Genomic DNA, 112302 nt, shown 5'->3' on the forward strand with positions numbered 1-112302 from the left:
TTTTTTTTTTTTTTTTTTTTTTTTTTTTTTTTTTTTTTTTTTTTTTTTTTTTTTTCCCCCCCCCCCCCCCCCCCCCCCCCACGACCACTGACCTGCGCCGGAGATCGGAGCCGGGTGGCGCACTCCGGCACCGGCCGGTGAATCACCCGATGGTGCGCCGGGCAGTGCCGATGGCGGCGGTCTGGTCCGCCACCGCTGACCGGTCCCCAGTGCTGACTTCAGACATCCGAACTCCCCAGTTCACCCGAGCCCCGTTCCGGTGAACGGCGCTGGCGCGAGGGTAAGAGGAGCCGTCCCCGCGCGGCCAGCGTTCCCGCGGAAGTTGCGGACATCAAGCACGACGGCGCCAGATCAGGCGGGTCACCGCCGCCGCGACGGACGCCGGCGCGGGGCGGCGGGGCAGGCCGCGCGCTTCCGGCGCGGACTCCCGCGTCGCCCGGTACGCGAGGTGCGCGGTGAACCGGGCGAGCCGCGGTGTCGCGAGCGTCGCCAGCTCGGCGGCGCGGCCTTCGGGCAGCGTCAGGATCTCCGGCCGCTCTTCCAGGGCTTTGACCACGAGCGCCGCGGCGCGCTCCGGGCTGCTCGCCGGGAGGCCGCGGTAGCCGGTCGGCGCGATCATCGGCGTCCGCACCAGCGGCATCCGCACGGAGGTGAAGGTGATCCCGTCCGACAGCGTCTCGCGCCCGGCCGTCAGCCCGAACTCCTCCAGCGCCGCCTTCGAAGCCAGGTACGCCGAGAAGCGCGGGGTGTCGGTCTGCAGGCCCATGGTGGTCACGTTGACGACGTGGCCGAACCGCCGCTCCGCCATCGACGGCAGCAGCCCGAGGATCAGCCGCACCGGGCCGAAGTAGTTGATGGCCATCGTGCGCTCGTAGTCGTGGAACCGTTCCGTGGACAGCGAAACCGAGCGCCGGATCGACCGGCCGGCGTTGTTCACCAGCATGTCCACCGCGCCGTGTTCGCCGAGCACGTCCTTGACCAGCGCGTCGACGGCGTCGCCGTCGGTGAGGTCGCACGGGTGCGCCGCGGCGAGCCCGCCGGCCGCGGTGATCTCGGCGCGCACCTCTTCCAGCTCGTCGGCGCGGCGGGCCACGAGGATCACCTTCGCGCCCTTGCCGGCCACGGCGAGCGCGGACGCCCGGCCGATCCCGGACGACGCGCCGGTGACCAGCACGGTCCGCCCGGCCAGGCCGTGGGCGCGGCGGGCGCGGTCGGGGTCGAGGTGGGCCCGCCAGTACCGGTAGAGCGGCGCCGCGTAGTCGCGCAGCTCGGGCAGCTCGATCCCGCTGCCGAACAACGCCGTGGTCGTGCGCGCGGTGTCGAAGACGACGTCCAGGGTCAGGTGCGGCAGCACTTCGAGCGGGACGCCCAGCTCGTCGAGGACGGCGGCCCGCGCGGCGCGGCCGCCGGGCACCCGGTCGACCCCGGCGGCGGCCGCGTGCGCGAACCGGGCGCCCGCGCGCCGCAACACGTTCGACGGCTTCGCGGGCAGCACGGCCCGGATCACCGGCCCGCCCGCGGCGCGCGCGAAGGCGTTGTAGACGGAGTTCAGCGACTGCGGCCGCGCGGCGGCGAGGTGGTAGGTCGCCCCGGACGGCGCGTCGCGGTGCATCAGGTGCTCCATCGCCTCGACGACGTAGTCGACCGGCACCAGGTTGGTCGCGCCCAGGTCGGGCGCGGCGAGCGGGATCCGGCGGGGCAGCGCCGCCAGCCGCGAGATGGCGGGGAGGAAGTAGTACGGACCGTCGACCTTGTCCATCTCGCCGGTGCGCGAGTCGCCGACGACGGCGGACGGCCGGTAGACGCGGAAGGGCACCGTCTGCTCGCGGACGAGCTTCTCGGCCTGGAACTTCGTCGCGTGGTACGGCGAGCCGAAGTGCTGGCCGAGGTCGAAGTCGGCCTCGGTGAACCGCCCGGCGTGGTCACCCGCGACGGCGATCGAGGACACGTGGTGCACCAGGCCCGCTTCCGCGGCCAAGGCGAAAGCGAGCAGGTGCCGGGTGCCCTCGACGTTCGCGCGCCGGTTGGCCTCCTCGCCGGCGGTGAGGTCGTAGACCGCGCCGAGGTGGACGACGTGGTCGAGGTGCGGCAGCCCGGCGGGGTCGACGCCGAGCCGCGGTTCGCCGAGGTCGCCGACCACGGGGTGCAGCTTGTCCGCGCCCGCCCAGCCGTGGGCGAGCGCCTGGAGCCGTCCCCGGGAGGTCTCCCGCACCAGCGCGTACACCGCGGCCGTCTTCGGCCGCCGCAGCAGCCGGGCGACCAGGCGTTTCCCGATGAAGCCCGTCGCGCCCGTCACGAAGTAGGTCGTCATGGCCGGTCCCTTCCGTCGTGGGCCGACTCTAACCTACTGGAAAGTAGGAACGATAGTTGTCAGGTTTGGGCCGTCTCGTCCGCCGTCGCGACGATGGCGTCACGCAGGGCGGCGCGCAGCCGTCCGACGTCCAGCGGCCCGAGCACCGCCGCCTCACCCGGCGGCGCGACCAGCACCACCTTGTCGTTGCTGACGAACACCGTGACGTCCCTTCGCCTGCCGGCCAGATCCCGGCAGCCGACCGACCATTCGCCCCGACTCATGGTCGCCACCCTCCGTTTCCCTCTTGGCGGTCGTGCTCCGTGCGGGGGTGGGAGCCGGGCGCCGGAGGGTCATGACGCCGGTTCACCCGATTTGCCTACTCGCGGGTTTCCCCTTGCGGTTCGCGGACTTCCGGCGTAGGGCCCGCGCGAGGAGATGTGGCCCGGCGGGTTCGGGAGTACCGTCCGCGGCACGAACCGTCGTCACCGTGGGAGGTCAGGATGTCGGAGCCGCGCAAGATCGTCGTCGTCGGAGCGGGTCTGGGCGGGGCGTCCGCCGCGGCCGCGTTGCGCGAGCGTGGCTACACCGGCGAAGTCCTCCTGATGGGCTCGGACCCGCACCGGCCGTACGAGCTGCCACCGTTGTCGAAGGGCGTGCTGCTGGGCTCCACCGACGAGCCGGACTGGGTGCACGAGGAGAAGTTCTACGCGGACAAGGACATCCGGTTCACCCCGGGCGTCACGGCGACGCGCGTCGAGCTGGGCGCCCGCCTGGTCCTGGACGACGCGGGCGGCGAGCACCGCTACGACCGGCTGGTGCTGGCGACGGGCTCCCGGCCGCGGTCCCTGCCGGTCCCCGGCGGCGACCTCCCCGGGCTGTACACGCTGCGCAGCCTCGACGACTCGCTCAAGCTGCGTTCGGCGTTCGCCGAGGCCGAGCGCGTGGTGATCATCGGCGCCGGCTGGATCGGCTCGGAAGCCGCGGCGGCCGCCCGCACGCACAACGCGGAGGTGACGGTCGTCGACCCGGTCGCGGTGCCGCTGGCGACGGTCATCGGCGAGACGGTCGGCGGGGTGTTCCGCGACCTGCACACGGAGAAGGGTGTGCACTGGCGGCTGGGCGAGCAGGTCACGGAGATCACGGGCGGCCCCACGGGCGTCCGCGGCGTCCGCCTGAGCGGCGGCGACGAGCTGACGGCGGACGTGGTCCTGGTGGCGGTCGGCGCGGCCCCCCGGGTCGAGCTGGCCCACGCGGCGGGCCTCGAGCTGTCCGACGACGGCGGCGTGTGCGTGGACGCGGGCCTGCGCACGGCGGCCCCGGACGTCTACGCGGTGGGCGACATCGCGGCCCACTTCCACCCGCGGTACGGCCGCCGCATCCGCGTGGAGCACTGGTCGAACGCGAAGGAGCAGGGCACGCACGTGGCGCAGAACCTGCTGGGGGAGAACGAGCCGTTCCTCGCCTCGCCGTACTTCTTCACGGACCAGTACGACCTGGGGTGCGAGTACCGCGGTCTGGCGGACCCGGAGTCGGACGAGCTGGTGGTCCGAGGGGATCTGGGTTCCCGCGAGTTCACGGCGTTCTGGCTGCGCGACGGCGAAGTGGCGGCAGCGATGAACGTCAACATGTGGGACGACGGGGATGCCTTGAGCGCCTTGGTGGACGGCCGGGTGAAGGTGACGGCGGAACAGCTCAAGACGGCGGATCTGGCGTCGCTCACCTGAGCCTTTCGCGGAGCAGACCGTCGAGCCGCCGCCAAGCGGGCGACGACGCATTGACGGCCCCCTGCACCAACGCCGGAATCGCCGAACCCTGGTCGTACGCAGGCAACTCCGCGCCATACCGTTCACGAGTCGCCGCGACGAGGCGCTCAGCCAGCGCGTCCACGCGGGGATCCCGCGGATCAAGATCGTGCACACCGTCGTACTCGAGCACGATCGCGAGCAGCGCCGGATCGGCCAGCATCGACGACTGGTCCTCGAACGAGACGCGAGCCGTCGCCGGGTGGGTCGCGAACACCAGCAGCCACAGATCCTGCTGCAGCGCCACCCACCGCTCACTGAACCCCAGACCGCGCATCCGCGACAGAAACCCCACAACGTCGGCAGGCAGCGCCGACAACGAACCGTCCCCGAGCTGCCGCAGCCGCGACCGCGTCTCCCGCAGGCCGCGGATCCGCGCGGACAGGTCCTCGTCGATCTGCCGCAACGCCTCGGCGAGCCCGCCGCCGGAACGCAGCTCGCGGATCCGCGCCAACGGCACCCCCGCCTCGGCGAGCGTCCGGATCTTGATCAGCTCCACGGCGTCGGCCGCGCCGTAGCGGCGGTAGCCGGACGCGTCGCGCGAGGGCTCGGGGAGGAGCCCCTTCGCGTGGTAGACGCGGATCGTCTTGGTCGTCACCCCGACGTACCCGGCGAGCTGTCCGATGGTGAGCACCCCGCCATCGTCGCACTTGACATTGCCCCAGGGGCAAGGTTGCACGATGGGAGCATGACCGACCACGAAACCCTGCGCGCGCTCGCCGACGAGGGCAACGAGACCGCGCTCGACCGCCTGGCCGACCTCGCCGAGGCCCGCGGCGACGTCGAGGAGCTGAGCGAACTGCTCGACGAAGGCTGCGACCACGCCGGGGAACTCCTGACCCGGCGCGCGGTCGCCGAGAACGACCCCCTCGAGCTGCAGCGGATCGCCGACGCCGGGCACGAACCGGCCGGTGAAGAGCTGGAGCGGCTGCTCAGGAAGTAGCCGGACGGGTCAGCGCCAGATAAGCCACCAGCGCCAGCACCGCGAACCCCGCGATCGTCGCCGCCATCGGCACCGCGGTCCCCGGCCCGCCCAGCCCCACCAGCGGCGTCGCCACCGCGCCCACCACGAACTGCAGCACCCCGAGCAACGCCGACGCCGCCCCCGCCGACCGCGCGTGGGCCGCCAGTGCCAGCGAGCTCGCGTTCGGCATCACCAGCCCGATGCTCGACACCAGCAGGAACAACGACACCAGCAGCAAGACCAACGGCGCGTGGAAGAACGCCGAAACCAGCGTCGCGGACCCGCCGAAGACGCCCAGCAGCAGCCCCGAAAGAAGCAGCGTCCGCTCGGGCACGCGCCCCACCAGGCGGCCGTTGAGCTGTCCGGCCAGGACGATGCCGACGCCGTTGACCCCGAACACCACGCTGTACGCCTGCGGACTCAGCCCGTACACACCCTGCAGCGTGAACGACGAACCCGAGATGTAGGCGAACATCGACGCGAACAGCAGCCCGGACGCCAGCGCGTACCCCGCGAACGACCGGTCCAGCGCCAGCCGCCCGTAGGTTCGCATCACCTGGCCGAGCCGCGCCGGCGACCGCGAAGAAGACGGCTCCGGGAAGGCGAACACCACCACGGCCAGCAGCAGCGCGCCGAACGCCGTCAGGACCACGAACACCCCGCGCCACGACGTCCAGTTCAGCAGCTGCCCGCCGATCAGCGGCGCCAGGATCGGGGCCAGCCCGCTCACCAGCATCAACGTCGAGAAGAACTTCGTCATCGCGGTGCCGGAGAACAGGTCCCGCACGGTCGCCCGCGCGATCACGATGCCCGCCGCCGCGCCGAGGGACTGCACACCCCGCGCCGCGACCAGTAGCCACGCATCCGGGCTCACCGCGCACAGCACCGACCCCACGACGTACAGCACCAGCCCCACCAGCAGCGGGCGCCGGCGGCCCAGCGCGTCCGACAGCGGCCCGAGCACCAGCTGGCCGATCGCGAGCCCGGCGATGAACGCGCTGAGCGTCAGCTGGACGGTGGTGTCCGCCGCGTGGAGGTCGGCCGCCATCCGCGGCAGCGCGGGCAGGTACATGTCGATCGACAGCGGCCCGAAGGCCGAGAGGCCACCCAGCACGAGGACGAACTTCAGCTGCGTCCGCCTGCTCGTCGCGGTACTTTCCGACGTGGTGGTCATGCGCCTCCTCTGGTCCCTGCTTCCGACCAGCGACGCGGTGACCTGCGCTATTCCGGCTGTGAGCGGTGACACCCCGTGCTCAAACGAGCACTGAACCGGTACTGATCCGATCAATTTTCCGGCCGATTGGGCGGCGGCTCTGGATCGAGGGTCGAGACTGCGATATACATCGGATGTCTGGTCGAGCGGGTGAAGGGAATATCCGTGCAGCTTGTGCGCCTCGGGGAGCCGGGTAGTGAGCGTCCGTTCGTGCGGGCCGGCAACGGCACGACCTACGGCCTGAGCGGCCTGACCGCCGACATCGACGGCGGGTTCCTCGCCGCCGGCGGCGTCGCCCGCGTGGCCGCCGCGCTCGCCGCCGGGGAGCTGCCGGAAGAGAACGTCGACGGCCTCCGCGTCGGCTCGCCGATCGCCCAGCCCGGCAAGGTCGTCTGCATCGGCATGAACTACCGCCGCCACGCCGAGGAGACCGGCGCGACCCCGCCCACCGAGCCCGTCGTCTTCATGAAGGCGCCGGACGTCGTGGTCGGCCCGGCCGACGACGTCCTCATCCCGCGCGGGTCGGTCAGCACCGACTGGGAGGTCGAGCTCGGCGTCGTCATCGGCAAGACCGCGCGTTACCTCGACAACGTTGACGAAGCCCTGGGTCACGTCGCCGGTTACGTCGTCTCCAACGACGTTTCCGAGCGCGCGCTGCAGTTCCGCACCGCGCAGTGGGACAAGGGCAAGTCGTGCGAGAACTTCAACCCGCTCGGCCCGGGGCTCGTCCCGGCGAACGAGGTGCCCGACCCGCAGGACCTCGGCCTGCGCCTCTGGATCAACGGCGAGAAGAAGCAGGACTCGAGCACCAAGGACATGATCTTCTCCGTGGCCGAGATCATCCACCACCTGGGCCAGGTGATGGTGCTGCGCCCGGGCGACCTGATCAACACCGGCACCCCGGAAGGCGTCGCGCTCGGGCAGCCCGACCCGAAGCCGTACCTGCGCGACGGCGACGTGATCGAGCTGGAGATCGACGGGCTCGGCCGGCAGCGCCAGACCGCGAGGCAGGCCTGACCATGGCGAAGATCATCGGCATGGAGGTCCTCGACGTCCGGTTCCCGACGTCGAAGGAGCTCGACGGCTCCGACGCGATGAACCCCGACCCGGACTACTCGGCCGCGTACGTCGTGCTGCACACCGACGGTGGCCCGGACGGCTACGGCCTCGCGTTCACCATCGGCCGCGGCAACGACGTCCAGGCCGCCGCGATCCGCGCGCTCGCCCCGCACGTCGTCGGCCGGGAGGTGCCCGAAGACGCGGCTGCGCTCGGCGCCCTCTCGCGCACGCTCGTCGGCGACTCGCAGTTCCGCTGGCTGGGCCCGGAAAAGGGCGTCGCGCACATGGCCGTCGGGGCGGTGGTCAACGCTGCGTGGGACCTCGCCGCGCGCCGCGCGAACCTGCCGGTCTGGAAGTTCGCCGCGCGCATGACGCCCGAAGAGCTCGTCAGCCTCGTCGACTTCCGCTATCTGAGTGACGCGCTCACCGAGGCCGAGGCCCTGGAGATCCTGCGTGCCGCCGAGCCCGGGCGCGCCGAACGGACGAAACAGCTCGAAGCCGACGGCTACCGCGCCTACAGCACGTCCCCCGGCTGGCTCGGGTACGCCGACGCGAAGCTGGTGCGGCTGGCCGAACAGGCCGTCGCGGACGGCTTCGACATGATCAAGCTGAAGGTGGGCGGCAACCTCGAGGACGACGTCCGCCGCATGAAGCTGGCCCGCGAGACGGTCGGGGACGGCATCCGCATCGCCGTCGACGCCAACCAGCGCTGGGACGTCCAGGCCGCGGTCGACTGGATGACCGAGCTCGCGCCGTACGACCCGTACTGGATCGAGGAGCCGACGTCGCCCGACGACGTCCTCGGGCACGCGGCCATCGCGAAAGCGCTGGCGCCGATCAAGATCGCCACCGGTGAGCACGTCCAGAACCGCGTGGTGTTCAAGCAGCTGCTGCAGGCGAACGCGATTTCGGTGCTGCAGCTGGACGCCGCGCGGGTCGGCGGGTTCACCGAGAACCTCGCGATCCTGTTGCTGGCCGCGAAGTTCGGCGTGCCGGTGTGCCCGCACGCCGGTGGTGTCGGGCTCTGCGAGCTGGTCCGTCACCTGTCGATGTTCGACTTCGTGGCGGTGTCCGGCACCGACGCGGACCGCTCGATCGAGTGGGTCGACCACCTGCACGAGCACTTCACCGACCCGGCCGTCGTCGAACGCGGCCGGTACCTCGCCCCGACCGTCCCCGGGTTCTCCGCGCGCATGCACGACGCCACGCTGCGCCGGTTCCGCTTCCCGGACGGTCCCGAGTGGACGGAGACCGCAAGTGAGTGAATTCGAGGGCCTGGTGGCCGCCGTCACCGGAGGCGCCTCGGGCATCGGCAAGGCGGCCGCGGACCTGCTGGCCGAGTGCGGCGCGCGGGTGGCGGTCCTCGACCTTAAGCCGGGCGACGACGGCATCCGCTGCGACGTCTCCTCCGACGACGAAGTGCGCGCCGCGATCGACACCGTCGTGGAACGCTTCGGGCGTCTCGACATCCTGATCAACAACGCCGGGATCGGCGCACAGGGCGACGTCACCGCCAACAACGACGACGAGTGGCACCGCGTGTTCGACGTCAACGTCGTGGGCATGGTCCGGCTCGCCCGGGCCGCGCTGCCCCACCTCAGGAACTCGCCGTCCGCGGCGATCGTGAACACCTGCTCCATCGCGGCCTGGGCCGGCCTGCCCCACCGCGCCCTCTACTCGGCCAGCAAGGGCGCGGTGCTCTCGCTGACCCTGGCCATGGCGACCGACCACCTGCCCGACCGGATCCGCGTCAACTGCGTGTGCCCCGGAACGGCGGACACCCCCTGGGTCGGCCGCCTGCTCGACGCCGCCGAAGACCCGGCGGCCGAGCGCGCGGCCCTCGCGGCGCGCCAGCCGATGGGCCGGCTGGTCACCGCCGACGAGGTCGCGAACGCCATCGTCTACCTCGCGAGTCCCCTTTCCGCTTCGACCACCGGGACCGCGCTCGCGGTCGACGGTGGCATGTACGGCCTGCGCCCGCGCGGTCCGGTCCCACCCCGGTAAGACTTGATTTCCGCTGTCATCAAGGAGGATGCGGTGCGCACGAAGGTGATCCAGGTGGCCGCGATGGCCACCGTCTGCGGCCTGGTACTGGCCGCCTGCGGGTCCACTAAGGACAATGCGTCGGCGCCCGCGGCGGGCGGCGGCAACCCCGGCGGCAAGGTCGGCGCGACCCTGCCGCTGCTGACCTCGCCGTTCTGGCAGGCCTACAACAACTACGTGCCACAGATGGCGAAGTCCGAGGGCGTCGACGTCCTCCCGACGGTCAACGCCGACAGCGACCCGGCCAAGCTGATCACCGACATCGGCACCTTCCTCAACCAGGGGGTCAAGGGCCTGGTCGTGACGCCGCTGGACTCCGCGGCCATCGTCGCCGGGCTCAAGCAGGCCGAGAACAAGGGCGTGCCGGTCGTCGCGGTCGACGTCGCCCCCGAGAGCGGCAAGGTCGCCATGGTGGTGCGCGCCGACAACAAGGCCTACGGCACCAAGGCGTGCGACGCGATCGGCGAGAAGGTCAAGTCCGGCAAGGTCGTGCAGATCCAGGGTGACCTCGCCTCGGTCAACGGCCGTGACCGCTCGGAGGCCTTCAAGGCCTGCATGACGCAGAAGTACCCGGGCATCCAGGTGCTGGACATCCCGGCCGAGTGGAAGGCCGACAAGGCGTCCTCCGGCCTGGACAGCATGCTGACGGCGAACCCGGACATCAAGGGTGTCTACATGCAGGCCGGCGGCGTCTACCTGGCCCCGACCCAGCAGGCGCTCAAGCGCAAGAACCTCTCGTTCCCGGTCGGCGACCCGAAGCACATCGTGCTCGTGTCGAACGACGGCATCCCGCAGGAGCTGGCCGCGATCCGCGCCGGCGAGCTGGACGCCACCGTGTCCCAGCCGGCCGACGCCTACGCGAAGTACGGCCTGTACTGGCTGAAGAAGGCCATGGCGGGCGAGACGTTCAAGGCCGGGCCGACCGACCACAACAGCACCATCGTCGAGATCAGCCCCGGCATCCTCGAGGACCAGCTGCCCGCGCCCGTCATCACCAAGGACAACGTGGACGACAAGGCCCTGTGGGGGAACAACCTGTGACCGCGCTGCCCGCCGGCGAGTCCGCCGTCCCGGTGGTCAGCGCCGTAGGAGTCGGGAAGCGCTACGGCCCCACCGTGGCGCTCCACGACGTCAGTCTCACCGTGCACCCCGGCGAGTCGCACGCGCTCGTCGGGCGCAACGGGGCCGGCAAGTCGACGCTCGTCACCATCCTCACCGGCCTGTCCGCGACGGACACCGGGCACGTCGAGTTCGGCGGCGAGCCGGCCCCGCCGCTGTCCAAACAGGACGACTGGAAGGCGCGGGTCGCCTGCGTCTACCAGCACGCGATGGTCGTCCCGCAGCTCACGGTCGCCGAGAACCTGTTCCTCAACCGGCAGGCCGGCGGCGGGTTCGCCATCGGCTGGAAGTCGTTGCGCCGCAAGGCGCGCGAGCTGCTGGACTCGTGGGACGTGCACGTCGACGTCGACACGCCCGCCGGCGAGCTGTCGGTGGAGGACCGGCAGTTCGTCGAGATCGCCCGCGCGCTGTCCTACGGCGCCCGGTTCATCGTGCTCGACGAGCCGACCGCGCAGCTGGACAAGCAGGCCATCGAGCGGCTCTTCGAGCGGATGCGCCAGATGCAGGCGAACGGCGTGACGTTCCTGTTCATCTCGCACCACCTGCACGAGGTGTACGAGGTCTGCCAGGCCGTCACGGTGCTGCGCGACGCGAAACACGTCCTCACCGCGCCGGTGTCCGAGGTCGGCCGGGCCGAGCTGGTCGACGCGATGACCGGCGAACCCGGCGGCCTGTCCGTCCGCGACGCCGCTTCCCGGGAGTCCCTCGAAGCCGATGCCGCGGAGATCCTTGCGGTGGACGGGTTGTCCGGCGACGGCTTTTCGGACGTCTCTTTCCGGCTGCGCCGCGGCGAGGTCGTCGGGCTCGCGGGCAGCAACGCCAGCGGCAAGCACCAGGTCGCCGAGACGGTCTACGGCCTGCGGACACCGTCCGCGGGCACGATCCGCGTCGACGGCTCGCCGCTGCGAGCGGGCGACATCCCGGCGGCGCTGCGCGCGGGCATCGGCTGCGTGCCGCGCGACCGGCACCACGAGGGACTGGTGCTGGAGCACTCGATCGCGGACAACGCCACGCTGTCCATTTTGGACAAGCTGGGCCGCGGCGGGATCGCGTCACCCACCGCCCGGCGCGCGAAGGCGGCACAGGCCCTGCGGGACTACGACATCGTGGCCGCGAGCGCCGAGCAGCCCGTGTCGGACCTCTCCGGCGGCAACCAGCAGAAGGTCGTGCTGGCCCGGGCCCTGATCGGCGACCCGCGGGTCGTGGTGCTGATCAACCCGACCGCGGGTGTGGACGTGAAGTCGAAGGAGGCGCTGCTCGCGGTCGTGGACCGGGTGCGCGCCGAGGGCAAGGCGGTGCTGATCGTCAGCGACGAGCTGGACGACCTGCGCCTGAGCGACCGGGTCCTGGTGCTGCGCGCCGGGGCCGTGGTCGCCGAGCACCAGGCCGGGTGGTCCGACGGCGACCTCGTGGCCGACATCGAAGGAGTCGAGCTTTCGTGACCGACGTGATGACCTCTCCGCAGACGGAGCTGCCCGCACCACCCCGGCGCCGCAAAGCCGGCTGGCTGCGTGAGCTCGCGCTGCTGCCCGCCCTGGTCGTCGTCTTCGTGATCGGCGGCCTGGTCGATGACACCTTCGTCGGCTGGAGCAACATCGTCAGCATCCTGACCGCGTCGGCGGCGCTGTCGCTGGTCGTGCTCGGCGAGTCGCTGGTGCTGATCACCGGGAAGTTCGACCTGTCCCTGGAATCCACGATGGGCCTGGCGCCGGCGCTCGGCGCGATGGTCGTGATCCCGGCGGCGTCGGCCGGCTTCGGTGTCGAGCTGCCCGCCGCGATCGGCCTGCTGGTGATCCCGCTGTGCGGCGCGCTGGTCGGGTTCCTCAACGGCTTCCTGATCGTGAAGCTGAAGCTGAACGCCTTCATCGTCACCCTCGCCATGCTCACCGTGCTGCGCGGTGTCCAGGTCGGGTCGACCAAGGGCAAGACGCTGTTCAACCTGCCGGACTCGTTCACCAACCTGGCGACCACGACGTTCCTCGGGCTGCCGATGTCGGTGTGGCTGGCCGCGGCGCTGTTCGCGGTCGCCGGCTGGGTGCTGCGCTACCACCGCGTCGGCCGGGCGCTGTACGCGATCGGCGGCAACCGCGAAGCCGCGCGGGCCGCGGGTGTGCGCGTCGACCGGATCGCGTGGGCGGTGTTCGTCGTCGCCGGGATCCTCGCCGCGATCGGCGGCCTCGCGTACACGGGTTACGTCGGCGCGCTGGGCGCCAACCAGGGCTCGGGGCTGATCCTGCAGGTGTTCGCGGCGGCGGTGATCGGCGGTGTCTCGCTCGACGGCGGCAAGGGCACGCTGATCGGCGCCCTCACCGGCGTCCTGCTGCTGTCGTCGGTGTCCAGCCTGCTCAACTACGCGCACGTCACGGCGGAGTGGCAGGGGGCCATCTACGGCGCCATCATCCTGGTCGCGCTGATCATCGCCCGGTACGCGGGCGGAAAGCCCCAGACCTGACGCTCACGCCGTGATCATCCGACGTTCTCAGGAGTGCGTGTGCTACGAGGCTTCCGCGGCCGGCTCGGCGTCGGCCGTCGGGTCGTCCGCGGTGCCCAGGGCGTTGCGCAGCCACTGCTCGACCCCCGCGACGTGCACGGTCGCCCACGAGCGGGCCAGCTCCGGCTCGCGCGAGGCGATGGCCTCGTAGATCGCCGTGTGCTGCTCGCGGGTCTTCGCGACCGCGCCCTCCTGGGTGAGGCCGCGCCAGATCCGGGCGCGGGCGGTCGGCCCGGAGAGGCTGTCGAGCAGCGAGCACAGCACGGGGTTGCCGGAGCCGTCGGCGATCTTGCGGTGGAACTGCAGGTCGTTGGCGACCAGTGCCTCGACGGTCGGCGAGTCCTCCAGCTCGCCGAGCAGCGCGCCCAGCTCGGTGATGTCGTCGTCGCTCATGTGCAACGCGGCCAGCGCGGTCGCGGCGGGCTCGAGGATCCGCCGCACGGCGAGGAAGTCGAGCACGGTGTCGTCGCGGTGGAAGTCGACCACGAACGTCATCGCGTCGAGCAGCAGGTTCGGCTCGAGGCTGGTGACGTAGGTGCCGTCGCCCTGGCGGACGTCGAGCACCCTGATCAGGCACAACGCCTTGACGGCCTCCCGCAGGGAGCTGCGCGAGAGCCCGAGCCGCTGGGCCAGCTCGGCCTCCTTCGGCAGCCGGTCGCCCGGCGCCAGCTCGCCGGAGATGATCATGTCCTTGATCTTGTCGATCGCGACATCGGTGACGGGCATCTGTCCGCCCTCCCTGCAACAGACCTCGGATGTTTCGGTGTTCCTCCCCAGCGTGCCATGCCCCGGCCAAGGAGTGGTGATGACCCACCAACGCGAACCGCAAAGAGTGGCTCTCCACACTCGGCTCAAGCCCGGCAAGGAGGCCGAGTACGAGTCCGTCCACGCGGTCATCCCGCCCGAGCTGGACGTGGCCCTGCGCGAAGCCGGCGTTCGCAGCTGGCGGATCTGGCGTAACGGTCTCGACCTCTTTCACGTCGTCGAAGTCGACGACTACGCGGCGATGCGGGCGGCGTTGCGGGACCACCCCGCCAACGTCCCTTGGCAGGCCAGGATGGCCGAGCTGCTGGCCGTCGAAGACGACTACTCCGGCGACGACACCGGCATCGGGCTGGTCTGGGAACTGCCGGTGAAGGAGTGACGGCGTTGGAACTGTCCCCGCTCGGGCTCGGCTGCGCGCAGCTGGGCAACCTCTACCACGCGATCACCGACGAGACCGCGGCCGCGACCGTGCGCCGCGCGTGGGACGAGGGCATCCGGTACTTCGACACCGCGCCGCACTACGGCCTCGGCCTGTCGGAGACCCGGCTCGGCGCGGCCCTGCGGTCCTTTCCCCGCGACGAGTACGTGCTCTCGACGAAGGTCGGGCGCGTGCTCGAGCCGAACCCCGGCGGCGCCGGCGCCCAGGACGACCAGGGCTTCGCCGTCCCGGCCGCGTACAGGCGCCGGTGGGACTTCAGCCGCGACGGCGTCCTGCGCTCGATCGAGGACAGCCTGGTCCGGCTGGGGCTGGACCGCGTCGACGTCGTGTACGTCCACGACCCCGACGACCACTTCGAGGAAGCCCTGCGCGGCGCCTTCCCGGCGTTGCGCGAGCTGCGGGAGCAGGGCGTGATCGGCGGGTTCGGCGCCGGGATGAACCAGGCGCCGATGCTCACCGAGTTCGTCCGCCGGACCGAGCTCGACGTGCTGCTGGTGGCGGGCCGCTACACGCTGCTCGACCAGCCCGCGCTGGACGAGCTGCTGCCGCTCTGCCTCGAGCGTGGCGTCCGCGTCGTCATCGGCGGCGCGTTCAACGGCGGCATCCTGGCGACGGCCGAACCGGGCCGCGTCTACGACTACGCCGAGGCGCCGCCGGAGCTGGTCGAGCGGGCAGCCCGGATCGCGGCGGTGTGCGCGCGCCACGGGGTCGAGCTGCCGGAAGCCGCGCTCGCGCTGCCGATCGCGCATCCGGCGGTGGCGTCGGTGGTCGTCGGCGCGCATGATCCGGAGCAGGTGAGCGTGAACGCCCGGCGAGCGCGGGCGGTCGTGCCGCCGGAGCTGTGGACGGAGCTGGTCGACGCGGGCCTGCTGCGCGCCGACGTCGTGATCGCCGAAGGAGTCTCATGATCGACGCCCACCACCACCTCTGGGACCCGTCGCGGCGCGAGTACCCGTGGATGGCGAGGGCGGCGATGGACCCGATCCGCCGCCCGTACACCGTCGACGACCTGCGCGCGGTGACGAAGGCCGCGGGTGTCCATGCGACGGTGCTGGTCCAGACGGTGTCCTCGGCCGAAGAGACCGAGGAGTTCCTGGCGACGGCGGTGGCGGAACCCGTGGTCGCGGGGGTGGTCGGCTGGGCCGACCTCACCGCCCCGGATCTCACCGACCGCTTGGCGGTGTTGCGCGAGCGCGGACCGCTGGTCGGCCTCCGCCACCAGGTGGAGAACGAATCGGACGACGACTGGCTGCTGCGCCCGGGCGTCGTGGCCGGCCTGAACGCGCTGGCGTCGGCCGGCCTGACCTACGACCTGCTCGTGCGCACCGCCCAGCTGCCCGCGGCGGCCGAGCTGGCGCTGCGGCAGCCGGAGCTGCGGCTGGTGCTCGACCACGCGGCGAAGCCCCCGATCGCGTCGGGGGAGTGGGAGCCGTGGGCGTCCGGGGTGGCGGCGCTGGCCGCGCGCGAGAACGTCGTGTGCAAGCTGTCCGGGCTGGTCACGGCCGCGGACTGGTCGGGCTGGGAAGTGGGGCACCTGCGCCGGTACGTCGACCACGTGCTGGAGGTGTTCGGCCCGTCGCGCGTGCTGTTCGGCTCGGACTGGCCGGTCTGCGAGCTGGCGGCGTCCTACGAGCTGGTCCTGGACGCGGCGATCTCGCTGACGGGCTCGCTGTCGGACGCGGAGCGGCTGGCGGTGTTCGAGCACAACGCCCGGCGCGTCTACGCGTTGGATGCGAGCGAGGACACCTCTTCCAGGGGGTAAAAGAGGTGTCCCCGCCCGCGGCTGTGATGGCCTAGAACTCGTCGTCGCGGATCATGCCGCGCAGGCGCGTCAGCGCCCGGTGCTGCGTGACCCGCACGTTGCCCGGCGAGATCCCGAGCGCTTCGGCGGTCTCCTGCGCGGAGAAGCCGACGGCGATGCGCAGGGTCAGGATCTCCTGCTGCACCCGGGGGAGCGACGCGAGCAGCCGGCCCAGGCGCGCGCCGAGGTCGAGGCTGAGCGCGTGGGTCTCCGGCTCGTTGCCGACGAGCGGGCGCTCCGGGAGCTCGGGGACGGGCTCCGAGCGGTCCCGGGCGACGGCGCGGTAGGCATCGGCGACCTTGTTGGCCGCGATCGCGTGGACGAGGTAGAGGAAGGAGCCCCCGCGGTCCTGGTAGTCGGGGAGCGCCTTGAGGACGGCGAGGCAGACTTCCTGCGCGACGTCGTCGGCGGACAGGTACGACAGGTCGCGCCCGCCCATGCGCGCCCGGCAGTACCGGACCACCACCGGCTCGATCATCTGGAGGAGGTTGTGGATCGCGGCGGGGTTGCCCTCGCCCGCGTCTTTCACCAGAGGATCGAGGTCCTCCTTGGTGAGCCGTCCGCTGGGCCGAGGCAGTGACTCCGGAGTGCGATAATCGCGAACCTCACTGGAAGCCTGCTCGGTGGTCCTCGGCGGTGCTGTCATGAGTCGTCTCCCCGGCCGACCCTCGACCGTCGCTGCCGGGGGTTCCACTCTCCGTGACCGTTCGGTGACAGGTACTCCGGGAGACCCGGTCTTACCTGCGTTCCGTGCGACGCTGGGTAATCGTAAGCACCTGATGGCGCATCAGTCCAGATTTCAACGACCAATACCCCGTTCGCAGGAGCGACCGTGATGTTACCGCGACCCGACGCGGCACATTGCGATTAATCGGTTTCAGGATGTGCCGAGTTCACTCGTCAGTGGAGGATGACCACGGAAGTGGCAGTCACCGTGACGGCGAGCGACGCCAGGGCGGGCATGACCGGGTGAAGCGGCCTCGGTTCGGGTGCCCGCAGCGCCCGTTCGCGCTGGACACCGACGCCGGCGAGGAGCACGGATGTAGCAGCCGCGAAGAGCACAGGGACCAGAGCGAGACCCCAGTGGTGCTGCGCGGCGGCGTGGAGGAGCAGGGCGGTGCAGGCGGCCGACCCGAGGGCGGTGCGCCGCCAGGCCAGCCCGGTCCGCTCGGCCTGCGCCCCGGCGGGGGCGGTCACGGCCGGGCCCCGAAGCCGAAATAATCGCGAACGGCCCGCAGTCGGGGAGCGCGGTAGCGTCCCGGGTCGGGTCGCTCACGGTCCGTCGCCCGGGGGTTCGGGTCCGGGGTGGCCGTTGAACACTGGTCACCTGGCGTAGTTACGGAGACACCAGCAGCCCCGCAACCGCCTGACCCTCCGGCGCGAGTTCCGGTGGCGAGATCGCCGGCCGCCCGCACCGCCACGACAGCCGTCGTCCATCCAGGTGCGCCAGTTGGCCACCCAGATACCCACCCCACCCGTCCCATCGCCCGTGTCGACCCTCCAGACACGCGAGTCGACCCTTCAGTCACGCGAGTCGACTGTCCAATCACGCGAGTTGACCCTTCAAACACGCGAGTCGGCCGTCCGGGCACGCGAGTCGTCCGTCCAGGTACGCGTGTCGTCCGTTCCAGCACGCGAGTCGTCCGTCCGGATACGCGAGTCGTCCGTTCCAGCACGCGTGTTGACCCTCTAATCACGCGAGTCGACCCTTCAATCACGCGTGTCGACCCCTCAAGCACGCCTGCCGACCCTCGCGGCACGCACCCCGACCGCTCAACCGCCCTCACGACACCACCAGCAAAACCGCCGCAGCCACGATCAGGACCAGCAAACCGCCGGTCAACGCCACGATCATCCAGCTCCGAGGCAACGGCTCCCCGGCCCGCATCGCGATCTGCACCCGCCGCCACCGCGGATACGCCGTCGCCGCGAGGACCGCCGCCAGCACCACGCACAGCCCCGACAGCACCGCGCTCGCCGTCGCCGGGGCCGGGATCAGCTGGTGGACCGCCACGCCGCCGGCCACCAGGCCCAGCGCCGTCCGGAGCCAGGCCAGGAACGTGCGCTCGTTGGCCAACGTGAATCGATAATCCGGCTCGTCGCCGCCCGAATGGGGCCTGATCTCCTCTGCAGCCACGTCCGCAGACGCTAGCGGGCGGCCGGCTCCTCGGCTCGGTACGCGAACACCCACCAGCGCAGCACCGCGAACCGGACGAAGCCGCCGACCAGGCTGGACAGCAGCAGCGTGCCCGTCTCCTCCCACGACGTCGGCCGGTCGACGACCGCGTCGAGGATCGCCAGGACCGCCGAGCCGTACCCCGCGTAGAAGGCGAACGTCAGCAGGTCCTGCAGGTGCCGCTTGCCGGCGTTGCTCTGCCGTCCCGCGAAGGTGACACGGCGGTGGAACTCGGTGTTGCCGAGCGTCGTCAGCGCGATCGCGACCAGGTTCGCCACCTGGGAGCCGAGCTCGTCGCGCAGCAAAAGGAACAAGACCGCCTGGACGCCCGTTGTCACGACGCCGGCCACGACGTACCACGCCGCGTGCGTGCCGAGCTCGTGGTGCCGGTCGGGGTCGGTGGCGAGCAGCCGGTGCTCCGGTGCGCACCTGGTGGTGGCCATGATCCGAAGCTACTCCGCATTCACAAACTTGTGAATATGTTAAACCCGTTGAAGAAATGTGATCCCGGCGACACCGCCGGGGTTTCGCCCTCCGGCGCCTCGGGTAGGTCACCGGCGATGCCTACTGCCTACGCGCCGGGAGAACCCTGTGAGTGACCGTGACTCGGCCGACTCGGAAAGCCTGAGCCCCAGCGAGGCGCTGGACGAGGACGAGCTGCGCGTCGACCCGCTCGAAGAGGGCGTCGAGCCGCCCGAACACTGGAGTGCCGCCAACCGCTTCGGCACGACGCCCAGCGAAGTCCGCGAAGGCGAGCCGATGGCGCAACGCCTCGCCGAAGAGGAGCCGGACGCCGAGCCCGAGCCGGTCCCGGACCGGCCGATCGCGGCGACCCCGGCGGAGGAGCTCGACGAAACGGTCGAGGACGCTCCGCCGGACTTCGAGCAGGTGACCCCGGACGACGACGTGCCGCACCGGCACGCCGACCCCGATCCGGGGGAGCGGGCGGACTACGCCGGCGGCTCTGTGGCGGACGCCATCCGCCAGGCCCGGCAGGGCTGATCCGCTCAGACTGCGCGTCCGAACGGACGCCCCTAGCGTGGGGCACCAGTGCATCGGACCGCGACGAAGGGAAGGCCGAAGATGCTGACCGTGACCGAAGCCGCCGCCGAGGCGATCACCGCATTGACCAGCCAGAGCGAAGGGGACGCCGGGCTCCGCCTGGCGGTCCAGAACGCCGAGGGCGAAAGCGCGCAGCTGGCGCTGTCCGTCGCCCCCGAACCCACCGAGGGTGACAGCGTGCTCGGCGCCGAGGAGGGCCCGAAGGTCTTCCTCGAACCGCAGGCGGCGGCGTTGCTCGACGACAAGGTGCTCGACGTCCAAGAGGACGAAGCCGGCGGAGTCGCCTTCGCCGTCTTGCCGCAGCACACGAGCTGACCGCGGCGAACGGGCCTTTCGCGCCGCGGAAGGCCCGTTCGCCTAGCGGGGCCGCCAGGCGCTGACGAGCACCGCGGCCCGCAACCGCAGCAGTTCCGCCGCGTTGGCGCGGGCGTGGTCGAGCGACGGCGCGTGGTCGATCAACGCGCTGCTCGCGACGACGCCCAGGCTCGCCAGCCCGGCTTCGTCGAGCTGGATCCGCCCCGCCAACGCCATCAGCGGCACCCCGCGCGGCCTCGCGCGCGCCGCGATCCCGGCCGGAGCCTTGCCGTTGAGACTCTGTTCGTCGAGTGATCCCTCGCCGGTGATGACGAGGTCGGCGCCGACGAGCGCCTGGTCGACCCCGGTCAGCCCGGCGATGAGGTCGAACCCGGATTCCACGGTCGCGCCCAGCCCGGCGATCGCGCCGGCCGCGACCCCGCCGCCGGCCCCCGCGCCCGGCACCCGGCTGATGTCCGGGGCGCCACCCACCTGCAGCGCGTGCGCCCAGCGCGCGAGAGCGTCGTCGAGCAACGTCACTTCCGGCGGGCCCGCGCCCTTCTGCGGCCCGAACACCGCCGCGGCGCCGTCCGGGCCGAGCAACGGGTTCGTGACGTCGGTCGCGACCGCGACGCTCACGCCCTCCAGCCGTTCCCGCACCGGCGTCAGCTCGGTCGACGCGACCCGCGTCAACGTTCCGCCGCCGAGCCCGACCGGCGCGCCGAACGCGTCGAGCACTCCGGCGCCGAGCGCGCCCAGCATTCCGGCGCCGCCGTCGGTGCTGGCCGTGCCGCCGACCGTAAGGACGAGCCGGCGGGCGCCGTGGATCAGCGCGTCCCCGAGCAACTCGCCGACACCCCAGGTGTGCGCGGCCAGCGCGGTCGCCGGGCTCGGCTCGACGAACTCGATCCCGCACGCGCGCGCCGACTCGACGTACGCAGTGCCGTCCAGCACCGCATAAGAGGCGTTCACCGCCGCCTCGAGCGGGCCGCGGACGGTCAGCCGGACGATCCGCGCGCCCGCGGCTTCGAGCACGTCAAGCGTTCCCTCGCCGCCGTCCGCGACGGGGCACGCAACGATGTCGGCGTCCGGCAGCGCGTCCCGCACGCCCAACGCGATCGCCTCCGCGGCCTCGACCGCGGTGAGACTGCCCTTGAACTTGTCCGGCGCGATGACGACTCGGGTCACGGCTTCACCTCCGTCAGCGGGGCACGCCCGCCGAGCACTTCGACGACGTTGCGGGCGGCCAGCACGGCCATCGCGGTGCGGGTCTCGACGGTGGCCGACCCGAGGTGCGGGCTGAGCACGACGTCGTCACGGCCGAGCAGTCGCGGTTCGACGTCGGGCTCGTGTTCGAAGACGTCGAGCGCGGCACCGGCGATCTCCCCGGCTTCGAGCGCGTCCGCGAGGGCCGCTTCGTCCACGACCGGGCCACGGGTCGTGTTCACCAGGTAGGCACTGGGTTTCATCGCGCGCAACGCGGCCGCGTCGATCAGGTGCCGCGTCTCCGGCGTCAGCGGGCAGTGCAGCGAAACGACGTCGGAGCGTTCCAGGAGTTCCTGAAACGTAACGGATCCGCCACCAGACCGTCCTGAATGGACGATCGACATGCCGAACGCCTCGGCCCGCCGAGCCATCGCCCGGCCGATCTGGCCGAACCCGACGATGCCGAGTGTCTTGCCCTGCAGTCCCGAGCCCAGCAGGAAACCGAGGTGGAACGACCACGGCGTCCGCGAGCGCAGCAGCCGTTCCCCCTCGCCGAGGCGCCGCGTGACCGCGAGCAGCAGGCCGAAGGCGAGATCCGCGGTGGCCTCGGTGAGCACACCCGGGGTATTGGACACGACGACACCGCGCTCGGCCAACGCCGGGACATCGACGTTGTCATAACCGACGGCGACGTTCGCGACCACCTTGAGATCCGGCCCGGCGGCGTCGGCCAGCGCGCCGTCGAGCCGGTCGTGCAGCATGCCGACCACCGCCGCCGCGCCGGCCACGAACTCGTGCAGCTCTTCAGGGGTCAGCGGGCGGTCGGCGGGGGACACCGCCACCTCGCCCGCCTCGGCGAGCAGCTTCACCGCCTCGTCGGGAATCCATCGGGTCACCGCGATCTTGGCCACCCCGACAGCCTAGGGCACAGCACCGACAGTTCAGCCCCGCCGGACCGCCGCCAGGACGATCTCCGACTGCGCCGCCGCGCCCGCGCCGTTGGGGTGGAAGGGGAACGCGAGCAGGAGCGGGTTGCTCGCCGAGATCGGGATCAGGCCTTCGGCGAAGCGCACGGTGGGCGCCTGGCACGCGTCGTGGCCGACGGTCGGGGTGTAGGTGTCGACGAGCTCGGCGCCGTTGGCCGCGGCGACCCGCGCGAGCATGGCGTTCATCTGCAGGAACTTCGCCTGCAGGTAGGCGATGTCGCCGTCGGCGACCGGGATCACGGGCCAGCACCCCTTGCCGCTCGCGGGCAGCCCGGCGAGGTAGTTCACCAGCAGGACCCGCGCGTGCGGCGAGCGCTCGTGGATCCCCTGCAGCGCGTTCGCGACCTTGGGCTCGCTGGCCGCGACCGCGTTTTCCAGCTGGTCGACGCCGCCGGCGGTGAACTTGGCCTTGCAGGTGCTGATCGGCAGCAGGTTGAGGCACTTCGTCACGGCGGAAGCGAGCCCGATGTCGTTGCCGCCGATCCCGACGGTCACCAGGTCGGTGGTCGGCGTCAGCCGGTCGAACTGCGGCGGGTTCGTGCCGCCGAGCGGCAGCTTCTGGGGCTGCGTGAAGTCCGGCGTGGCGGCGCCGCCGCAGCTGGCGTCGCGGAAGGTTTCGACGCCGAGCGCGCCCGCGACCTCGTGCGGGTAGTCCGATGTGGACTGGGCGCAGTCGAGCGGGGTGAACTCGGTGGTGGGCGGGAAGGTGACGAAAACGTCGGCGGTCCACGAATCGCCCAGCGCCACGTACTCGTGGTAGCTGGTGCTCGCCGACGCCGGAGCGGCGAAGGCGAGCGCGGCGATGGCGGGCACGGCGAGGAGAGTGAACAGGCGCCGGCGCATGCTGCCTCCGTTGGCGAGCGGCGAAGTGAAGGACTTTCACATTCGCCGGACGCCTCGTGAAAAGTCAATGCGCCTCACCCGTCCTGGTGACGCCGGTCGGCGTGGGTATTCAGGCCCTGGTCAGCCGCACCACCGCGCTCGCGTACCCGCTGCCGGGCAGCTCGACGCCGAGCCCGTGGCTCAGCAGCACCGCGCCGTGGTGCTCGACGCCGTCCTGGTCGCGGTACCGCGCCGCAGGGTCCAGCCCGGCGAGCCGCGGCGGGGTGAACGGGCGCGCGAACTCCGTGGGCCGCCGCCAGAAGAACACGACCACGGAGTCGCCCAGCACGTACTGGACCGCGGTCAGCGCGGCGGTCGCCGGGTCGGCCAGCCGGTACTGGACGCCGTGCTGCACGACCGGCCGGATCTCCTTGTACAGCGCGACGAGCGCCGTCGCTTCGTCGAGCTCGGCCGCACTCCACCGCGGCAGGTCACCGCCGAGACCGAGCACCCCGGCCATCGCGACATGGAACCGGAAGCTCAGCGGCGCCTCCCGGCCGGTGGTCGGGTTCGGGCTGTCGGTGACCCAGGCCGACATCGTGCCCGCGGGGTAGAGCTGCCCGTACCCGTGCTGGATGCCGATCCGGTCGGCGGCGTCGGTGTTGTCGGACGCCCAGATCTCGTCGGTGCGCGCGAGGATCCCCAGGTCGGTGCGTCCGCCGCCGCCCGCGCAGCCCTGGATCCGCAGGCCGGGGTGGTCGGCTCGCAGCCGGTCGAAAATCGTGTGGACGGCGCGGACGTGGTCGACCCAGAGCCGTCCGGGATCGTCGCTCGAGGGCCAGCCCGCCTCGGTGAACGCACGGTTCATGTCCCACTTGAGGTAGTCGATGCCGTGCTCGCCGACCAGCCGGTCGAGCCACTTGTGCGCCCAGTCCGCGACGTCCGGGCGCGCGAAGTTCAGCACGAGCTGGTTGCGCAACGTCGTCCGCGAGCGGTGGGCCATGTGCAGCACCCAGTCCGGGTGCGCGCGGTAGAGGTCGCTGTCCGGGTTGACCATCTCCGGCTCGACCCACAGTCCGAACTTCATGCCGTGCGCGTGGACGGCGTCGACGAGCGGCCCGAGCCCCGCCGGGAAGCGCTGCTCGTTGGCGGTCCAGTCGCCGAGCCCGGCGGTGTCGCCGGTCCGGGCGCCGAACCAGCCGTCGTCCATGACGAACAGCTCGACACCGAGCTTCGCCGCGGCGTCGGCCAAGGACGTCTCGGTGGTTTCGTCGACGTCCCAGCCGGTCGCCTCCCACGAGTTGTAGACGATCGGCCGCAGCTCTTCGGGGTGCGGCTGGACGAACTCGCGGACGTAGGCGTGCCAGCGCCGGCTCGTGCCGCCGAAGCCGTCGGCCGCGTAGAGCCCGGCGAACACCGGCGTCTCCCAGGTTTCCCCGGGTCCCAGCCGCCAGCCGACGTTCTCGTGCCCGAACCCGCCGGTCCAGGTGACGCGCCCGGTGTGCGTCCGCTCGACGGTGATCCGCCAGCTCCCGCTCCACGCGAGCGCGCTCGACCACACCTCGCCGGACGTCTCGGTCGCGTCGCCCGCGTCGAGCATGACCCACGGGTCGACCTGGTGGCTCGACACCCCACGACGGCTGGTCAGCGTGGTCTCGCCGACCGGCAGCGGTTCGCGCAGCACGCCGTATTCGGCACTCCACGCGCCGGACGTCCGGCTCAGCCGCGCGCCGTCGCGCCGGGGGAGGGTCCACGACGCGGAATCCGTGCGCAGCAAGGAGATCGGCTCGTCCCCGGTGTTGCGCAGGGTCGTCCACCGCTCGAGGACTTCGCCGCGGACGCGGTAGTGCAGCGAAAGCTCGAGCGGGTAGTGCCGGTCCGCGAGCCGCACGACGAGTGCGCCGTCTTCGAGCGCGTAGCCGTCGTAACGCCACTCCAGCGCCGACGTCCCGTCCGCGTAGCGCACGGCCAGCGCCGCGACGCCGAAGAACGCGCCGCCCTCGGCCGGCAGCTCGAGCCGTTCGTCACCCGGCTCGTCGAAGCTGCTGTCGGCCGGGTTGCGGCGCGCGGCGACCTGCCCGGCCTGCGCCAGCGTCAGCGTCGGCCCCCAGTGCACGTGCCGCGGCCGGTCGTCGGAATCGAGCCGGAAGGCGTACGAGCTCTCGGGGGTGCGCAGCAGCCACAGCCGGTGCGCGGGGTCGTGTTCCACGAGCGACATGGACCTGAGCGTAGGGATGACCAGCCGAAAAATAAATTCTTGACGAAGTTAATTAATCCTGCCTACCCTTCCGGCCATGCCTCGCAGTGCACCGGCAAGGGCGCCGATCACCAGCCCCGCGGCAGCGACCGTCTTCACCACGGTCCTGACCGAGGGGCCGGTCTCCCGCGTCGACGTCGCCCGCCGCACCGGGCTCTCCTCGGCCGCGGTCACCAAGGCGGCCCGGCCGTTCATCGACGCCGGTTACCTCGAGGAGCTCGCCTCGGAAGGCCGGACCACCCCCGGCGCCGGCCGTCCCGCGAACCCCCTGGCCATCCGCCCGGACCGCGAGTACTTCGTCGGTGTCAAGATCACCGGCGACGACCTGATCGGCGTGGTCACCGACCTGCGCGCCGACGTCCGCGCCAGCGCCCACCACGCGCTGACCGGCCACGACGTCGACCACGTCGTCCGCGCGCTGGCCGACCTCGTCGGCGAGCTGCTGGCCGGCCCGACCCCGGACGGCACCAGCAACCTGCGGGAACGCGCCTACTGCCTCGGTGTCGCGGTGTCCGGTGACGTCGACCGCGCGTCCGGCGTCGTCCGGTACTCGCCGTTCCTCGGCTGGCGGGACGTCCCGCTGGCATCCCTGCTGGAAGACGCCACCGGGCTCACCGCGACGCTCGAAAACGACGTCAAGGCCCTCGCCGTCGCCGAGCAGTGGTTCGGCGAGGGGGTCGGCGCGTCGTCGTTCGCGCTGGTCACGGTGGGTACGGGCATCGGCAGCGCGCTCGTCGTCAACGGCGACCTGGTCCGCGGCGCGCACGGCGTCGCGGGCGAGATCGGGCACGTCCCGGTCGCCGACGACGGCCCGGCCTGCCACTGCGGCGGCCGGGGTTGTGTCGAGGCGATCGCGTCCACCGAAGCGATCCTCACGCGGGCCAGGGCGGTGTCCGGCGAACCCGCGCTGACCATGGAAGACGCGGTGCTGCGCGCCCGTGGCGGCGACGAGCCGCTGCGCGGGGTCTTCGCCGGGGCGGGGCACGCGATCGGGCTCGGCCTGGCCGCGCTGGTCAACCTGTTCGGCCCGGAGCGCGTGGTCGTCTCCGGGGAAGGCGTCGCCACCTACGACCTGTTCGAAGACCAGATCCGCCGGACCTTCGCGGTCCAGGCGTTCGGCAGCGCCGCCCGCTGCGGCCTGGTGATCCGGCCACTGCCGTTCGAGGAGTGGGCGCGGGGCGCGGCCGCCGTCGCCATCCAAAGTCTTTTTGTCGCCGAGAGCGTCTAAGGAGTCCGTTGTGAGCCCCATGAATCGCCGAAGCTTCCTGGTCGGTTCCGTCCTCTTCGCCGGTGGCGCCGCACTCGCGGGCTGCACGAGCGATCCGCTGAACAAGAACGCGGGCGCCGCTTCGGGCGCCAAGGTCACGTTGCAGCAGTGGTACCACGCGTACGGCGAATCCGGGACGCAGCAAGCGGTCCAGCGCTACGCGCAGGAGTTCACCAAGGCCAACCCGGACATCGCGATCAACGTCAGCTGGATCGCCGGCGACTACGAGACCAAGCTCAACTCGGCGATGCTCACCGCGCAGGCGCCGGACCTGTTCGAGCTGGGCGACTTCCGGTACCAGAACGTCAAGAACGGCCTGCTCGCGCCGCTCGACGACGTCATCGCGCCGGCCAAGGCCGACTTCAGCCCGGCCGCGCTGGACACCGTGACGGTGGACGACAAGATCTACGGCGTCAAGATGATCGACGACGTCATGATGCTGTACTACCGCAAGTCCGCGCTGCAGGCCGCGGGTGTGCAACCGCCGCAGACGTTCGCCGAGCTGCTCGACGCGACCCGGAAGCTGAACACCGGCAAGCAGAAGGGCCTCTACGTCGGCACCGACGGCGTCGGCGAGGCCGCGACCTTGCTGCTCTGGTCGTCCGGCGCCGACTTCTTCGACAGCAGCGGCAAGAAGGTCGCGTTCTCCTCGCCCGAAGCCGTCGCCGCGATCGCCGGGCTCAAGCAGCTGCACGACACCGGCGGCCTGCTCCAGGGCTACCCGACCGACTGGTCCGACCCCGGCGCGTTCGCCAACAACGCGACCGCGATGCAGTGGGGCGGCCTGTGGTCGCTGCCGGACATCAAGAAGGCGCTGGGTGACGACTTCGGCGTGGTCCCGTGGCCGAAGTTCGGCGACGCGGGCAAGCAGGTCGCGCGCGTCGGCGGCTGGTACCAGCTCGCGAACGCGAAGTCCGCCAACTTGGACGCCGTCAAGAAGTTCATCGACTGGCTGTGGATCAAGAACGCCGACCTGCAGAAGGACTGGTGTGTCAAGTACGGCTTCCACATCCCGGCCCGCAAGCCGGTCGCCGCGCAGACCACCGAGTTCTCCAGCGGCGCGGCGAAGGACGCCGTGACGATCTCGCAGCAGAACGGCAAGTCCTACTCGGGGCTGTGGAACAAGGCGTCGGCGACGCTGTTTCTCCAGGCCGCGACGAAGATCGCGAACGGGCAGGCCGACCCCGCCGCCGAGCTCGGCGACGCGGCGAAGAAGGCCCAGGCCGAAGTCGACAAGCAGCTGGCATGACGGCCTTGATGGAGGCGCCGGCAGTCCCCGCGTCGGCGGCGAAGAAGCGTCGCCGGCGCCGGGACTGGCGCGCGATCGGCGCGTTCGCCGTCCTGACCGGGCCGGTGGTGCTCGGGCTGGGGCTGTTCAAGTACGTCGCGATCGCGTGGAGCTTCCTGCTCAGCTTCAACGACGCGCGCGGCACGATCAGCCTCGGGAACTGGATCGGCTTCGACAACTACGCGTTCCTGCTCGGCGACGACGCCTTCCTGACGTCGCTGTCGACGATCGCGGTGTTCACCGTGTTCATCGTGCCGATCACCTTCGTGGCGTCGCTCGGCCTCGCGGTGCTGATCAACAGCATCAAGCGCGGCAAGGCGTTCTTCCGGACGGTGTTCCTCATCCCGGCCGCGGTGTCGTACGTCGTCGCGGCGCTGGTGTGGAAGATGGCGCTGTTCAACGGCCTGCCCTCCGGCGTCGCGAACGTGCTCGGCGGGCTGTTCGGCGCCGAGCCGGTGCCGTGGCTGTCGGAGACGAGCCCGCCGGTGTACTGGGTCGCGGTCGTGACGCTGCGGCTGTGGCTGCAGGTCGGGCTGTACATGATCCTGTTCCTCGCCGGGCTGAAGGCGATCTCGCCGTCGCTGTACGAGGCGGGGGAGCTGGACGGCACGACCAAGTGGCAGGCGTTCCGGTACATCACACTGCCGCAGCTGCGGAACACGTCGGTCGCGGTGCTGCTGCTCATCCTCATCGCCGCGTTCCAGGCCTTCGACGAGTTCTACAACCTGTTCGGCACCGGGCTTTCCGGCACGGCGACCGCGCCGGTGAAACCGCCGCTGGTCTACCTCTACGACTCCGCGCTCGGCGACCAGAACTACGGCGTCGGCTCGGCGGGCGCGTTCCTGCTGACCGTGATCATCGTGGTGATCACCCTGCTCCAGGGCCGGTTCGTCGGCTTCGGGAAGAAGGACTGATGGCCGTCCTCGCCGCTCCCCGCGTCAGGAAGGCGCCGAAGTACGTCCTGGCCACGGTGCTGTCGGTGATCTTCCTGCTGCCGTTCTACATCATGCTGCGCAACGCGCTCATGACACGCCAGCAGGTCAGCTCGCCGGACTGGTCGTGGCTGCCGGACCCGCTGTCGTGGGTGAACTTCGGCGAGCTGTTCGCCGACGCGTCGGTGCCGATGGCGCACTCGCTCTGGAACTCGTTCCTGGTCGCGATCGTGACCGCGCCGGTCGGCACGCTGTTCGGGTCGATGGCGGGGTACGCGTTGGCCCGGATCAACGTCCCGGGGCGGCGTGCGGTGTTCACGTACGTGCTGGTCACGCTGATGATCCCGCAGTCGGTGACGTTCGTGCCGACGTTCGTCGTCGTCGGCTCGATGGGCGGGGTCAACACTGAGTGGGGGATCATCGCGCCGAACCTGTTCAGCGCGTTCACCGTGATCCTCTTCCGCAACTTCTACCTGCGGTTCCCCGCCGAGATCGAGGAGGCCGGGCGGCTCGACGGCCTCGGCTACCTCGGCGTCTACCGGCGGCTGGTGCTGCCCAATTCGGGGAGCATGCTCGCGTCGCTCGGCGCGCTGATGTTCATCGAAAGCTGGAACGCGTTCCTCTGGCCGCTGGTGATCGGACAGGACCCGTCGTCGTGGACCGCGCAGATCGCGCTTTCGACGTTCCTGACCGCGCAGTCGGTCAACCTGCCGGCGCTGTTCGCCGGTGCTCTGGTCACCATCGCGCCGCTGGTCGCGATGTTCCTGGTCGCCCAGCGGTTCATCGTCAGCGGGATCGCCGCGAGCGGGCTCAAGGAGTAGGTCCCCCCTTCCCCACCGAGGAGTGTCCCGATGAAGCGCCTCCTTTCCGTGTTTCTCGCTGTGCTCGGTTTTCTCTCCTTCCTGGTGCCCGCCGCCGACGCGCGGACGCCGTTCGTCAAGCCGTTCATGGGCTGGAGCAGCTGGAGCCTCGAGTCGTCGACCCGCGCGGGTTACGGCACTTCGTGGCTGAACGAGTCGCACGTCCGCGACGCGGCCGGCGCGCTGGCGTCGAAGCTCAAATCCGCGGGGTACGCCTACGTCAACATCGATTCGGGCTGGAACGCGGACCTGTCGTGGGTGTTCCACACCGACGTCAACGGCATCCCGGCGCCGGACCCGGGGCGCTTCCCGTCCGGGATTCCCGCGTTGGCTTCTTACGTGCATTCGCTCGGGCTGAAGCTGGGCTTGTACTCGGTGACGGGGCTCGAGAAGGAGGTCTACGACAAGAACGCGCCCATCCTCGGGACGTCGTGCCACGCGCAGGACATCGCCTACCGGCCGCTGACACCGTCCAACATGTGGGGCGGCAACTGGAAGGTCGACTTCTCGAAGCCGTGCGCGCAGAAGTATTACGACTCGGTCGTGGCGCGGTTCGCGTCCTGGGGTGTCGACTTCATCAAGGTCGACGGCACGACCGCGGACAACGTCGCGGACATCGCCGCCTGGTCGAAGGCCATCGACCACTCGCGACGGCCGATGTGGCTGACCGCGAGCGCGTGGCCGGTGCCGCGGGCCGCCGGGCCCGCTCTCGCGCCCTACGCGAACGGCGTCCGCGTGAACACCGACGTCGAGTGTTACTGCGACACGGTGTCCACCTGGGACAGCTCGGTGAAGGCGCGGTGGGCGGACCTGCCTTCGTGGCAGGGCGTGTTCGGGCCGCAGTTCCGGCCGGACCTCGACTCGATGCCGATCAGCAACAACACCGGCAGCGGCATCCAGGACGGGATCTCCGACGTCGAGCGGCAGAGCGTGATGACGTTCTGGTCGATGGCCTCGTCGCCGCTGTACGTCGGGGGCGACATCTACTTCCTGGACGCGTCCGCGGTGTCGATCCTGACGAATCCCGAGGTCATCCGGGTCGACCGGGCCGGGTCGTACGCGAGCCAGGTGACCGGCGGGAACCTCCAGGTGTGGAAGAAGCGCGCCCCGGACGGCCGCTGGTACGCGGCGGTCTACAACCTGGGTTCGGCGCCCGCCGACATCACGGTGGACTTCTCGTCGCTGGGCGTCCGGGGCACGCAGCCGGTGCGTGACCTGGTCGCGCGGGCGGACCTCGGCCGTTCCCGCGGCTCCTGGACCGCTTCCGCCGTGCCCGCGCACGGCTCGCGGCTGGTCCGCATCGGCTGACCTTCCGGTCTCGAAGGGGACTTTCTTCGCGCGAACGGCGAAGAAAGTCCCCTTCGTCGTGCGTGCGTCATCCATTGGGCGGAAGACACCTGGTCCCCGCCCCGGCGACCGTGCTATGTTCGCTGGCAGAACGAGTGTGCGTGATGCGAACAGTGGGGAGCGTGTGATGGCGGAGCTGCTGTCGCTGGAGGAGGCCGTGGCCCGGCTGGTGCGTGACGGGGACACCGTCGCGCTCGAGGGCTTCACGCACCTCATCCCGGTCGCGGCGGGGCAGGAGATCATCCGGCAGCGGCGCCGGGATCTCACCTTGGTGCGGATGACGCCGGACATCGTGTACGACCAGCTGATCGGCGCGGGTTGTGCCCGCAAGCTGATCTTTTCGTGGGGCGGCAACCCCGGCGTCGGCTCGTTGCACCGGTTCCGCGACGCGGTCCAGCACCACTGGCCGGTGCCGCTGGAGATCGAGGAGCACAGCCACGCGGGCATGGCGAACCGCTACGTGGCGGGTGCGTCCGGCCTGCCGTTCGCGGTGCTGCGCGGCTACACGGGCACGGACCTGCCGGCCCAGACGGAGACGATCAAGCCGATTACGTGCCCCTTCACCGGAGAGCGCCTGACAGCGGTCCCGGCCCTGAACCCGGACGTCACGATCGTCCACGCCCAACGCGCCGACCGCGAGGGCAACGTCCAGATGTGGGGCATCACGGGAGTCCAGAAGGAAGCGGTCCTGGCGGCCAAGCGTTCGATCGTGACGGTCGAGGAGATCGTCGACAAGCTGGAGCCCCGCCTGGGCGCGGTGATCCTCCCGTCCTGGGTGGTATCAGCGGTGGCCGAGGTCCCGGGCGGCGCAAAGCCGTCGTACGCAGCGGGTTATTACGAGCGCGACAACGCGGCGTACCAGGCCTGGGACGAGATCGGCCGCGACCGCGAGGAGTTCACGAAGTGGCTGAGCGACCTGACGGGCGTGACGGCATGACCCAAACCAGCCAGGAACCCGGCTCCCCCCAAGGGCCGGTGGCCGCTGCCTCCTTCCCCGAGCCAGCGACCACCGGCCGGAGCACCCCCATCCCGGCCCGCCTCGTCGCGGCCTCGGACTTCTGCGTGGCCTCGGCCGGCTCCACTTCGCGTCGGGCACCCCTGGCCCCAGCCCTCGGTCCCGGCCGACCGGCCACTGCCCGCTTCCCCGGGGCGGCGCCCGCGCGCCAGACCCGCGCTGTCGCGGTCTCCGACCTTCGCGAGGTCTCGTTCGGCTCCGCCTCACGCCCGGCAGCCCTCGCCTCCGGCCGACCGGCCACTGCCCGCTTCTACGAGGCGGTGCCCACTCGCCAGACCCGCGCTGTCGCGGTCTCCGACCTTCGCGAGGTCTCGTTCGGCCCCGCCTCACGCCCGGCAGCCCTCGCCTCCGGCCGACCGGCCACTGCCCGCTTCTACGAGGCGGTGCCCACTCGCCAGACCCGCACTGTCGCGGCCTCCGACATCCGCGAGTCCTCGTCCGGCCCTGGCCTCACGCCCGGCAGCCCTCACCCCCCGGCCGACCAGCCGCCACCCCCTCGCATCACCCCAAACCCCCACAGCCCCGGCAAACCCCGCCACACCGCGGAGGCGAAGGCATGACCACCGACTACACGGCCGACGAGATGATGAGCGTCGCAGCGGCCCGCGCCCTCGGCGACGGCATGTCCTGCTTCGTCGGCATCGGCCTCCCGAGCAAGGCGGCCAACCTCGCCCGCCGCGCGCACGCCCCCAACCTCACGCTGATCTACGAATCCGGCTGCCTGGGCGCGAAGCCGTCCCGCCTCCCGCTGTCCATCGGCGACGGCGAGCTGGCCGACACCGCCGACGCCGTGGTCAGCGTCCCCGAGGTGTTCAACTACTGGCTCCAGCCCGGCCGCATCGACGTCGGCTTCCTCGGCGCCGCCCAGCTGGACAAGTTCGGCAACATCAACACCACGGTGATCGGCTCGGACTACCACGACCCGAAGGTCCGCCTCCCCGGCGCGGGCGGCGCCCCCGAGATCGCGGCCTCCTGCGGTGAGGTCTTCATCGTCCTGCGCCAGAGCCCCCGGGCCTTCGTCGAGAAGGTCGACTTCGTGACGTCCTTCGGCCACGGAACGGGCAAGGGTGACCGCGAGAAGCTCGGCCTCCCCGGCCAGGGCCCGACGCTGGTCGTCACCGACCTCGGCCTGATGCGCCCGGACCCGGAGACCGCCGAGCTGACGCTGACCGAGCTCCACCCCGGCGTGGAGCTCGACCAGGCGATCAAGGCGACGGGGTGGAAACTGAAGGTGGCGGACGACCTCAAGACCACCCCGGCCCCCACCGACCAGGAGCTGACCCTGCTCCGAGACCTGGAGAAGGCATGACCGACGTCTACGTCCTCGACGCGATCCGCACCCCCTTCGGCCGCTACGGCGGCGCCCTCGCCGGCGTCCGCCCGGACGACCTGGCCGCGGGTGTCCTCAAAGCCCTCCAGCGGCGGCACGACCTCGATCCGTCCACAGTGGACGAAGTCACCCTCGGCGACGCGAACGGCGCGGGTGAGGACAACCGCAACGTCGCCCGCATGGCCGCCCTCCTCGCCGGCTGGCCCACCAGCGTCCCGGGCAACACCGTCAACCGCCTCTGCGGCTCCGGCCTCGACGCGGTGATGCAGGCCAGCCGCGCCATCCAGGTCGGCGACGCCTCGCTCGTCGTCGCCGGCGGTGTCGAGTCGATGACCCGCTCACCGCTGGTCATGCCGAAGCCGGAGAAGGCCTTCCCGGCCGGCAACCAGACCCTGTACAACACCGCGCTCGGCTGGCGCATGGTCAACCCGGCGATGCCGTCGCAGTGGACCGTCTCCCTCGGCGAGTCCACCGAACAGCTCGCCGAGCGCTACGGCATCGACCGTGACGAGCAGGACGCCTTCGCCGCGCGCAGCCACGTCAACGCGGCCAAGGCGTGGGACGAAGGCTTCTACGACGACATGGTCGTCCCCGTCGAGGGAGTCGAGCTGGCCCGCGACGAAGGCATCCGGCCGGACTCCAGCCCCGAAAAGCTGGCCAAGCTGAAGCCCGCCTTCCGCAAGGAGAACGGCACCGTCACCGCGGGCAACGCCTCCCCGCTGAACGACGGCGCCTCGGCCCTGCTCCTCGGCGACGAGGCCACCGCCGGCCGGCTCAACGCCACCCCGCTCGCCCGGATCGCCGGACGCGGCGCGGCGGGTGTCGACCCGGACGTCTTCGGCATCGGCCCGGTGCGCGCCGCGGAGATCGCGCTGGAGCGCGCGGGCATCGGCTGGGACGACCTGGCCGCCGTCGAGCTCAACGAAGCCTTCGCCGCGCAGTCGCTGGCGTGCCTGCGCGACTGGAAGGACCTCGACCCGGAGATCGTCAACACCCACGGCGGCGCGATCGCGATCGGCCACCCGCTCGGCGCATCCGGCGGCCGGATCCTCGGCACCCTGGCGCACGACCTGCACCGCCGCGGCGGGGGCTGGGGACTCGCCGCCATCTGCATCGGCGTCGGCCAGGGCCTGGCCGTCGTCCTCGAAGGCCGCTGAGGGAGGCGCCGTGGCTACCCCGACCGAACTGAGGCTGCCCCGCTACGGGGAAGACCCCGAAGGCACCCACCCGCCCCTCGACTACAGCGGGTACCGCTCCACGGCGCTGCGGCACCCGACGCAGGAGCTGGTGCTCCTCCCGCAGATGCTCACCGAGGTCACCGGCCCGCTGCTCGGCCCCGGCCGTCTCGGCGAGCTCGACAACGACCTCACCCGGCAGCACGCGGGGGAGCCGCAGGGCCAGCGGATCATCGTCACCGGCCGGCTGCTCGACGGCGACGGCCGCCCGGTGCGCGACTCGCTCGTCGAGATCTGGCAGGCGAACGCGGGCGGCCGCTACCGGCACACCGGCGACCGCTGGCCGTCCCCGCTCGACCCGAACTTCGACGGCCTCGGGCGCACGCTGACCGACAGCGACGGCCGCTACACCTTCACCACGATCAAGCCCGGCGCGTACCCGTGGAAGAACCACGACAACGCCTGGCGCCCCGCGCACATCCACTTCTCGGTGTTCGGCTCGGCGTTCACCCAGCGGCTGGTCACCCAGATGTACTTCCCGGACGACCCGCTGTTCTCCCAGGACCCGATCTTCAACTCCATCCCGGACGAGCAGGCCCGGCAGCGGATGGTCTCGCGCTACGACCACGGGATCACGCAGTCCGAGTGGGCGCTGGGGTTCGAGTTCGACATCGTCCTGCGCGGGCGCGAGGCGTCGGTGTTCGAAGAGGAAGAGGAGGACGACGACTGATGCCCAAGCTGCTGCCCACCCCTTCGCAGACCGTCGGCCCGTACCTGTCGATCGGCCTGCCCTGGCCCGACGGCCCGTTCGTCGTGCCCGAGGGCACCCCCGGCGCGTTCTGGATCCGCGGCATCGTGCGCGACGGCAACGGCGACCCGATCCCGGACGCGATGATCGAGACCTGGCAGGCCGACCCGGACGGCGGCTTCCGCCACCCGGACGACCCGCGCGGCGAGGCGTCCGGCGAGTTCCGCGGCTTCGGCCGCTGCCCGACGACCACCGACGGCACGTACGGGATCCTCACGCTGCTGCCGGGCGCGCTGCCCGGCGGGGGCGGCACCAGGCAGGCCCGGCACATCGACGTGTCGGTGTTCGCGCGCGGCCTGCTCAACCGGGTCGTCACGCGGATCTACTTCGAAGACCAGGACAACTCGGAAGACCCGGTGCTGGCGACCGTCCCGGCAGAGCGCCGAGCCACGCTCATCGCGGCGAAGACCGACGACGGTTACCGCTTCGACGTGCGGCTCCAGGGTGACGGTGAAACCGTGTTCTTCCGGGTATGACAAGCGCGAACGGAGGCGAGGGCGTGGCTGCCGTGCAGGTGCACCGGGTTGTCGAAGGGCCCGAAGACGGGCCGGTGGTGGTCCTGGGCGGGTCGCTCGGCAGCGACGTCCGGATGTGGGAGCCGCAGGTGGTCCCGCTGCTGGAGCGCGGTTTCCGGGTGGTGCGGTACGACACCCGCGGGCACGGCGCCTCACCGGTGCCGCCGGGGCCCTACGACCTCGAAGACCTGGGCGCCGACGTCCTGGCGATGCTCGACGAGCTCGAGGTCGCGCAGGCACACCTCGTGGGCCTGTCGCTCGGCGCGATGACGGGGATGTGGCTCGGCGTCCACGCGCCGGACCGGGTCGCGAGCCTGGTGCTCTGCTGCACGTCCGCGAAGCTCGGCCCGCCGCAGATGTGGGTCGACCGAGCCCGCACGGTCCGCGAGAACGGCACCGGCGCGGTGGCCGCCGCCGGCGTCGGCCGCTGGCTGACACCGGGCTACGCCGAGCGGCACCCGGACCGCGCCGCGTACCTGCGCTCGATGATCACCGCCGTCCCGGCCGAGGGCTACGCGGCCTGCTGCGGCGCGATCGAGCGGATGGATCTGCTCGACGTGCTGCCGAAGATCACCGCACCCACCCTGGTCATCGCGGGGGCCGACGACCCGGTCACCCCACCGGAAGGCCACGCGGACCTGATCGCGGCGGGCATCCCGGGCGCGCGGCTGGAGGTCGTCCCGGACGCCGCGCACCTGGGCAACTACGAGCAGCCCGAGGAGTTCACCACGCTGATCCTCGGACATCTGGAGGCGCTGTGAGCGAAGACCGGCACGAGCAGGGCATGAAGGTCCGCCGCGAGGTGCTCGGCGACGAGCACGTCGACCGCGCGGTCGCAGGCACCACGGACTTCAGCCGCCCGTTCCAGGACTACATCACCGAAGGCGCGTGGGGTTCGGTGTGGTCCCGCGACGGCCTGGACCGGCGCACGCGCAGCTGCGTCACACTGGCGGCGCTGACCGCGCTGCAGGCGCACAACGAGCTGGCGATGCACGTCCGCGCGGCGGTCCGCAACGGCCTCACGGCGGCGGAGATCGGCGAGGTCCTCCTGCACACGGCGGTCTACGCGGGCGCGCCGGCGGCGAACGCGGCGTTCGCCATCGCGCAGCGCACCCTGGCCGAGCTCGGCGAGCCGACCGCCCTGCCGGCCGACGCCGGATAGGGTGCCGGGAATGGACACGGGGAGGCGCATCGAAGCCGAGCCGGCGCACCGAGGCGCCCACCACGTGCAGTCGCTGGAGCGCGGTCTGGCCGTGATCAAGGCGTTCCACGCGGGCGCGGCAGAGCTGACCCTGAGCGACGTAGCCCGCGCAACGGGCCTCACCCGAGCGGCGGCGCGCCGCTTCCTGCTGACGCTGGCCGACCTGGGCTACGTCCGCACGGACGGCAAGTACTTCTCGCTCACGGCGAGGGTGCTGGAGCTGGGGTACGCGTACTTGTCGAGCATGACGCTGCCCGAGGTGGCGCAGCCCCACCTGGAGCGCCTGTCCGGGGAGGTCCACGAGTCGAGCTCGGTCTCGGTCCTGGAGGGAACGGACATCGTCTACGTGGCGCGCGTGGCGGTCTCCCGAATCATGACGGTGAGCATCAACGTGGGCACCCGCTTCCCGGCGTACGCGACATCGATGGGTCACGTGCTGCTGGCCGGGCTGAGCAAGGCAGAGCTGGAGGCGTACCTAGTGGTCGCAAGGCTGGACCGCCTGACCGACCGCACGGTCACGTCCCCGGACGGCCTCCGAGCGGAACTGGCAACGGTGACCGGCCAGGGCTGGGCGATGGTCGACCAGGAGCTGGAGGAAGGCCTCCGTTCGGTGGCAGCCCCGATCCACGACCGCAAGGGCCGAGTAGTGGCGGCGGTGAACTTGTCCACGCACGCCAGCCGCACAACGGCGGACTCGGTAAGGGAGGACCTGGTCCCACCCCTGCTGGAGACGGCCCGAGCGATCGAAGCAGATCTGGCCGTAGGCGCCCCAAGCCGAGCCCATGGCTGAGCAGAGCCACGGCTACGCACCCGCTTCAGTGCGATTCCGGCAGCCAGAGCCCATGGCTGAGCAGGCGATGAGCGAAGCCCCGCACCCCGCCTCAGTGCGGTTCCGGCGAGCAGAGCCCGCACCCTTCCCAGCGGCGCAGGTGCGCCCATGACTCGGTCCACCCGTCCGGTCGCGGGTCTCCTCCTCGCCGCCGGAGCCGGCCGTCGCTTCGGTGGCCCCAAGGCGCTCGCCGAAATCGACGGTGAACCACTCGTGCTCCGAGCCCTCCGAACTCTCACCGCCGCAGGCTGCGATCCGATCAGGGTTGTCCTCGGCGCGGCCTCCAACGAAGTCCGGGCACTCCTGCCCGACCCCGCCCAAGCAGTGGAAGCCGAGGACTGGGCGAGCGGCATGGGCGCCTCCCTCAAAGCGGGCCTGGCCGCCCTCACCAAAACCAACGGCCCGGAAGCGGCCCTGGTCCACCTGGTCGACCTGCCCTGGGTCGGCCCGGAAATCTTGACCCGGGTCGCCACCGACGCGACCACCAAAACGGTCGCCCGAGCGGCCTACGAGGGCGTACCCGGCCACCCGGTGCTGCTCGGCCGCCACTGGTGGCAGGAGATCGCCGAATCCGCCCAAGGCGACCGCGGCGCCCGCGACTGGCTGGCCGCCCGCACCGACCTCACCCTCATCGAGTGCGCCGACCTCGGCAGCGGCCGCGATGTCGACCGCCGCACCGACCTCCCAGCCACAACACCACCCACCAATCCACCGACCACCTGACCATCGGCCGCCCGCCGCCGATCACCTCGGCCGCCCGCCATCACCGGCTACCTCGCCGTCGGCCACCCTCGCGTCGGGCGCTGCCGCCGACTGATCGCCAGCCAGTCCGCCACCGACCACCTGGCCGCTGGTCACCCGGGCCGCCAGTCGCCTTCCTCGCAGGGCACCCGCCGTCGGCCACCTCACCACCTCCCACCTCACCGCCCGCCCCAACTCCGTCAACCACACCCCGGCAACCGCCGCACCCTCCGCCTACGATCGACTCCGTGACCGACTCGCCTGAAGAACTCGCCGCTGCCCTCGACGCGACCGGCTATCTCGCCGATGACGGGCTTGCGACCGCCGGGTTCCTCGCTCTGCGGATGGGGCGTCCGCTCTTCTGCGAAGGCGAACCCGGCACCGGCAAGACCTCGCTCGCCCTGGCGCTCGCCACCGCTCTCGACCGGCCGCTCATCCGGCTCCAGTGCCACGAGGGCATCGACGCCGCCCAAGCGCTCTACGAATGGGACTTCCCTCGGCAGCTGCTGCACCTGCGGGCCCTCGAGGCGGCCAACGACGGCGTCGTCGACGTCGAGGCCGCCGAACGGTCGCTCTACACCGAGCGGTTCCTGCTGGCCCGGCCGCTGCTGCAGGCCCTCATCACCACACCGTGCGTGCTGCTCGTCGACGAGATCGACCGGGCCGACGACGAGTTCGAGGCCTTCCTGCTGCAGCTGCTCGACGAGCACGCCGTCACCATCCCCGAGTACGGCGAGGTCCGCGCCGAAGTGCCGCCGCTGGTGGTGCTGACCTCCAACCGGACCCGCGAGGTGCACGACGCGCTCAAGCGCCGCTGCCTCTACCACTGGCTGGAACACCCGGACCTGGTTCGGGAGGTCACGATCCTGCGCCGTAGGATCCCGCGAATAGGTGAACTCCTTGCTCGGCAGGTGGCTGAAGCGGTGCAACGGCTCCGCCAAATGGACCTGCTGAAGCCACCAGGAGTAGCGGAATCACTCGATTGGGCGAAAGCCCTGATGGCTCTACAGCGAGACGAGCTGGACGCGGCATCGGCGGCGCGGACGCTCGGCGCGGTGCTGAAGTACAGCGAAGACCTCGACCGGGTCCGGGCGAAACTCGATGCCTTGTTCGCGTGAGCGTGAGCGCGCTTGACCGGCCGGTCCGGGGAACCACCGAAGGCGGGGGAGGACCTGCGGAATGAGCGTGGCGGAAACGACCGAGGCCAGGCCACTGGCCGAGCCGGCCCCGGATGAGGGCCGACCGGCTCCGGTGGCGACCCGGCTGGGGTGGCGCGGCAAGCTCGCCGCCGTGGCCGCGGTCCTCGGGGGCACCGCGCTGATCGCCGTGCACGCCTCGCTCTACGGCAACTGGCTGATCGACGACGCGGCCATCACCTTCGCCTACTCGCGCAACGTCGCCGACGGCTTCGGCCCGGTGCTGCAGCCCGGCGCCTCGCCGGTCGAGGGGTACTCCAACCCCACCTGGATGATCCTGCTGGCGCTGGGCAAGCTGGTCGGCCTGTTCGACCACGGCACGCTGTTCGGCATCTCCGACCAGATCCTCTTCCCGAAAGCGCTTGCCCTCGCCTGCTGCGTCGGCGTGCTCGTCTTCTTCTACTTCGGCGCGAAGACGCTCAGCCGCCGCCCGGCGCTGATCACCTTCCTCGCCGGCGCCACGCTCGCCGCGATCCCGTCGTTCGTGATCTGGTGCTTCTCCGGGCTGGAGAACTCGTTCTACGCGCTGACCGTCGCCGCGCTCGCCGTCGTGACCCTGCGGGCGGTGCAGAGCGGCCGGCTGCTGAGCTACCAGGTCGCCGCCGGCACCGGCCTGATCGCCATGCTGGCCGCGCTGACCCGGCCGGACGGGATCATCTACGCCGGCGCGTACCCGATCACCGTCCTGCTGTTCCTCAAGCGGGACGTGCTCGGCCGCAGCGTCCGCGCCGTGCTCGCCTCCGTCGCCGGGTTCGCCGTGCCGTACGGCGCTTACGTGGTCTTCCGCTGGTTCGAGTTCGGCCGGCTGGTGCCCAACACCGCCGTCGCGAAGGGGCAGGAGCCGCCTACTCTCGCCGACCTCGCCGCGCCCGGCCAGATCGTCGACTACGTGGGCTGGCTGGTCGTCGCGGTCGCGGTCGCGTGCCTGGTGCTGCTGCTGGTCCGCCCGTCGGGGCTGCGCACGGGGCTGATCGCGCTGCTCGTGCCGTTCGGGCTCACCGTCGTCGCGTTCGTCGTGCTCGAGTACGACTGGATGGGCCAGTTGCGGTTCGCCACCCCGGTGTGGACGCTCGGCGCGTTCGGCGGCGCGGTGGTCGTCGTCGAGGCGCTGGCCGCGACCCGGCTCCGCGGCCGGATCGTGCTGGCCTGCCTGCTCGTGGTCGGGCTGGTCAGCTCGCTGAACGGGCTCTACCAGCAGGGCACGCAGTACCGCGCCAACGTCAAGACCGCGATGTGCATCGTCGCCGAGCGCGACGCGCGGACCATCAACGGTTTTGCCGACATCCTGAAGCTGCCCGACACCGCGCAGGTCGGGCTCATCGACCTCGGCGGGACGTCGCTGGGCAGCCGCATCCGCGTGCTCGACCTGGCCGGGCTCGGGGACAAGCCGATCGCCGACTACCTGCACGAAGCCGACATGGCCGGTCTGCGCGACTACGTGTTCACCCAGGCCAAGCCGGAGCTGATCACGTTCATCGGCTCGTGGATCACAACGCTGCAGTTCGACCAGGACCCGCGCTTCACCAGCGACTACGAGACGATCTTCGTGAACCGGCCGACCGGCGACCAGACCGTCGACTCGCGCAACTGGGTCAGTTTCCACGTCCGCCGCGACCAAGTCGACGCCGCGAAACTCGCGGAACTGCAGGCTTACGCGCAGAAGACGCTGCCGCCGGTGCTGGAGCTCAACAAGACGGCGGGCCTGCGCGGCTGCGCGCCGATCACCCCCGGCATCAAGGCTTCCTGAACCACGACCGCACGCCGCCCCGGTAGTCCACAAAGGACTGCCGGGGCGGTGTCGTTAAATGCGTTGCCGCGTCGCGACGGGTCCGGCATTCTTCTTTCACCACCGAACAGCCGGACCGAAAGGAGGAGATCGTGACCGAACGCCGGAACCGCAGTGGCACGATCTCCGGTGCCCTTCGCTGAAATTCTTTCCGAAAGCTCTTCGCGCCCACCTCTCGCTACCTCGGGTCGGTCGCGGCGAAGAGCGCGGTCTGCGCCTGCCCGGGGAGGGGTGCGCGCAGGCCGCCCCGTCTCGGTAGCTCAGCAGGACAGAGCGCGGCGCTACGAACGCCGAGGTCCGAGGTTCGACTCCTCGCCGGGACACCGACAGCGCGCCCGAAACAGGCGCACAATGGGAAGATGACCACCGCCGCCGATCCGGTCGCCGGGTACGCCGGGTTCGCCGCCGCACTGCGCGAAGCAGGTGTCGCCTGCGACGCGCACCGCGTGCAGGCGTACCTCACGGCTGTCGGCGAAATCGACGTCTCCGAGCCCACGCAGCTCTACTGGGCCGGACGGCTGACGCTGTGTTCGAGCCCCGACGACCTCCCGTGTTACGAAGAGGCGTTCAGCCGGTGGTTTTCGATCGAAACGTCCACGCCGCAGCGGGCCAAGGCCGCCGCGCCGAAGCAGGCGCGGATCGCGCCGCTCGTCGACGCCGACGGGGGCGACGCCGAGGGCGGTGAAGACCGTGACCAGCTGAAAGTCGCCGCGAGCGCCCAGGAGGTGCTGCGCCACCGCGACCTCGCCGAGCTGACCACCGCCGAACGCGAACACCTCCGCGAGCTGCTCGCGACCCTGCACCCGGCACCCCCGAAACGCCCGGCTTCGCGCAAGACCCCGTCGAGGCGCGGCCGCCTGGATCCCTCGCGGACCTTGCGCGCGATGCTCGCCAGCGGCGGCGAACCCCTGAAGCTCGCGTACGTCCGCCGGGGCCGCCGGCCGCGGCGAGTGGTGCTGCTCATCGACGTCTCCGGTTCGATGAGCCCGTACGCCGACGCCCTGCTGCGGTTCGCCCACGTCCTGACACGGTCCGCGCCCCAGTCCGTCGAGGTGTTCACGCTGGGCACGCGCCTGACGCGGGTGTCGCGCCAGCTGCGTCAGCGCGACCCCGAACACGCGATGCTCGCGGCGGGTTCGGCGGTGCCGGACTTCGCCGGCGGCACGCGGCTCGGCGAGACGCTGCAAGCCTTCCTGAACCGCTGGGGCCGGCGCGGGGTGGCCCGCGGCGCGGTCGTCACGGTGTTCTCCGACGGCTGGGAACGCGGCGACACCAGCCTGCTCGGCGAGCAGCTCGCCCACCTGCGCCGGCTCGCGCACGCCGTATTCTGGGTGAATCCGCACGCCGGGCGTGCGGGGTACGCTCCGGTCCAGTCGGGCATCGTGGCCGCACTGCCCCACATCGACCGGCTGCTGGCCGGGCACACCCTGGCCACCTTGGAACGACTGCTCCGGGAGATTTCCGATGCGTGACGTACTGGACGACGTGTTCCGCCGCTGGTCGGCGGGGGAAACCGTCGGGCTCGGCACCGTGGTCGCCACCTTCTCGTCGGCGCCGCGCGCGCCCGGCGCGGCGATGGTCGTCGCCGCCGACGGCACCGTCGCCGGCAGCGTGTCCGGTGGCTGCGTCGAGGGCGCGGTCTACGAGCTCGCGCAGGAAGTCGTCGCCGAGCGCAAGCCGGTGCTGCAGCGGTACGGCGTCACCGACGACGACGCGTTCGCGGTGGGCCTGACCTGCGGCGGGATCATCGACATCTACGTCGAGCACGTCGACAGCGAATCGATGCCGGAGCTCGGCGACGTGGTCGCGTCCGTGCGCAACGGCGAGCCGGTCGCGGTCGTCACGGTCATCGAACACGAGCACGAGGGCCTGGTCGGCGAGCACATGATCGTCTGGCCGGACCGCACCGAAGGCTCGCTGGGCTCCTCGCGGATGGACGACGCGGTGGCCGACGACGCGCGCGGCCTGCTGGCCAGCGGCCGCACCGGCACCCTGCACTACGGCCCGGACGGGCAGCGCCGCGGCGAGGGCATGGCGGTGTTCGTCAACTCCTTCGAGCCGCCGCCCCGCCTGCTCGTGTTCGGCGCGATCGACTTCGCCGCCGCGATGGCGCGCATGGGCGCCTACCTCGGTTACCAGGTCACGGTGTGCGACGCGCGGCCGGTGTTCGCCACCAGCAGCCGCTTCCCGGACGCGCACGAGGTCGTCGTCGACTGGCCGCACCGCTACCTGACCGCGGAGGCCGACGCGGGCCGGATCGACCAGCGCACGGCGATCGCGGTGCTGACCCACGACCCCAAGTTCGACGTCCCGCTGCTGGAGGTCGCGCTGCGCCTGGAGGTCGGTTACGTCGGCGCGATGGGCTCCCGCAAGACGCACGACGACCGGTTCTCCCGCCTGCGCGAGGCCGGGATCACCGAGGGGGAGCTGGAGCGGCTGTCGTCGCCGATCGGTCTTGATCTCGGCGCCCGCACCCCCGAGGAGACGGCGGTGTCGATCGCGGCCGAGATCATCGCGCTGCGATGGGGCGGCGGCGGCCAGCGGCTCGCGGAACTCACCGGGCGCATCCACGGCTGAAAAGTTCACCCGGACGGCGCTTCCGCGGATGCGGAGATTCCACTGTGGATTCACCCGCACCTGCGGAAGCGACGCCCGAACCTGTGACACCAGGACTTGTCCGCGCCAAGAACGCGTAGCACGCTCGGGTCTGTGAGCCCGATCACGGTCGGGTCTGGCCGTTCCCGAACCGGTTCTTGGAGGCCTGATGCGCATCACCGTCACTGTCGACGGGACGAAGTACACCGACGAGGTCGAGCCCCGCACCTTGCTGGTCCACCACCTGCGCGAAAAGCTCGGCAAAGTCGGCACCGTCGTGGGCTGCGACACCAGCAACTGCGGAGCCTGCACCGTCCACCTCGACGGGCACAGCGTGAAATCCTGTTCTGTTCTGGCGGTGCAGGCCGACGGCTGCGAGGTCACCACGATCGAGGGCCTCGCCCGCGACGGCAAGCTGCACCCCGTCCAGCAGGCGTTCCACGACAACCACGCGCTGCAGTGCGGGTTCTGCACCCCCGGCATGATCATGCAGTCGATCGACCTGCTGGCCGACAACCCGGATCCGGACGAACAGGCCGTCCGCGAAGGACTCGAAGGCAACCTGTGCCGCTGCACCGGTTACCAGAACATCGTCCGCGCGGTCCGCGACGCCGCGCAGCACATGAGCCCCGGCGCCGGCCCCGAAGCCGAGCGGATCACCGAGACCAAGCACGTCGGCGTGGGTGGTGACTGATGACCGCCACGATCGAACCGGAGGTCGGAAAGTCCCGGCGCCGCAAGGAAGACGAGCGGCTGATCAGCGGGCGCACCCGCTGGACCGACAACATCGCGCTGCCGGGCATGCTGCACATGGCCGTCCTGCGCAGCCCGTTCGCGCACGCCAAGATCGTCTCGATCGACACGTCGGCGGCGAAGGGCGCGTCCGGCGTCGTCGCCGTCTACACCGCGAAGGACCTCGACCCGGACGGCGCGATCGGCATGCCCTGCGCGTGGCCGATCACGCAGGACATGAAGGCGCCACGCCGGCCGGTTCTCGCGTCCGACCAGGTCAACTTCGCCGGTGAAGGCGTCGCGGTCGTCGTCGCGCGTTCGTCCGCCGAAGCGCACGACGCGCTCGAGGAGATCGACGTCGAGTACGACGAGCTCCCGGTCGTCCTCGACATGGAAGCCGCGATCGCCGACGGCGCGCCGCTGGTGCACGAGGACCAGGGCAGCAACACGAGCGCGGTCTGGAAGTTCGACTCCGGCGAGGCCGGCACCGGCGGCAACGTCGAGGACGCGATCAGCTCGTCCGAAGTCGTGCTCAAGCGCCGCTTCCGCCAGCAACGTCTCGTCCCGGCCTTCATGGAGCCGCGCGCCTGCGTGGTCGACCCGACAGCCGCTCAGCTCACGATGTGGTCGGCCACGCAGGTCCCGCACATCCTGCGTGTGATGTCGGCGCTGACGCTCGGCATCCCCGAGCACAAGCTGCGCGTGATCGCCCCCGACGTCGGCGGCGGTTTCGGCGGCAAGATCGGCGTCCTGCCCGAAGAGATGATGTCGCTGCTGGTCGCGCGGAAGCTCGGCAAACCGGTCAAGTGGAACGAGTCGCGGTCCGAGACCATGCTCGCCGCCCACCACGGCCGCGACCAGATCCAGGACATCACCGTCTCGGCCACGCGCGAAGGCCAGGTGACCGGCCTCAAGGTCGAGCTGCTCGCCAACCTCGGCGCGTACAACGGGCTCGTCGGCCCCGGCGTGCCGATCCTCGGCGCGTTCATGTTCAACGCGATCTACAAGATCCCGGCGTACCACTTCGCGTGCACCAACGTGTACACGACGACGACGCTGACCGACGCCTACCGCGGCGCCGGCCGGCCGGAGGCGACGTTCGGGATCGAACGGATCATGGACGAGCTCGCCGTCGAGCTCGGCATGGACCCCCTGGAGCTGCGCGAGAAGAACTGGATCAAGCACGAGGAGTTCCCGTTCACCACGGTGTGCGGGCTGACCTACGACTCCGGCAACTACGAGGCGGCGACGGCCAAGGCCAAGGAGCTCTTCGACTACGACGGCCTGCGCGCCGAGCAGGAGAAGCGCCGCGCGTCGGGCGACAAGGTGCAGCTCGGCATCGGCATCTCGACGTTCACCGAGATGTGCGGGCTCGCGCCGTCGCGGGTGCTCGGCTCGCTCGACTACGGCGCCGGCGGCTGGGAGTACGCGTCGATCCGGATGCTGCCCACCGGCAAGGTCGAGGTGATGACCGGCGCGTCCGCGCACGGCCAGGGGCACGAGACGGCGTGGAGCCAGATCGTCGCCGACCAGCTGGGCGTCGCGTTCGAGGACGTCGAAATCCTGCACGGCGACACGCAGTCGTCGCACAAGGGCATGGACACCTACGGCTCGCGGTCGCTGGTCGTCGGCGGGATCGCCGTCGTCAAGGCGGCGGAGAAGGTCGTCGCGAAGGCCAAGCCGATCGCGGCGCACCTGCTCGAATGCGCCGAAGACGACCTGGAGTTCGCGAACGGCAAGTTCACGGTGAAGGGCACCGACACGTCGACGTCGATGGGCGACGTCGCGCTCGCGGTGTTCGCCGCGCACAACCTGCCCGACGGGGTCGAGCCGTCCCTCGACTCGGACGCGACGTTCGACCCGGAGAACTTCTCGTTCCCGCACGGCACGCACCTGTGCGCGGCCGAAGTGGACACCGAGACGGGCCGGATCAAGCTGCGCTCGTATGTCTGCGTCGACGACGTCGGCGTCGCGGTGAACCCGCTGATCGTCGAGGGCCAGGTGCACGGCGGGCTCGCGCAGGGCATCGCGCAGGCGCTGTTCGAAGGCACCGAGCACGACGAAAGCGGCACGCTCACCACCGGCACGTTCGCCGACTACCTGCTGCCGTCGGCGGCCGACCTGCCCTCGTTCACCACCGACCGCACGGAAACGCCGTCGACGACGAACCCGCTCGGCGCCAAGGGCGTCGGGGAAGCGGGCACGATCGCGTCCACGCCGGCGGTGGTCAACGCGGTGATCGACGCGGTGCGCCACTTCGGGGTGAACGACATCGAGATGCCGTTGACGCCGATGCGGGTGTGGCACGCGATGCACCACGGCACGACCGACGCCGGCGGCCCCGGCCGCGACGAGGCCGGCGGCGGCCTCGGTTCGATCGACGCCACCGGAGGTGCGCAGTGATCCCGGCTTCCTTCGACTACGTCCGCCCGTCCACAGTGGACGAAGCGGTGCAGGCGCTGGCGTCGGCGGGCGAGGACGCCAAGGTGCTGGCCGGCGGGCAGAGCCTGCTGCCGGTGCTGCGGATGCGGCTCGCCACGCCGACGACGTTGATCGACCTCGGGCGCGTCGCGGAGCTGCGCGGCGTGCGCGAGGACGGTGACACGTTGGTGATCGGCGCGATGACGACGCACTACGACGTCCAGCGCGACTCGCTGATCGCGTCGCACGCGGCTCTGTTGAAAGAGGCGACGGACACGGTCGCCGATCCGCAGATCCGCCACCGCGGGACTTTGGGCGGCGCGATTTCGCACGCCGACCCGGCCGGGGACCTCCTCGCGCCGGTGCTGGCGCTGGACGCGTCGCTGGTCGTCGCCGGGCCATCGGGACGGCGGACGGTGCCGGCCGCGGAGTTCTTCCAGGACCTGTTCACCACGGCGCTGGCGCCGGACGAGCTGCTGGTCGAGGTCCGCGTGCCCAAGCACACCGGGTGGCGGGCGCACTACGAGAAGTTCAACCGGGTCGCCCAGGCGTGGTCGATGGTCGCGGTCGCGGTCACCGTCCGCACCGAAGCGGGTGTCATCGAGGAAGCCCGGGTCGCGCTGACGAACATGGGTTCGACTCCAGTGCGGGCGTCTGGTGTCGAAGCGGCGCTGGTCGGCGTCCAGGCCTCGGCGGATTCCATCGCCGCGGCGGCTTCCCATGCGGCGGAAGGCACGAATCCGCCGGTCGACAGCAACGCCGACGTCGAATACCGCCGTCACCTGGCCCAGGTCTTGACAGGCCGGGCCATCACGGCGGCGGCCGGAGCCTGACGCACCCCTTCACCGCCCTGGCCGCCGCCCCGGCGGCGGCTAGGGTGGGGTGGGTCCGGCTCGTCTCGAGGAAGGAGGTCGGCCCGTGCGGCTCGACCACGAATTCACCGTCCCGGCTCCGATCGGCGAGGTCTGGCAGGCGGTCGTCGACCCCGAGCGGGTGGCCCCCTGCATGCCGGGCGCCACGCTGACCAAGGTCGAAGGGGACAAGTTCAGCGGGACGGTGAAGGTCAAGCTCGGGCCGATTTCCCTGCTGTACAAGGGGAACGGCGAGTTCCTGGAGAAGGACGAGACGGAGCACAAGGTCACGATCAAGGCATCGGGCAAGGATTCACGAGGCGCAGGCACAGCGGCGGCCACGGTGACGTTGACGCTGACGGAGGCCGAGGGCGGCACGCACGGCACGGTCGCGACGGACCTGGCGATCACGGGCAAGCCGGCCCAGTTCGGGCGCGGCCTGATCAGCGAGGTCGGCGGGAAGATCCTCGACACGTTTGCGGGGTGCCTGTCGGGCAAGTTGGCTCCGGCGGAGCCGGTTGCAGCGCCGGCCCCGAAGCCGGTTGCGGCGGCGCCGGCGTCAGCCCCGGCCTCGGCTGAACCGGTGGCCAAGCCGGAACGGGCGGTGAAACCGGCCCCGACCACGGCAGAGATCAACACGGAACCTCGCGCGGCGTCGTCGGCGCCTGCTGACCGGCCGCCGCTTCGCAGCGTCCCGGCGGCCCCGGAGACGGAAGCGATCGACTTGCTCGACTACGCGGGCCAGTCGGTGCTGAAGAGGTTGGCGCCGGTGTTGCTGGGAATCGCGGCGGTGGTCGGCCTGGCGGCGATCGTCCGCGCGTTGCGCAAGTAGCCGGGAGAGTCGCATTTGCGCAGGTGCCGACAGTCGAGGCTGTCGGCCGGCTGAACCTTGCGCGGTGGCCTTGGCGCTATTGGCTGTCGGCTGATCTTCGCGCGGTGATCCTGGCTCGGTGTGTTGCCAGCCCGCTGAACTTCGGACGGTGATCGTGGCTTTGGTTGCGGTCGGCTGGCTGATCTTCGCTCGGCGACCGTGGCTTTGGTTGCGGTCGGTCGGCTGAACTTCGCGCGGTGATCCTGGCCCTGAGTGTTGCCGGCCCCGCTGGACTTCGCGCGGTGATCCTGGCCCTGAGTGTTGCCGGCCCCGCTGGACTTCGCGCGGTGATCCTGGCCCTGGGTGCTGCCGGCCCCGCTGGACTTCGCGCGGTGATCGTGGCTCTGCTTGCGGTCGGCCGGCTGAATTCCGCCTGGTGACCTGGCTCGGCGTGCTGCCGGCTGGCTGAACTCGGCCCGGTTGGTCGCGATCGGCGAGCTGGCGCGCTCGCTCGGCATCCACCTCCTCCTGGCGACCCCTGGCTCTGTCGGCTTCGGGATCGCGGCGGTGGGATTCCCACTTCCGCGTTCCCGCCCCGCCGTTCCCGCCCCGCTGTTCCCGGCGTGACACTCGCTCCGAGCGTCACCAGTGCCCCTGAGCTGGGCGGATCTACCCTGCGCGGGTCTTCGAGCAGGCGCGTTGCCCACAATTCCCCCGGACCGGCGACGCGCGTCGCCGGAACGGCTACGCTGGGCGACCTGGTCGGCCGAACTTCGCGCAAGGGGTACGTCAGATGCCGGTCCGTCACTTCGCTGGCTTCGGTTCTTGAGGGCCCAGGCCGACGTGCGCCGGGAAGCGCTTTCCGCCTGGCCGGGCTGGCCCGCGCGCTGGGAAATGTGGGCCGGGGCGAAGGTCCGTTGGATCACGTACGCGCTCTGTTGTGAGCTGGTCGCCGTCGCGGCGACCGTGGCGGCGCTGGTCACCGGGTTCGGGGGGCCGGTGCGGCCGGTCTGGTTCGCGGTGCTGGTCGCGCTCGGCGTCGCGCAGGCCGAGATGTCCCGGCGCATCGAGCGGCTGCGGCGGTGGATGAGCGGGCAGACACACATCAACGTCACGTCGGTCTGGTACCTCGCCGGTGTTGTCCTGCTCCCGCCGGCGTGGGTGGCGCTGCTGGCCCTCGTGCTCTACACGCACCTGTGGGTGCGGGTGTGGCGTCAGGTCCGGACGCGTCCCGCGCACCGCTTCGTCGCGAGCACGGCGTGGGCGATGCTCTCGTGCTTCGCGGCTTCGTCCGTTCTCGCGGTGTCCGGGCTGCACGGGACGTCGCTGCAGACGCCGCGCGGGCTGTTCGCGCTGTGCCTGGCCGCGGTGGTGTTCGAGCTGGTGAACATGGGCCTGGTCGCGGCGGGCATCTACCTCTACACGAGCCAGCGCTCGGCGGCGGACCTGATCGGCACGTGGGAGGACAACGCGTTCGAGGTGGCGACGCTCTGCCTGGGCGGCCTCGCGGCGCTAGCGTTGGTCGAGCAGCCGGTGCTGGTGGTGTTCGTCGTGGCGCCGTTGTTGTTGCTGCACAGGTACCTGCTGCTGAAACAGCAACTGCAGGTGGCCGCGGTCACGGACGAGAAGACAGGCCTGCTGAACACGGCCGGCTGGCACGATTCAGCGGTCCGCGAGCACTCACGTTCCCTGCGGCGCGGCACGATCGGTTTCGCGGTGCTGATGATCGACCTCGACCACTTCAAACGGATCAACGACACATACGGCCACCTGACCGGCGACGACGTGCTGGCCGCGGTGGCGGTGGCGATCTCCGGATCGGTCCGCCAAGGCGACACGGTCGGCCGTTTCGGCGGCGAGGAGTTCGTGGTGCTGCTGCCGGGCATCGGCCGCGCCGACGTGCTCGGCATCGCCGAGCGGGTGCGGGTGGCGGTGGGGGAGTTGAACGTGGTGATCTCCACGGGTGGCGGGACGGTCCGGGTGAGTGGTCTGTCGGTGTCGATCGGAGTGGCCCGCCACCCCGACGCGGGCCCGACGCTCGACGACGTGCTCCGCTCGGCTGATGCCGCGCTGTATCGGGCGAAGGAGGCCGGTCGCAACCAGGTCGCGGTGTGACCGCGGCACCGGTCGGCTGGTGCGGTGGGTTCTGCCGGGGATTGGGGCCGTTCGGCTGGCGCTCCGCAGTTGCCGCCGGAGTGGTTCGGTTGGTGCGGTGGGGGTGCTGCCGGGTGTGAGCTGGGGCGGTTCGGTTGGCGCCGCGGAGTTGTTGTCGGAGTGGGCTTGGTTGGTGCGGTGGAGGTGCTGCCGGGACTGAGCTGGGTCGATCCGGCTGGCGCTGCGGGGTTGCGGTGGGGCAAGCCGGGAGGTTCGGCACGTGCGGCTGCGGTGCAGCGGCCGGCGAGGTGAGCGGGACCGCGGCTCGGCAGTGGTCGGGCCTGACCCGCGTGGCGTGCGGAGACAGTGCGCCGAGGCGTGGGCAGGCGCGCGGCTACGGCCACCGGCCCTGATGTGACCTACGGCGCGAAATACCTCGACCGGGGCGTCGTTGAAAACCACATGAGCGGCGCTGATCACGAGACGGACGTGGTGGTGATCGGGGCCGGGCAGGCGGGGCTTTCCGCGGCCTATCACCTGCGCCGGGCCGGGTTTGCCAATGGCTCTGGCTTTGTTGTGCTCGACCATGGGAAGCGGGCTGGGGGTGCGTGGCAGTACCGGTGGCCGTCGCTGGTTTTGGGGAAGGTTCATGGCATCTATGACCTTCCGGGCATGGCCTTCGGGACCCCCGACGTGAGCCGTCCGGCTTCTGAGGTGGTTTCCGAGTACTTTGCGCGCTTTGAGAGCGTTTATGACCTTCCTGTCTTCAGGCCCGTCGACGTCCAGTCCGTGACGCGGGCGGGGGAGCGGCTCGTGGTGACGAGCCCGGCCGAGTCATGGGCCGCTCGGGCCGTGATCAGTGCGACCGGCACCTGGGACCGGCCCTTCTGGCCGCACTACCCCGGCCAAGAGACCTTCGCCGGCCGGCAGGTGCACACCGCCGACTACACCGGGCCGGAAGAGTTCCGTGGCCGGCGGGTCGTGGTGGTCGGGGGTGGGGCCTCGGCCGTTCAGCTGCTCATGGAGTTCGCCCCGCTGGCCCGCGCGACGGCTTGGGTGACGCGGCGTCCGCCCGTCTGGCGCGACGAACCCTTCAGCGAGGACTGGGGACGCAACGCCGTCGCGAAGGTCGACGAACGGGTGCGCGCCGGGTTGGCGCCCGAGAGCGTTGTGAGCGTCACCGATCTCGCCGTGACGCCTGAAGTGCGGGCCGCGCGTGCGGCCGGGATCCTCGAGCGGCGGCCGATGTTCGACCGGATCACGCCCGACGGTGTCGTGTGGGCGGACGGCTCTCGCTTCGACGCCGACGTCATCCTCTGGGCGACCGGCTTCCGCGCGGCGATCGACCACCTCGCGCCCTTGCGCGTGCGGGAACCTGGCGGCGGGATCCGGATGGACGGCACGCGCGTGGTGCGTGAGCCGCGGCTGCACCTGGTCGGCTACGGGCCTTCGGCGAGCACGGTCGGGGCGAACCGGGCGGGACGCGCCGCTGTCGGCGAGGTCAAGAAGCTGCTGAGTTCGGACGACTGAGGTCATGCATCCGAAGTTACCCGAACACCTGTGCGATGGTCATCGCTGGATCGGGTGAAGGTCAAGCACGCGACGCGACTAGTTTTTTGGCTTGAAATAAGGGAAACAAGCGCGACGCGATGGGCGCTGCCCCCGGTTCCCACGCTACCCGCGACCACCGACAAAATCGGCGGCGGAGCGGGAAAGGTCGGGGCTCTGCGGCACCCATCCCGCCTCACGGTGCAATGCACCGGTCATCGAGAACCGCGCTGACCAGCGGAAACCCGCCCAAACTCACCCTCTTGACCGATTCAACGACAAGACACGTCTTGTCAGCCGAAAGCGGTCATCGCTAAAGTCGCTTTAGTTAGGAAACTTTCTTAACAGTTCATCTCGAGTTCACCCGACGCCGCAGCCCACCAGCCACCGCCAGGCCCAGAAGGAGCGCGACGTGCCGTCGACCCGCCTACGCACATTCACCCGCCTCACACCCGTGGTCGCCGCGATCACGCTGCTCCCCGGAGCGATCGCCGCGGCCGGTACCCCGCAGGCCGATGTCCTGCTCTCCCAAGGAAAACCGGTCGCGACGTCCACCGTCGAGAGCTCCGCCTACGCCGGGGCGAAGGCCGTCGACGGCAGCGCCACCACCCGGTGGGCCAGCGTCGAAGGCGCCGATCCGCAGTGGCTGCGGATCGACCTCGGCCAGTCCGCCGCGATCCACCGCGTGGTCCTGAACTGGGAAGCCGCCTACGCCAAGAAGTACCGCATCGAGGTCTCCGACGACGGCACGACCTTCACCACCGCCGCCACCAACAACACCGGTGACGGCAAGACCGACGAGCTGACCCTCGCCGCCCACGGCCGTTACGTGCGCCTCGTCGGCCTCGCCCGCGCCACGAGCTACGGCTACTCCCTCTGGGAGATGCAGGTCTTCGGCTCGACGGACTCCTCCGGCGACACCCAGGCCCCGACCACCCCGGCCGGCCTCGCCGCGGGCACGACCACCGCGACCAGCACCGTCCTGACCTGGAACGCCGCCACGGACAACGTCGGTGTCGCCGGCTACGACGTCCTCCGCAACGGAACCGTCGTCGCCACCAGCACAACGCCGTCCTACACCGACACCGGCCTCACGCCCGACACCAGCTACTCCTACGCGGTCCGGGCCCGCGACGCCGCGGGGAACACCTCGCCGTCGAGCGCCCCGGTCACCGTGAAGACCCAGGCGGGCAACGGAAGCGGCTTCGTGCTCGCCGCCGCCGGCGACATCGCCGAACGCTGCACCGCGAGCAGTTCGAGCTGTGCCCACGTGAAGACGGCGAAACTCGTCGAGCAGATGAACCCGGCCGCCGTGATCACCATGGGCGACAACCAGTACGACGACGCCCACCTCTCGGACTTCAAGGCCTACTACGACAAGACCTGGGGCAAGTTCAAGAACATCACGCACCCCATCCCGGGCAACCACGAGTCCTACGACGAGCCGAAGTTCAAGGGGTACGAGGACTACTTCGGCGCCATCGCGAAGCCCCAGGGCCAGCGCTACTACAGCTGGGAAATGGGCAACTGGCACTTCATCGCCCTCGACTCCAACGACTTCGTCACCCACGACGACTTCGCCGAGCCGCCCCAGATCACCTGGCTCAAGCAGGACCTCGCCAAGAACACCAAGGGCTGCGTCGCGGCGTACTACCACCACCCGCGCTGGAGCTCCGGTGACCACGGGGACAACAAGGACAGCGTCGAGCTCTGGAACATCATGACCGCCGGCAAGGTCGACCTCGTCCTCAACGGCCACGACCACGACTACGAGCGGTTCGTGCCGCAGAACGCCGAGGGCAAGGCGGACGCGAACGGTCCCGTCGAGATCGTCGGCGGTTCGGGCGGCGCCAACCTCTACGACCTGAGCCCCGCGCACCAGACGACCGCCAAGCTGCTCAAGACCTTCGGCGTCCTCAAGCTGTCGATGACGGACACGTCGTTCCAGTCGCAGCTGATGGGGGTCGACGGCAAGGTCCTCGACAGCAGCCCGACCTACACCTGCCACTAGGGGGACCGGCATGTACATCGCGGCAAGCCGTGCTTCGGACCTGGGGGCCGACGAGAACCGGAAGCCCGTGCTCAAGAGGGTTTCCGCCAACGTGGTGGCGCTCGGCATGGTCAGCCTGGTCACCGACGTCTCGTCGGAGATGGTCACCGCCGTCCTCCCGCTCTACCTGGTGCTCGGCCTCGGCCTGAACCCGCTGCAGTTCGGGCTGCTCGACGGGCTCTACGCCGGCGCCACCGCCCTCGTGCGGGTGCTCGGCGGCCACCTCGCCGACCGGTGGCGGCGGCTCAAGGCGGTCGCCGGGTTCGGGTACGGCTTGTCCGCGGTGTGCAAGCTCGGCCTGGTCGCGGCCGGCTCCTCGGTCGCGGCGATCGGGGTGGTGCTCGCCGCCGACCGCACCGGCAAGGGGGTGCGCACCGCGCCCCGCGACGCGCTGATCTCGCTCAGCAGCGAGCCCGGTGCGCTCGGCCGGTCGTTCGGGGTGCACCGCGCCCTCGACACCGTCGGCGCGTTCCTCGGCCCGCTGGTCGCGATGGCGGTCCTCGCGCTGAGCCTCGGCAGCTACACCAGCGTGTTCTTCACCAGCTTCTGCGTCGCGGCGATCGCCGTGCTGCTCCTCGTCCTGTTCGTCAAGGACCACCCCGGCGGCGTCGACCGGGCCGCCGTGTCGCTGCGAGCGGCGGCGGGTCTGCTCAAGCGGAGCGACTTCCGGCGCGTCACGCTCTGGGTCGCGTTGCTCGGCCTGGTGACGGTCGGCGACTCCTTCGTCTACCTCGTCCTGCAGCGGAAGTGGGAGATCGCCGCGACGTTCTTCCCGCTGCTGCCGCTGGGCACCGCCGGGGTCTACCTGGTGCTCGCCGTGCCCTTGGGCAAGCTCGCCGACCGCGTCGGCCGCTGGCCGGTGTTCCTCGGCGGCCACGGCGCGCTCTGCCTGGCCCTCGTGCTGCTCTGCGGTCCGGCCTACGCGGCGCTCCCCGTCGTCGCGCTCGGTCTGCACGGGGTGTTCTACGCGGCCACCGACGGGGTGCTCATGGCCGCCGCCGGCCCGCTCGTGCCGCCCGACCTGCGGGCCACCGGCCTCGCCGTCGTGCAGACGGGACCGGCGGTGGCGCGCATGGTCTCGTCCGTCCTCTTCGGACTGGCCTGGACGCTCTGGGACCTGGGGCCGGCGGTGCTCGTCGCCGCGGGCTGCCTGGCTGCCGTCGCCCTCGCCGCCGCTCTCGTGAAACCGGTGCGCCCGTGAAGAAACTCGTCCTCGCCCTCATCGGCACGGCGCTCCTGATCGCCGCGGCCGTCGTCTACACCGTCAGCGCCCGCCACGACACGGCGGACGCCGAACCGGCCGCCCAGCTCACGCTGAGCCCCGGGCAGCTGCTGTTCCGCGACACCGCCACCGGCCGCGTCGGCACCCTCGGCCCGGAAAAACGGCAGCTCAGCGGCCTCAAGTGCGACCGGTTCGCGGTGGCGAAGCGGACCGCGGTGTGCCTCGCCGTCCAGCCCGGCACGCTCCCGGCGAAGACCGACGTCCTCGTGCTCGACGACCACCTGGCCGTCCGCCACACCGAAACCCTGCCGGGCACGCCGAGCCGCGCCCAGGTGTCCCCGGACGGCAAGCGCGTCTACTGGACGCTGTTCGTCACCGGCGACTCCTACGCCGCAACGGGTTTCTCGACCCGCGCCGGGATCTACGACGTCGACGACGGACAGCTCGTCAAGACGATCGAGGAGCTCCCGGTGTTCGTCGACGGCGAGCGCTACTTCGCCGCCGACGCCAACTACTGGGGCATCACGTTCGCCCCCGATGGCAACCGCTTCTACGCCACGCTCGGCAGCAAGGGCAAGACCTACCTCGTCGAAGGCGACTACGCCCGCTACCGCGGAAAAGCGCTGCGCGAGAACGTCGAATGCCCGTCGCTGTCCCCGGACGCCACCCGGATCGCCTTCAAGAAGAAGGTGGGTGAAGGCGTCTGGCGGCTCTCGGTCCTCGACTTGAAGACGATGAGGGAGACCGAGCTGGCGGAACAGCGCAGTGTCGACGACCAGGCACTGTGGCAAGACGACCACACCGTGCTCTACGGCCTGGACAACGTCGTCTGGGCGGTCCCGGCGGACGGTTCCGGCGCGCCGCGGAAGCTGGTCGACGGCGCCGCGTCGCCCGCCGTCACGGGGTGACGCCGACCGCCGCGAACAGCGTGCGGACGCAGAGGTCGCGCAGCTCCTCCTGGGTGACCTTCGGCTGGTCGAGCCAGTCGAGGATCATCGCCGCCACGAACGCGAGCCAGCCGCGCACGGCCAGCCGCGTCACCTCGGTGACCGGGGTCAGCAGGCTCACCGCGTCCAGGATGCGCGACGCGTTCGCGGCCATCCCGGCTTCGCGGATCTCCTGGATCTCGCGGTCGGCGCCGCTCGCGGCCCGGTGCACGACCCGGTAGCCGTCCGGGTGCGTGCGCGCGAACTCGAGGTACACGTCGAGCCCGGCCCGCAGCTGCTCGGCGACGGGCAGGGCCGGGTCGGGCTCGCTCATCGCCAGCAGCTGGTCGCGCTGCGCGCGGACGATCGAGGCGAAGAAGTCCTTCTTGGTGGGGAAGTAGTGGTACAGCAGGCCGCGGGAGACCTGCGCGATCTCGGCGACCTCTTCGATCCACACCTCGTCGTACGGCCGCTTCGCGAACAACCCGGCGCCGATCGCGAGGAGCTGCTCGCGCCGTTGCTCGGTGCTCAGCCTCGTCCGCATCCCCGAACCTTACTTGACACGGGTTCAGTAGCGGGGGATCGTGACGTTATTGGATCCGGGTTCAATAGGGGGTACGCCGTGGACACCACCGGGATTCCGCACCGGCCGGGCCGGCTGCCGGTGATCGGCGACCTGATCGGCGCGAACCCGCGCACGCCGTTGCAGGACACGCTGCGGATCGGAAGGCGCCTCGGCCCGATCTTCACGCGCAAGATCTTCGGTTTCGAGATCGTCTTCGTCGGCGGGGTCGACCTGGTCACGCAGCTGAACGACGAGACGAAGTTCGGCAAGCACGTCGGCATGGGCATCGAGAACCTGCGCGCGGTGGCGGGCGACGGGCTGTTCACGGCGCACACGCACGAGCCCAACTGGCGGCTGGCCCACGACATCCTGCAGCCGGCGTTCTCGGCCGAGGCGATGCGCCGCTACCACCCGCTCATGCTCGAGGTCGCGCACGAGCTGACCGCGGCCTGGGACGCGGCGAACGGCCCGGTCGACGTCTCCGCCGACATGACCCGGCTGACCCTGGAGACGATCGGGCGGGCCGGGTTCGGGTACCGCTTCGGCTCGTTCGAGCGCACCGAACCGCACCCGTTCGTGACGGCGATGATCCGCTCGCTGCGGTACGCGCAGCTGCAGAACGTCAAGCTGCCGTTCGTCCGGCGCGCGTTCGCCGGGACGCCCGAGCAGAACCAGGCTGATATCGCGACCATGACGAACCTCGTCGACGAGGTCATCGAGGAACGGCGGCGCAGCGGCGAAGAGAGCCGTGACCTGCTGGGCCTGATGCTCACCGAAGGCCACCCGATGACGGGGGAGCGCCTGGACCCGGTGAACATCCGCAACCAGGCGATCACGTTTGTCGTCGCCGGCCACGAGACGACGTCCGGCGCGCTCTCGTTCGCGTTGTACTACCTGACACGCCACCCCGAGCTGCTGGCGAAGGCGCGCGCGGAGGTCGACGCGGTGTGGGGTGACCGCGAGCCCGCGTTCGGCGACGTCGCGAAGCTGCGTTACGTGCGTCGTGTCCTCGACGAGGCGATGCGGCTCTGGCCGACCGCGCCCGGCTACTCGCGCGAAGCGCACGAAGACGTCGTGCTCGGCGGGAAACACCGGATGCGCAAGGGGGACTGGGTGATCGTGCCGCTCCCGCTGGTGCACCGCGACCCGGCGGCGTGGGGGCCGGACCCGGAGAAGTTCGACCCCGACCGGTTCGAGCCGGCGGTGGTGAAGAAGCGGCCGGCGCAGGCGTACAAGCCGTTCGGGACGGGCGAGCGTGCTTGTATCGGCCGTCAGTTCGCGTTGCACGAAGCCGTGCTGGCGCTGGGGATGGTGTTGCAGCGCTACGACTTCGAGGCTGATCCGGCGTATGAGCTGAAGATCGTCGAGTCGTTGACGCTCAAGCCGAGCGGGTTCACGTTGCGGCCGCGGGTCCGGGCCGCGGCCGCCGGAAATGTCGGTGCCCTCCGGTAAAGTGGAAAACGGGGGGCGCCCCCGCGGCGCCGGTCAGGACCCGAGATAACGCACCTGGTCGATCTTCCCGCGCTCGTAGTCCTCTCGCCCGGCGAGGTGCTCCGGCACCCCGACCTCCCACCAAGCCCCGGCCTCCGTCCACGCCGACGGCTGCGTCTTCACCACAACGACGGCCGGCCGCTGCTCAGCCACCGCGGCCTCGCGAGCGCGCGCGTACGCCACCCGAAGGTCCTCGACCGAACTGGCCGGGAAAACCGTGCAGCCCAACGACTCCGCGTGCCGGGCGAAGTCGACCCGCGGCGGCGAAGCGTGGGAAGTCGTGCAGTCGGCGTAAAAGTTGTTGAACGGCTTCCCGCCCTGACCCTCCTGGAGCCGCGCGATCACCGCGTAGCCGTCGTTGTCGCAGACGACCGCGACGAACGGATGTCCCGCGAAGGCGGCCGAGAACAGCTCCGAGTTCAGCATCAGGTACGAGCCGTCGCCGAGCAGGGTGGTCACCAGGCCCGGGTGGGCGATCGCCGCGCCCCAGGCGCCGGACAGTTCGTAGCCCATACAGGAAAACCCGTACTCGACGTCCATCGAGACCGAGCCGGACCCGCGCCAGCCGCCGATCAGCTCGCCCGGCATGCCGCCGGACGCTGTCATCACGTAGTCGTCCGCTTCGGAAAGGTCGTTCACCACTCCGACGACCTGCGCGTACGACGGCACTTCGAAAGCCGCGGTCCGCAGCGAGTCGACGTGCGTGTCCCACTTCGCGCGTTCCGCCGCGGCGCGGGAGGTCCACGACGGGTCGACCCGCCAGCTCTCCAGTTGCGCGCCGAGGTCCGCCAGGCCCGCGTCGGCGTCTCCGACCACCGCGAGCGCGCCGTGCTTCACCGCGTCGAAGCGGGCCGCGTTCAGCGTGAGCAGGCGGACGTCGGGGGCGAAGACCGTCCACGACGCCGTGGTGAAGTCCTGCAGCCGGGTGCCGACCGCCAGCACGACGTCGGCCGAAGCCGCCAGGACGTTCGCCGACGTCGAGCCGGTGATCCCGAGCGGCCCGGCGTTCAGCGGGTGCTCGTGCGGCACCAGCGTGCGGCCCGCGGTCGTCTCGGTGACGGGGATCCCGTGCCGCTCGGCGAAATCGAGGGCGCGCCGCCCGGCGCCGGAGTACCGGACGCCGCCGCCCAGTACCAGCAGCGGCCGCCGCGACGACCGCAGGACCCCCGCCGCCTCGGTGACCGCGCGGCGGTCCGGGCGCGGGCGCAGGAGGCGGTGGGTCACCGGAGCGAAGAGCGACTCCGGGAAGTCGTACGTCTCCGCCTGGACGTCCTGCGGCAGCGCCAGCGTCACCGGGCCGGTGTCGGCCGGGTCCGTGAGCACCCGCGCGACCTGCGGCAACGTCGAGAGCAGCTGCTCGGGCCGGGTGATCCGGTCGAAGTAGCGCGAGACCGCGCGGAAGGCGTCGTTGACCGTCGCGGTCGCGTCGCCGAAGTTCTCCACCTGCTGCAGCACCGGGTCCGGTGCGCGGCCGGCGAACGTGTCGCCCGGCAGGAGCAGCACCGGCAGCCGGTTCGCGTGCGCGACCCCGGCCGCGGTGACCATGTTGAGCGCGCCCGGCCCGATCGACGACGTCACGACGCCGACCTGCCGCCGGTGCGTCGCCTTCGCGTAGCCGACCGCCGCGAGGGCCATGCCCTGCTCGGTGTGCCCGCGCCAGACGGGGATCTCGCCGCGGTGCTCTTCCAGCGCCGTCCCGAGACCGAGCACGTTGCCGTGCCCGAAGATCGCGAAGACGCCGGGGAACAGCGGGACCTCCTGGCCGTCGAGCGTTTCCGAACGCTGCGCGAGGAGCCAGCGGACCAGCGCCTGAGCCGTGGTCAGCTTCACCGGACCCGCCCTTCGTGGCTGGTCACCGGGCACCGCGGGTCGAGGTCCTGCGCCTCCCAGGTGTCCCGGACCCAGCCGTGCGCCGGGTCGTCGCAGAACGCCATGGACCGCTCGTCGGCCGGCCCGGCCAGGACGTTCAGGTAGTACATCGGGTACCCCGGCGCCGACACACACGGCCCGTGGTAACCCCGTGGGATGAGGAAGACGTCGTGGTCGCGCACGGCAACGTCCTCGTCGAGGTCACCGTCCGCGGTGTAGGTCCGGTGCAGGCCGAAGCCTTCGCGTGACGGCGTCACGCCGTCCCGGCCCGCGATCCGGAAGTAGTAGATCTCCTCGTTGACGACCTCGCACTCGCTCGCTTCGTCGTGCTTGTGCGGCGGGTAGGACGACCAGTTGCCGCCCGGCGTGATCAGCTCGCACGCGTTGAGCTTGTCGGCGTGGTCCCACACCCCGGGCACGCCGAAGTTGGTCACCTGCCGCGTCGCCTGCCCGGCGCCGCGCACCTCCACCGGCACGTCTTCCGCCGGGCCGTACTTCGGTTCCAGCCGGCGGGTGCAGCGAGCCATCGGCAGCGCCACCTGCGCGCCCGTCTCGGAAGTCAGCTCGACCTCGGCGTCGCGGGGGACGTAGACGAAGTCCGTGACCCGGGTGAACACCGACTCACGCCCTTCCAGCTCGAACTCCTCGCCGTCGACGCGGACCGTGAGCGAGCCGGACAGCGGGAGCACGAACGCCTCGAACTCGCCCGTCACGACCGTGCGCGGTAGCCGGGTGCCGATCCGGAGCACCCGCAGCCCCGTGTACGTCCAGCCCGCCGAGTCCGGGGTCAGCCGGACCGGGTCGGCGTCGTCGGAAAGCGTCCCGAGTGGACGGTGCAGATGGCTCACTTCGCGGCCTCCAGAACCTTCGCGGCGGCGTCGACCGCCGCACCGACGTCACCGCCGGGCGGGTAGAGCAGCGTGCGGCCGACCACCAGGCCGCGCACGACGTCGTGGCGCAGCGTCCGGCCCCAGGAGGCCAGGTCGGCGGCCGGGTCGCCGGAGGGCACCCCGCCGAGCACGACCACCGGCAGGGTCGTCGCGCCGAGTACGGCGGCCGAGTCGGTCGGGGGCAGCTTCAGCCAGGTGTGCGCCGACGTCGTGCCGAGGCCGGAAGCGACCGTGACCGCCCGCGCCAGGGACACGGGATCCGTCTGCAGCACCAGCTTCCCGGCTTCGCGTGTGTACGGCAGCGGTTCCACCATCGCCACCAGCCCGTACGCGGCCAGCTCGGTGACGGCGTCGGCGCAGGCCTGCAGCGTCGGGACGGTGCCCGCGTCGGAGTCGACGAGCCGCAGCAGCATCTTGCCGCCGTCGAGCCCGCCGTCGACGAGCGTGCGCGCGTCGTAGCCGGTGAACCGGTCGTCGATCTCCCAGTCGGCGCCGGCCAGGCCGCCGCGGTTCATCGAGCCGAACACGACCTTGTCGTGCAGCGCGCCGAGCAGCAGCAGCTCTTCGACGACGTCGGGGGTGCCGAGCAGGCCGTCGACCGCCGGGTTGGCGAGCGCGACGAGCAGCCGTTCGAGCAGGGTCCGCCGGTCGGCCATGGCGAGCGGGTCCTCGCCGACACCCAGCGCCCCTCGTGCCGGGTGGTCGGCTGCGACCAGGAACAGGGTCCCGTGGTCGGACAGCAGTTTCGAACGGCGTCTGCGGGTCGCGTACGCCTGGCGGACCGCGCCGGGGTCGGTGGCCCGGGTGCGCAGGAGCTCTTTCCAGCGCTCGTCGGTGAGGATCACAGCAGCTCCTCGATCTCGGCGGCGGTCGGCATGGCGTCGGCGCAGGCGAGCCGGGACGCCACCAGCGCGCCCGCCGCGTTGGCGTACTCCGCGAGGCGGACGGGATCCCAGCCGGAGAGCAGGCCGTGGACCAGCGCCCCGCCGAAGCCGTCGCCGGCGCCGAGGCCGCAGACGACTTCGACGCGTTGTGGCGGGACCGTCCAGCGGCCGTCCGCGGTGGCCACGAGGACGCCGTCGGCGCCCTTCTTGATCACGGCCAGCCGGAGCCCGCGTTCGAGCATCCGGTCGGCCGCTGTGTCCGGGTCGGCGGTGCCGACGGCGACCTCGGCTTCGGTGCGGTTGCCGACCGCGACGGTGACGTGGTCGAGCAGCCCGCCGATCTCCTCCCGCGCTTCCCCGGCCGACGACCAGAACATCGGCCGGTAGTCGAGGTCCAGCACGGTGTGCTCGCGGCGGCCCCGGGTTTCGAGGATCTTCCGCTGGGTCGCCCGCGCCGGCTCGACGGACACCCCGGTGCCGGTGACCCACAGCAGCGGCACCGACTCGACGACGTCCCACGGCACGTCCTCGTCGGTGAGCGTGAGGTCCGGCGCGATGGGGGAGCGGTAGAACAGCAGCGGCGGGTCCGCGGGCGGGTTGAGCTCGCAGAACACCACCGGCGTCTGCAGGTCCGGCGAAGTTCCCACGTGCGCCGAAGACACGCCGAAGCCTTCGAGCGCCTGCCGGACGTAGTCGCCGAAGCCGTCCGGGCCGACCTTGGTCAGCACCGCCGTGGACCGGCCGAGCCGTGCGGCGGCGACCGCGACGTTGGTCGCGGTGCCGCCGAGCGACTTGGCGAACGTGCTGACGCCGGCCAGCGGCACGCCGCTCTGCTCCGGATAGAGGTCGACGCCCACCCGGCCGATCGTCAGCGCTTCGAGACTCACGCCTTCTCCACCTGCCGCAGTTCGTGTTCGAGGGCTTCCAGCTCCGCACCGCCCGCCATCTGCCGGGTCAGCTCGTTGATGTCGATGTCCTTCTTCTCGTACGACCCGAGCGGCGCACCCCGCTTGAGCAGCAGGAACCGGTCGGCGACCGGGAAGGCGTGGTGCGGGTTGTGCGTGATCAGCACGACGCCGAGCCCGCGGTCACGAGCCTGCGCGACGTACTTGAGCACGACGCCGGCCTGCTTGACGCCCAGGGCGGCGGTCGGTTCGTCGAGGATCAGCACCTTCGCGCCGAAGTACACCGCCCGCGCGATCGCTACGCACTGGCGCTCACCACCCGAGAGCGTCCCTACCGGCTGCTCGACGTCCCGCAGGTCGATGCCCATGTCGGACAGCGCCTGTTTGGTCGTCTCACGGCCCTTGCGCCGGTCGAGCATCTTGAACGGGCCGAACCCCGTGGTCGGCTCGGAGCCGAGGAAGAAGTTCCGCCAGACGCTCATCAGCGGCACCACGGCGAGGTCCTGGTACACCGTCGCGATGCCGTGGTCGAGCGCCTCGCGCGGCGAGGTGAGCCGCACCGGCTGCCCGTCGATGAGGAACTCGCCGCGGTCGTGCTGATGCACGCCGGCCAGGATCTTGATCAGCGTGGACTTCCCGGCGCCGTTGTCGCCGAGCACGCAGGTGACCTCGCCGGCGTTGACCACAGTGGACACATCGCGCAGCGCGATCACGCTGCCGTAGGTCTTCCCTATCTCACGGACTTCGATCAGGCTCATCGACGGACCCTTTCCGCGCGGCGCCGGAAGGCGTTGTTCACCAGGACCGCGGCCAGCAGCATGATGCCGAGGAACAACATGAACCAGTCGCTGTTCCACTGCGCGAACACGATGCCCTGGCGCGCCATGCCGAAGATCAGCGCGCCGATCGCCGCGCCCACCGCCGAGCCGAACCCGCCGGTGAGCAGGCAGCCGCCGATCACCGCCGCGATGATGTACTGGAACTCCAGCCCGATGCCCTGGTTGGCCTGGACACTGGCGAAGCGCAGGATGTTGATCGAGCCGACCAGCCACGCGCCGAGCGCGGTGCCCATGAACAGCAGGATCTTCGTGCGCACCACCGGCACGCCGACCGAGCGGGCCGACACCTGTGACCCGCCGACCGCGAAGATCCAGTTGCCGAACCGGGTCCGCACCAGCAGCCACGCGGCGATCGCCGTCACGACGATCCACCACACGATCGACGACTGGAACTCCGTGCCGCCGATGTCGAACGTCGACGCGAACAGCCCGCCGGCCGACTCGTAGCCGCTCGCCGAGCGCATCCCCGACACCTGGACGGTGTCGGTGACCAGCCGCGTCACGCCGAGGTTCAGCCCCTGCAGGGCCAGGAACGACCCCAGCGTGACGATGAAGCTGGGCAGCCCGGTCTTCATGACCAGCCAGCCGTTGAACGCGCCGACACCGAGGGCGAAGGCGAGCGAGACTCCCAGTGCGAGCCAGACGTTCCAGCCCGCCTGCGTCGCCAGGATCGCCGTGACGAGCGACGTCGACGCCGTCATCACGCCCGCGGACAGGTCGAACTCGCCGCCGACCATGAGCAGCGCGACCACCACGGCCATGATGCCCAGCGTCGAGGAGTCGTCGAGCCAGGTCGCCACGCCCAGCGGGCTGAGGAACTGGCCGGTGACGACGGAGAAGAACACGAACACGAGCACGGCGCCGAGCAGCGCGCCGATCTCGGGCCGCACGACCAGCCGGTCGGTGACGCTCTTCTTCGCGACGCGTTCGTCGGGTTCGGTCTGGATCGCCGCCGTCATCAGCGAGTGCCGCGCTGCGCGTACGGGGCCACGGTGTCGATGTTGGTCTTGTCGACGAAGCCCGGGCCGGTCTGCACCGGCTTGCCGCCGCCGATGGTGTTGCCGTTCTCCTTGTACAGCTTGAGGAACACGATCGGCAGGTACCCCTGCTCGTACTGCTGCTGGTCGACGGCGAAGAGGATCGTGTCGGCCTTGATCGCCGCGACGACGTCGGCGTTCAGGTCGAACGTCGCCACCTGCGCCTTCGAGCTCGCCTCCTTGGCCGCGTCGACCGCGCGGGCCGCGACCTGCGAGTTCAGCGCCAGCACCGCGTCGATCGACGGGTCGGACTGCAGCGCGCCGCGGATCCGGGCCTGCGCGTCGGTCGGGTTGGAGATGTCGACCTGCAGGGTCGAGACGTTGCCGAAGGTCTGCTTCGCGCCGTCACAGCGCTGGTTCTGGCCGATGTTGCCGGCCTCGTGGATGACGCACAGCAGCTTCGTCTTGCCCGCCGCCTTGAGCCGCTGGCCGGCTCCCTGGCCCGCGAGACCCTCGCTCTGCCCGACGTGCGCGATCGCGCCGAACTGCGCGCTGGAGTCCTCGCCGGAGTTGATGGTGACGACCGGGATGCCGGCCTTGACCGCGTTCTGGATCGACGTCTGCAGGGCCTGCGGGTTCGCCATCGACACGACCAGGCCGCCCACCTTCTGCGCGACGGCGTTGTCGATCAGCCGGGCCTGGGCGCCGGGGTCGCCGTCGGCGAAGTAGTCGACGCCGATGTTCAGGTCCTTGCCCGCCTGCTCGGCGCCGTTCTTCACGACGTTCCAGAAGGCGTCACCGGCGGTGCCGTGCGTGACGACGGCGACCTTGAACGGGCCGCCGGTGCTCGGTGCGGCGGCGGCCGACGAGCCGGTGCTGCCGGTCGAGTTGTCGGCGCTCGGGCCGCTGCAGGCGGACAGGACCAGCCCGGCGGCGGCGATCGCCGCCACGCCGGCCAGCTTCTTGAGAGAGAACACAGTCACTCCTTTGGGACCGATTAGAGGGAGTCGATGATCTTCGCGAGGTGGGCCAGGCTGCGCTCGGTGTCCCGCCGCGGCAGGTCGTCGGGGCTCGAGTCGCCGAGGGCGGTGTCCTGTTCGAGGACGTACCAGCCGTCGTAGCCGGCCGCCTGGACGGAGCGCACCATCGACGCCACGTCCACGTCGCCTTCGCCGAGCGGGGTGTAGATGCCCCGCCCGACCGCGTCGGTGTAGGCCAGCCGCCCGCCGCGGACCTCGGCGGCCAGGTCCTCTCGGACGTCCTTCAGATGCACGTGCCCCACCCGTTCGGGAAAGCGCTTCGCGAGCTCGACCGGATCCGTCCCGCCGATCATCAGGTGCCCGGTGTCGAGGCACAACCCGAGATCGGAGTCGGCGAGGAAGCGCTCGACCTCCGCCTGCTGCTCCACGTGCGTCCCGACGTGCGGGTGCAAGACGGTGCGCAGGCCGTGACCGGCCGCGATGTCACGGATCTTCCCGGCGGTGCCGACGAGTGCCGCCCACTCGGCGTCGGTGAGCTTCGGGCGTTCGTCGTACCCCTCGAGCCCGGTCGCGGCGGCGAGCACGAGGACGTCACCCCCGCACGCGGCGAACAGCGCCGCGGACTCCTCGGCCTCCTTCAGCGCCTCCGCCTGGTTTTCGTGCAGGACGACGGCGAGGAAGCCGCCGACGAGCGTCAGGCCGTGCTGCCCGAGCAGCTCCCGCAGCTCCGCCGGCTCGCGGGGGAGGTACCCGGGCGGGCCCAGCTCCGTCGCTCCGACGCCCAGCGCGGCCATCTCGCCGAGCACGGTCGCCGCGTCGAGCACCCGACCCCACCCGGGGACTTCGCAGACGCCCCAGGAGATCGGGGCGGCGGCGACACGGATCTTCACTGTCATAGGGACGACTCCGTTGCTCTGATCGGGTGCGTTGGAGCGCTCTATTGATTAGAGCGCTCTAATCTTGTAGCGTCCGTCACACCAAGTCAAGGACGAGTTTTCGGTGATCAGGGGAGGTGCCGCATGCGTCCGACCATGGAGGACGTCGCCGCGAAGGCGGGGGTTTCGCGCGCGCTGGTCTCCCTGGTGATGCGGAATTCACCGAAGGTCTCCGACGCCCGCCGCGCCGCCGTCCTGCGCGCGGCGGAGGAGCTCGGCTACCAGCCGCACGTGATGGCGCGGTCGCTGGCGAGCCGCACGTCCACCGTGCTCGGCGTGATGGTCAACGACCTGCGCAACGCCTTCTTCGCCGACATCGTCGAGGAGCTGGACAGCGCCGCGCAGGCCGCGGGCTTCGACCTCGTTCTCAACACCGGCGGCCGCAGTCCCACGCGCGAATGGAACGCCCTGCACAACCTGCTTTCCTTCCGCCCGGCGGGGATCATCCTGCTGTCGCCGGTCGTGCCGGCCTCGGCGATCCAGGTCGCGGCCCGGCAGTGCCCGGTCGTGCTGGTCTCGCGGACGACCCGGTCGTCCACAGTGGACACCGTGAACGACGACGGCGAGGCGGGCTCCGCGCTGGCCGTCGACCACCTGGTCGGCCTCGGCCACCGGCGCATCGCGCACCTCGACGGCGGCGGCGCGGCGGGAGCGGCGCAGCGGCGTCGCGGCTTCGAGTCGGCCATGCGGGGGCACGGGCTGGAGCCGATCGTCGTGCGCAGCGAGCACACCGACATCGGCGGTGAGAACGCCGTGCGGGAGCTGCTCGCCGCGTACTCGCGCGCCGACCTGCCGACGGGGCTGGTCTCCGGCAACGACTTCAACGCCGTGGGCGCGATCTCGGCGCTGGAGGAAGCCGGGCTGCGCGTGCCGGAGGACGTGTCGGTCGTCGGGTACGACAACACCTCGCTCGCCGCGCTGCGGCACCTTTCCCTGACCACGGTGGACCAGCCGCGCAAGGACATGGCGCGGCTGGCGTTCGCCGCGCTGATCGAACGTGTCCGCGGGGAGCGCACGGAGCCGGTCCGGCACCTGCTGCACCCGTCGCTGGTGGTCCGGGCGACCACCACCGGAGTTTCGTCCACAGGAGGGTCACGATGAGGTTGGGTTTGGCGGGCACCGGCCGGATCGGCACCGCGCACGCGGAGACGCTGAGAAGCTTCGAGGAGGTCGAGTCGGTCGTGGTGGCCGACGTCGACACCGCGCGCGCGGCTTCGGCCGCGGCGAAGCTCGGGGTCGAAGCCACCTCCCTCGACGAGCTGTTCACGTCGGGGCTCGACGGCCTGGTCGTCACGGCGGCCACCGACGCGCACCCGGGCCTGATCATCGCGGCGGTCGACGCCGGGCTGCCGGTGTTCTGCGAGAAGCCGGTCGCCGCGGACATCCCCGGCACCCTGGCGGTGATCGACCGCATCGGCGCGTCGGACGTCGGAGTCCAGATCGGCTTCCAGCGCCGCTTCGACGCGGGCTACGCGGCGGCGCGGGCGGCGGTCGCGTCCGGCGAGCTGGGCTGGCTGCACACGCTGCGCGCGACGACGCTCGACCCGGCGCCCCCGCCGGCGGAGTACGTCGCGCATTCGGGCGGGCTCTTCCGCGACTGCGGGGTCCACGACTTCGACGTCATCCGCTGGGTCAGCGGCCGCGAGGTCGAGGAGGTCTACGCGATCGGCGCCAACCGCGGCGAGGCGTTCTTCGCCGACGCGGGCGACGTCGACACGGCGGCGGCGACCCTGACCCTCGACGACGGCACCCTGGCGACGGTGTCCCTGACCAGGTACAACGGCGCCGGCTACGACGTTCGGCTGGAGGCGCTCGGGTCGCTCACGGGGGTGGTGGTCGGCCTGGACGACCGGGCGCCGCTGCGGTCGGTCGAGCCGGGGGTGCCGCCGCTGCCGGGGCCGCCGTACCCGGGGTTCATGGAACGGTTCCGCCCGGCGTACACCACGGAGCTGCGAGCGTTCCTCGACGTCGTCGCCGGTCGGGCGCCTTCGCCGTGCGTTGCCGCGGATGCGCTCGAAGCGTTCTACATCGCCGAAGCGTGTGAGGTCTCGCGTCGTGAACGGCGTCCGGTGAAGCTGGCGGAAGTCAGGCGCTGACCCGTCACGGGCCGAGGAGTTTGCGAACGCTGCGTTCGACCAGTGTGACGGCCTTCGGCGGGGGAGTGCGGCCGTCGGTCAGGTAGCGGTGGACCACCGCGCGGGGGACCTCGACCAGGGCGAGCACCACGTCCTCGTCGGTGCAGCCGGTGAGGGGCGGGAGGGTCCGGGTCGCCTGCTTGAGCGCCGCGCGCAGCTCCTCCTCGTCCTTGGCCACCGCCTTCGCGGCTTCCGGTGACCAGTCGGCGGGGCCGAAGGCCTGCTTGCCGGCGTCGCAGACGCGGGCGCCTTCGGGGTGCTTGCGGGACCAGTGGACGACGCTGGTCGCGGCCGCCACCGCGGCGTCGACCGTCGCCGCGTCGCCGAGTGCGTCGGTGAACGTGTCCTGGAAGTCGCGGACCGTGCGGCGCCAGAGTTCGGCCAGCAGCGCGGGACGGTCCGGGAAGCGGTGGTAGATCGAGCCGTTCGGCGCGCCCGCAGCCTTCGCGGTGGCGGCCATGGTGACGGCGCGGGCGCCGCCGGCGGCGAAGAGCGCGGTGGCGGCGTCGAGGAACTGCGCTGTGGTGTGCGTCGCGGGGCGGCCCATGTTGTAGAGACTATGCTCTAATAGCTTCTGGAGGAAAGTCTCCAGAATCGAGGTTCGGCCATGGTCCGCAACGTCCACACCCGGCGGTTTCCGGTCACCGAAGACCGCCTGGTTTCCCTGCTCGACACGCTCGGCACCCCGCACGACCGGCTCTGGCCGGTGTCGGACTGGCCCCCGACCCGCCTCGACGGCCCCCGCGTCCCGGGCACGACGGCGGGCCACGGCCCCGTCCGCTACGTCGTCGAAGAGACCTCGCCCACGCGGCTGCGGTGCCGGTTCACGGCTCCGCGAGGCGTAACGGGCCACCACGAGTTCACGGTCACCGGAGGCCAGCTGACGCACGTCCTCGAAGCGTCCCTCCACGGCCCGGCCCGGCTGACCTGGCCGGTGTTCTTCCGCCCGTTGCACGACGTGCTGCTGGAAGGCCTGCTGGACCGGGCGGAACAGGAGCTGACCGGGCGGGTCGACCGGCCGGTGCGGTGGTCGGCCTACGTCCGCTTCCTGCGGGCGCTGGGCAAAATCGGGTCGCGGGTCCGGCCGCCGGCGGCGAAACTCCGAGCGTGACCCTGCTGACCCCGCTCGACGAACCCGCCCTGGCGCGGCTGCTCGAAGCCGCCGTGGCCGGCGCGGATCCGCTCGAGGTGATGCCGCCGGTCGACGGCCCGCCCGGCTGGACCGACGCCCGCCGCGCGGCCTTCCTGGCGTTCCACCGCGGCCGGTCCCTGAACCCGGCCACGGCGGTGGAGCGCACGTGGGTGGTCGAGGTCGACGGCGCGGCGGCCGGCGCCGCGCGGCTGGAGCGCCACGGCGACGCGGTGGAAGCGGGCCTCTGGCTGAGCCGCGAGTGCCGGGGGCGGGGCGTCGGCCGCGAAGTGCTGACGCTGCTCCTGGCCGAAGCCCGCTCGACGGACGCGGCGAGGTTCGTCGCCTCGACCACGACGGACAACCACGGCGCCCGGGCGTTGCTGGGCGCGCTCGGCGCGAAGCTCACGACGGCCGGGGACGAGGTGGCCGCAGACCTGCGGCTGGGCTGATCCGGACTACCGCCGGGGACGAGGCCGCGATCCTGCGGCTGGCCTGACCCGGACTACGGCCGGGGACGAGGCCGCGAACCGTCGGCTGGCCTGACCCGGGCCGGCCGCAGCCGCGGCAGGATCTCGGTCCGCACGTACTCGTGCGCGTCTCGGGTCGGCAGGATGTGCGGCCCCTGCACCCACCCGACCCCGTGCCGCACCGCCGCGGCCGTCAGGCGTTCCCGCAGCGGGCCCACCACACCCGCGCCCAGCACCAGCGCGTCGACCACGCCGAGCCGGGCCAGCGCCGCTTCTTCCGAAACGACGCCGTCCGCGGCAAGACCTGCCGCGGACAGCGCCGTCGTCACCCTCGAGACCGTGGCCGGGTTGCGGCCGAACAGCAGCACCTTCATGCCGCCCAGCCTCACACCTCAAGGGCACTCGAGGTCAAGAGAGCTCGAGCGTGGGCTGGTACATCTCGATCCAGTGGTACAGGTCGAGCACCCGGTCCAGGCCGATGCGCATGGCCGGGTCCATGGTCGCCGAGTCCACTTCGGACGCGCGGTGCGCCCAGCCGCGGTCGACCAGGCCGAACACCTCGTGCTTCGGCTCGGCCAGGACCTCCTTGACCTGCTGCTGCAGCGCCGCCGCATAGCCCGGGTCCTGCGTCGACGGGTACGGGCTCTTCACCCGCTGGGCCACCGACTCCGGCAGCACGTGCTTGGTCGCGTGCCGCAGGAGGCTCTTCTCGCGCCCGTCGAACGTCTTCAGCGACCACGGCGTGTTGTAGACGTACTCCACCAGCCGGTGGTCGCAGAACGGCACGCGAACCTCCAGGCCCACCGCCATCGACGCGCGGTCCTTGCGGTCGAGCAGCATCCGCACGAACCGGGTCAGGTGCAGGTTGCAGATCGTCCGCATCCGCGCCTCGAGTGCGGACTCGCCGTCGAGGTGCTCCACCGAAGCGACCGCGGAGGCGTACTGGTCCGCGACATAGGCCTCGACGTCGAGGTTCTTCACCAGCTCCGGCGTGTACAGCGACGCCCGCTCGTTCATCATCGAGTTGCGGAACGCCAGCCACGGGAACGTGTCGGCGTTGACGGCCTTCTCGTCGTGGAACCAGCGGTAACCGCCGAACACCTCGTCGGCCGACTCGCCGGACAGGGCGACCGTCGACTGGCCGCGGATCGCCTTGAACAGCAGGTAGAGCGAGGTGTCCATGTCGCCGAGGCCGGCCGGGATGTCGCGGGCCCGCAGCACCGCGCGCCGGACCTCGGGGTCGGTCAGGTCACCCGGGTTGAGCATCACGTCTTCGTGCGCCGAGTTGACCAAAGACGCGACGTCGCGCACGAACGGCGAGTCCGCCGTGTCGCGCATCTCGTCGGGCTTGAAGTTCTCCTCCTGGCCGAAGAAGTCGACGGAGAAAGTCCGCAGCTGCTCGCCCTGTTCGGCGAGCCGCGCGGCCGCGAGCCCGGTGACGGCGCTGGAGTCGAGCCCGCCGGAAAGCAGCACGCACCGCGGGACATCGGCGACGAGCTGGCGGTTGACGATGTCGGTCATCAGCTCGCGGACGCGGCCGACCGTCGTCTCCTGGTCGTCGGTGTGCTTCTTCGCGTCCAGCTTCCAGTAGGTGCGGGTCTTGATGCCCTCGCGGGACACGGTGACGATCGTGCCCGGCTGGACCTCTTCCATGTCCTTCCACAGCGACCAGCCCGGCCGCTTGGTGAAGCCGGCCAGCTCGCGGAAGCCGTCGAGGTCGACGACCTTCTTCGCGAGCGGGTTGGCCAGGATCGCCTTCGGCTCGGAGCCGAACAGCACACCGTCGCGCGTCGGGTAGTAGTAGAACGGCTTGATGCCCATCCGGTCGCGGATCATCACGAGCCGGTCGTCGCGCTCGTCCCAGATCGCGAACGCGTACATGCCGTTGAGGTGGTCGACAACCGCGTCGCCCCACTGCAGGTAGCCGTGCAGGACGACCTCGGTGTCGCTGTCGGTCTCCCACTTGTGGCCGAGCTTGGTCAGCTCTTCCTTCAGCTCGGTGAAGTTGTAGGCCTCACCGCTGTAGACCATCGCGACGTCGCCGTTCGGCGTGTGCACGGACATCGGCTGACGGCCACCGGGCAGGTCGATGATCGCGAGCCGCCGGTGCCCCAGCGCGACGTTCCGGCGGACCCAGGTGCCCTCGTCGTCCGGGCCGCGGCAGGACATGGTCGCGGTCATCGCGTCGACCACGTCCTGGCGGCGGGTGAGGTCGGCGTCGTAGGAAACCCAGCCGGCGATACCGCACATAGGTGATCCCCTCTCCCAAATATTGCTTAGCCGATACAACTATCGGTAACACAGGTGTAACACGGGTCGAAGATCTTGTCTGCCCGAATTGCACGTTCCGCACTTGTTCGGTCACTCGGTGTGTCGTGAGTCACTGACCAACTGCATACAGTGATTAATCGGCAAACGTTTGCGTGACCGGCGCCACCGGCCATAAAGACGGCGTAAATGGGTGTCAGGAACGCATCAAGAGGCCGTCAGCCGCAGGTCGGGACGGGGTCCCGGAGCCGCACAGTGAACCGTCCGGTCACCGAACCCGGTGACCCGTCTTGAGAGGTGCCCTGTGGCCGACTTGCTCTACGCCGTCCTGCTGATCGGCGTGTTCGTGGTGCTCGCGCTGGCGCTGCGCGGGCTGGAGAAGCTGTGAGCGGCGCCGGGGCCGTGGCCAACGTCGTCGGCGGACTGCTGGCGCTCGGCCTGCTCGTGTACCTGTTCGTCGCCTTGATCAGGCCGGAGAAATTCTGATGTCCGACACGACGGCCGGGCTGATCCAGCTCGGCCTCCTCCTCGCCGCCCTCGCCGTGGTCTACAAGCCCCTCGGCGACTACCTGGCGCGCGTCTTCTCGACCGAGAAGCACCTGAAGCTCGAGAAGGGCCTGTACAAGCTCTTCCGCGTCAACCCGGACTCCGAACAGCGGTGGCCGACCTACGCCGCGGGGGTGCTCGGCTTCTCGTTCGTCTCCGTCGTCCTGCTCTACCTGCTGCAGCGCTTGCAGCCGATCCTGCCGTGGAACCTGGGCCGCGGCTCGGTGAGCCCCGCCGTCGCGTTCAACACGGCGGTTTCCTTCGTCACCAACACGAACTGGCAGTCTTACGTCCCCGAGACGACGATGGGCCACTTCGTGCAGATGGCCGGGCTGACCGTGCAGAACTTCCTGTCGGCCGGCGTCGGCCTGGCCGTGGCGATCGCGGTGACGCGCGGGTTCGTCCGCGCCAAGACCGACCGGCTGGGCAACTTCTGGGTGGACCTCACGCGCGGCACGGTCCGCGTCCTGCTGCCGATGGCCTTCGTGTTCGCGATCGTGCTGGTCGCGCTCGGCGTGGTGCAGAGCCTCAAGGCGGGCGTCGCCGTCACCAACCCCGATGGCAGCCAGAGCACCATCGCCCTCGCCCCGGCCGCGAGCCAGGAGGCGATCAAGGAGCTGGGCACCAACGGCGGCGGCATCCTCAACGCCAACTCCGCGCACCCGTTCGAGAACCCCAACGCCTGGTCGAACCTCATCGAGCTGTTCCTGATCCTGGTGATCCCGGTCAGCCTGACCCGCGCGTTCGGCAAGCTCGTCGGCAAGCCGAAGCAGGGCTACGTCCTGCTCGGCGTGATGAGCCTGCTCTGGGCCGCGTCGCTGGCGATCATCTGGTTCTCCGAAGCCAACGCGAACAACCCGGCGGCGCTGGCCGCGGGCGCGAGCATGGAAGGCAAGGAACAGCGGTTCGGCATCGGCCTGACGTCGATCTTCGCCGACACCACCACGGGCACGTCGACCGGCGCGGTCAACGGCGCGCACGACAGTCTTTCGGGGCTCGGCGGCGGGGGACCGCTGCTGAACATGCTCTACGGCGAGATCTCGCCGGGCGGTGTCGGCACCGGCCTCTACGGGATCCTCGTCATGGCCATCATCGCGATGTTCCTGGCCGGCCTGATGGTCGGGCGCACCCCGGAGTACCTGGGCAAGAAGCTCGGCAAGCGCGAGGTCACGGCCGCGGCGATCGCCATGCTCGCGATGCCGACCGTGGTGCTCCTCGGCTCGGGGATCGCGCTGCTGCTGCCGGGCACGGCGGGGGCGCTGGGCAACAGCGGCGCGCACGGCCTGTCCGAAATCCTCTACGGCTACGCGTCCACCGGCAACAACAACGGCAGCGCGTTCGGCGGCCTGACCGCGACGAGCGACTGGTTCCAGTCCTCGTTCGGCGTCGCGATGCTGATCGGCCGGTTCGTGCCGATCCTCGCCGTGCTCTGCCTGGCCGGTTCGCTGGCCGCGCAGCGCAAGGTGCCCGAAACCGCGGGCACCCTGCCCACCACGGGGCCGCTGTTCGCCACCATGCTCACCGGCACGGTGGTGCTCGTCGCGGCCCTCACCTTCATCCCGGCGCTCGCGCTCGGGCCCATCGCGGAGGCACTCGCATGACCGTCACCGAAGAACGACCTCAGGTGACTCCGGCCGAAACCACGAGCAAGGTCGGCGCGGGAGTGTTCAGCCCGCGCCAGCTCTGGACGTCGCTGCCGGACGCGTTCCGGAAGCTCAACCCGAAGCACCAGCTCGGCAACCCGGTGATGTTCGTGGTGTGGGTGGGGTCCGCGCTCACCACGGTCTTCGCGGTCACCGACCCGAGCGTGTTCACCATCCTGATCGCCGTCTGGCTCTGGTTCACGGTCCTCTTCGCGAACCTCGCCGAAGCCGTCGCCGAAGGGCGGGGCAAGGCGCAGGCGGAGTCACTGCGGAAGTCGAAGAAGGAGACTGTCGCCCGGCGGCTCACCTCGACCGGCGAGGAGCAGGTGCCCGGGGTCGAGCTGAAGATCGGTGACCTGGTCGTCGTCGAGGCGGGGCAGGTGATCCCGGGCGACGGCGACGTCGTCGAGGGCATCGCGACCGTCGACGAGTCGGCCATCACGGGCGAGTCCGCCCCGGTCATCCGCGAGTCCGGCGGCGACCGCAGCGCCGTCACCGGCGGCACGACCGTGCTGAGCGACCGGGTCGTCGTGAAGATCACGACCAAGCCGGGTGAGTCCTTTGTGGACCGTATGATCGCGTTGGTGGAAGGTGCTTCCCGGCAGAAGACGCCGAACGAGATCGCGCTGACGATCCTGCTCTCGACGTTGACGATCATCTTCCTGCTCGCTGTCGTGGCGCTGCAGCCGATGGCGCGCTACTCCGGGTCCGAGCAGTCCGTGATCGTGCTGACGGCGTTGCTCGTCTGCCTCATCCCGACGACGATCGGCGCGCTGCTGAGCGCCATCGGCATCGCCGGGATGGACCGCCTGGTGCAGCGCAACGTCCTCGCGACCAGCGGCCGCGCGGTCGAAGCCGCGGGTGACGTCTCGACGTTGCTGCTCGACAAGACCGGCACCATCACCTTCGGCAACCGCAAGGCGACCGAGCTGATCCCCGTCGGAACGTCCACGATGGACGAACTCGCGCGGGCGGCCCGGCTGGCGAGCCTCGCCGACGAAACCCCCGAGGGCCGCAGCGTCGTCGAGCTGACCGACGCCTACGCGAGCCAGGACGTGCCGGGCGAGTTCGTCCCGTTCACCGCCCAGACCCGGATGAGCGGGCTCGACGTCGGCACCCGGCGGATCCGGAAGGGCGCGGCGAGTGCCGTGCGCGCGTGGGTCCGGGACAACGGCGGGCAGTTCCCCGACGAGACCGAGCGCGTGGTCGACGAGATCAGCGCCCAGGGCGGCACGCCGCTCGTCGTGGCCGAAGACACTGTGGTGCGCGGTGTGATCCGGCTGTCCGACGTGGTCAAGCCGGGCATGAAGGAGCGCTTCAAGGAACTGCGGGCGATGGGCATCAAGACGGTGATGATCACCGGCGACAACCCGCTTACCGCCAAGGCCATCGCCGCGGACGCCGGTGTCGACGACTACCTCGCCGAGGCCAAGCCCGAAGACAAGATGGCGCTCATCAAACAGGAGCAGGAGGGCGGGCGGCTGGTCGCGATGACCGGTGACGGCACCAACGACGCGCCCGCGCTCGCGCAGTCCGACGTCGGGGTCGCGATGAACACCGGCACGTCGGCCGCGAAGGAGGCCGGCAACATGGTCGACCTCGACAGCGACCCGACGAAGCTGATCGAGATCGTCGAGATCGGCAAGCAGCTGCTGATCACGCGCGGCGCGCTGACGACGTTCAGCGTCGCCAACGACCTCGCGAAGTACTTCGCGATCCTGCCGGCGATGTTCACCGGCATCTTCGCCCAGCTCGGCGCGCTGAACATCATGCACCTGGCCACGCCGAAGTCGGCGATCCTCTCCGCGGTCATCTTCAACGCGCTGATCATCGTCGTGCTGATCCCGCTGGCCCTGCGCGGCGTGCGGTACAAGCCGTCGTCGGCCTCCGCGCTGCTGCGCCGCAACCTGCTCGTCTACGGCCTCGGCGGCATCGTCAGCCCCTTCCTCGGGATCTGGCTGATCGACCTGCTCGTGCGCCTCATCCCTGGAATCGGGTGAATGTCGTGAACACTCTGCTCAAGCAGACCTGGGCCGGGCTGCGCGTCCTCGTCGTGATGACCGTCCTGCTCGGGATCCTCTACCCGCTCGCCGTGTGGGCGGTCGCCCGGATCCCCGGCCTGGAGGGCAACGCCGAAGGCTCGGTCGTCACGCAGAACGGCCAGGCGGTGGGGTCGTCGCTGATCGGTGTCGACCCGGTGCCCGCGGACCCGGCGCGCGACCCGTGGTTCCACACCCGCCCGTCGGCGGTCACCCCGGAAATGCCGTCCGGCGCGTCCAACAAGGGCCCGTACAACGAAGACCTGGTGAAGGCGATCCAGGAGCGACGGGCGGCCATCGCCCAGCGCGAAGGCGTGTCACCCGGTCAGGTGCCGCCGGACGCGGTGACGGCCTCGGGTTCGGGCCTCGACCCGGCGATCAGCGTGGCCTACGCCGACCTCCAGGCCGCACGGGTCGCGAAGAACACCGGCCTTCCGCTCGACCGGGTGAAACAGCTGATCGAAGCGAACACCTCCGGTGCCGGGATCGGTGTCCCCGGCGTGAATGTGCTCCAGCTCAACTTGGCCGTGCGCGGCGCGGCCGGAGGGGCACACTGACAGCGTGACCACCGCAAAGAAGCCGCGCCGGGGGGAGCTGAGGATCTACCTCGGCGCGGCTCCGGGCGTCGGCAAGACCTTCGCCATGCTCGGCGAAGCACGACGGCGGCTGGACCGCGGCACCGACGTCGTGGTCGGGCTGGTGGAGACGCACGGCCGCGAGAAGACCGCAGTGCTCCTCGACGGTCTCGAGCAGGTTCCGCGGCGGCACGCCGAGCACCGCGGCCGCGAGTTCGACGAGATGGACGTCGACGCGATCCTGGTCCGTGCGCCCGAGGTCGCCGTCGTCGACGAACTGGCCCACACCAACGTGCCGGGCTCGCGCAACGCCAAGCGCTGGCAGGACGTCGAAGAGCTCCTCGAAGCCGGGATCGACGTGCTGTCCACGGTCAACGTGCAGCACCTGCAGAGCCTCAACGATGTCGTCGAGCGGATCACCGGCGTCACCCAGCAGGAGACCGTGCCGGACGAGGTCGTCCGCCGCGCCGAACAGCTCGAGCTCGTCGACATCACGCCCGAGGCGCTGCGGCGGCGGCTCGCGCACGGCAACGTCTACCCGGCCGAGCGCATCGACGCCGCCCTCGGCAACTACTTCCGGCCCGGCAACCTGACGGCGTTGCGCGAGCTGGCCCTGCTCTGGGTGGCCGACCAGGTCGACGTCGCGCTCCAGCGCTACCGCGCCGAGCAGCGGATCACCGACACTTGGGAGGCGCGCGAACGCGTCGTCGTCTCCATCACCGGCGGCCCGGAGAGCGAGACGCTCATCCGCCGCGCCAGCCGGATCGCCACCCGAGCCGGCGCCGAGCTGCAGGTGGTGCACATCCTGCGTGGCGACGGCCTGTCCGGGCTCGGGCCCACCGCGATCGCCCGCTGCCGGACCCTGGCCGAAGAGGTCGGCGCGACGTTCCACACCGTGGTCGGCGACGACGTCCCGACCGCGCTGCTGGACTTCGCCCGCGGGGTCAACGCGACGCAGCTGGTGATCGGCACCTCCCGGCGCTCCCGCGTGGCGCGGCTGTTCGACGAGGGCATCGGCGCCGGCGTGGTCCGGCAGTCGGGCCCGATCGACGTCCACATGGTCACCCACGCCGAGGCCGGCGGCCGGCTGCGCGCCCGGCTCGGCGCGAGCCCGCTGGGGTTCTCGCGGCTCGTCGCGGGCTGGGTGCTCAGCGTGGTGCTGCCGGTGCTGGTCACCGTGGTCGGGTTCTTCATCCCGTCCGGGCTCGACTTCGCCACCGACGTCATCTCCTACGTGCTGGCCACCGTGGTCGTCGCCCTGGTCGGCGGCCTCGGCCCGGCGCTGGTCGCGGCCGTGCTCGGGGCCGGGCTGCTCAACTTCTTCTTCACCCCGCCGCTGTACACGCTGACCGTGCACACCCCGCAGAACCTCGTGACGCTGATCGCGATGGTCGTGGTCGCGGTGCTCGTCGCGCTGGTCGTCGACCAGGCGGCGCGCCGGGCCACGCAGGCGGCGCGGGCGCGGACCGAGGCGGCGCTGCTCGCGTCGTACGCGCGGACCGTGCTGACCCACACGAACCCGATCGAGCGGCTGCTGGAGAAGGTGCGGGAGAACTTCGCGCTGACGTCGGTGACGCTGCTGGAGAAGCAGGAAGGGCAGTGGCGGCGGGTGGCGGTCGCGGGGGAGCACCCGTGCGCCGACCCGGACGAGGCCGACGTCGACATCGCCGTCACCGCCGACGTGCACCTGACCCTGCGCGGGCGGGCGCTCCCGGCGGCGGACCGGCGGGTGCTGGAAGCCGTGGCCGGGCAGGCGTTGCTGGCCCTGCGCCAGCAGCGGGCGGCCGCCGCCGCGGCCCGGGCCGAGCGCAAGGCCGAGGCGACCGAACTGCGCACGACGTTGCTTTCGGCCGTCGGGCACGACCTGCGCACGCCGCTGACGTCGATCAAGGCGTCGATCGGCAGCCTGCGGGCGCCCGACCTCCAGCTGTCCGAAGAGGACACCGCGGAGCTGATGGAGGCCATCGAACTGTCGGCCGATCGGCTGGCCGGGCTGATCGACAACCTGCTGGACTCCTCGCGGCTGGCCACCGGCGCGGTGAAGCCGCTCCTGCGTCCGGTGGGCTACGACGAGGTCGTCGCGCACGCTCTGTCCACTGTAGACTCATCGGAGGCGGTCGAGGTCGCCGTCGACGACCGGCTGCCGCCGGTGCTGGCCGATCCGGGCCTGCTGGAACGGGTGGTGGCGAACGTGCTGGACAACGCGCTCCGCCACGGCGGGGGCCGGGTGTCGGCGCGGGCGTCCACCCACTCCGGGCAGGTCGAGCTGCGGATCGTCGACCACGGCCGCGGCCTGCGCAAGGGCGCCGCGGACTCGGCGTTCGCGCCGTTCCAGCGGCTCGGCGGCGACCGGGACACCACGCCGGGCGTCGGGCTGGGGCTGTCGGTGGCGAAGGGGTTCACCGAGGCGATGGGCGGCACGATCCGCGCCGAGGACACCCCGGGCGGCGGGCTCACGATCGTGGTCTCGCTGCCGGCTTTCAGCGTCGAGTTCGAAGAAGAGGGGGTGCGATGAGCGACCCGGGGGCCACCGTGCTGGTGGTGGACGACGAGCCGCAGATCGTGCGGGCGCTGCGGATCAACCTGAACGCCCGCGGCTACAAGGTGATCACCGCGCACGACGGCACGGCGGCGCTGAAGGCGGTCGCCGAGACCAAGCCGGACGTGGTCGTGCTGGACCTCGGCCTGCCCGACCTGGACGGCACGGAGGTGATCGCGGGCCTGCGCGGCTGGACGACGGTCCCGATCATCGTCCTGTCCGCCCGCGGCGACTCGGCCGACAAGGTCCAGGCCCTCGACGCGGGCGCGGACGACTACGTGACCAAGCCGTTCGGCATGGACGAGCTCCTGGCCCGGCTGCGTGCGGCGGTCCGCCGTTCGGCGGTGGCCGGCGCCGACGGGGTCGAAGCGGTGGTCGACACGGAGTCGTTCAGCGTCGACCTGGCGGCCAAGCGCGTCCGCCTCCGCGACGGCGCGGAGGTCCACCTGACGAAGACGGAGTGGGGCGTGCTGGAGCTGCTGGTCCGCAACCGCGGCCGGCTGGTGGCGCAGAAGCAGCTGCTGCACGAGGTGTGGGGCCCGTCGTACGAGACGGAGTCGCACTATCTGCGGGTCTACCTGGCCCAGCTGCGGCGCAAGCTGGAGCCGGAGCCTTCGCGGCCGCGGCATCTGCTCACCGAGCCGGGTATGGGGTACCGCTTCGAGGTATGAACCGGGGGCCGGGTGGGTACCTCAGCAGGGTGAAGCGATCGACGAACCTGATGCCCGGCGGGGTGCGTGTCCCGGCGGGGCTGTCCCTGCTCCTGGCGGTGGGCTGGTCGCTCGGCGCGCTCACCTGGATCGTGATGGCCTTCGACGGCGGCGCCGTCGAATGGGTGCGGCTGGCGTCCGCGACCGCGGGCATGCTGCTGGCCGGCTACTTCTGGGCCCTGTACGCCCAGGTCAACCGCTTCAGGCGGTAAGAGGGACCCTGGTGCTCGGGCAGGGGCAGCGCCGCCTTTGCCCGGATATGTCGAAGGCCACCGCCGCGGCGGTGGCCTTTGATGCTTTTCTCTCACTGAGCGTGCGTCGGGCTTCCGGTCGACTTCGACGTGCCCGTCGCGGTGGGCGAGCCCGCGGTGCTGGTCCCGCCGCCGCCGGTCGTCGTCGTGGTCGGCGGTGGGTCGTCCGGCGTCGTGGTCGGCGGCGGTGGGGTCTTGGTCGTCGTGGTGGGTGCGGTCTTCGTCGTCGTAGTGACCGGAGGCGGGTTGCCCGTGTCGTTGCGCGGAGGCGGCGGGGGCGGCGCCTGGGTGACCACCGTGGTCGTGGTCTTGCCGTCCGGGCTCACCGACACCACCGTGCTCGGGGCGGTCGACGGCGCGGTGGACGACTCCGTCGTCGGCACGCCGCCGACGGTCGACGGGCCGCTCACCGGCGTGCTCGGCACCGTCTGCAGGCCGGCCTGTGACGTGCCCTGGCCGCCGGTGCCCCCGGTGCCGCCCGCGGTGCCGGCAGGGTCGGGGCCGGCGAGCTCGGCGACGGCGGCGAACGCGGTCGCGACGACCAGTCCGGCGACCCCGAGCACGACGTACCCGGTGCGGTTCGGTTTGCTGCTCTTGGGCGGCGCGGTGTCGACCCTGGTCACGTGCGGCCCGTCGGGGCGGGACATTGCAGGCTCCTCGGGGGTTCGGGAGAGGCGCGGGCGAGGCCGTGAATCGATCACTGCCTCCCCGGGCGGGGGAACCCGGGAGGGCGACCTCGGCGGCGAGGCTATCACCGTCGGTGCCGTATTCGCCCAGGTAGTAGGGCCGCGTGATCACTGTGCGCAGTCGAAGTGTCCGGAAAGGATGAAAGCGTGAGTGAGGGACAAACGAACACGCGGTTGACCGCGTGGGTGCGCGGTCGCGTCCAAGGTGTCGGTTTCCGCTGGTGGACTCGGAGCCGGGCGCTCGAACTGGAGCTGGTGGGCAGCGCCCGCAACATGCCCGACGGGCGTGTTGAGGTCATAGCGGAGGGTGATCGAGACCACTGTGAGCGGTTGCTCGACGCTCTTCGGTCCGGGGAATCACCCGGAAGTGTGGAGACGGTCGTCGAGCGCTGGTCTGACCCGAAAGGGGGACTCGACGGCTTCCGGGAACGCTGATCCGGAGCTTGGTACTTCCGGGGCGGGTGTGACGCAGGAGGTTGCTGAGCACGTGCACGCTGTGCTAAGGCGCGCCGATGAGGGGGCGCGTCCGGCGGTGCCGGGAGGCCCCCAGGTAGCCTGGGACGATTGAAACGCCAGTACCGGCAGCCAGAGGGGTCAGCACGCAGTGCACCTGAAAAGCTTGACGCTGAAGGGCTTCAAGTCCTTCGCCTCGGCCACCACGCTGCGCTTCGAACCGGGCATCACCTGCGTGGTCGGCCCGAACGGCTCCGGCAAGTCCAACGTGCTGGACGCGCTGCGCTGGGTCATGGGCACCCAGGGCGCGAAGGACCTGCGCGGCGGCAAGATGGAGGACGTCATCTTCGCCGGCACGGCGGGCCGCGCCCCGCTCGGCCGCGCCGAGGTCACCCTCACCATCGACAACGCCGACGGCGCGCTCCCGATCGAGTACGCCGAGGTGTCGATCACCCGCCGGATGTTCCGCGACGGCGCGAGCGAGTACGAGATCAACGGCGACCGCTGCCGCCTGATGGACGTCCAGGAGCTGCTGTCGGACTCCGGCATCGGCCGCGAGATGCACGTCATCGTCGGGCAGGGCCAGCTCTCGGCCATTCTCGAGTCCAAGCCCGAAGAGCGCCGCGCCTTCATCGAAGAGGCCGCCGGCGTCCTCAAGCACCGCAAGCGCAAGGAACAGACCCTGCGCAAGCTGGCCAACATGCAAGGCAACCTCGACCGCCTCGGCGACCTCACCACCGAGCTGCGCCGCCAGCTCAAGCCGCTGGGCAAGCAGGCCGAGATCGCCCGCAAGGCCCAGTCCGTGCAGTCCGAGCTGCGCGACTCCCGCCTGCGTCTGCTCGCCGACGACCTGGTCACTCAGCGCACCACCATCGAGCGCGACGAGGCCGACGAGAAGACCGCCCGCCAGCGCCGCGGCGAGGTTGAGCAGCACCTCGAGCTCGTCTCCGCCGAGGAAGCCGAGCTGGAGGCTTCGCTCGCCGAGGACGCTCCGCTGCTCCAGACCGCCCAGGAGACCTGGTACAAGCTGTCCGCGCTGGCCGAGCGCCTGCGCGGCACCGTCCGCCTCGCGATCGAGCGGCAGCGGCACCTCTCCGCCGACGTCGCCGGGCACACCGGTGGCCGTGACCCCGAAGAGCTGCTCGAAGAGGCCGAGCGCGTCGCCGAGCAGGAGGAAGAGCTCAACGAGGCCGTCATGGAGGCCCGGGAGCTGCTCGCCCAGACCGTGCTGCGGCGCGAGGACCTCGAACAGCGGGTCCAGGCCGCCGAGCGCGCGCACTGGGCCGCCGTCCGCGCGATCGCCGACCGCCGTGAGGGCATGGCCAAGCTGACCGGCCAGGTCGAGGCCCTGCGCAGCAAGAACGGCGCCACCACCGACGAGATCGACCGGCTCAGCGTCTCCATCGAAGAGTCCGCCGAGCGCGCCGAGATCGCCGTCGAAGAAATGGAGATGGCCAAGGCCGAGGGTGGCGCGGAGGAGTCCGACGACTCCGGGCTGATGGCCCACCACGACCGCGCGGTGGAGGCCAACAACGCGGCCAAGGCGCGTGTCGAAGAGCTGGTCAAGGCCGAACGCACCGCCGAGCGCGAGATCGCGTCGGAGAAAGCGCGGGTCGAGGCGCTGTCGATGGGGCTGCGGCGCAAGGACGGCGCGGGCGCGCTGCTCGGCGCGTCCCACGAGCTGCCGGGCCTGCTCGGCTCGGTCGCGGCGCTGCTGACCGTCGAGCCCGGATACGAGGTCGCGCTGGCCGCGGCGCTCGGCCCGGTGGCCGACGCGATCGCCGTCTCGGGCGGCGAAGACGCCCTGCGTGCGCTGAAGTACCTGAAGGAAACGGACTCCGGCCGCGCGGGTATCCTGCTCGGCGGGCCCGAGTCCACTGTGGACACCTACTCGTGGCCGTCCCTGCCGGAAGGCGCGCGCTGGGCGCGTGAGGTCGTCACGGCGCCCGCGCAGCTGCGGCCCGCCGTCGAGCAGGCCCTCGACAAGCTGGCCCTGGTCCGCGACCTCGACGCGGCGCGGCAGCTCGTCGCGGTGCACCAGGACGTCCGCGCGGTCACCGCCGAGGGGGACGTCTTCGGCGCCCGCTGGGCGATCGGCGGCTCCGGCAAGCGCGAGAGCGTGATCGAGGTCCAGGCGGCCGTCGACGAGGCGGGCGACCGGCTCCGCACGGCCGAGCGTTCGCTGGAGCGGTACGCGGCCGAGCTGGAAGGCGCCCGCGCCGAGCAGCAGGCGCGTCGCGAAGAGGTTTCCCAGGCCAAGGACGCGCTCGGCGACGCCAAGGTCCGCAAGGCCCGCTCGTCGGAGCGGCTCAGCCGGCTGCAGCAGGCGGCTCGCCAGGCGCAGGCCGAGGTCGAGCGGCTCACCGGCCAGCGCGCGAAGGTCGAGCAGAGCCGCGTGCAGGCCCTGGCCCAGCTCGCGGAGCTGGAGGAACGGCTCGCCGCCGTCGCCGAGCAGCCGGTCGAGGACGACCCGGACACCGCGGAGCGCGACGCGGCCGCCGAGGAGCTGGCCGTCGTCCGGCAGGAGGAGATGGAGGCGCGGCTCGCGCAGCGCACCGCCGAAGAGCGGGCGCGCAGCATTGCCGGCAAGGCCGAAGGCCTCCGCCGCGCCGCGCACGCCGAGCAGCAGGCCCGCGAACGCGCCGAGCGTGCGGCCGCGAACCGCAAGCGCGGCGCCGAGATCGCCAACGCCGTGGTCAACGGCGGTGAGCTCGCGCTGGAGCGCATCGAGCAGTCGGTGCAGCGCGCGGCCGCCGAGCGCGACCAGGTCCAGTCCCGCCGTCAGAGCCGTGAGTCCGCGCTGACCGGCGTCCGCGCCAAGGTCCGCGAGCTCACCGGCGAGCTGGAGAAGCTGACCGACGCCGTCCACCGCGACGAGGTGCTGCGCGCCGAGCAGCGGCTGCGCCTGGAGACGCTGGAAGCCAAGATCGCCGAGGACTTCGGCATCGGCCTGACCGATCTGGTCCAGGAGTACGGCCCGGACGTCCCGGTCCCGCCCAGCGCGGGCGAGATGGCCGAGTACGAGGCGGCCAAGGACCGCGGCGAGGACGTCACCCCGCCGCCGCCCATGCCCTACGACCGCGACACCCAGGCCCGCCGCGCCAAGCGCGCGGAGAAGGACTTGTCGTTGCTGGGCAAGGTGAACCCCCTCGCGCTCGAGGAGTTCGCGGCGCTGGAGGAGCGCTACAAGTTCCTCTCCACGCAGCTGGAGGACCTGAAGGACACGCGCAAGGACCTCGAAGCGGTCATCAAGCAGGTCGACGAGAAGATCCTCGAGGTCTTCGCCGGCGCGTACGCGGACGTGGCGCGCGAGTTCGAGACGGTGTTCAGCGTGCTCTTCCCGGGCGGCGAAGGCCGGATGGTCCTCACCGAGCCGGACGACCTGCTGAGCACCGGCGTCGACGTCGAAGCGCGCCCGCCGGGCAAGAAGGTCAAGCGGCTGTCGCTGCTGTCGGGTGGCGAGAAGTCGCTGGTCGCGGTGGGCATGCTGGTCGCGATCTTCCGCGCCCGGCCGTCACCCTTCTACGTCATGGACGAGGTCGAGGCGGCACTCGACGACACGAACATGCGCCGGCTGATCGGGCTGCTGGAGCAGCTGCGCGACTCGTCGCAGCTGATCATCATCACCCACCAGAAGCCGACCATGGAGATCGCCGACGCGCTCTACGGCGTGAGCATGCAGGGCGACGGCATCACAAAGGTGATCTCGCAGCGCCTGCGCACGGCCGACGACGAGCCCGTCGCGGTCGGCTGACCCTCACATCTGGTCTTCGCGCGGCGCGCGGCGGTCTTCGCCGCGCACACGCGGCTCGTAGGTGCTCAGGTCGTTGCCGACGCTCCCGGCGTCGCCCATCTGCGGCCGCCGCCCGCCGGGCCGGAGCATGCCGTGCCTGACCCCGCGCTTGCGGTCGAACCGGTCCATGACCAGGCCGATGACGAGCAGCACGGCGATGACCACGCCCAAGCCGATGAAGAACCCCATGTGAAACCCCTGTCCCCGCAGCCAGCTTACGGCGGTGCGGGAGCAGGGGGCAGTTCGATTTCCCGAACGCTACTACTGGGCCACCCAGAAGGCGTAGTCGGCCGAGTAGCGCACCGCGGTCTGCGCGCCGTCGGTGCAGGCTCCCGCCGGGGCCACGCCGCCGCGGGTGTTGAGCCGCTGGACGTACGTGACCTTCCCGAAGATCCCGTCACCCGTGTTGAGGTTGGCCTTGAGCAGCAGTTCCGGGATCGCGCCGTCGCGTGGCGCGTTCGCCACCGCCGCCGCGCCGACCGTGCTGCCGTCCACAATGGACGTCCACACCGGACCCTTGCTGTGCAGGGCCACCGGCTTGCCGTGTCTGGAGAGCACCGCCGCGGGCTGGATCAGCGTCCACGCGCCGGTGGTGCACCCGTAGATCTGGACATCCTCGGCCGGGTACGTCGCGAGCGCCCGGTTGCCGGCCGGGACCTTGATCGTCTCCGGCACCTTCGGGCCCGCCGGGCTGGCCGAAGCCGTCGCCGCGCCGCCGAGCACCAGGGCGCCGACCGCGAGCGCCACCGTCATCCGTTTCATGAACCCACCTTCGATTCCTCCCGCCGCTTCCCGGCGGGCACCCGCTGACCAACACGGGCGCCCGCCGGAAGCGGTTCAGAAGAATCAGGCGGCGGCTTCCTCCGGCGCCGTCTCGGCGGCCTCGGCCTCGGCCGCCTTCGGGTCCGGCGTCCGGTGCCGCAGGGCGAGCAATCCGCCGACGACCAGCGTGATCACCACGCCCAGCAGCGTGTACCAGGGGTAGGCGAGCGCGACCTTGTCCCCGGCGGCCTTGCTGAAGTCGATGCCCAGCAGACCGCCGGTCTTCGCGCTGAACTTCACGCCGAGGATCACGAACGCCATCACCACGACCGTCGTGACGAACGCGATGACCGCGTCCGCCTGCCGCGCCTTCTTGACCAGCAGGCCGAGCAGGAACGATCCGAGCAGCGCGCCGTACGTGTAGCCGGTGATCGCGAGGCCCAGCTCGATCACGGAGTTCTTCGTGGTGGAGAACAGCGACGCGAACACCGCGAACACCACGGCCCAGATGAGTGTCCACATGCGACCGTGCTGGAGCAGCTTGGAGTCTTCCGGCGAGCGCTTGGTGAAGCGCTGGTAGAGGTCGGCCACGGTCGACGTCGAAAGGGCGTTGAGCGCCGACGCCAAAGCCCCCATGGTCGACGCGAGGACCCCCGCGATGAGCAGGCCCGACACCCCGACCGGCAGGTCGTCGATGATGAACCGCGAGAACACGTCGTCCGGGCTCTGCAGGCCGAGCTCCGCGACCGACTTGCGGCCGTTGAACACCCACAGCATCGCCCCGACCAGCAGGAACAGCGCGAACTGGATCGTCACGATGATGCCGCTGCCGATGAGCGCCTTCTGGCCGTCGCGCAGGCTGCGCGTCGCCATCAGCCGCTGCGCGATCAGCTGGTCGGCGCCGTGCGAGGCCATCGACAGCGCCGCGCCGCCGAGCACCGCCGTCACGAAGGCGTACGGGCTGGTCAGCAGGTTCTTCGTGAAGTCGACGAGCATGAACTTGCCGTCGTCGGACGCCTGGGTCATCCAGTCGCCGGGCAGCTTGTTAAGCAGCACGATCGCGGCCACCGCGGCGCCGCCGAGGTACAGCGTGAGCTGGATGACGTCGACCCAGACGACCGCCTTGATCCCGCCGATGTAGGCGTAGATCAGCGTCAGCGCGGTCAGGATCACCACGATCACCCAGTAGTCCAGGTGGATGTTGTAGTGCCCGAGGATCACCTTGATCGGGATCGCGCCGGCGAACAGGCGCACGCCCTCGGCGAGCAGCCGGGTGATCACGAAGGTCACCGACGCGGTGCCCTGCAGGCCCGAGCCGAACCGCTTCCCGAGGAAGGCGTACGCGCTCACGAGGTTGCCCCGGAAGTACCGCGGCAGCAGCACGAACGCGGCGATGACCCGGCCGATGATGTAGCCGAAGGCCAGCTGCAGGAACAGGAACGCGTTGCCGAACACGAGACCCGGCGTGCTGATCACGGTGAGCGTCGAGGTCTCCGTGGCCACGACGGACAACATGACCGCGCCCCACGGCAGGCTGCGCTCGCCGACGAAGTAGTCGGCCGCCGACCGTTGTTTCCGGCCGACGAGCACGCCTATCAGCGGCATCGCCGCCAGGTAGACCACGATGATGGCGAGGTCAACACCACGCATGGACTTCTCCTACTGTCTGTTCATCCGGCCTTCTCCGCGACTCGCAACCTCGTCACGGCGCCCCCCAGCGGGGCGGGAAGGTTCAGGGGCCCGGCGCCCGGCACGAGCGCGCCGAGCAGGCGCGGCCCGCGGGCGCCGGTCGCCGACGGAACCGTACCCGGCACGCCGCACCAGGTGAGCCAGCCGAGCAGCGCGGTCAGGTACGCCTCCTTGCCGGCGCCGGGCAGGCCGAGGTCGTGGCTGGTCTTGAGCGCGGCGGACGGCAGGTTCCGGGCCAGCGCGGCCATCACGGCCGGGTTTGCGACCCCGCCGCCCGAGGCGATGACCGCCGTGACGCCGTGCCGGCGGCATTCGTCGGCGACGGTCACCGCGGTGAGCTCGGTCAGCGTCGCCAGCAGGTCGCCGGGGGCGACCGGCGGGAGGTCGTGCAGGGCGGCGTCGAGGAACGGCGCGTTGAAGTGCTCCTTGCCGGTGGACTTCGGCGGCGCGGCGGCGAAGTACGGATCGGCGAGCAGCCGCTGGAGCAGGTCCGCGCGCACCGAGCCGCTGAGCGCGAGCTGCCCGTCGACGTCGCTGCGGCGCCCGGTGACGCGGTAGGCGGCCAGGTCGAGCAGCGCGTTGGCGGGTCCGGTGTCGTAGGCGACCGCCGGCCGTCCCTCGGCGACGACGGTGATGTTCGCGATGCCGCCGAGGTTGAGCGCGGCGACGGGCCCGCCGGTGTCCTCGGCCACGCCGCGCAGCCACAGCTGGTCGAACGTGCTCGCCAGCGGCGCGCCGTGCCCGCCCGCGGCGACGTCCCGGGCCCGCAGGTCGGCGACCACCGGCAGCCCGGTGCGCTCGGCGATCCAGGCGGGCTGGCCGAGCTGCAGCGTGCCGTGGACGTGGCCGTCCTCCACCCAGTGGAACACCGTCTGGCCCAGCGACGCGACGAAGTCCGCGGTGCCACCGGCGAGCTCGACGGCGCCGCGCAGGGCCGCGTCGGCGAACGCCTGGCCGACGCCGGTGTCGAGCCGCGTCAGCTCGCCGGCGGTGCACGGGTTCGGCGGGAGGGCGGCGAGCAGGCCGTCACGCAGCGGCTCGGGGTAGGCGATGTCGAGCTCGCCCAGCGGGGTCAGCACCACCGTGCCGTCCTCGGCGTGCAGGTCGGCGGCGGCCACGTCGATGCCGTCGACCGACGTGCCCGAAATCAGCCCGATCACCCGGAAGCCGTGGCCGGCTCGTTTCCCCATCCGGAGGGGTTTAGTGCAGGCTTCCGGGTGACGCAACCCACGTGGTGAAGTCTTGGCCCAATCGGGATCTACGTCGTTACGAATTGCCTGTGCGGACGGGGTGTCCGGCGCGAGCGGGTGCGGATGAAAGGATGGGCCGGTGTCGAGCACCTGGTTCCTGTTCGTAGTCCTCGCCGTTGTCGTGCTGGTCGCCCTCCTGGTGACCGGCCTGCTCATCGCGCGCCGGCGCCGGATCACCCTGGACGCCCAGCGGGAGGTCGAGGAGAAACCGAAGGGCGGCAGTTACGCGGCGAGCGGCGGCATCGCGCTCGCGCCCGGCGGGACCGAGGTCGAGCACCCCGTCGAAGACCGGCCGGAGACCGACGGCCAGCCCGCGGTCGGCGACGACGCCGCGGTGCCGCGCGACTCGGCCCAGCGCACGGTGCGCGACGTCAAGCTGCCGGACGCCGAGGTGGTCGAGCCGGCGCCCGCGTCGGCCCCGGTCGCCGAGGAGATCGACCCCGCGACCGGGCGCATGGAGCGGCTGCGCGGGCGGCTGGCGAAGTCGCGGTCGGTGTTCGGGACGAGCCTGCTCGGCCTGCTCGGCGCCGGTGACCTCGACGAGGACTCCTGGCAGGACGTCGAAGACACGCTGCTGATGGCCGACCTGGGTGCGGCCACCACGAACCAGATCGTCGAGCGGCTGCGCGACGAGCTGTCCCGCCGCGCGATCCGGTCGTCGGCCGAGGCCCGCGAGGTGCTGCACGAGGTGCTGACGGCGCAGCTGTCCACCGACAGCGAGCGCGCGGTGCGAGCGCTGCCGCACATCGTCGACGGCCAGAAGCAGCCCGCGGTGGTCCTGGTGGCCGGTGTCAACGGCACGGGCAAGACGACGACCACGGGCAAGCTCGCCCGCGTCCTCGTGGCCCAGGACAAGACGGTGGTCCTGGGCGCGGCGGACACGTTCCGCGCGGCGGCGGCCGACCAGCTCCAGACGTGGGCCGAGCGCGTGGGCGCCGAGGTCGTCCGCGGCAAGGAAGGCGCGGACCCGGCCGCGGTGGCGTTCGACGCGGTCAAGCGCGGCGTGGACACGGGCGTCGACACGGTCCTGATCGACACCGCGGGGCGTCTGCACACGAAGACCGGCCTGATGGACGAGCTGGGCAAGGTCAAGCGAGTCGTCGAGAAGCAGGCGAAGGTCGACGAGGTCCTGCTGGTCCTGGACGCGACGACCGGCCAGAACGGGTTGATGCAGGCCCGGGTGTTCGCCGAGGTCATCGACGTGACGGGCATCGTGCTGACCAAGCTGGACGGCACCGCCAAGGGCGGCATCGTGTTCCAGGTCCAGCGCGAGCTCGGGGTGCCGGTGAAGCTGGTCGGGCTCGGTGAAGGCCCGGACGACCTGGCGCCGTTCGAGCCCGGCGCGTTCGTGGACGCCCTGCTCGGCTAGAGCCGGAAGAGCGGCGTCCCGTCGGTCCGGCGCAGGCCCAGCTGCAGGACGGCCGGCTCCGACGGTCGCTGGGCCGAGATGAGCAGCGGCGACGTCCGGTGCGCCGCGACCGTCAGGTGCGACCACCCGATGCCCTGCAGGACCGGGCCCGACCGGGTCCGACGACCGGGGTCGACGACGAGCGCGGCCCCGAAGTACCGGCCGCCCGGCAGGGTGAGGCGGGCCGTGTGCCCCAGCACCACGGAGAACGCCGTGCCGCTGCGGCTGCCGTCCAGCTGCAGCGTGACGATCACCGGCGTGCGGACCTTCGCGGCCCGGTGGTGCCGCACGGTGATCTCGACCTTCCCGCCCGTGCCCGAAGCGGGCGGGTGCGGCCACGCAGGAGGCGGCGGTGAGCCGTCGAGCGCACGGTCGACGAGTCTTTCGACGGTGTGCGAAGCGGCGAGCCACGCGAGCGCGCCGCCGACGTGCGGGTCCATGGTGGTCCCTTCGGCGAAAATCGGATGACGGAGGACGCGCGCCGGCGCACACTCCGGGCATGCCCGGTTGACGCACGTCCTCTCGTGCCCCTCCTCGTACCCGACGTCGCCCAAAGCCGTCATTCGCTACGAGAGAGGACCAAAGCATGCCCATCATCCCTGGTGCGTGCGTACTTTTGCGTACCATTTCGGCAAAAGACCGCGGCCGCGTCCGCGAGATCCTGGCCACCCCGGAGGTCGCCCGCTGGTGGGGCGACCCGGACCACGAGGTCAACGGCCTGTACGAGGTCGAAGACGGCTACACCTGCTACGTCATCGAACTCGGCGGTGAGGTCGTGGGGATCATCCAGAGCTGCGAGGAGCTGGAGCCGCAGTACCGCCACGCCGGGATCGACATCTCGGTCCACCCGGACGTCCACGGCCGCGGTGTCGGCACGGACGCCTTGCGCACGTTGGCCCGGCATCTGCTGGAGAACGGCCACCACCGCCTGACGATCGACCCGGCGGCGTCCAACGAGACGGCGATCCACGTGTACGAGAAGGTCGGCTTCAAGAGGGTCGGGATCATGCGGAACTACGAGCGCGCCCCGGACGGCACCTGGCACGACGGCCTGCTCATGGACCTGCTGAAGGGAGAGCTGAAGTAGCGGTCAGTCCTTGTCGACGACCTGCTGGAGCAGCCGAGCCATTCCGTCGAGCCTTGCGTTGAGACCGGCAAAACCTTTGTCGACCGTGTCGCCGATGCTGCCGATGCTGCCGAGGTCGGCGCTGAGGCTGTCGAGTTGCCTGCCCTGCGCGATCTGCGTTTCGCGTACGTCGTTCAGCAGCGCGGTGTGGCAGCTCAAGATGCGCCGGATTTCGGCGGCTCGCTCGAGGCGGAACGGATCGGACATGGCGATCAGGGTATCGGCCGACATGAGCCCTGAGTCACCGGCGATCACTCCGCTCACACGGTGACCGTGGCCTGGGACAGGCTGGCTCCCAGGGCGTCGGCCACCCGCTGCACCGCCGGGGCGATGTGCGCCACCGCCTCGGCGGTCAGCCGGCCCGACGGGCCCGACACCGAAACCGCCGCCGGCACCGGAGCCCCCGGCACTGCCACCGCCACGCACCGGACGCCCAGCTCCTGCTCGGCCTCGTCGAGCGCGTACCCCTGCTGGGCGATCCGCGAAAGCTCCACGGCCAGCGCGTCCGCGTCGGTGAACGTGTGCTCGGTGTAGGCGGGCATCCCCGTCCGGTCCAGGATCGAGCGGACCTCCGACGCCGGCAGGTGCGCCAGCATCGCCTTGCCCACCCCCGTGCCGTGCGGCAGCAGCCGCCGGCCGACCTCGGTGAACATCCGCATCGAGTGCTTCGAGGGCACCTGGGCCACGTACACGACTTCGTCGCGCTCCAGGACCGCCAGGTTCGCCGTCTCGCCGACCTCCTCGACCAGCTCCGCCAGCAGTGGCCGCGCCCAGGCGCCGAACTGCATGCTCGCGTTCTCGCCGAGGCGGATCAGCCGGGCGCCCAGCGCGTACCGGCGGTTGGTGTTCTGCCGGACGTACCCCAGGTCGACCAGGGTGCGGATGAGCCGGTGGATCGTCGGCATCGGCAGCCCGGACAGCGTCGCGAGCTCGGACAGGCTGGCTTCACCGCCGGTGTCCGCGAGGTGTTCCAGCAGCTCGAAGGCACGCTGCAGGGACTGGACGCCGCCGTCGCGCCCGTTCTTCTCCGCCGGCACGGTGGCCCTCCTTACGTCGGCGTTGAGCTTCCGCTATGCAGAAACTATAGTCCGGCTGGTAGAAAACCGTAGGGCCGTTATCCAAAGATCCGAACCCTCGAGGTGTTCCACATGTCTTCTGAAGCCCAGGTGCTGGGTGACGCGGTCGAGCGCGGCGACGAGATCCTCACGCCGGCAGCGCTCGACTTCCTCGCCGGCCTGCACGATGCCTTCGCCGGCCGCCGCGACGAGCTGCTCCAGGCGCGGAGCAAGCGTCGCGAGGAGGCCCGGACCACCGGCCGGCTCGACTTCCTGCCGGAGACGAAGGAGATCCGCGAGGGCGACTGGCAGGTCGCCGGCGCGCCCGAGGCCCTGCGTGACCGCCGGGTCGAGATCACCGGGCCGACCGAGCGCAAGATGACCATCAACGCGCTCAACTCCGGCGCCAAGGTCTGGCTCGCCGACCTCGAAGACGCCAACACGCCGCACTGGGCGAACGTCGTGTCCGGCCAGGTCAACCTCTACGACGCCGTCCGCGAGACGATCACCCTCGAGAGCGGTGGCAAGAGCTACGCGCTCAAGGACGACGTCGAGCACGCCACGATCGTCGTCCGCCCCCGCGGCTGGCACCTGCCCGAGCGCGGCCTGTCCTTCGGTGGCCGCCAGGCAGTCGGCGCGCTCGTCGACTTCGGCCTGCACTTCTTCCACAACGCGGCCGAGCTGCTCAAGCGCGGCAAGGGCCCGTACTACTACCTCCCGAAGATGGAGAGCCACCTCGAAGCGCGGCTCTGGAACGACGTCTTCACCCACGCCGAGAAGACCCTCGGCATCGACCACGGCACCATCCGCGCGACCGTGCTGATCGAGACCATCCCGGCCGCGTTCGAGATGGAAGAGATCCTCTACGAGCTGCGCGAGCACGCGTCCGGCCTCAACGCGGGCCGCTGGGACTACCTCTTCAGCGTCATCAAGTACTTCCGCGACGCGGGGGAGAAGTTCGTCCTGCCGGACCGCAACTCCGTCACCATGACCGCGCCGTTCATGCGCGCCTACACCGAGCTGCTCGTGCGCACCTGCCACAAGCGCGGCGCGTTCGCGATCGGCGGCATGGCCGCGTTCATCCCGAGCAAGGACCCCGAGACCAACAAGGGCGCCTTCGACAAGGTGCACGCGGACAAGTCCCGCGAGGCCGGCGACGGCTTCGACGGCTCCTGGGTCGCGCACCCCGGCATGGTCGCCCTCTGCAAGGAGGAGTTCGACAAGGTCCTCGGCGACGAGCCGAACCAGCTCGGGCGCAGGCGCGACGAGGACTGGGATCTCTCTGCCACCGCCGACCAGCTGCTGGACGTCGCTTCGACGCCGGGTGGCGCGACGGCGGGCGGCCTGCGCGCCGCGGTCGACGTCGGCGTCCGCTACATCGCGTCCTGGCTGGGCGGCAACGGCGCGGCGGCCATCCACAACCTGATGGAAGACGCGGCGACGGCGGAGATCTCGCGTTCGCAGATCTGGCAGTGGGTCAAGAACGGGACCACTTTGGACACCGGCGACGTCGTGACGTCGGAGCTGGTGCGCGGGGTGCTGGCGGAGGTCCGCGGTGAGCTGGCCGCCGAGCTCAAGCCGGAGCTGCTGGAGCCGGCCGTGGAGCTGTTCGAGCAGGTCGCGCTGGCCGACGACTTCCCGGACTTCCTGACGCTGCCCGCTTACGAGCGGATCAAGTAGTGCGGCTGTCCCAGGACGTCTACGACGCCGCGGACGCGCGCTTGGCCGAGGCCGACGCGCGCGTCGCGGCGGCGTACCCGGGGGAGCGCCCGGGACGGCAGCCGGTGCACACCGTCTACGTCCCGGCGTCGCAGTACCGCACCCGCCTGGTCGCCGACTGGGGCAAGCAGGCGATGCGGGTGTTCATCGAGCACGAGGACCTGCTCGGAGTCGACGCGGACGTCTACGAACGCGTGCGGGCGAAGCTGCTCACCGAGCCGATCGAAGACCTGCGGATCGACTTCGAGGACGGTTTCGGCCGGGTGCCGGACGACGTCGAGGACGCGGCCGCGGTGGCGGCCGGGCAGACTCTGGCCACGACCGGGGGTACACCGTTCTGCGGCATCCGGTTCAAGAGCTTCGAACCGGCAACGCGCCGGCGTGGCATCCGCACCCTGGACCTGTTCCTGGGCTCGTTGCTGGACAACGGGCCGCTGCCGCCGGGGTTCGTGGTCACGCTGCCCAAGGTGACGGCCGTCGAGCAGGTTTCGGTGGCCGCGGAAGTGCTGGCCCGGCTGGAATCCGCGTATGGCCTGGCTTCGGGAGCGCTGCGGTTCGAGGTCCAGATCGAGACGGCACAGTCCATTGTGGACCTCGACGGCACGCTCTCGGTGGCGCGCATCGTGCACGCCGCGGCCGAGCGCTGCACCGGGCTGCACTACGGCACGTACGACTACAGCGCCGGCCTCGGCATCGCGGCGGCGTACCAGAGCATGGAGCACCCGGCGGCGGACCTGGCCAAGGGCCTGATGCAGGTCTCGGCGGCGGGCACCGGTGTCCGCCTCTCGGACGGCTCGACGAACAAGCTCCCGATCGGCGACGCGCTGCCGGAGGCGTGGGCGGAGCATCTGCGCCTGGTCCGCCGTTCGCTGGAGCGGGGCTTCTACCAGGGCTGGGACCTGCACCCCCACCAGCTGCCGACGCGCTTCGCGGCGACGTACACGTTCTACCGCTCGGGATTTCCGGCGGCGGTGGAGCGGCTGCGCGCGTACGCGGAGAAGCAGGCCGGGGGAGTGCTGGACGAACCGGCGACGGCGCAGGCCCTGGCGGTGTACCTGCTGCGCGGCCTGGACTGCGGGGCCCTCGACGAGGGGGAGCTGCCGTTCGGGCGGCCGGAGCTGGAGAAGTACGCCCGTCGCGAGGACTAGCGCAGCCGGGCGCGGTCGGCTGCCGACCGGCCCGCGTCCCACCCGTCGAGGTCGCGCACCGTCACGGACTTGCCGACCACGTCGGGGAAGAGGGCGGTGAAGGCCGACTCCACCTTCAGCTCGTGCGAAGCCAGCACGGGCAGCAGGCGAGCCGAGTCCGGTGACGCCGCGATCGTCGTTTCCGCGGCGCGTTCGAGGCGCTCGCCGATCCGGGTGGCGTAGGCGACGAGGAACGACTTGCGGAACGGCCGCGACCGGCCGGCCGGGTCGGCGATCATCGCCCGTGTCGCCTGCACGAGCAGCGACGTCGTCAGCACCGCGACGGCGTCCAGGTCTTCCTCGTCGCCGACGACGGTGACGAACCCGAGGCGAGGGTCGAAGATCGCGCGGCACCGGTTGGCCTTCGAGACCACCTGGACCAGCAGCGACTTGGCGTCGACGTACGGCGTGTCGAGCCAGATCCGGCGCGACGTCGGCCGGTCGGGCTCGGCCTCATCGGCCTCGACGAGCACTCGGTCGAGGGCGTGGCGGGTCATCAGCTCCTGCGCCTTCGCCGAGAGGGCTTCGGCCTCCTCCGGGAACGAGCTCGACTCGGCCTTGGCCAGCAGCGCGCGGACCCGGCCCAGCTTCTTCTCGTCGACGGTGTGGGGAACCGTCCGGTCCGGCAGCGGCAGGTCCGGCAGCGACAGCAGGAATCCCAGCGCTTCGACGACGGAGGTCAGCGCTTCGGCCGGGCTGAGGATGTGCCGGGCCGCCCACTGGGTCAGGTGCGGCTCGGCGAGGGCGTCGAGCACGTAGGAGCGGGCGAACTCGTCGACGCGCCGCCGAGCCGCTTGGTCGAGGTCTTCGCGCAGCCACCCGCCCCGCCGGACCCGCGCGATGACGTGCCGGGTCGCGAGCCCGGCGCCTTCGACCGGTCCGGCCGGCCAGTCGAGACCCGGGGCGAGCCGGTTCGCGCACCGCTTGGCCGCGCCCGGGATCCCCCGCGCGGTCTCGGAAGCGGCGACGAGCAGCGTGTCGCGGAACTCGTCGGCCGTGCTCTCGCCGCCCCGAGTCTCACGCTTCTGCTTGCCCATGCTCTCCCCTCTACCGGTCTCGCGCCGGGCCCGAGCCGTCGCTCTAACGTAACCGCGGAAGGGCGTCGCGCGCGAAGTGGCTCAGCGTTCGCAGGTCCTCGGCGAACCGCTCACGATGCCCCGGCGGCAACGGCCGGAAGAAGAGCTGCTCGATGTTCTCGACGTGCAGCCGGCTGGCCCGCACGGTGGTTTCCTCGCCCCGCGGGGTCAGCCGCACCAGCTGCACGCGCCCGTCGCGCGGGGACGCCGAGCGGGTCACCAGGCCGAGCGCCGCCATGCGGTCGACCAGGCGGGTCGCGCCGCCCGTCGTGAGCACCTGTTCCTGGGCGATCGAACGCATCGTGAGCCCGCCCGCGCCCGCGCGGCCCACGATCAGGAGCACCTCGTACATCAGGTGCGTGATCCCGCATTCGCGCTCCAGCGCCCGCCCGAGCAGGTACTCGAGCCGGTTCGCCGCGCCCTGCAGCCGCCCGAAGGCCAGCACTCGCGGGTCGTTCGCTGCCTGCCGGGCCGAGGTGATCTCGTCGCTCATCCTGGTTGGTCTCCCGCGCGCAACGCCAGGTAGACGTCGAGCTGGTCGGTGAACTCGGTCAGGTCCGCGCCGAGCAGCTCGCCCGCCCGGCCGATGCGGTAGCGCAGGGTGTTGACGTGGACGTGCAGCGCCTTCGCCGCCCGTGTCGGCGATCCCGAGCACTCGAGGAACACCCGCACCGTGTGGACGAGGTCCGTGTGCTGCTCGGCGTCGTACTCCAGCAGCGGCCCGAGGACCCGCCGCCGCACGGCCGCGCGCAGCCCGTCGGGCGCTCCGGCCAACAGCAGCCGGTGCACGTCCACCTCGCCGGCCGAGACCACCCGCGCGTGCCGCCGGGCCGCGACTTCAAGCGCGTACCGGGCCGATTCCCACGCTTCGTCCCGGGGGCCGGGGTCGCTTACCCCGCACCAGATCCGCTTCGACCGCAGCAACGGTTCCACAGTGGACAACTCGGCCGCGGACGGCTGCCCCGCGGTCGCCGCGAAGGAAGTGTCCCCGGTGGATTCGAGCAGCAGCCCGTCCGGGAGCAGCTCCAGCAGGACGTCCCGGCTCTCGTCGCTGCCCTCGGTCCGCAACGCGACGACGCGCGCTTCGCCGGGCAATTCGGCCTCGGGCCGCGGAGAGCGCGCCCGCGTGACGCCGACGAGCCCGGCCAGCTCCTCGGCCAGCTCGGCCTGCGCGGTGCTCAGCGTCCCGCCCGCGGCGATCAGCCACGGCACGGCGTGCCGGCCCTCGACCGGGACCACCGTCAGCGGCCCGGGCTCCTTCGCCGCGTACTTGCCGACGACGTCGGCGGCGGGCACCGGCAGCGGCGTCGCCCCGGCGACCACCCGGCCGAGGCCCGACAGCACCCAGCAGGGCACCCCGAGCTCGGCCGACGCGCGCTCCAGCAGCGTCTCGACGGGCGCGTCCGCGGCGGCCTGCAAACGTTTGCGCGCGCTTTCGGACGCGGCCGCCAGGGCCAGCACCACCTGCTCGGTGATCACCGAGAACGACAGGTCGGTGGGCACTTCCAGCAGCGGGATCCGGTGCCGTTCGCAGGCCTCGGCGACGTCACCGGGGATGCCGCCGGAGTCGGCGCCGGACGCGGCCAGCGCCGCCGCGCCCGCCCGGGCCAGCGCGGCCACGAACGGCTCGGCGTCGCCCGGGCGCCGCCACCAGAGCAGGCCGGAAAGCACCAGCTCACCGGCCGACAGGTACCGTCCGGGGTCGGGTAGCTCCGTGACGTAGATGCGCGTCACCGGCCGGTCGAGCAGGTCGGCCCCGGCCAGCGGGCGCAGTCGCAGCCCCGGCAGGCCCAGCAGAGTTTTCACGGTCGTCATCAGGCTTGTAGGAAAGCACAAACGCCCGGGGTTTCGCTGCTGTGCGTTTCATGCGCCGTGCCGTTGCCGCCTGCCCCCGCATGGGCGTCTACTGGTCTATCGCCCTCACAAAGGAGCAAGCGTGGAGTTCCTGCGTCCCACGACGCTGGCCGAGGCCCTGGCGCTGAAGGCCGAGCGGCCCGACGCCGTGCCCATCGCCGGCGGCACCGACGTCATGGTCGAGCTGAACTTCGACCACCGGCGTCCCGAGGCCCTGCTGGACCTGACCACGGTCGGCGAGCTGACGGAGTGGTCCACTGTGGACCACTCGGGCGGAAAGGTCCGGCTCGGCGCCGGTGTCCCGTACAGCCGCGTCATCGCTGAAGTGGGTGAATCCGTCCCCGCGCTGGCGATGGCGTCACGCACGGTCGGCTCGCCGCAGATCCGCAACCGCGGCACGGTCGGCGGCAACCTCGGGGCGGCGTCCCCGGCCGGGGACACCCACCCGGTGCTGCTGGCCCTGGACGCACGGGTCGAGGTCGCGTCCGTCCGGGGGACCCGGCTCCTCCGCGCGGAGGAGTTCTACGTCGGGGTGAAGCGCCACGCGCTCGAGCCGGACGAGCTGATCACCGCCGTCCACCTGCCCGCGCACGCCGGGCCGCAGCAGTTCGCCAAGGTCGGGACGCGCAACGCGATGGTCATCGCGGTCTGCTCGTTCGCCCTGGCCCTGCGGGATGGCGAGGTGGGCGCCGCGATCGGGTCCGCCGCGCCGACCCCGCGCCGGGCTCGCGCGGCGGAGGACTTCCTCGCCGCCGAACTGCCGTGGGGCTCGCCGGAGCCGCTGCCCGACTCCCTGAAGCGCCGCTTCGGCGACCTGGTGGCCGAAGCGACGTCGCCGATCGACGACGTCCGGGGCAGCGCCGCGTATCGAAAGCACGCGCTGGGGGTACTCGCACGGCGTACGTTGACCTGGGCCTGGGACGAACACCGGACGGGGGAGCGGGCATGCGCCTGAATGTCACGATCAACGGCGAGAAACGGCAGGCCGACGACGTCTGGGAGGGCGAAAGCCTGCTCTACGTGCTGCGCGAGCGGCTCGGCCTGCCGGGCTCGAAGAACGCCTGTGAGCAGGGCGAATGCGGCTCCTGCACGGTCTACCTCGACGCCGTCCCGGTGTGCGCCTGCCTGGTCGCAGCCGGGCAGGCCGAGGGCCGCGTGGTGCGCACGGTCGAGGGCCTGGCCGACGGCGACACGCTCGACCCGATCCAGCAGTCCTTTGTGGACCAGGGTGCGGTGCAGTGCGGGTTCTGCACGCCGGGCCTGGTCGTGGCCGCGCACGACCTGCTGAACCGCGTCCCCGATCCGAGTGACGAGGAGATCCGCGAGGCCCTCGCCGGGAACCTGTGCCGCTGCACCGGCTACGAGAAGATCCTCGACGCGGTGCGTGTCGCGGCGAAGGGCGGTGTCGCGTGAGGACGCTCATCTCCGGCGCCGCGATCGCCACGGTCAGCGGTCCCGAGCACAAGTCGGGCCACGTCGTCATCGAGAACGACCGGATCGCCGAGGTCGGCGAAGGCGTCTACACGGGCGAGTTCGACGAGCGTGTCGACGCGTCGGGCTGCCTGGTCACGCCCGGCCTGATCAACACCCACCACCACCTCTACCAGTGGGCCACCCGCGGGCTGGCCGCCGACCACACGCTCTTCGAGTGGCTGGTCGCGCTCTACCCGGTCTGGGGCCGCCTCGACGACGGGATCACGCACGCCGCGGGCACCGCCGGGATGGCCCGGCTGGCGCTGACCGGCTGCACGACCGTCGCCGACCACCACTACGTCTTCCCGCGCGACGGCGGTGACCAGGTCGCGGCGCTGGCCGCGGCCCGCCAGCGGATCGGCGTCCGGCTGCACGTCGTGCGCGGGTCGATGGACCGCGGCGAGTCCGACGGCGGGCTGCCGCCGGACAACCTCGTCGAGACGACCGAGGACGCGCTGACCGGCACCGAAGCCGCGATCGCCCGCTTCCACGACGACTCGGCGGGCGCGCACCTGCAGATCGCCGCGGGCCCGTGCTCGCCGTTCTCGGTGACCGAGCGCCTGATGTCCGGCGCGGCCGAGCTGGCCCGCCGCAAGGGTGTCCGCCTGCATACGCACCTCGCGGAGACCCTCGACGAGGAGAAGCAGTGTCTCGCCGAGGTCGGTTGCACACCGGCCGAGTACGCCGACAAGCTGGGCTGGCTCGCCGAGGACGTCTGGCTCGCGCACACGATCCACCTCGCGCCCGACGCGATCCGCCGCTTCGGCGCGACCGGCACCGGCTCGGCGCACTGCCCGACGTCCAACGGCCGCATCGGCGCCGGCATCGCCCCGGTCCGCGATCTGCTCGACGCGGGAGTCGCGGTCGGCCTCGGCGCCGACGGGGCCGCGTCCAACGAGTCCGGCGGCCTCGGGGAAGAGCTGCACCAGGCGTTGCTGCAGGCCCGCCAACGCGGCGGGCCACGCGGGCTGACCACGCGCGAGGCGCTGTGGATGGGCACGATGGGCGGCGCCCGCTGCCTGGGCCGCGCGGACGACCTCGGCTCGGTCGAGCCCGGGAAGCTCGCCGACCTCGCGATCTGGGACCTGACCGGCCTGAACTACGCGGGCATCACCGACCCGGTCGCGGCGCTGGTCCTGGGGACGACACCGCCGGTGCGGCGGCTGTTCGTCGGCGGCAAGGCCGTCGTCGAGGACGGGGTTCTGCGCGAGGCGGACGAGTCGGAGATCGCGGCCGAGCTGGCGGCCGCGAGCGCCCGGTTGCGGGAGGACAGATGACCACTTCCGTCGGCACGCAGACGGTCAACGGGGTCGGCACCTCGCCGCGCCGACCCGACGGCACGGTCAAGGTGCGCGGCGAGTTCGCGTACTCCTCGGACCTGTGGCACGAGGACATGGTGTGGGGCGTGACGCTGCGCAGCCCGCACCCGTACGCGCGGATCACCGGCATCGACATCACCGAAGCTTTGAAGGTGCCCGGGGTCTACGCGGTGCTGACCCACGAGGACGTCCCCGGCGTCAACCGGTACGGCCTGGAGCACTCCGATCAGCCGGTGCTCGCGTCCGAAGTCGTGCGGTACCAGGGTGAACCGGTCGCGCTGGTCGCCGCTGACCACCCGGAAACCGCGCGACGCGCGATGAAGCGGATCGCCGTCACCTACGAAGAGCTTTCTCCCGTGACGGACTCCGAAGCCGCTGTCGCAGGCGAAGGCCCTTCGCTGCACGACGGCGGCAACGTCGTGCGGCACGTGAAGATCCGCCGCGGACCGCAGGATCTCTCCGCCGACGTCGTCGTCTCGGGCGTGTACGAGGTCGGCATGCAGGACCAGGCGTTCCTCGGGCCGGAGTCCGGGCTGGCCGTGCCGGACACCGAAGGCGGCGTCGACCTGTACGTCGCGACGCAGTGGCTGCACGTCGACCAGCAGCAGATCGTCGCCGCGCTGGGCCTGCCGGTCGAGAAGGTGCGGCTGACGCTCGGCGGCGTCGGCGGCGCGTTCGGCGGGCGTGAGGACCTGTCGATGCAGGTGCACGCGTGTCTGCTGGCGTTGCACACCGGCAAGCCGGTGAAGATGGTCTACAACCGCGAAGAGTCCTTCTACGGTCACGTCCACCGTCATCCGGCGAAGATGTACTACGAGCACGGCGCCACTCACGACGGGCGTCTCGTGTACGTGCGTACGCGGTTGTTCCTCGACGGAGGCGCGTACGCGTCTTCGACGGGCGCTGTGGTCGCGAACGCCGCCACCCTCGGCGTCGGACCGTACACAGTGGACAGTGTCTCGGTCGACTGCTGGGGCACCTACACGAACAACCCGCCGTGCGGCGCGATGCGCGGCTTCGGTGCGGTGCAGGCGGCGTTCGGCTACGAGTCGCAGATGGACAAGTTGGCTCTCGCGTGTGGCCTGGACCCGGTCGAGATCCGCGTCCGCAACGCGATGAGCGAAGGTGCGCTCATGCCGACGGGCCAGGTCGTCGACTCCGACGCGCCGGTCGCGGAGCTGCTGGAGCGGGTCCGCGCGAAGCCGATGCCGCCGGAGCGGCCGTTCGACCTGCGGCACATGCCGGGCGGCGTCTCGAACACCACGCACGGCGAAGGCGTCGTCCGGGGTGTCGGGTACGCCGTCGGGATCAAGAACGTCTGCTTCTCCGAAGGTTTCGACGACTACTCGACGGCCCGCGTGCGCCTGCAGCTGGTCGGCGGTGAGCCGGCGGCGACCGTGCACACCGCGGCCTGCGAGGTCGGCCAGGGCCTGGTGACGATCATGCAGCAGATCGTCCGGACCGAGCTGGGTGTCGAGCAGGTGACGGTGCTGCCGATGGACACCTCGATCGGCAACGGCGGCTCGACGTCGGCGTCACGCCAGACCTACGTCACCGGCGGTGCGGTGCAGGCCGCCTGCGGGGCGGTGCGGGCGCGGCTGCTGTCCCGCTTCTACGAGCGGGTGCGCCTGGTCGGCGGCAAGCTCGTCGCGGCCGACGGCCAGGTGGTCGCCGAGCTGGGCGACGTCCTCGGCGACGACGTCTACGACGAAACGATCGAGTGGCGGCACCGGCCGACCACCGCGTTGGATCCGGAAACCGGGCAGGGCACCGCGCACGTCCAGTACGCGTTCGCCGCGCACCGGGCGGTTGTCGACGTCGACGTCGAGCTGGGCCTGGTCAAGGTGGTCGCGCTCGACTGCGCCCAGGACGTCGGCAAGGCGCTCAACCCGCAGGCCGTGCTGGGCCAGATCCAGGGCGGTTCGGCGCAGGGGCTCGGGCTCGCGGTGATGGAGGAGATCCAGACTTCCGGCGGGAAGATCCGGAACCCCTCCTTCACCGACTACCTGATCCCGACGGTCCTGGACATGCCGCCGATGAGCATCGACGTCCTGGAGCGCCCGGACCCGCACGCGCCGTACGGCCTGCGCGGGGTGGGGGAGCCGCCGACGATCTCGTCGACGCCCGCGATCGTGGCGGCGATCCGGGCCGCGACCGGGCTCGCGCTCACGCGCGTCCCGGTGCGGCCGGAGCACCTCACCGCTACCTGAGCTGCCAGTTCTGGTTGGCGTCGTCGTTGCAGCCCCAGAGCTCGAGCTGGACGCCGTTGACGTTGCCGGCGGGCTTGTCGCCGCCGGTGACGTCGACGCACAGGCCGGTCTGCGTGCCGGTGATCGAGCCGTCCGGGTTGAGCTTGAACTTCTGGTTCGCGCCGCCGTGACAGGTCCAGGCGATGAGCTTGGTCCCGGCCGAAGTGCCGCCGTCGTTGGCGTCGAGGCAGAGGCCGTTGGCCTTCAGCTCACCGGCGCTGGTGAACGTCCAGGACTGGTTCGGTCCGCCGTCGCAGTCCCAGATGTCGACCTTGGTGCCGGGGGTGGTCACGTTGCCGTTGATGTCGATGCAGCGGGACGACGACGCGCCCTGCAGCGCCTTGGCGGTGGTGCTGCCGCTGGCATTGGCCTTCACGCGGTAGATGACGGTGCCGTGCGACGGGACGTTCGCGCTGATCGGGCCGCTGCTCGTGGTCTGCTCCTTCGACCAGAGGTTGGTCAGCCGGTAGCTCGACGCGCTGGGCAGCCCGGCCGCGGCGGCCGTCGTCGAGACGGTCTTCGCCGTGCCGTTTTCGTTGAACAGCACGACAGCGACATCCCCGCCTTGGAGCGGTTTCGCGAGGACGTCCAGGCCGTTTCCGGTGCTGATGCGGGTGGCCTGCTTGCCGAGCGGGTCCTGGTCGACGGCGATGACGTCGCCGTTGAGGTAGGTCGAGAAGGTGGCGACGCTGGCTGAGCGGAGGTCGGCGCCCGCGATCAGCGGCGCGGCCATCGCGGCCCAGAGCGTGAAGTGGGCGCGGTCCTCCTGGAAGTCCATGCCGTCGCCGACCTCGAGCATGTCGGGGTCGTTCCAGGCGCCGGGCTTCGCGGCGGGCGCGAGACCGACGTTCTGGCGGTAGATCGAGTCGATGCTGCCCCAGTTGTTGGTGATGTCGCCGGTGGTGCGCCACAGGTTGCCGACGTCCGGCGCCCAGTTCGACGGCGTGAAGTTGCCCCATTCGCAGATGCTGTAGGCGATCGGGCGGCCGGTGGCCTTGAGCGCGTCACGCATGGCGGAGTAGCGGCGGACGTAGTCCTGCTGGGTTTCGCCGCCGGGGCTGCCGCAGTTGTCGTACTTGAGGTAGTCGACACCCCAGCTCGCGAAGCTGTTCGCGTCGGTCTGCTCGTGGCCGAGGCTGCCGGGGTAGTGCTGGCAGGTCTCGCTGCCGGCGCTTTCGTAGATGCCGAACTTCATGCCGCGCGCGTGGATGTAGTCCCCGAGCGACTTGAGCCCGCTGGGGAACTTCGCCGGATCGGCGACGAGGTTGCCGGCGCCGTCGCGGTTGCGCGTCATCCAGCAGTCGTCGAGGTTGACGTAGGTGTAGCCGCGGTCGCGCATCCCGGAGCTGACCATGAGGTCGGTGGTCTGCTTGACGAGCGTCTCGTTGATGTTGCACTCGAAGGTGTTCCACGTGTTCCACCCCATCGGGGGTGTTCGGGCGAGCCCGTTCTCGAGGGCGTTCGCGGCCGGGGTGACCAGCCCGATCGCGGCGACAGCGGTGACAAGGACGGCGAAGACTCGGCGCATGGCAGCTCCAACCGACAGCGGTGGGGGAGGAGAAGAGCAGCTTCCGTGTCCACTGCTGCGCGGTCAAGCGCCATTTTGAGTATTCTTGTTGGATTCCCGACTAAAGTTGCGTCGCTTCTTGGAGCAGTCGCCGGGCGACGTCCACGGTCGCCGCCCCCGCGACGGCCATGGCCTCGGTGTCCCGCAGCGAGCGGCAGAGGACGAAGGCGCCTTCGAGGTTGTTGACGGCGGTGATCGTGAGCGTCCGGGCGGCTTCGGCGCCGATGCCGAACTTCGCGAACTTCTCGGTGCCGGCGTCGATCCAGGCGGTGAAGACGTCGGCGGTGGCCTGCCGCAGCGGCTCGTTGGTGCTGGCGACCTCGAGCGCGACGGTGGCGATCGGGCAGCCCTCGACGTAGTCGGTGGCTTCGAGCGTCGCGATCCCGGCGGCGAAGAAGGCCTCGATGCCGCTGACCAGGTCGGGCGCGGGCGCGATGAAAAGGTCGAAGAGCTGGATGTAGGCGAGCCCGGAGGTGCGGATTACTTCTTGGCCGAGCTGTTCCTTGCCGCCGGGGAAGAAGTGGTAGAGCGACCCGAAGGGGGCGTTCGCCTCGGTGACGATCTGCTTCAGCCCGGTCCCGCTGTAGCCGTTGCGCCGGAACAACTCGGCGCCGGCGGCCATGATGCGTTCCTTGGTCCCTGCCACGACGCCACGATACGCCCGGATTGATAGAACGCTCTATCAATCCGGGCCCGCGGTCAGTGGATGTCCCAGGCCGGGCCGGGGTCCTCGGCGTCGTCGCGCAGGATCGTGCCCTCGATCAGGCCGTACGGCCTGTCCGCCGCGTAGAACACCTCGTTGTCGTTCTTCAGCCCGAACGGGCTCAGGTCCACGAGGAAGTGGTGCTTGTTCGGCAGCGAGAGCTTCACCTCGGCGACCTCTGCGCGCGCTTCCAGGACGGCTTCGCCCATGGCGTACAGCGTCTGCTGCAGCGAAAGGCTGTGCTTCGTCGCGAACGTCTCCAGCATCACGCGCCGGATTTCGCGGTGGCTCTCCGCCCAGTCGATGCCCTCGCCCTCGTAGCGCCACTTCGCCGTGACGGCGGTCGCCAAGATCCGGTCGTCGGTCTCGGCGAGCGTGGTGTACTCCTCGCGCGGGAAGCCGTGGAACTCCGAACCGGTGGACTTCAGCAGGGTCAGGCCGTCGATGCCGGAGACGACCCACGCGCGGTCACCCTGGATCGTGACGGCCGTGGTGCGCCGTTCGTCACCCGAGCGGCTGAAGGCGTGGTCGTGCGGCTCACCGCCGACGGCGATCCGGTCCCAGCCGTGCTCGTCGATCTTGATCCGGGCGCCGGTGATGTTTTCCTGCGTGCCGGTGAAGTGCCGCCCCAGCCGCAGCGCGAAGTCCTCGATCTCGCCGACCGGCGCCTCCTTCGCGAAGGCGTACACGGTGTTCTTCTGCGTGTCGGTCGCGAGCACACCGGCGTTGTCCCCGGTCAGGTGCGTCGCGGCGAGCTCACCGCGCAGCGACGTCGACACGGTGAGGTCCTTCAGGTGGTGCACGGGGCCGTCGCGGCGCACCGTCACCAGGCGGACCTCCGCCTTGCCGTACTGGTTGGGGCCCAGGGTGATGGCCACGGTTCAGCTCCCTCGGTAGGTCGAATAGGCGAACGGGCTGAGCAGGAGCGGCACGTGGTGGTGCGCGGTGCCGTCGGAGATCCGGAAGGTGAGCGCCACCTCCGGGAAGAAGGCGTCCGGGCCCAGGTAGGCGCCGGTGTCGAAGACCAGCCGGTAGGCGCCGGGGTCCAGGGTTTCGGGGCCGAGGTCGCGGATCCGGCCGTCGTCATCGGTGTGGCCGTCGGCGATCTTTTCGCCGGATTGCGTCTCGAACCGCACGGCGATTCCCGGGGCGGGGCGCCCGGTCGCCGTGTCGAGGACATGGGTGGTCACGAGGCTCACGCGGTCACCGCTTTCGCGAGTCGGAGTTCGGCGATCTTCAGCAGCTCCCGCCCGGCGACGGCCAGTTCGGTCGCGGGGTCGTTGTCCAGCCTCGCTTGCAGGATCTTCAGCAGCTCTTCGCCGCTGCGACCACTCGCGCAGACGAGGTAGACGTGCCCGAACTTGGCTTCGTATTCGGCATTCGCCGCGGCAAAGGCTTCGGCATTGTCCACACCGGACTGTTCCGAACGCGACCAGTCACCCTCGGTGCCCTGCTGCTTCGGCTTTTCCCCGATCCGGGGATGCGCGGCCATGGCCTGCCGGATCTCGTCACTGCTCAACGGCAGCTCGGCGGCGGCCTTCAGGGCGTCGGCGTTTTCGTAGGGCCGGCGCTCGAGAACCGCGTCCACCCAGCGGGGGACGGCGAGACACGCGGTCAGCGCCGGCCGCACGTCATCGGCATCGGCGGTGTTGAAGTCGGTGAGGGTGAGCGGCACGGGGAACTCCTCGTGAGTGGCGTCCCGCTGACCGTACGTTGGCGCCGGAGTTCCGTCAACATTTTGTTGAAAGACCAGGTCAGTCGGCTTCCCGGTTGAGATAGTTGTAGACGGTGAACCGCGTGACCCCCAGCGCGTCGGCCACCGAGGAGACGGATTTCCGCAGCCCGAAGGCCCCGCGTTCCCGAAGTAACCGGACGGCCCGCTGCTTGCCGGTCCGGTCGAGGTCGCCGAGTTTCGCGCCGAGTTCACGTTCGACGTCGGCGATCAGCCGGGCGAGCGCGTCGTGCAGCTCGACGAGGGTTTCGGGTGCGGGGGTTTTGCTCGTGTCCTGCGGTTGGCCGGCAGTTTCGGCCGCGCCGGCTTTGCTCGTGTCCTGCGGTTCGCTGATGGTTTCGGGTGCGCCGGTTTTCCCGGTGCCCCGCGGTTCGCTCGCGGTTCCCGGGGTTGCCGCGCCGGCCGGTTCGGCGGTGTCGGCCTGGCCTGAGCCTGCCTGGCGCACCTGCAGCGTCACCTGCGTCGCGCCGCCCTCGAACGCCGCCTTCGTGATGGCCGGGATGGCGTCGAGCAGCGCCTTCGCCTCGCCCCGGGCGAGCGTCCCGAGCGGGCCGAAGTCGGTCTCCAGTCCCGCTTCCGCTGCGGCGTCCCGCGCGGCGAGCGCGTGCTCGGGCGGCGAACCCTCGCCGTGGAACGGTTCGCTCGTGAACTCCGCTTCAAGCCGCACGGCTTGACCGTAACGCGCCGCGTCCGTCGTTGACGAGCGGCGCGCGCCGTGGTTACTGTCGTTGTGCGAAACCGTCTTTCCGTACTGTGAAATCGGCGGTGGTCAATCCTCCCGGAGAAGGGTTTTCGGATGGATCTTGTGGTGCGCGCAGCCCGGGCCGTGACGGCCGAGGGTGAGGTTCCGGCGACCCTCGGCGTCGACGGCGGCCGGATCGTCGCGATCGAACCCGGCGGCGCTTCGCTGACCGGCGACCGGGTGCTCGAGCTCGGCGAAGACGTTGTGCTGCTGCCGGGACTCGTCGACACGCACGTCCACGTCAACGATCCCGGCCGCGCCGAGTGGGAAGGCTTCGAGACGGCGACCCGCGCGGCCGCCGCCGGCGGCGTGACCACGATCGTGGACATGCCGCTCAACAGCCTGCCCCCGACCGTCGACGTCGCGGCGCTGGAGGTCAAGCGCAAGGCGGCGGTCGGCCGGGTGCACGTCGACGTCGGCTTCTGGGGCGGCGCGATCCCGGGGAACGTCTCGGACCTGCGGGGCCTGCACGAAGCCGGCGTGTTCGGCTTCAAGTGCTTCCTGCTGCATTCGGGGGTCGACGAGTTCCCGCCGCTCGACCCGGCCGGCCTCGACGAAGCGTTGCGGGAGCTGAGTTCCCTCGACGCGCTGATGATCGTCCACGCCGAGGACGCCCACGAGATCGACTCGGCCCCGGAGCCGCACGGCGGTCGCTATGTCGACTTTCTGCACTCGCGGCCGCGGCAGGCGGAGAACCTCGCGATCACGCACGTGATCGAGGCGGCGCGCCGGAACTCGGCCCGGGCCCACATCCTGCACCTGTCCTCTTCGGACGCTCTGCCGCTGGTCGCTTCGGCGCGCAGCGAGGGAGTGGCGCTGACCGCGGAGACCTGCCCGCACTACCTCAGCTTCATCGCCGAGGAGATCCGCGACGGCGCGACGCAGTTCAAGTGCTGCCCGCCGATCCGCGAGGCGGCCAACCGCGAACGGCTCTGGCAAGGGCTCGCCGACGGCGTGATCGACACGATCGTCAGCGACCACTCGCCGTGCACGCCGGAGCTGAAACGCTTCGACAGCGGCGACTTCGGCCTCGCCTGGGGCGGGATTTCCAGCCTGCAGCTGGGGTTGCCGGCGATCTGGACGCAGGCGCGGCAGCGCGGGTTCGCGCTCACCGACGTCGTCCGCTGGATGGCCGAGCGCACGGCCGCGCAGGCCGGGATGCGCCGCAAGGGCCACCTCGCGGTGGGCTATGACGCGGACTTCTGCGTCTTCGCGCCGGACGAGGCGTTTGTGGTCGACGTCGCGAAACTGAAGCACCGCAACCCGGTCAGCGCGTACGACCGGCGGCCGCTCGCCGGCGTCGTGCGCTCGACCTGGTTGCGCGGCACACCAATCACTGGCGACGAGCCGCGCGGCGCGTTGCTGACCCGGGGGGACTGCTGAAATGGAGGCTGCTTTGCCCGATCATCCTGATCACCCTGACCGTCCTGAGTGGACGGAACTGCCCGACCTCGCCTCACGCCGGTTCGGCGGGACGGTGATGTGGGCGACCGACGAGCTGTTCGCCGAGAAGGAGAACCTGGTCAACCCGTGGACGCCGGCGCACCGCGCCGAGACGTTCGGCCCGAAGGGCCAGGTCTACGACGGCTGGGAGACCCGCCGCCACCGCGAACCGGGCGACGACCAGGCGATCCTGCGCCTCGGCCTGGCGGGCACGGTCACCGGGGTGGTGGTCGACACGGCATTTTTCAAGGGCAACTATCCGCCGTTCGTGTCTGTCGAGGCCGCGTCGGTGCCGGGGTACCCGAGCGCGGCGGAGCTGACGTCGGCGGACTGGGACGTCCTGGTCGACCGCGCCCCGGCCTCGGGGCACACGGAGAACTTCTACACGGTCAACGGCTCGCGCCGGTACACGCACGTGAGGCTGACCCAGCACCCGGACGGCGGTGTCGCCCGCCTGCGTGTGCATGGAGCCCCGATCCCGGACCCGGACCTGCTCGACGTGGACGCGCTCGACCTGGCGGCCCTGGAGAACGGCGCCCTGGTCACCGGCTGCAGCAACAGGTTCTACTCGTCGCCGAACAACATGCTTTCGCCCGGCCTGGCCGCGCACCAGGCCGAGGGCTGGGAGACGGCCCGCCGCCGCGACGACGGCAACGACTGGGTGACCCTCCGCCTGGCCGGCGCGTGCATCGTCCGGTTCGCCGAGCTGGACACGAGCAACCTCAAGGGCAACGCGCCCGGCTGGGCCTCGGTCAGCGGCCGTGACACGTACGGCGAGTGGGTCGACCTGCTGCCGAAGACCCGCTTGCAGCCGGACACCCGCCACCGGTTCGCCCTGAAGGACGGCCCGGAGATCACGGAGGCCCGCCTCGACATCTACCCGGACGGCGGCCTCGCAAGGCTGCGCCTGTTCGGCCGCCTCACCGAAGCGGGGCGCGCCAACCTGAAGGCCCGGTTCGCCAAGACGCGCTGAGCAGCGCCGACCTGCGCTGACCTGCGCGGGCCGCCGGTCTCCCCAGCGGCCCAAGGTCGGCCCGTGGTCGGCCCGGTGGCAGCCCGCGGTCGGCCCGTGCCGGCTCGCGGCCAGCCCGCGTCGGCCATGGTCGGCTCGGTGTCGGCCCGCGGCCAGCCCGGTGCCAGCCTATGGTCGGCCCGGTGGCAGCTCGCGGTAGGCCCGTGCCGGCTCGCGGTCAGCCCGCGTAAGCCATGGTCGGCTCGCGGTCAGCCCGTGGTCGGCCCGATGGCAACCCGCGGTCGGCCCGTGCCGGCTCGCGGCCAACCCATGGTCGGCTCGGTGTCGGCTCGCGGCCAGCCGGTGCCAGCCATGATCGGCCAGGTGGCAGCTCGCGCTCAGCCGGTGCCGGCTCGCGGTCAGCCCGCGTCGGGACGGTTGAGGTAGGCCGAGGCCAGCGACAGCACGCATGCACAGCCGACGATCGCGCTCACCCACCACGGCAGACCGGCCACGATGCTCCAGACGAAGCCCGCCGCCGCCAAGATGGCGACGAGGATGTTCCGGAACTGCAGCGGGGTCGGTTTGGCCATGCCGCCAGCCTCTCACGCGCCCGCGTCAGACCTCCGCGCGCTCCCCGGGTTCGAGCAGCACGAGCCGCTCGGCCAGCCCGGCCGCCTCGAACTCCTTCCGCAGCACGTCCGGACCCTCGTGGAAGTGCTGCCAGCCCCGGAAGTGCAGCGGGACGACCGTCGCCGACCCGAGCACCTTCGCTGCCTCGACGGCGTTCTCGCTGGTCAACGTCAGCGGAGCCCCGTCGAAGAGCTTGGTGCGGGCGCCGCCGGCGAAGAGCACCGCGATGTCGACGCGGAACCGCGACGCGATCTCCCGCACCAGCCCGAGCGACGCGTTGTCCCCGCTCACGTAGACCGTGGGCGGCCCGTCGCCGCTCAACACGAACCCGGTGACCTCCCCGCTGACCTGATCGGCCCCTTCCGGCCCGTGCAGCGCCGGGACGGCGGTGACCGTGAGCGGCCCGACCTGGGCCTCCTCCCAGGCCGCCAAGCCGCGAGCGGTCCCACCCAGCCGGCC

Annotated in this window: 109 protein-coding genes and 1 tRNA gene (1 of these 110 only partly in view); 66 read left to right on the forward strand and 44 right to left on the reverse strand. The window is 71.2% G+C overall.

Going from position 1 to position 112302, the window contains the following annotated elements:
* Positions 1-331: 331 nt before the first annotated feature.
* On the reverse strand, positions 332-2311 hold the full coding sequence (locus ACZ63E_RS32970; protein ID WP_465340110.1) for an SDR family oxidoreductase: 1980 nt from the start codon (positions 2309-2311) through the stop codon (positions 332-334).
* Between the two features lie 59 nt (positions 2312-2370).
* Entirely contained in the window at positions 2371-2574 is a 204-nt protein-coding gene (locus ACZ63E_RS32975; protein WP_465310494.1) for a hypothetical protein, read from the reverse strand.
* A 219-nt stretch (positions 2575-2793) separates the two neighbouring features.
* On the opposite strand from ACZ63E_RS32975, the gene ACZ63E_RS32980 reads away from it, so the two are divergent.
* Positions 2794-4017 carry an NAD(P)/FAD-dependent oxidoreductase gene (locus ACZ63E_RS32980; protein ID WP_465340111.1) on the forward strand — a complete coding sequence of 408 codons (1224 nt, stop codon included), beginning with the start codon at positions 2794-2796 and terminating at the stop codon, positions 4015-4017.
* Here ACZ63E_RS32980 and ACZ63E_RS32985 read toward each other — a convergent pair.
* Positions 4010-4729 carry a MerR family transcriptional regulator gene (locus ACZ63E_RS32985; RefSeq protein WP_465340112.1) on the reverse strand — a complete coding sequence of 240 codons (720 nt, stop codon included), beginning with the start codon at positions 4727-4729 and terminating at the stop codon, positions 4010-4012. The two genes, ACZ63E_RS32980 and ACZ63E_RS32985, sit on opposite strands and share 8 nt — an antisense overlap.
* Before the next feature lie 54 nt (positions 4730-4783).
* Here ACZ63E_RS32985 and ACZ63E_RS32990 point away from each other — a divergent pair, with 54 nt between their 5' ends.
* Complete coding sequence (locus ACZ63E_RS32990) at positions 4784-5038, forward strand: hypothetical protein (RefSeq protein WP_465340113.1); 255 nt, start codon at positions 4784-4786, stop codon at positions 5036-5038.
* On the opposite strand, the gene ACZ63E_RS32995 is transcribed toward ACZ63E_RS32990, so the two are convergent.
* Positions 5028-6233, reverse strand: a complete 1206-nt coding sequence (locus ACZ63E_RS32995) for a multidrug effflux MFS transporter (protein WP_465340114.1) — start codon at positions 6231-6233, stop codon at positions 5028-5030. The genes ACZ63E_RS32990 and ACZ63E_RS32995 overlap by 11 nt on opposite strands.
* Positions 6234-6437: 204 nt before the next feature.
* On the opposite strand from ACZ63E_RS32995, the gene ACZ63E_RS33000 reads away from it, so the two are divergent.
* The 6 genes from ACZ63E_RS33000 to ACZ63E_RS33025 are packed head-to-tail and all read left to right on the forward strand — an operon-like array spanning position 6438 to position 12945.
* Positions 6438-7289, forward strand: coding sequence for a fumarylacetoacetate hydrolase family protein (locus ACZ63E_RS33000; protein WP_465340115.1), 852 nt, complete (start codon positions 6438-6440; stop codon positions 7287-7289).
* A gap of 2 nt (positions 7290-7291) precedes the next feature.
* Entirely contained in the window at positions 7292-8596 is a 1305-nt protein-coding gene (locus ACZ63E_RS33005; protein WP_465340116.1) for an enolase C-terminal domain-like protein, read from the forward strand.
* Positions 8589-9335 carry an SDR family NAD(P)-dependent oxidoreductase gene (locus ACZ63E_RS33010; protein ID WP_465340117.1) on the forward strand — a complete coding sequence of 249 codons (747 nt, stop codon included), beginning with the start codon at positions 8589-8591 and terminating at the stop codon, positions 9333-9335. The genes ACZ63E_RS33005 and ACZ63E_RS33010 overlap by 8 nt, the downstream gene beginning before the upstream one ends.
* 45 nt (positions 9336-9380) lie before the next feature.
* Entirely contained in the window at positions 9381-10415 is a 1035-nt protein-coding gene (locus tag ACZ63E_RS33015; protein WP_465340397.1) for a sugar ABC transporter substrate-binding protein, read from the forward strand.
* Positions 10412-11935 (forward strand): sugar ABC transporter ATP-binding protein, encoded by a 1524-nt coding sequence (locus ACZ63E_RS33020; RefSeq protein ID WP_465340118.1) that lies wholly within the window; start codon positions 10412-10414, stop codon positions 11933-11935. The genes ACZ63E_RS33015 and ACZ63E_RS33020 overlap by 4 nt, the downstream gene beginning before the upstream one ends.
* Positions 11932-12945, forward strand: coding sequence for an ABC transporter permease (locus ACZ63E_RS33025; protein WP_465310504.1), 1014 nt, complete (start codon positions 11932-11934; stop codon positions 12943-12945). The genes ACZ63E_RS33020 and ACZ63E_RS33025 overlap by 4 nt, the downstream gene beginning before the upstream one ends.
* Positions 12946-12987: 42 nt before the next feature.
* Here ACZ63E_RS33025 and ACZ63E_RS33030 read toward each other — a convergent pair whose 3' ends face one another.
* Positions 12988-13710 (reverse strand): FadR/GntR family transcriptional regulator, encoded by a 723-nt coding sequence (locus ACZ63E_RS33030; RefSeq protein WP_465340119.1) that lies wholly within the window; start codon positions 13708-13710, stop codon positions 12988-12990.
* A gap of 79 nt (positions 13711-13789) precedes the next feature.
* Between ACZ63E_RS33030 and ACZ63E_RS33035 the strand changes: the two genes are divergently transcribed.
* From ACZ63E_RS33035 to ACZ63E_RS33045, 3 genes are read left to right on the forward strand one after another with little or no spacing between them, the layout of a single operon-like run.
* On the forward strand, positions 13790-14128 hold the full coding sequence (locus tag ACZ63E_RS33035; protein ID WP_465340120.1) for an L-rhamnose mutarotase: 339 nt from the start codon (positions 13790-13792) through the stop codon (positions 14126-14128).
* A complete protein-coding gene (locus ACZ63E_RS33040) occupies positions 14125-15096 on the forward strand; it encodes an aldo/keto reductase (RefSeq protein ID WP_465340121.1) in 972 nt (323 codons plus the stop codon). The genes ACZ63E_RS33035 and ACZ63E_RS33040 overlap by 4 nt, the downstream gene beginning before the upstream one ends.
* On the forward strand, positions 15093-15950 hold the full coding sequence (locus ACZ63E_RS33045) for an amidohydrolase family protein (protein WP_465340122.1): 858 nt from the start codon (positions 15093-15095) through the stop codon (positions 15948-15950). The genes ACZ63E_RS33040 and ACZ63E_RS33045 overlap by 4 nt, the downstream gene beginning before the upstream one ends.
* A 31-nt stretch (positions 15951-15981) precedes the next feature.
* Here ACZ63E_RS33045 and shbA read toward each other — a convergent pair whose 3' ends face one another.
* The 4 genes from shbA to ACZ63E_RS33065 form a co-directional block, all read right to left on the reverse strand.
* On the reverse strand, positions 15982-16635 hold the full coding sequence (shbA, locus tag ACZ63E_RS33050) for an RNA polymerase sigma factor ShbA (protein WP_465340123.1): 654 nt from the start codon (positions 16633-16635) through the stop codon (positions 15982-15984).
* A gap of 254 nt (positions 16636-16889) precedes the next feature.
* A complete protein-coding gene (locus tag ACZ63E_RS33055) occupies positions 16890-17186 on the reverse strand; it encodes a DUF202 domain-containing protein (protein WP_465310510.1) in 297 nt (98 codons plus the stop codon).
* A gap of 586 nt (positions 17187-17772) precedes the next feature.
* A complete protein-coding gene (locus tag ACZ63E_RS33060) occupies positions 17773-18066 on the reverse strand; it encodes a YidH family protein (protein ID WP_465340124.1) in 294 nt (97 codons plus the stop codon).
* A 71-nt stretch (positions 18067-18137) separates the two neighbouring features.
* The gene (locus tag ACZ63E_RS33065) at positions 18138-18608 is read right to left on the reverse strand and encodes a GtrA family protein (protein WP_465340125.1); all 471 of its coding nucleotides are present in this window, start codon (positions 18606-18608) and stop codon (positions 18138-18140) included.
* Positions 18609-18756: 148 nt separating this feature from the next.
* Here ACZ63E_RS33065 and ACZ63E_RS33070 point away from each other — a divergent pair, with 148 nt between their 5' ends.
* Together ACZ63E_RS33070 and ACZ63E_RS33075 are read left to right on the forward strand one after the other, a co-directional pair.
* Positions 18757-19167, forward strand: coding sequence for a hypothetical protein (locus ACZ63E_RS33070; protein ID WP_465340126.1), 411 nt, complete (start codon positions 18757-18759; stop codon positions 19165-19167).
* Positions 19168-19248: 81 nt separating this feature from the next.
* Positions 19249-19542: an iron-sulfur cluster biosynthesis family protein gene (locus ACZ63E_RS33075; RefSeq protein WP_465310514.1), complete on the forward strand. Its 294-nt coding sequence runs from the start codon at positions 19249-19251 to the stop codon at positions 19540-19542.
* A 42-nt stretch (positions 19543-19584) separates the two neighbouring features.
* Here ACZ63E_RS33075 and ACZ63E_RS33080 read toward each other — a convergent pair whose 3' ends face one another.
* The 4 genes from ACZ63E_RS33080 to ACZ63E_RS33095 all read right to left on the reverse strand — a co-directional run bounded on the left by ACZ63E_RS33080 (position 19585) and on the right by ACZ63E_RS33095 (position 24753).
* Positions 19585-20709 carry a glycerate kinase gene (locus ACZ63E_RS33080; RefSeq protein ID WP_465340127.1) on the reverse strand — a complete coding sequence of 375 codons (1125 nt, stop codon included), beginning with the start codon at positions 20707-20709 and terminating at the stop codon, positions 19585-19587.
* Complete coding sequence (locus tag ACZ63E_RS33085; RefSeq protein WP_465340128.1) at positions 20706-21638, reverse strand: 2-hydroxyacid dehydrogenase; 933 nt, start codon at positions 21636-21638, stop codon at positions 20706-20708. The genes ACZ63E_RS33080 and ACZ63E_RS33085 overlap by 4 nt, the downstream gene beginning before the upstream one ends.
* Before the next feature lie 30 nt (positions 21639-21668).
* Entirely contained in the window at positions 21669-22556 is an 888-nt protein-coding gene (locus tag ACZ63E_RS33090) for an SGNH/GDSL hydrolase family protein (protein ID WP_465340129.1), read from the reverse strand.
* 109 nt (positions 22557-22665) lie between these two features.
* A complete protein-coding gene (locus ACZ63E_RS33095; RefSeq protein WP_465340130.1) occupies positions 22666-24753 on the reverse strand; it encodes an alpha-galactosidase in 2088 nt (695 codons plus the stop codon).
* A gap of 76 nt (positions 24754-24829) precedes the next feature.
* Between ACZ63E_RS33095 and ACZ63E_RS33100 the strand changes: the two genes are divergently transcribed.
* The 29 genes from ACZ63E_RS33100 to ACZ63E_RS33240 all read left to right on the forward strand — a co-directional run bounded on the left by ACZ63E_RS33100 (position 24830) and on the right by ACZ63E_RS33240 (position 56314).
* Positions 24830-26020 (forward strand): ROK family protein, encoded by a 1191-nt coding sequence (locus ACZ63E_RS33100; RefSeq protein ID WP_465340131.1) that lies wholly within the window; start codon positions 24830-24832, stop codon positions 26018-26020.
* Positions 26021-26039: 19 nt separating this feature from the next.
* On the forward strand, positions 26040-27308 hold the full coding sequence (locus ACZ63E_RS33105) for an ABC transporter substrate-binding protein (protein ID WP_465340398.1): 1269 nt from the start codon (positions 26040-26042) through the stop codon (positions 27306-27308).
* Positions 27305-28261 carry a carbohydrate ABC transporter permease gene (locus ACZ63E_RS33110; RefSeq protein ID WP_465340132.1) on the forward strand — a complete coding sequence of 319 codons (957 nt, stop codon included), beginning with the start codon at positions 27305-27307 and terminating at the stop codon, positions 28259-28261. The genes ACZ63E_RS33105 and ACZ63E_RS33110 overlap by 4 nt, the downstream gene beginning before the upstream one ends.
* Entirely contained in the window at positions 28261-29100 is an 840-nt protein-coding gene (locus ACZ63E_RS33115) for a carbohydrate ABC transporter permease (protein WP_465340133.1), read from the forward strand. The genes ACZ63E_RS33110 and ACZ63E_RS33115 overlap by 1 nt, the downstream gene beginning before the upstream one ends.
* A gap of 30 nt (positions 29101-29130) precedes the next feature.
* The gene (locus tag ACZ63E_RS33120; protein ID WP_465340134.1) at positions 29131-30447 is read left to right on the forward strand and encodes a glycoside hydrolase family 27 protein; all 1317 of its coding nucleotides are present in this window, start codon (positions 29131-29133) and stop codon (positions 30445-30447) included.
* Positions 30448-30613: 166 nt separating this feature from the next.
* Positions 30614-31423: a CoA transferase subunit A gene (locus ACZ63E_RS33125; RefSeq protein WP_465340136.1), complete on the forward strand. Its 810-nt coding sequence runs from the start codon at positions 30614-30616 to the stop codon at positions 31421-31423.
* A gap of 634 nt (positions 31424-32057) precedes the next feature.
* Positions 32058-32810: a CoA-transferase subunit beta gene (locus ACZ63E_RS33130; RefSeq protein ID WP_465310524.1), complete on the forward strand. Its 753-nt coding sequence runs from the start codon at positions 32058-32060 to the stop codon at positions 32808-32810.
* The gene (locus ACZ63E_RS33135; protein WP_465340137.1) at positions 32807-33988 is read left to right on the forward strand and encodes a thiolase family protein; all 1182 of its coding nucleotides are present in this window, start codon (positions 32807-32809) and stop codon (positions 33986-33988) included. Before ACZ63E_RS33130 ends, ACZ63E_RS33135 begins: the two co-directional genes overlap by 4 nt.
* A 10-nt stretch (positions 33989-33998) precedes the next feature.
* Positions 33999-34736 (forward strand): protocatechuate 3,4-dioxygenase subunit beta, encoded by a 738-nt coding sequence (gene pcaH / locus ACZ63E_RS33140; RefSeq protein ID WP_465340138.1) that lies wholly within the window; start codon positions 33999-34001, stop codon positions 34734-34736.
* A complete protein-coding gene (gene pcaG / locus ACZ63E_RS33145) occupies positions 34736-35290 on the forward strand; it encodes a protocatechuate 3,4-dioxygenase subunit alpha (RefSeq protein ID WP_465340140.1) in 555 nt (184 codons plus the stop codon). The genes pcaH and pcaG overlap by 1 nt, the downstream gene beginning before the upstream one ends.
* Before the next feature lie 23 nt (positions 35291-35313).
* The gene (pcaD, locus tag ACZ63E_RS33150; protein WP_465340141.1) at positions 35314-36090 is read left to right on the forward strand and encodes a 3-oxoadipate enol-lactonase; all 777 of its coding nucleotides are present in this window, start codon (positions 35314-35316) and stop codon (positions 36088-36090) included.
* The gene (pcaC, locus tag ACZ63E_RS33155) at positions 36087-36491 is read left to right on the forward strand and encodes a 4-carboxymuconolactone decarboxylase (protein WP_465310529.1); all 405 of its coding nucleotides are present in this window, start codon (positions 36087-36089) and stop codon (positions 36489-36491) included. The genes pcaD and pcaC overlap by 4 nt, the downstream gene beginning before the upstream one ends.
* Before the next feature lie 10 nt (positions 36492-36501).
* Complete coding sequence (locus ACZ63E_RS33160) at positions 36502-37320, forward strand: IclR family transcriptional regulator domain-containing protein (RefSeq protein ID WP_465340142.1); 819 nt, start codon at positions 36502-36504, stop codon at positions 37318-37320.
* Between the two features lie 147 nt (positions 37321-37467).
* A complete protein-coding gene (locus ACZ63E_RS33165; RefSeq protein ID WP_465340143.1) occupies positions 37468-38082 on the forward strand; it encodes a nucleotidyltransferase family protein in 615 nt (204 codons plus the stop codon).
* Positions 38083-38348: 266 nt separating this feature from the next.
* The gene (locus ACZ63E_RS33170; RefSeq protein ID WP_465310533.1) at positions 38349-39218 is read left to right on the forward strand and encodes an AAA family ATPase; all 870 of its coding nucleotides are present in this window, start codon (positions 38349-38351) and stop codon (positions 39216-39218) included.
* Between the two features lie 61 nt (positions 39219-39279).
* The gene (locus tag ACZ63E_RS33175; protein WP_465340144.1) at positions 39280-41043 is read left to right on the forward strand and encodes a hypothetical protein; all 1764 of its coding nucleotides are present in this window, start codon (positions 39280-39282) and stop codon (positions 41041-41043) included.
* Between the two features lie 288 nt (positions 41044-41331).
* A tRNA-Arg gene (locus tag ACZ63E_RS33180) sits at positions 41332-41405 on the forward strand.
* Between the two features lie 36 nt (positions 41406-41441).
* The gene (locus ACZ63E_RS33185) at positions 41442-42554 is read left to right on the forward strand and encodes a vWA domain-containing protein (RefSeq protein WP_465340145.1); all 1113 of its coding nucleotides are present in this window, start codon (positions 41442-41444) and stop codon (positions 42552-42554) included.
* The gene (locus ACZ63E_RS33190) at positions 42547-43659 is read left to right on the forward strand and encodes an XdhC family protein (protein WP_465340147.1); all 1113 of its coding nucleotides are present in this window, start codon (positions 42547-42549) and stop codon (positions 43657-43659) included. The genes ACZ63E_RS33185 and ACZ63E_RS33190 overlap by 8 nt, the downstream gene beginning before the upstream one ends.
* A gap of 187 nt (positions 43660-43846) precedes the next feature.
* Positions 43847-44371: a (2Fe-2S)-binding protein gene (locus ACZ63E_RS33195; protein ID WP_465340149.1), complete on the forward strand. Its 525-nt coding sequence runs from the start codon at positions 43847-43849 to the stop codon at positions 44369-44371.
* Positions 44371-46812, forward strand: a complete 2442-nt coding sequence (locus ACZ63E_RS33200; protein WP_465340150.1) for a xanthine dehydrogenase family protein molybdopterin-binding subunit — start codon at positions 44371-44373, stop codon at positions 46810-46812. Before ACZ63E_RS33195 ends, ACZ63E_RS33200 begins: the two co-directional genes overlap by 1 nt.
* Positions 46809-47663 (forward strand): FAD binding domain-containing protein, encoded by an 855-nt coding sequence (locus ACZ63E_RS33205; protein WP_465310539.1) that lies wholly within the window; start codon positions 46809-46811, stop codon positions 47661-47663. Before ACZ63E_RS33200 ends, ACZ63E_RS33205 begins: the two co-directional genes overlap by 4 nt.
* Before the next feature lie 85 nt (positions 47664-47748).
* Entirely contained in the window at positions 47749-48513 is a 765-nt protein-coding gene (locus ACZ63E_RS33210) for an SRPBCC family protein (protein ID WP_465340152.1), read from the forward strand.
* A 236-nt stretch (positions 48514-48749) separates the two neighbouring features.
* A complete protein-coding gene (locus tag ACZ63E_RS33215; RefSeq protein ID WP_465340153.1) occupies positions 48750-48932 on the forward strand; it encodes a hypothetical protein in 183 nt (60 codons plus the stop codon).
* A 454-nt stretch (positions 48933-49386) separates the two neighbouring features.
* Complete coding sequence (locus ACZ63E_RS33220; RefSeq protein ID WP_465340399.1) at positions 49387-50607, forward strand: GGDEF domain-containing protein; 1221 nt, start codon at positions 49387-49389, stop codon at positions 50605-50607.
* Positions 50608-51048: 441 nt separating this feature from the next.
* Positions 51049-52116 (forward strand): NAD(P)-binding domain-containing protein, encoded by a 1068-nt coding sequence (locus ACZ63E_RS33225; RefSeq protein ID WP_465340400.1) that lies wholly within the window; start codon positions 51049-51051, stop codon positions 52114-52116.
* Positions 52117-52588: 472 nt separating this feature from the next.
* Positions 52589-54145 carry a discoidin domain-containing protein gene (locus ACZ63E_RS33230; protein WP_465340401.1) on the forward strand — a complete coding sequence of 519 codons (1557 nt, stop codon included), beginning with the start codon at positions 52589-52591 and terminating at the stop codon, positions 54143-54145.
* 10 nt (positions 54146-54155) lie between these two features.
* Positions 54156-55385: an MFS transporter gene (locus ACZ63E_RS33235; protein WP_465340154.1), complete on the forward strand. Its 1230-nt coding sequence runs from the start codon at positions 54156-54158 to the stop codon at positions 55383-55385.
* Complete coding sequence (locus tag ACZ63E_RS33240; RefSeq protein ID WP_465340155.1) at positions 55382-56314, forward strand: TolB-like translocation protein; 933 nt, start codon at positions 55382-55384, stop codon at positions 56312-56314. The genes ACZ63E_RS33235 and ACZ63E_RS33240 overlap by 4 nt, the downstream gene beginning before the upstream one ends.
* Here the strand turns inward: ACZ63E_RS33240 and ACZ63E_RS33245 are convergent.
* Entirely contained in the window at positions 56304-56876 is a 573-nt protein-coding gene (locus ACZ63E_RS33245; protein WP_465340156.1) for a TetR/AcrR family transcriptional regulator, read from the reverse strand. The two genes, ACZ63E_RS33240 and ACZ63E_RS33245, sit on opposite strands and share 11 nt — an antisense overlap.
* A 78-nt stretch (positions 56877-56954) precedes the next feature.
* On the opposite strand from ACZ63E_RS33245, the gene ACZ63E_RS33250 reads away from it, so the two are divergent.
* On the forward strand, positions 56955-58349 hold the full coding sequence (locus ACZ63E_RS33250; protein ID WP_465340157.1) for a cytochrome P450: 1395 nt from the start codon (positions 56955-56957) through the stop codon (positions 58347-58349).
* 33 nt (positions 58350-58382) lie between these two features.
* On the opposite strand, the gene iolD is transcribed toward ACZ63E_RS33250, so the two are convergent.
* The 8 genes from iolD to ACZ63E_RS33290 are packed head-to-tail and all read right to left on the reverse strand — an operon-like array spanning position 58383 to position 66628.
* On the reverse strand, positions 58383-60218 hold the full coding sequence (gene iolD, locus ACZ63E_RS33255; RefSeq protein ID WP_465340158.1) for a 3D-(3,5/4)-trihydroxycyclohexane-1,2-dione acylhydrolase (decyclizing): 1836 nt from the start codon (positions 60216-60218) through the stop codon (positions 58383-58385).
* Positions 60215-61105, reverse strand: coding sequence for a 5-deoxy-glucuronate isomerase (iolB, locus tag ACZ63E_RS33260; RefSeq protein WP_465340159.1), 891 nt, complete (start codon positions 61103-61105; stop codon positions 60215-60217). The genes iolD and iolB overlap by 4 nt, the downstream gene beginning before the upstream one ends.
* Positions 61102-61992, reverse strand: coding sequence for a Cgl0159 family (beta/alpha)8-fold protein (locus ACZ63E_RS33265; RefSeq protein ID WP_465340160.1), 891 nt, complete (start codon positions 61990-61992; stop codon positions 61102-61104). The genes iolB and ACZ63E_RS33265 overlap by 4 nt, the downstream gene beginning before the upstream one ends.
* The gene (gene iolC, locus ACZ63E_RS33270) at positions 61989-62918 is read right to left on the reverse strand and encodes a 5-dehydro-2-deoxygluconokinase (protein WP_465340161.1); all 930 of its coding nucleotides are present in this window, start codon (positions 62916-62918) and stop codon (positions 61989-61991) included. Before iolC ends, ACZ63E_RS33265 begins: the two co-directional genes overlap by 4 nt.
* Positions 62915-63694 (reverse strand): ATP-binding cassette domain-containing protein, encoded by a 780-nt coding sequence (locus ACZ63E_RS33275; RefSeq protein ID WP_465340162.1) that lies wholly within the window; start codon positions 63692-63694, stop codon positions 62915-62917. The genes iolC and ACZ63E_RS33275 overlap by 4 nt, the downstream gene beginning before the upstream one ends.
* Positions 63691-64734, reverse strand: coding sequence for an ABC transporter permease (locus tag ACZ63E_RS33280; RefSeq protein WP_465340163.1), 1044 nt, complete (start codon positions 64732-64734; stop codon positions 63691-63693). Before ACZ63E_RS33280 ends, ACZ63E_RS33275 begins: the two co-directional genes overlap by 4 nt.
* A complete protein-coding gene (locus ACZ63E_RS33285) occupies positions 64734-65729 on the reverse strand; it encodes a sugar ABC transporter substrate-binding protein (protein WP_465340164.1) in 996 nt (331 codons plus the stop codon). Before ACZ63E_RS33285 ends, ACZ63E_RS33280 begins: the two co-directional genes overlap by 1 nt.
* Before the next feature lie 20 nt (positions 65730-65749).
* Positions 65750-66628 (reverse strand): TIM barrel protein, encoded by an 879-nt coding sequence (locus ACZ63E_RS33290; RefSeq protein ID WP_465340166.1) that lies wholly within the window; start codon positions 66626-66628, stop codon positions 65750-65752.
* A gap of 123 nt (positions 66629-66751) precedes the next feature.
* On the opposite strand from ACZ63E_RS33290, the gene ACZ63E_RS33295 reads away from it, so the two are divergent.
* The gene (locus ACZ63E_RS33295) at positions 66752-67768 is read left to right on the forward strand and encodes a LacI family DNA-binding transcriptional regulator (protein ID WP_465340167.1); all 1017 of its coding nucleotides are present in this window, start codon (positions 66752-66754) and stop codon (positions 67766-67768) included.
* Positions 67765-68763, forward strand: a complete 999-nt coding sequence (locus tag ACZ63E_RS33300; protein ID WP_465340169.1) for a Gfo/Idh/MocA family protein — start codon at positions 67765-67767, stop codon at positions 68761-68763. Before ACZ63E_RS33295 ends, ACZ63E_RS33300 begins: the two co-directional genes overlap by 4 nt.
* Positions 68764-68767: 4 nt before the next feature.
* On the opposite strand, the gene ACZ63E_RS33305 is transcribed toward ACZ63E_RS33300, so the two are convergent.
* Positions 68768-69349 carry a TetR/AcrR family transcriptional regulator gene (locus ACZ63E_RS33305; protein ID WP_465340171.1) on the reverse strand — a complete coding sequence of 194 codons (582 nt, stop codon included), beginning with the start codon at positions 69347-69349 and terminating at the stop codon, positions 68768-68770.
* A 60-nt stretch (positions 69350-69409) separates the two neighbouring features.
* Between ACZ63E_RS33305 and ACZ63E_RS33310 the strand changes: the two genes are divergently transcribed.
* Both ACZ63E_RS33310 and ACZ63E_RS33315 read left to right on the forward strand, forming a co-directional pair.
* Positions 69410-69913: an SRPBCC family protein gene (locus ACZ63E_RS33310; protein ID WP_465340172.1), complete on the forward strand. Its 504-nt coding sequence runs from the start codon at positions 69410-69412 to the stop codon at positions 69911-69913.
* Positions 69910-70383 (forward strand): GNAT family N-acetyltransferase, encoded by a 474-nt coding sequence (locus tag ACZ63E_RS33315; protein WP_465340174.1) that lies wholly within the window; start codon positions 69910-69912, stop codon positions 70381-70383. Before ACZ63E_RS33310 ends, ACZ63E_RS33315 begins: the two co-directional genes overlap by 4 nt.
* Positions 70384-70436: 53 nt before the next feature.
* Here ACZ63E_RS33315 and ACZ63E_RS33320 read toward each other — a convergent pair whose 3' ends face one another.
* Both ACZ63E_RS33320 and asnB read right to left on the reverse strand, forming a co-directional pair.
* Positions 70437-70775 carry a hypothetical protein gene (locus ACZ63E_RS33320; RefSeq protein WP_465340175.1) on the reverse strand — a complete coding sequence of 113 codons (339 nt, stop codon included), beginning with the start codon at positions 70773-70775 and terminating at the stop codon, positions 70437-70439.
* 34 nt (positions 70776-70809) lie between these two features.
* On the reverse strand, positions 70810-72651 hold the full coding sequence (gene asnB / locus ACZ63E_RS33325) for an asparagine synthase (glutamine-hydrolyzing) (RefSeq protein WP_465340176.1): 1842 nt from the start codon (positions 72649-72651) through the stop codon (positions 70810-70812).
* Positions 72652-73053: 402 nt separating this feature from the next.
* Between asnB and kdpF the strand changes: the two genes are divergently transcribed.
* The 7 genes from kdpF to ACZ63E_RS33360 are packed head-to-tail and all read left to right on the forward strand — an operon-like array spanning position 73054 to position 80933.
* Positions 73054-73155, forward strand: a complete 102-nt coding sequence (gene kdpF / locus ACZ63E_RS33330; protein ID WP_086837956.1) for a K(+)-transporting ATPase subunit F — start codon at positions 73054-73056, stop codon at positions 73153-73155.
* Positions 73155-74816, forward strand: a complete 1662-nt coding sequence (kdpA, locus tag ACZ63E_RS33335) for a potassium-transporting ATPase subunit KdpA (protein WP_465340178.1) — start codon at positions 73155-73157, stop codon at positions 74814-74816. Before kdpF ends, kdpA begins: the two co-directional genes overlap by 1 nt.
* Positions 74813-76858 (forward strand): potassium-transporting ATPase subunit KdpB, encoded by a 2046-nt coding sequence (kdpB, locus tag ACZ63E_RS33340; protein ID WP_465340179.1) that lies wholly within the window; start codon positions 74813-74815, stop codon positions 76856-76858. Before kdpA ends, kdpB begins: the two co-directional genes overlap by 4 nt.
* Before the next feature lie 5 nt (positions 76859-76863).
* Positions 76864-77454 carry a potassium-transporting ATPase subunit C gene (locus ACZ63E_RS33345; RefSeq protein WP_465340181.1) on the forward strand — a complete coding sequence of 197 codons (591 nt, stop codon included), beginning with the start codon at positions 76864-76866 and terminating at the stop codon, positions 77452-77454.
* 4 nt (positions 77455-77458) lie between these two features.
* On the forward strand, positions 77459-79987 hold the full coding sequence (locus ACZ63E_RS33350; protein WP_465340182.1) for a sensor histidine kinase: 2529 nt from the start codon (positions 77459-77461) through the stop codon (positions 79985-79987).
* A complete protein-coding gene (locus ACZ63E_RS33355) occupies positions 79984-80682 on the forward strand; it encodes a response regulator (protein WP_465340183.1) in 699 nt (232 codons plus the stop codon). Before ACZ63E_RS33350 ends, ACZ63E_RS33355 begins: the two co-directional genes overlap by 4 nt.
* Positions 80683-80711: 29 nt before the next feature.
* Complete coding sequence (locus ACZ63E_RS33360; RefSeq protein ID WP_465340184.1) at positions 80712-80933, forward strand: hypothetical protein; 222 nt, start codon at positions 80712-80714, stop codon at positions 80931-80933.
* Between the two features lie 92 nt (positions 80934-81025).
* Here ACZ63E_RS33360 and ACZ63E_RS33365 read toward each other — a convergent pair whose 3' ends face one another.
* Positions 81026-81619 (reverse strand): hypothetical protein, encoded by a 594-nt coding sequence (locus ACZ63E_RS33365; RefSeq protein WP_465340186.1) that lies wholly within the window; start codon positions 81617-81619, stop codon positions 81026-81028.
* A gap of 186 nt (positions 81620-81805) precedes the next feature.
* Between ACZ63E_RS33365 and ACZ63E_RS33370 the strand changes: the two genes are divergently transcribed.
* Both ACZ63E_RS33370 and smc read left to right on the forward strand, forming a co-directional pair.
* The gene (locus ACZ63E_RS33370) at positions 81806-82093 is read left to right on the forward strand and encodes an acylphosphatase (protein WP_465340402.1); all 288 of its coding nucleotides are present in this window, start codon (positions 81806-81808) and stop codon (positions 82091-82093) included.
* Between the two features lie 169 nt (positions 82094-82262).
* Positions 82263-85865: a chromosome segregation protein SMC gene (smc, locus tag ACZ63E_RS33375; RefSeq protein ID WP_465340188.1), complete on the forward strand. Its 3603-nt coding sequence runs from the start codon at positions 82263-82265 to the stop codon at positions 85863-85865.
* Positions 85866-85868: 3 nt separating this feature from the next.
* Here smc and ACZ63E_RS33380 read toward each other — a convergent pair whose 3' ends face one another.
* The 4 genes from ACZ63E_RS33380 to ACZ63E_RS33395 form a co-directional block, all read right to left on the reverse strand.
* Positions 85869-86093, reverse strand: a complete 225-nt coding sequence (locus ACZ63E_RS33380; RefSeq protein WP_465340189.1) for a hypothetical protein — start codon at positions 86091-86093, stop codon at positions 85869-85871.
* 72 nt (positions 86094-86165) lie between these two features.
* Complete coding sequence (locus tag ACZ63E_RS33385) at positions 86166-86666, reverse strand: DUF3455 domain-containing protein (protein ID WP_465340191.1); 501 nt, start codon at positions 86664-86666, stop codon at positions 86166-86168.
* Positions 86667-86750: 84 nt separating this feature from the next.
* Complete coding sequence (locus ACZ63E_RS33390; RefSeq protein ID WP_465340192.1) at positions 86751-88316, reverse strand: sodium:solute symporter; 1566 nt, start codon at positions 88314-88316, stop codon at positions 86751-86753.
* Between the two features lie 20 nt (positions 88317-88336).
* Positions 88337-89545 (reverse strand): anhydro-N-acetylmuramic acid kinase, encoded by a 1209-nt coding sequence (locus ACZ63E_RS33395; protein WP_465340194.1) that lies wholly within the window; start codon positions 89543-89545, stop codon positions 88337-88339.
* A 139-nt stretch (positions 89546-89684) separates the two neighbouring features.
* Here ACZ63E_RS33395 and ftsY point away from each other — a divergent pair, with 139 nt between their 5' ends.
* Positions 89685-90974 carry a signal recognition particle-docking protein FtsY gene (gene ftsY / locus ACZ63E_RS33400; protein ID WP_465340195.1) on the forward strand — a complete coding sequence of 430 codons (1290 nt, stop codon included), beginning with the start codon at positions 89685-89687 and terminating at the stop codon, positions 90972-90974.
* Here the strand turns inward: ftsY and ACZ63E_RS33405 are convergent.
* Positions 90971-91453, reverse strand: coding sequence for a hypothetical protein (locus tag ACZ63E_RS33405; protein WP_465310573.1), 483 nt, complete (start codon positions 91451-91453; stop codon positions 90971-90973). The two genes, ftsY and ACZ63E_RS33405, sit on opposite strands and share 4 nt — an antisense overlap.
* A gap of 146 nt (positions 91454-91599) precedes the next feature.
* Between ACZ63E_RS33405 and ACZ63E_RS33410 the strand changes: the two genes are divergently transcribed.
* Positions 91600-92100: a GNAT family N-acetyltransferase gene (locus ACZ63E_RS33410; RefSeq protein WP_465340197.1), complete on the forward strand. Its 501-nt coding sequence runs from the start codon at positions 91600-91602 to the stop codon at positions 92098-92100.
* Between the two features lie 3 nt (positions 92101-92103).
* On the opposite strand, the gene ACZ63E_RS33415 is transcribed toward ACZ63E_RS33410, so the two are convergent.
* Positions 92104-92403 (reverse strand): hypothetical protein, encoded by a 300-nt coding sequence (locus ACZ63E_RS33415; RefSeq protein WP_465340199.1) that lies wholly within the window; start codon positions 92401-92403, stop codon positions 92104-92106.
* Positions 92400-93176, reverse strand: coding sequence for an IclR family transcriptional regulator (locus tag ACZ63E_RS33420; RefSeq protein ID WP_465340201.1), 777 nt, complete (start codon positions 93174-93176; stop codon positions 92400-92402). The genes ACZ63E_RS33415 and ACZ63E_RS33420 overlap by 4 nt, the downstream gene beginning before the upstream one ends.
* A 111-nt stretch (positions 93177-93287) precedes the next feature.
* On the opposite strand from ACZ63E_RS33420, the gene aceB reads away from it, so the two are divergent.
* Entirely contained in the window at positions 93288-94874 is a 1587-nt protein-coding gene (gene aceB / locus ACZ63E_RS33425; protein WP_465340203.1) for a malate synthase A, read from the forward strand.
* Positions 94874-96061 (forward strand): DUF6986 family protein, encoded by a 1188-nt coding sequence (locus ACZ63E_RS33430; RefSeq protein ID WP_465340204.1) that lies wholly within the window; start codon positions 94874-94876, stop codon positions 96059-96061. Before aceB ends, ACZ63E_RS33430 begins: the two co-directional genes overlap by 1 nt.
* On the opposite strand, the gene ACZ63E_RS33435 is transcribed toward ACZ63E_RS33430, so the two are convergent.
* The 3 genes from ACZ63E_RS33435 to ACZ63E_RS33445 are packed head-to-tail and all read right to left on the reverse strand — an operon-like array spanning position 96058 to position 98991.
* Positions 96058-97137, reverse strand: a complete 1080-nt coding sequence (locus ACZ63E_RS33435) for a DUF2786 domain-containing protein (RefSeq protein WP_465340205.1) — start codon at positions 97135-97137, stop codon at positions 96058-96060. The two genes, ACZ63E_RS33430 and ACZ63E_RS33435, sit on opposite strands and share 4 nt — an antisense overlap.
* 43 nt (positions 97138-97180) lie before the next feature.
* Complete coding sequence (locus tag ACZ63E_RS33440) at positions 97181-97669, reverse strand: MarR family winged helix-turn-helix transcriptional regulator (RefSeq protein WP_465340207.1); 489 nt, start codon at positions 97667-97669, stop codon at positions 97181-97183.
* Entirely contained in the window at positions 97666-98991 is a 1326-nt protein-coding gene (locus tag ACZ63E_RS33445) for a PucR family transcriptional regulator (RefSeq protein ID WP_465340208.1), read from the reverse strand. The genes ACZ63E_RS33440 and ACZ63E_RS33445 overlap by 4 nt, the downstream gene beginning before the upstream one ends.
* Positions 98992-99112: 121 nt before the next feature.
* On the opposite strand from ACZ63E_RS33445, the gene ACZ63E_RS33450 reads away from it, so the two are divergent.
* The 4 genes from ACZ63E_RS33450 to pucD are packed head-to-tail and all read left to right on the forward strand — an operon-like array spanning position 99113 to position 104032.
* Positions 99113-99985, forward strand: a complete 873-nt coding sequence (locus ACZ63E_RS33450) for an FAD binding domain-containing protein (RefSeq protein ID WP_465340210.1) — start codon at positions 99113-99115, stop codon at positions 99983-99985.
* Entirely contained in the window at positions 99976-100443 is a 468-nt protein-coding gene (locus ACZ63E_RS33455) for a (2Fe-2S)-binding protein (protein ID WP_465310582.1), read from the forward strand. Before ACZ63E_RS33450 ends, ACZ63E_RS33455 begins: the two co-directional genes overlap by 10 nt.
* A complete protein-coding gene (locus tag ACZ63E_RS33460) occupies positions 100440-101780 on the forward strand; it encodes an 8-oxoguanine deaminase (RefSeq protein WP_465340211.1) in 1341 nt (446 codons plus the stop codon). The genes ACZ63E_RS33455 and ACZ63E_RS33460 overlap by 4 nt, the downstream gene beginning before the upstream one ends.
* Entirely contained in the window at positions 101777-104032 is a 2256-nt protein-coding gene (pucD, locus tag ACZ63E_RS33465) for a xanthine dehydrogenase subunit D (protein ID WP_465340212.1), read from the forward strand. The genes ACZ63E_RS33460 and pucD overlap by 4 nt, the downstream gene beginning before the upstream one ends.
* Here pucD and ACZ63E_RS33470 read toward each other — a convergent pair.
* The 6 genes from ACZ63E_RS33470 to ACZ63E_RS33495 all read right to left on the reverse strand — a co-directional run bounded on the left by ACZ63E_RS33470 (position 104025) and on the right by ACZ63E_RS33495 (position 108740).
* Entirely contained in the window at positions 104025-105599 is a 1575-nt protein-coding gene (locus tag ACZ63E_RS33470) for a glycoside hydrolase family 27 protein (protein WP_465340213.1), read from the reverse strand. The two genes, pucD and ACZ63E_RS33470, sit on opposite strands and share 8 nt — an antisense overlap.
* Before the next feature lie 100 nt (positions 105600-105699).
* Complete coding sequence (locus ACZ63E_RS33475) at positions 105700-106284, reverse strand: TetR/AcrR family transcriptional regulator (RefSeq protein WP_465340215.1); 585 nt, start codon at positions 106282-106284, stop codon at positions 105700-105702.
* Between the two features lie 53 nt (positions 106285-106337).
* Complete coding sequence (gene pucL / locus ACZ63E_RS33480; RefSeq protein ID WP_465340216.1) at positions 106338-107219, reverse strand: factor-independent urate hydroxylase; 882 nt, start codon at positions 107217-107219, stop codon at positions 106338-106340.
* Positions 107220-107222: 3 nt separating this feature from the next.
* A complete protein-coding gene (uraH, locus tag ACZ63E_RS33485; protein WP_465340217.1) occupies positions 107223-107540 on the reverse strand; it encodes a hydroxyisourate hydrolase in 318 nt (105 codons plus the stop codon).
* Entirely contained in the window at positions 107537-108016 is a 480-nt protein-coding gene (gene uraD / locus ACZ63E_RS33490; protein WP_465340218.1) for a 2-oxo-4-hydroxy-4-carboxy-5-ureidoimidazoline decarboxylase, read from the reverse strand. Before uraD ends, uraH begins: the two co-directional genes overlap by 4 nt.
* A 79-nt stretch (positions 108017-108095) precedes the next feature.
* The gene (locus tag ACZ63E_RS33495; protein WP_465340219.1) at positions 108096-108740 is read right to left on the reverse strand and encodes a helix-turn-helix domain-containing protein; all 645 of its coding nucleotides are present in this window, start codon (positions 108738-108740) and stop codon (positions 108096-108098) included.
* Between the two features lie 129 nt (positions 108741-108869).
* Between ACZ63E_RS33495 and allB the strand changes: the two genes are divergently transcribed.
* Both allB and alc read left to right on the forward strand, forming a co-directional pair.
* Positions 108870-110198, forward strand: a complete 1329-nt coding sequence (allB, locus tag ACZ63E_RS33500; RefSeq protein ID WP_465340220.1) for an allantoinase AllB — start codon at positions 108870-108872, stop codon at positions 110196-110198.
* Between the two features lies 1 nt (position 110199).
* Positions 110200-111231 carry an allantoicase gene (gene alc / locus ACZ63E_RS33505; RefSeq protein WP_465340221.1) on the forward strand — a complete coding sequence of 344 codons (1032 nt, stop codon included), beginning with the start codon at positions 110200-110202 and terminating at the stop codon, positions 111229-111231.
* A gap of 398 nt (positions 111232-111629) precedes the next feature.
* On the opposite strand, the gene ACZ63E_RS33510 is transcribed toward alc, so the two are convergent.
* On the reverse strand, positions 111630-111803 hold the full coding sequence (locus tag ACZ63E_RS33510; RefSeq protein WP_465340222.1) for a hypothetical protein: 174 nt from the start codon (positions 111801-111803) through the stop codon (positions 111630-111632).
* A gap of 25 nt (positions 111804-111828) precedes the next feature.
* Positions 111829-112302: the 3' portion of an MBL fold metallo-hydrolase gene (locus ACZ63E_RS33515; RefSeq protein WP_465340223.1), read on the reverse strand. 282 nt of this gene lie beyond the right edge of the window; 474 of the gene's 756 nt are visible here — the last part of the coding sequence; its start codon lies off the right edge, out of view; its stop codon occupies positions 111829-111831.

Source organism: Amycolatopsis sp. NPDC104819 (assembly GCF_055583145.1).

Coding starts and splice junctions, on each gene's coding strand:
- ACZ63E_RS33005 (WP_465340116.1), top strand. CDS start 7,292: ATGGCGAAGATCATCGGCATGGAGGTCCTCGACGTCCGGTTCCCGACG.
- kdpB (WP_465340179.1), top strand. CDS start 74,813: ATGACCGTCACCGAAGAACGACCTCAGGTGACTCCGGCCGAAACCACG.
- ACZ63E_RS33030 (WP_465340119.1), bottom strand. CDS start 13,710: ATGCCCGTCACCGATGTCGCGATCGACAAGATCAAGGACATGATCATC.
- ACZ63E_RS33135 (WP_465340137.1), top strand. CDS start 32,807: ATGACCGACGTCTACGTCCTCGACGCGATCCGCACCCCCTTCGGCCGC.
- aceB (WP_465340203.1), top strand. CDS start 93,288: ATGTCTTCTGAAGCCCAGGTGCTGGGTGACGCGGTCGAGCGCGGCGAC.
- ACZ63E_RS33095 (WP_465340130.1), bottom strand. CDS start 24,753: ATGTCGCTCGTGGAACACGACCCCGCGCACCGGCTGTGGCTGCTGCGC.
- ACZ63E_RS33130 (WP_465310524.1), top strand. CDS start 32,058: ATGACCACCGACTACACGGCCGACGAGATGATGAGCGTCGCAGCGGCC.
- ACZ63E_RS33175 (WP_465340144.1), top strand. CDS start 39,280: ATGAGCGTGGCGGAAACGACCGAGGCCAGGCCACTGGCCGAGCCGGCC.
- ACZ63E_RS33510 (WP_465340222.1), bottom strand. CDS start 111,803: ATGGCCAAACCGACCCCGCTGCAGTTCCGGAACATCCTCGTCGCCATC.
- ACZ63E_RS33035 (WP_465340120.1), top strand. CDS start 13,790: ATGACCCACCAACGCGAACCGCAAAGAGTGGCTCTCCACACTCGGCTC.
- ACZ63E_RS33165 (WP_465340143.1), top strand. CDS start 37,468: ATGACTCGGTCCACCCGTCCGGTCGCGGGTCTCCTCCTCGCCGCCGGA.
- ACZ63E_RS33275 (WP_465340162.1), bottom strand. CDS start 63,694: ATGAGCCTGATCGAAGTCCGTGAGATAGGGAAGACCTACGGCAGCGTG.
- allB (WP_465340220.1), top strand. CDS start 108,870: ATGGATCTTGTGGTGCGCGCAGCCCGGGCCGTGACGGCCGAGGGTGAG.
- ACZ63E_RS33455 (WP_465310582.1), top strand. CDS start 99,976: ATGCGCCTGAATGTCACGATCAACGGCGAGAAACGGCAGGCCGACGAC.
- ACZ63E_RS33440 (WP_465340207.1), bottom strand. CDS start 97,669: ATGAGCGACGAGATCACCTCGGCCCGGCAGGCAGCGAACGACCCGCGA.
- ACZ63E_RS33410 (WP_465340197.1), top strand. CDS start 91,600: ATGCCCATCATCCCTGGTGCGTGCGTACTTTTGCGTACCATTTCGGCA.
- ACZ63E_RS32975 (WP_465310494.1), bottom strand. CDS start 2,574: ATGAGTCGGGGCGAATGGTCGGTCGGCTGCCGGGATCTGGCCGGCAGG.
- ACZ63E_RS33435 (WP_465340205.1), bottom strand. CDS start 97,137: ATGGGCAAGCAGAAGCGTGAGACTCGGGGCGGCGAGAGCACGGCCGAC.
- ACZ63E_RS33225 (WP_465340400.1), top strand. CDS start 51,049: ATGAGCGGCGCTGATCACGAGACGGACGTGGTGGTGATCGGGGCCGGG.
- ACZ63E_RS33105 (WP_465340398.1), top strand. CDS start 26,040: ATGAATCGCCGAAGCTTCCTGGTCGGTTCCGTCCTCTTCGCCGGTGGC.
- ACZ63E_RS33100 (WP_465340131.1), top strand. CDS start 24,830: ATGCCTCGCAGTGCACCGGCAAGGGCGCCGATCACCAGCCCCGCGGCA.
- ACZ63E_RS33185 (WP_465340145.1), top strand. CDS start 41,442: ATGACCACCGCCGCCGATCCGGTCGCCGGGTACGCCGGGTTCGCCGCC.
- ACZ63E_RS32995 (WP_465340114.1), bottom strand. CDS start 6,233: ATGACCACCACGTCGGAAAGTACCGCGACGAGCAGGCGGACGCAGCTG.
- ACZ63E_RS33195 (WP_465340149.1), top strand. CDS start 43,847: ATGCGCATCACCGTCACTGTCGACGGGACGAAGTACACCGACGAGGTC.
- ACZ63E_RS33355 (WP_465340183.1), top strand. CDS start 79,984: ATGAGCGACCCGGGGGCCACCGTGCTGGTGGTGGACGACGAGCCGCAG.
- ACZ63E_RS33470 (WP_465340213.1), bottom strand. CDS start 105,599: ATGCGCCGAGTCTTCGCCGTCCTTGTCACCGCTGTCGCCGCGATCGGG.
- ACZ63E_RS33305 (WP_465340171.1), bottom strand. CDS start 69,349: ATGGGCCGCCCCGCGACGCACACCACAGCGCAGTTCCTCGACGCCGCC.
- ACZ63E_RS33120 (WP_465340134.1), top strand. CDS start 29,131: ATGAAGCGCCTCCTTTCCGTGTTTCTCGCTGTGCTCGGTTTTCTCTCC.
- ACZ63E_RS33190 (WP_465340147.1), top strand. CDS start 42,547: ATGCGTGACGTACTGGACGACGTGTTCCGCCGCTGGTCGGCGGGGGAA.
- ACZ63E_RS33115 (WP_465340133.1), top strand. CDS start 28,261: ATGGCCGTCCTCGCCGCTCCCCGCGTCAGGAAGGCGCCGAAGTACGTC.
- ACZ63E_RS33065 (WP_465340125.1), bottom strand. CDS start 18,608: ATGGCCACCACCAGGTGCGCACCGGAGCACCGGCTGCTCGCCACCGAC.
- ACZ63E_RS33380 (WP_465340189.1), bottom strand. CDS start 86,093: ATGGGGTTCTTCATCGGCTTGGGCGTGGTCATCGCCGTGCTGCTCGTC.
- asnB (WP_465340176.1), bottom strand. CDS start 72,651: ATGTGCGGTATCGCCGGCTGGGTTTCCTACGACGCCGACCTCACCCGC.
- pcaG (WP_465340140.1), top strand. CDS start 34,736: ATGCCCAAGCTGCTGCCCACCCCTTCGCAGACCGTCGGCCCGTACCTG.
- ACZ63E_RS33045 (WP_465340122.1), top strand. CDS start 15,093: ATGATCGACGCCCACCACCACCTCTGGGACCCGTCGCGGCGCGAGTAC.
- ACZ63E_RS32990 (WP_465340113.1), top strand. CDS start 4,784: ATGACCGACCACGAAACCCTGCGCGCGCTCGCCGACGAGGGCAACGAG.
- ACZ63E_RS33110 (WP_465340132.1), top strand. CDS start 27,305: ATGACGGCCTTGATGGAGGCGCCGGCAGTCCCCGCGTCGGCGGCGAAG.
- ACZ63E_RS32970 (WP_465340110.1), bottom strand. CDS start 2,311: ATGACGACCTACTTCGTGACGGGCGCGACGGGCTTCATCGGGAAACGC.
- ACZ63E_RS33385 (WP_465340191.1), bottom strand. CDS start 86,666: ATGAAACGGATGACGGTGGCGCTCGCGGTCGGCGCCCTGGTGCTCGGC.
- ACZ63E_RS33280 (WP_465340163.1), bottom strand. CDS start 64,734: ATGACGGCGGCGATCCAGACCGAACCCGACGAACGCGTCGCGAAGAAG.
- ACZ63E_RS33220 (WP_465340399.1), top strand. CDS start 49,387: ATGTGGGCCGGGGCGAAGGTCCGTTGGATCACGTACGCGCTCTGTTGT.
- ACZ63E_RS33075 (WP_465310514.1), top strand. CDS start 19,249: ATGCTGACCGTGACCGAAGCCGCCGCCGAGGCGATCACCGCATTGACC.
- ACZ63E_RS33365 (WP_465340186.1), bottom strand. CDS start 81,619: ATGTCCCGCCCCGACGGGCCGCACGTGACCAGGGTCGACACCGCGCCG.
- alc (WP_465340221.1), top strand. CDS start 110,200: ATGGAGGCTGCTTTGCCCGATCATCCTGATCACCCTGACCGTCCTGAG.
- ACZ63E_RS33310 (WP_465340172.1), top strand. CDS start 69,410: ATGGTCCGCAACGTCCACACCCGGCGGTTTCCGGTCACCGAAGACCGC.
- ACZ63E_RS33395 (WP_465340194.1), bottom strand. CDS start 89,545: ATGGGGAAACGAGCCGGCCACGGCTTCCGGGTGATCGGGCTGATTTCG.
- ACZ63E_RS33405 (WP_465310573.1), bottom strand. CDS start 91,453: ATGGACCCGCACGTCGGCGGCGCGCTCGCGTGGCTCGCCGCTTCGCAC.
- ACZ63E_RS33200 (WP_465340150.1), top strand. CDS start 44,371: ATGACCGCCACGATCGAACCGGAGGTCGGAAAGTCCCGGCGCCGCAAG.
- ACZ63E_RS33235 (WP_465340154.1), top strand. CDS start 54,156: ATGTACATCGCGGCAAGCCGTGCTTCGGACCTGGGGGCCGACGAGAAC.
- ACZ63E_RS33160 (WP_465340142.1), top strand. CDS start 36,502: ATGGACACGGGGAGGCGCATCGAAGCCGAGCCGGCGCACCGAGGCGCC.
- pucD (WP_465340212.1), top strand. CDS start 101,777: ATGACCACTTCCGTCGGCACGCAGACGGTCAACGGGGTCGGCACCTCG.
- ACZ63E_RS33245 (WP_465340156.1), bottom strand. CDS start 56,876: ATGCGGACGAGGCTGAGCACCGAGCAACGGCGCGAGCAGCTCCTCGCG.
- ACZ63E_RS33295 (WP_465340167.1), top strand. CDS start 66,752: ATGCGTCCGACCATGGAGGACGTCGCCGCGAAGGCGGGGGTTTCGCGC.
- ACZ63E_RS33290 (WP_465340166.1), bottom strand. CDS start 66,628: ATGACAGTGAAGATCCGTGTCGCCGCCGCCCCGATCTCCTGGGGCGTC.
- ACZ63E_RS33300 (WP_465340169.1), top strand. CDS start 67,765: ATGAGGTTGGGTTTGGCGGGCACCGGCCGGATCGGCACCGCGCACGCG.
- ACZ63E_RS33320 (WP_465340175.1), bottom strand. CDS start 70,775: ATGAAGGTGCTGCTGTTCGGCCGCAACCCGGCCACGGTCTCGAGGGTG.
- ACZ63E_RS33090 (WP_465340129.1), bottom strand. CDS start 22,556: ATGCGCCGGCGCCTGTTCACTCTCCTCGCCGTGCCCGCCATCGCCGCG.
- ACZ63E_RS32980 (WP_465340111.1), top strand. CDS start 2,794: ATGTCGGAGCCGCGCAAGATCGTCGTCGTCGGAGCGGGTCTGGGCGGG.
- shbA (WP_465340123.1), bottom strand. CDS start 16,635: ATGACAGCACCGCCGAGGACCACCGAGCAGGCTTCCAGTGAGGTTCGC.
- ACZ63E_RS33390 (WP_465340192.1), bottom strand. CDS start 88,316: ATGCGTGGTGTTGACCTCGCCATCATCGTGGTCTACCTGGCGGCGATG.
- kdpA (WP_465340178.1), top strand. CDS start 73,155: ATGTCCGACACGACGGCCGGGCTGATCCAGCTCGGCCTCCTCCTCGCC.
- ACZ63E_RS33125 (WP_465340136.1), top strand. CDS start 30,614: ATGGCGGAGCTGCTGTCGCTGGAGGAGGCCGTGGCCCGGCTGGTGCGT.
- ACZ63E_RS33445 (WP_465340208.1), bottom strand. CDS start 98,991: ATGACGACCGTGAAAACTCTGCTGGGCCTGCCGGGGCTGCGACTGCGC.